109 protein-coding genes, 2 tRNA genes and 2 pseudogenes are annotated in these 115,343 nt (G+C 53.3%); 47 read left to right on the forward strand and 66 right to left on the reverse strand.

Annotated features, from left to right (window positions below; genetic code table 11):
- The coding region (gene tnpA / locus B5D39_RS09590) for an IS200/IS605 family transposase (protein ID WP_139366746.1) at positions 1-261 on the forward strand (261 nt) is incomplete at its 5' end.
- A gap of 78 nt (positions 262-339) precedes the next feature.
- Here tnpA and B5D39_RS09595 read toward each other — a convergent pair.
- From B5D39_RS09595 to B5D39_RS16950, 8 genes are all read right to left on the reverse strand, one after another.
- Complete coding sequence (locus B5D39_RS09595; protein WP_078790381.1) at positions 340-1,317, reverse strand: amidohydrolase family protein; 978 nt, start codon at positions 1,315-1,317, stop codon at positions 340-342.
- A gap of 124 nt (positions 1,318-1,441) precedes the next feature.
- The gene (locus B5D39_RS09600) at positions 1,442-2,188 is read right to left on the reverse strand and encodes an SAM-dependent methyltransferase (protein WP_078790247.1); all 747 of its coding nucleotides are present in this window, start codon (positions 2,186-2,188) and stop codon (positions 1,442-1,444) included.
- Positions 2,189-2,249: 61 nt separating this feature from the next.
- Positions 2,250-3,263 carry a virulence RhuM family protein gene (locus tag B5D39_RS09605; protein ID WP_078790248.1) on the reverse strand — a complete coding sequence of 338 codons (1,014 nt, stop codon included), beginning with the start codon at positions 3,261-3,263 and terminating at the stop codon, positions 2,250-2,252.
- A 204-nt stretch (positions 3,264-3,467) separates the two neighbouring features.
- Complete coding sequence (locus tag B5D39_RS09610) at positions 3,468-4,529, reverse strand: PDDEXK family nuclease (protein ID WP_078790249.1); 1,062 nt, start codon at positions 4,527-4,529, stop codon at positions 3,468-3,470.
- 79 nt (positions 4,530-4,608) lie between these two features.
- On the reverse strand, positions 4,609-5,331 hold the full coding sequence (locus tag B5D39_RS09615) for an endonuclease/exonuclease/phosphatase family protein (RefSeq protein WP_078790250.1): 723 nt from the start codon (positions 5,329-5,331) through the stop codon (positions 4,609-4,611).
- A 40-nt stretch (positions 5,332-5,371) separates the two neighbouring features.
- Complete coding sequence (locus tag B5D39_RS09620; RefSeq protein WP_078790251.1) at positions 5,372-5,686, reverse strand: hypothetical protein; 315 nt, start codon at positions 5,684-5,686, stop codon at positions 5,372-5,374.
- A gap of 51 nt (positions 5,687-5,737) precedes the next feature.
- On the reverse strand, positions 5,738-9,082 hold the full coding sequence (locus tag B5D39_RS09625; protein WP_078790252.1) for an acyl-[ACP]--phospholipid O-acyltransferase: 3,345 nt from the start codon (positions 9,080-9,082) through the stop codon (positions 5,738-5,740).
- Between the two features lie 96 nt (positions 9,083-9,178).
- The gene (locus B5D39_RS16950) at positions 9,179-9,349 is read right to left on the reverse strand and encodes a hypothetical protein (protein WP_153304309.1); all 171 of its coding nucleotides are present in this window, start codon (positions 9,347-9,349) and stop codon (positions 9,179-9,181) included.
- Positions 9,350-9,571: 222 nt separating this feature from the next.
- Between B5D39_RS16950 and B5D39_RS09630 the strand changes: the two genes are divergently transcribed.
- From B5D39_RS09630 to B5D39_RS09640, 3 genes are read left to right on the forward strand one after another with little or no spacing between them, the layout of a single operon-like run.
- Positions 9,572-10,030: a hypothetical protein gene (locus tag B5D39_RS09630; protein ID WP_078790253.1), complete on the forward strand. Its 459-nt coding sequence runs from the start codon at positions 9,572-9,574 to the stop codon at positions 10,028-10,030.
- A gap of 49 nt (positions 10,031-10,079) precedes the next feature.
- Positions 10,080-11,858: a radical SAM protein gene (locus B5D39_RS09635; protein ID WP_244161383.1), complete on the forward strand. Its 1,779-nt coding sequence runs from the start codon at positions 10,080-10,082 to the stop codon at positions 11,856-11,858.
- A gap of 20 nt (positions 11,859-11,878) precedes the next feature.
- On the forward strand, positions 11,879-12,334 hold the full coding sequence (locus tag B5D39_RS09640) for a hypothetical protein (RefSeq protein ID WP_078790255.1): 456 nt from the start codon (positions 11,879-11,881) through the stop codon (positions 12,332-12,334).
- Positions 12,335-12,337: 3 nt separating this feature from the next.
- On the opposite strand, the gene B5D39_RS09645 is transcribed toward B5D39_RS09640, so the two are convergent.
- Together B5D39_RS09645 and B5D39_RS09650 are read right to left on the reverse strand one after the other, a co-directional pair.
- Positions 12,338-13,567 (reverse strand): NupC/NupG family nucleoside CNT transporter, encoded by a 1,230-nt coding sequence (locus B5D39_RS09645; RefSeq protein ID WP_078790256.1) that lies wholly within the window; start codon positions 13,565-13,567, stop codon positions 12,338-12,340.
- Entirely contained in the window at positions 13,560-15,152 is a 1,593-nt protein-coding gene (locus tag B5D39_RS09650; RefSeq protein ID WP_161947469.1) for a sigma 54-interacting transcriptional regulator, read from the reverse strand. The genes B5D39_RS09645 and B5D39_RS09650 overlap by 8 nt, the downstream gene beginning before the upstream one ends.
- A gap of 317 nt (positions 15,153-15,469) precedes the next feature.
- Between B5D39_RS09650 and B5D39_RS09655 the strand changes: the two genes are divergently transcribed.
- From B5D39_RS09655 to B5D39_RS09680, 6 genes are all read left to right on the forward strand, one after another.
- A complete protein-coding gene (locus B5D39_RS09655) occupies positions 15,470-15,766 on the forward strand; it encodes a helix-turn-helix domain-containing protein (RefSeq protein ID WP_208610572.1) in 297 nt (98 codons plus the stop codon).
- Between the two features lie 122 nt (positions 15,767-15,888).
- Positions 15,889-16,599 carry a CsgG/HfaB family protein gene (locus B5D39_RS09660; protein ID WP_078790259.1) on the forward strand — a complete coding sequence of 237 codons (711 nt, stop codon included), beginning with the start codon at positions 15,889-15,891 and terminating at the stop codon, positions 16,597-16,599.
- A 102-nt stretch (positions 16,600-16,701) separates the two neighbouring features.
- Positions 16,702-16,959: a hypothetical protein gene (locus B5D39_RS09665; protein WP_078790260.1), complete on the forward strand. Its 258-nt coding sequence runs from the start codon at positions 16,702-16,704 to the stop codon at positions 16,957-16,959.
- Positions 16,960-17,049: 90 nt separating this feature from the next.
- Positions 17,050-17,442 carry a response regulator gene (locus tag B5D39_RS09670; RefSeq protein ID WP_161947470.1) on the forward strand — a complete coding sequence of 131 codons (393 nt, stop codon included), beginning with the start codon at positions 17,050-17,052 and terminating at the stop codon, positions 17,440-17,442.
- Between the two features lie 27 nt (positions 17,443-17,469).
- Positions 17,470-18,060, forward strand: a complete 591-nt coding sequence (locus B5D39_RS09675; protein ID WP_161947471.1) for a hypothetical protein — start codon at positions 17,470-17,472, stop codon at positions 18,058-18,060.
- A 53-nt stretch (positions 18,061-18,113) separates the two neighbouring features.
- The gene (locus tag B5D39_RS09680) at positions 18,114-20,042 is read left to right on the forward strand and encodes an SLC13 family permease (protein ID WP_078790263.1); all 1,929 of its coding nucleotides are present in this window, start codon (positions 18,114-18,116) and stop codon (positions 20,040-20,042) included.
- Positions 20,043-20,075: 33 nt separating this feature from the next.
- Here B5D39_RS09680 and B5D39_RS09685 read toward each other — a convergent pair whose 3' ends face one another.
- Both B5D39_RS09685 and B5D39_RS09690 read right to left on the reverse strand, forming a co-directional pair.
- Positions 20,076-20,993: a DUF4349 domain-containing protein gene (locus B5D39_RS09685; protein ID WP_078790264.1), complete on the reverse strand. Its 918-nt coding sequence runs from the start codon at positions 20,991-20,993 to the stop codon at positions 20,076-20,078.
- Positions 20,994-21,118: 125 nt separating this feature from the next.
- Positions 21,119-22,006 carry an RluA family pseudouridine synthase gene (locus tag B5D39_RS09690; RefSeq protein WP_078790265.1) on the reverse strand — a complete coding sequence of 296 codons (888 nt, stop codon included), beginning with the start codon at positions 22,004-22,006 and terminating at the stop codon, positions 21,119-21,121.
- Between the two features lie 216 nt (positions 22,007-22,222).
- Between B5D39_RS09690 and B5D39_RS09695 the strand changes: the two genes are divergently transcribed.
- The 4 genes from B5D39_RS09695 to B5D39_RS09710 are packed head-to-tail and all read left to right on the forward strand — an operon-like array spanning position 22,223 to position 28,964.
- Complete coding sequence (locus B5D39_RS09695) at positions 22,223-24,349, forward strand: TonB-dependent receptor plug domain-containing protein (protein WP_078790266.1); 2,127 nt, start codon at positions 22,223-22,225, stop codon at positions 24,347-24,349.
- Positions 24,350-24,365: 16 nt separating this feature from the next.
- Positions 24,366-25,280 (forward strand): ABC transporter substrate-binding protein, encoded by a 915-nt coding sequence (locus B5D39_RS09700; RefSeq protein ID WP_078790267.1) that lies wholly within the window; start codon positions 24,366-24,368, stop codon positions 25,278-25,280.
- Positions 25,281-25,308: 28 nt separating this feature from the next.
- Positions 25,309-27,609, forward strand: a complete 2,301-nt coding sequence (locus B5D39_RS09705) for an ATP-binding protein (protein WP_078790269.1) — start codon at positions 25,309-25,311, stop codon at positions 27,607-27,609.
- Positions 27,606-28,964, forward strand: a complete 1,359-nt coding sequence (locus tag B5D39_RS09710) for a hybrid sensor histidine kinase/response regulator (protein ID WP_078790270.1) — start codon at positions 27,606-27,608, stop codon at positions 28,962-28,964. The genes B5D39_RS09705 and B5D39_RS09710 overlap by 4 nt, the downstream gene beginning before the upstream one ends.
- Before the next feature lie 237 nt (positions 28,965-29,201).
- Here the strand turns inward: B5D39_RS09710 and hisG are convergent, their stop codons facing one another.
- Together hisG and hisI are read right to left on the reverse strand one after the other, a co-directional pair.
- Positions 29,202-30,077: an ATP phosphoribosyltransferase gene (hisG, locus tag B5D39_RS09715; protein WP_078790271.1), complete on the reverse strand. Its 876-nt coding sequence runs from the start codon at positions 30,075-30,077 to the stop codon at positions 29,202-29,204.
- Positions 30,074-30,451, reverse strand: a complete 378-nt coding sequence (gene hisI / locus B5D39_RS09720) for a phosphoribosyl-AMP cyclohydrolase (RefSeq protein ID WP_078790272.1) — start codon at positions 30,449-30,451, stop codon at positions 30,074-30,076. Before hisI ends, hisG begins: the two co-directional genes overlap by 4 nt.
- Positions 30,452-30,610: 159 nt before the next feature.
- Here hisI and B5D39_RS09725 point away from each other — a divergent pair, with 159 nt between their 5' ends.
- Entirely contained in the window at positions 30,611-32,284 is a 1,674-nt protein-coding gene (locus tag B5D39_RS09725; protein ID WP_078790274.1) for a methyl-accepting chemotaxis protein, read from the forward strand.
- 381 nt (positions 32,285-32,665) lie between these two features.
- Here B5D39_RS09725 and B5D39_RS09730 read toward each other — a convergent pair whose 3' ends face one another.
- The 17 genes from B5D39_RS09730 to B5D39_RS09810 form a co-directional block, all read right to left on the reverse strand.
- Positions 32,666-33,337, reverse strand: coding sequence for a response regulator (locus B5D39_RS09730; protein WP_161947472.1), 672 nt, complete (start codon positions 33,335-33,337; stop codon positions 32,666-32,668).
- A gap of 33 nt (positions 33,338-33,370) precedes the next feature.
- Positions 33,371-34,309, reverse strand: a complete 939-nt coding sequence (locus B5D39_RS09735) for a PAS domain-containing protein (RefSeq protein WP_078790277.1) — start codon at positions 34,307-34,309, stop codon at positions 33,371-33,373.
- A gap of 32 nt (positions 34,310-34,341) precedes the next feature.
- Entirely contained in the window at positions 34,342-35,382 is a 1,041-nt protein-coding gene (locus tag B5D39_RS09740) for a PAS domain-containing protein (RefSeq protein WP_078790279.1), read from the reverse strand.
- A gap of 481 nt (positions 35,383-35,863) precedes the next feature.
- Positions 35,864-36,190, reverse strand: coding sequence for a hypothetical protein (locus B5D39_RS09750; RefSeq protein WP_139366748.1), 327 nt, complete (start codon positions 36,188-36,190; stop codon positions 35,864-35,866).
- Between the two features lie 13 nt (positions 36,191-36,203).
- Positions 36,204-36,398 carry a hypothetical protein gene (locus tag B5D39_RS09755; RefSeq protein ID WP_078790282.1) on the reverse strand — a complete coding sequence of 65 codons (195 nt, stop codon included), beginning with the start codon at positions 36,396-36,398 and terminating at the stop codon, positions 36,204-36,206.
- A 216-nt stretch (positions 36,399-36,614) separates the two neighbouring features.
- On the reverse strand, positions 36,615-42,902 hold the full coding sequence (locus B5D39_RS09760) for a hypothetical protein (protein ID WP_078790283.1): 6,288 nt from the start codon (positions 42,900-42,902) through the stop codon (positions 36,615-36,617).
- Positions 42,903-42,905: 3 nt separating this feature from the next.
- A complete protein-coding gene (locus B5D39_RS09765) occupies positions 42,906-44,171 on the reverse strand; it encodes a hypothetical protein (protein WP_078790284.1) in 1,266 nt (421 codons plus the stop codon).
- Positions 44,172-44,183: 12 nt separating this feature from the next.
- Complete coding sequence (locus B5D39_RS09770) at positions 44,184-44,750, reverse strand: hypothetical protein (RefSeq protein ID WP_078790285.1); 567 nt, start codon at positions 44,748-44,750, stop codon at positions 44,184-44,186.
- Positions 44,751-44,761: 11 nt separating this feature from the next.
- Positions 44,762-45,277 carry a hypothetical protein gene (locus B5D39_RS09775; RefSeq protein WP_078790286.1) on the reverse strand — a complete coding sequence of 172 codons (516 nt, stop codon included), beginning with the start codon at positions 45,275-45,277 and terminating at the stop codon, positions 44,762-44,764.
- The gene (locus tag B5D39_RS09780) at positions 45,255-45,482 is read right to left on the reverse strand and encodes a hypothetical protein (RefSeq protein WP_078790287.1); all 228 of its coding nucleotides are present in this window, start codon (positions 45,480-45,482) and stop codon (positions 45,255-45,257) included. Before B5D39_RS09780 ends, B5D39_RS09775 begins: the two co-directional genes overlap by 23 nt.
- A 4-nt stretch (positions 45,483-45,486) precedes the next feature.
- Complete coding sequence (locus B5D39_RS09785) at positions 45,487-45,741, reverse strand: hypothetical protein (RefSeq protein ID WP_078790288.1); 255 nt, start codon at positions 45,739-45,741, stop codon at positions 45,487-45,489.
- Positions 45,722-45,946 (reverse strand): hypothetical protein, encoded by a 225-nt coding sequence (locus B5D39_RS09790; RefSeq protein ID WP_078790289.1) that lies wholly within the window; start codon positions 45,944-45,946, stop codon positions 45,722-45,724. Before B5D39_RS09790 ends, B5D39_RS09785 begins: the two co-directional genes overlap by 20 nt.
- A 36-nt stretch (positions 45,947-45,982) precedes the next feature.
- The gene (locus B5D39_RS09795) at positions 45,983-46,318 is read right to left on the reverse strand and encodes a hypothetical protein (protein WP_078790290.1); all 336 of its coding nucleotides are present in this window, start codon (positions 46,316-46,318) and stop codon (positions 45,983-45,985) included.
- Entirely contained in the window at positions 46,315-47,658 is a 1,344-nt protein-coding gene (locus B5D39_RS09800) for a DnaB-like helicase C-terminal domain-containing protein (RefSeq protein ID WP_161947473.1), read from the reverse strand. The genes B5D39_RS09795 and B5D39_RS09800 overlap by 4 nt, the downstream gene beginning before the upstream one ends.
- Positions 47,655-48,407, reverse strand: coding sequence for a hypothetical protein (locus B5D39_RS17015; RefSeq protein ID WP_161947474.1), 753 nt, complete (start codon positions 48,405-48,407; stop codon positions 47,655-47,657). Before B5D39_RS17015 ends, B5D39_RS09800 begins: the two co-directional genes overlap by 4 nt.
- 135 nt (positions 48,408-48,542) lie before the next feature.
- Entirely contained in the window at positions 48,543-48,863 is a 321-nt protein-coding gene (locus tag B5D39_RS09805; RefSeq protein WP_078790292.1) for a hypothetical protein, read from the reverse strand.
- A complete protein-coding gene (locus B5D39_RS09810) occupies positions 48,860-49,060 on the reverse strand; it encodes a helix-turn-helix transcriptional regulator (protein ID WP_078790293.1) in 201 nt (66 codons plus the stop codon). The genes B5D39_RS09805 and B5D39_RS09810 overlap by 4 nt, the downstream gene beginning before the upstream one ends.
- A gap of 247 nt (positions 49,061-49,307) precedes the next feature.
- Between B5D39_RS09810 and B5D39_RS09815 the strand changes: the two genes are divergently transcribed.
- Complete coding sequence (locus tag B5D39_RS09815) at positions 49,308-50,048, forward strand: hypothetical protein (RefSeq protein WP_078790294.1); 741 nt, start codon at positions 49,308-49,310, stop codon at positions 50,046-50,048.
- A 288-nt stretch (positions 50,049-50,336) separates the two neighbouring features.
- On the opposite strand, the gene B5D39_RS09820 is transcribed toward B5D39_RS09815, so the two are convergent.
- The 17 genes from B5D39_RS09820 to mutS all read right to left on the reverse strand — a co-directional run bounded on the left by B5D39_RS09820 (position 50,337) and on the right by mutS (position 65,960).
- The gene (locus tag B5D39_RS09820) at positions 50,337-50,669 is read right to left on the reverse strand and encodes a type II toxin-antitoxin system HicB family antitoxin (RefSeq protein ID WP_078790295.1); all 333 of its coding nucleotides are present in this window, start codon (positions 50,667-50,669) and stop codon (positions 50,337-50,339) included.
- Complete coding sequence (locus B5D39_RS17020) at positions 50,659-50,898, reverse strand: toxin HicA (protein WP_078790296.1); 240 nt, start codon at positions 50,896-50,898, stop codon at positions 50,659-50,661. The genes B5D39_RS09820 and B5D39_RS17020 overlap by 11 nt, the downstream gene beginning before the upstream one ends.
- 41 nt (positions 50,899-50,939) lie before the next feature.
- Positions 50,940-51,494, reverse strand: coding sequence for a recombinase family protein (locus B5D39_RS09830; protein ID WP_078790297.1), 555 nt, complete (start codon positions 51,492-51,494; stop codon positions 50,940-50,942).
- A gap of 289 nt (positions 51,495-51,783) precedes the next feature.
- Positions 51,784-52,128, reverse strand: a complete 345-nt coding sequence (locus tag B5D39_RS09835; protein ID WP_078790298.1) for a helix-turn-helix domain-containing protein — start codon at positions 52,126-52,128, stop codon at positions 51,784-51,786.
- Between the two features lie 294 nt (positions 52,129-52,422).
- Positions 52,423-53,685, reverse strand: coding sequence for a tyrosine-type recombinase/integrase (locus tag B5D39_RS09845; RefSeq protein WP_078790382.1), 1,263 nt, complete (start codon positions 53,683-53,685; stop codon positions 52,423-52,425).
- 179 nt (positions 53,686-53,864) lie between these two features.
- A tRNA-Met gene (locus tag B5D39_RS09850) sits at positions 53,865-53,941 on the reverse strand.
- Positions 53,942-53,986: 45 nt separating this feature from the next.
- Positions 53,987-54,063: transfer RNA gene (locus B5D39_RS09855), tRNA-Met, on the reverse strand.
- A 57-nt stretch (positions 54,064-54,120) separates the two neighbouring features.
- Entirely contained in the window at positions 54,121-54,858 is a 738-nt protein-coding gene (locus tag B5D39_RS09860) for an SPOR domain-containing protein (RefSeq protein WP_161947475.1), read from the reverse strand.
- Positions 54,859-54,868: 10 nt separating this feature from the next.
- On the reverse strand, positions 54,869-56,563 hold the full coding sequence (gene argS / locus B5D39_RS09865; RefSeq protein WP_078790301.1) for an arginine--tRNA ligase: 1,695 nt from the start codon (positions 56,561-56,563) through the stop codon (positions 54,869-54,871).
- A gap of 184 nt (positions 56,564-56,747) precedes the next feature.
- Positions 56,748-57,047, reverse strand: coding sequence for an FtsB family cell division protein (locus tag B5D39_RS09870; protein WP_078790302.1), 300 nt, complete (start codon positions 57,045-57,047; stop codon positions 56,748-56,750).
- Position 57,048: 1 nt separating this feature from the next.
- The gene (locus B5D39_RS09875; RefSeq protein ID WP_078790303.1) at positions 57,049-57,987 is read right to left on the reverse strand and encodes a UDP-glucuronic acid decarboxylase family protein; all 939 of its coding nucleotides are present in this window, start codon (positions 57,985-57,987) and stop codon (positions 57,049-57,051) included.
- A 69-nt stretch (positions 57,988-58,056) separates the two neighbouring features.
- On the reverse strand, positions 58,057-58,464 hold the full coding sequence (locus B5D39_RS09880) for a GxxExxY protein (RefSeq protein ID WP_078790304.1): 408 nt from the start codon (positions 58,462-58,464) through the stop codon (positions 58,057-58,059).
- A gap of 118 nt (positions 58,465-58,582) precedes the next feature.
- The gene (locus B5D39_RS09885) at positions 58,583-59,938 is read right to left on the reverse strand and encodes a UDP-glucose dehydrogenase family protein (RefSeq protein WP_078790305.1); all 1,356 of its coding nucleotides are present in this window, start codon (positions 59,936-59,938) and stop codon (positions 58,583-58,585) included.
- A gap of 18 nt (positions 59,939-59,956) precedes the next feature.
- A complete protein-coding gene (gene rsmI, locus B5D39_RS09890) occupies positions 59,957-60,799 on the reverse strand; it encodes a 16S rRNA (cytidine(1402)-2'-O)-methyltransferase (protein ID WP_078790306.1) in 843 nt (280 codons plus the stop codon).
- The gene (locus B5D39_RS09895) at positions 60,796-61,986 is read right to left on the reverse strand and encodes an ATP-binding protein (RefSeq protein WP_078790307.1); all 1,191 of its coding nucleotides are present in this window, start codon (positions 61,984-61,986) and stop codon (positions 60,796-60,798) included. The genes rsmI and B5D39_RS09895 overlap by 4 nt, the downstream gene beginning before the upstream one ends.
- A gap of 99 nt (positions 61,987-62,085) precedes the next feature.
- Entirely contained in the window at positions 62,086-63,351 is a 1,266-nt protein-coding gene (locus B5D39_RS09900) for an N-acetylmuramoyl-L-alanine amidase (protein ID WP_078790308.1), read from the reverse strand.
- Positions 63,348-65,960 (reverse strand): DNA mismatch repair protein MutS, encoded by a 2,613-nt coding sequence (gene mutS, locus B5D39_RS09905; RefSeq protein ID WP_078790309.1) that lies wholly within the window; start codon positions 65,958-65,960, stop codon positions 63,348-63,350. The genes B5D39_RS09900 and mutS overlap by 4 nt, the downstream gene beginning before the upstream one ends.
- 96 nt (positions 65,961-66,056) lie before the next feature.
- Between mutS and B5D39_RS09910 the strand changes: the two genes are divergently transcribed.
- The 10 genes from B5D39_RS09910 to B5D39_RS09955 all read left to right on the forward strand — a co-directional run bounded on the left by B5D39_RS09910 (position 66,057) and on the right by B5D39_RS09955 (position 76,902).
- Complete coding sequence (locus B5D39_RS09910) at positions 66,057-67,172, forward strand: efflux RND transporter periplasmic adaptor subunit (protein WP_078790310.1); 1,116 nt, start codon at positions 66,057-66,059, stop codon at positions 67,170-67,172.
- The gene (locus B5D39_RS09915) at positions 67,169-70,255 is read left to right on the forward strand and encodes an efflux RND transporter permease subunit (protein ID WP_078790311.1); all 3,087 of its coding nucleotides are present in this window, start codon (positions 67,169-67,171) and stop codon (positions 70,253-70,255) included. The genes B5D39_RS09910 and B5D39_RS09915 overlap by 4 nt, the downstream gene beginning before the upstream one ends.
- A gap of 63 nt (positions 70,256-70,318) precedes the next feature.
- Positions 70,319-70,504 carry an Rdx family protein gene (locus tag B5D39_RS09920; protein WP_078790312.1) on the forward strand — a complete coding sequence of 62 codons (186 nt, stop codon included), beginning with the start codon at positions 70,319-70,321 and terminating at the stop codon, positions 70,502-70,504.
- Between the two features lie 497 nt (positions 70,505-71,001).
- Positions 71,002-71,673 (forward strand): TorD/DmsD family molecular chaperone, encoded by a 672-nt coding sequence (locus tag B5D39_RS09925; protein ID WP_161947476.1) that lies wholly within the window; start codon positions 71,002-71,004, stop codon positions 71,671-71,673.
- Between the two features lie 96 nt (positions 71,674-71,769).
- Positions 71,770-72,801 carry a C-GCAxxG-C-C family protein gene (locus tag B5D39_RS09930; RefSeq protein WP_078790314.1) on the forward strand — a complete coding sequence of 344 codons (1,032 nt, stop codon included), beginning with the start codon at positions 71,770-71,772 and terminating at the stop codon, positions 72,799-72,801.
- Positions 72,788-73,453 (forward strand): cytochrome b/b6 domain-containing protein, encoded by a 666-nt coding sequence (locus tag B5D39_RS09935; RefSeq protein WP_161947477.1) that lies wholly within the window; start codon positions 72,788-72,790, stop codon positions 73,451-73,453. Before B5D39_RS09930 ends, B5D39_RS09935 begins: the two co-directional genes overlap by 14 nt.
- 113 nt (positions 73,454-73,566) lie before the next feature.
- Positions 73,567-73,755, forward strand: a complete 189-nt coding sequence (gene tatA / locus B5D39_RS09940) for a twin-arginine translocase TatA/TatE family subunit (RefSeq protein ID WP_078790316.1) — start codon at positions 73,567-73,569, stop codon at positions 73,753-73,755.
- On the forward strand, positions 73,756-73,929 hold the full coding sequence (locus B5D39_RS09945; RefSeq protein WP_078790317.1) for a DUF6290 family protein: 174 nt from the start codon (positions 73,756-73,758) through the stop codon (positions 73,927-73,929).
- A gap of 164 nt (positions 73,930-74,093) precedes the next feature.
- Complete coding sequence (locus B5D39_RS09950; protein ID WP_078790318.1) at positions 74,094-75,590, forward strand: sensor histidine kinase; 1,497 nt, start codon at positions 74,094-74,096, stop codon at positions 75,588-75,590.
- On the forward strand, positions 75,562-76,902 hold the full coding sequence (locus B5D39_RS09955; RefSeq protein WP_078790319.1) for a sigma-54-dependent transcriptional regulator: 1,341 nt from the start codon (positions 75,562-75,564) through the stop codon (positions 76,900-76,902). The genes B5D39_RS09950 and B5D39_RS09955 overlap by 29 nt, the downstream gene beginning before the upstream one ends.
- 175 nt (positions 76,903-77,077) lie before the next feature.
- Here B5D39_RS09955 and B5D39_RS09960 read toward each other — a convergent pair whose 3' ends face one another.
- From B5D39_RS09960 to B5D39_RS09975, 4 genes are all read right to left on the reverse strand, one after another.
- The gene (locus B5D39_RS09960) at positions 77,078-77,983 is read right to left on the reverse strand and encodes a 4Fe-4S dicluster domain-containing protein (RefSeq protein WP_161947478.1); all 906 of its coding nucleotides are present in this window, start codon (positions 77,981-77,983) and stop codon (positions 77,078-77,080) included.
- Entirely contained in the window at positions 77,976-78,584 is a 609-nt protein-coding gene (locus B5D39_RS09965; protein WP_078790321.1) for a TorD/DmsD family molecular chaperone, read from the reverse strand. Before B5D39_RS09965 ends, B5D39_RS09960 begins: the two co-directional genes overlap by 8 nt.
- 72 nt (positions 78,585-78,656) lie before the next feature.
- Positions 78,657-79,421, reverse strand: a complete 765-nt coding sequence (locus B5D39_RS09970; RefSeq protein ID WP_078790322.1) for a 4Fe-4S dicluster domain-containing protein — start codon at positions 79,419-79,421, stop codon at positions 78,657-78,659.
- 18 nt (positions 79,422-79,439) lie between these two features.
- Positions 79,440-82,010, reverse strand: coding sequence for a molybdopterin-dependent oxidoreductase (locus B5D39_RS09975; RefSeq protein ID WP_078790323.1), 2,571 nt, complete (start codon positions 82,008-82,010; stop codon positions 79,440-79,442).
- Positions 82,011-82,121: 111 nt separating this feature from the next.
- On the opposite strand from B5D39_RS09975, the gene B5D39_RS09980 reads away from it, so the two are divergent.
- The 10 genes and pseudogenes from B5D39_RS09980 to B5D39_RS10020 all read left to right on the forward strand — a co-directional run bounded on the left by B5D39_RS09980 (position 82,122) and on the right by B5D39_RS10020 (position 89,505).
- Positions 82,122-82,463, forward strand: a complete 342-nt coding sequence (locus tag B5D39_RS09980; protein WP_078790324.1) for a metalloregulator ArsR/SmtB family transcription factor — start codon at positions 82,122-82,124, stop codon at positions 82,461-82,463.
- Positions 82,464-82,560: 97 nt separating this feature from the next.
- The gene (gene arsB / locus B5D39_RS09985; protein ID WP_078790325.1) at positions 82,561-83,610 is read left to right on the forward strand and encodes an ACR3 family arsenite efflux transporter; all 1,050 of its coding nucleotides are present in this window, start codon (positions 82,561-82,563) and stop codon (positions 83,608-83,610) included.
- Between the two features lie 90 nt (positions 83,611-83,700).
- Positions 83,701-84,183 carry a cyclic pyranopterin monophosphate synthase MoaC gene (gene moaC / locus B5D39_RS09990; protein ID WP_078790326.1) on the forward strand — a complete coding sequence of 161 codons (483 nt, stop codon included), beginning with the start codon at positions 83,701-83,703 and terminating at the stop codon, positions 84,181-84,183.
- Complete coding sequence (gene mog, locus B5D39_RS09995; RefSeq protein WP_078790327.1) at positions 84,180-84,680, forward strand: molybdopterin adenylyltransferase; 501 nt, start codon at positions 84,180-84,182, stop codon at positions 84,678-84,680. The genes moaC and mog overlap by 4 nt, the downstream gene beginning before the upstream one ends.
- 163 nt (positions 84,681-84,843) lie before the next feature.
- Entirely contained in the window at positions 84,844-85,440 is a 597-nt protein-coding gene (mobA, locus tag B5D39_RS10000; RefSeq protein ID WP_078790328.1) for a molybdenum cofactor guanylyltransferase, read from the forward strand.
- A complete protein-coding gene (gene mobB, locus B5D39_RS10005; protein WP_078790329.1) occupies positions 85,437-87,209 on the forward strand; it encodes a molybdopterin-guanine dinucleotide biosynthesis protein B in 1,773 nt (590 codons plus the stop codon). The genes mobA and mobB overlap by 4 nt, the downstream gene beginning before the upstream one ends.
- Positions 87,200-88,180, forward strand: a complete 981-nt coding sequence (gene moaA / locus B5D39_RS10010) for a GTP 3',8-cyclase MoaA (protein ID WP_078790330.1) — start codon at positions 87,200-87,202, stop codon at positions 88,178-88,180. The genes mobB and moaA overlap by 10 nt, the downstream gene beginning before the upstream one ends.
- A gap of 4 nt (positions 88,181-88,184) precedes the next feature.
- Positions 88,185-88,604, forward strand: a pseudogene (locus tag B5D39_RS17350) (MOSC domain-containing protein); the annotation flags it as partial.
- A 27-nt stretch (positions 88,605-88,631) separates the two neighbouring features.
- Positions 88,632-88,979, forward strand: a pseudogene (locus B5D39_RS17120) (DUF2703 domain-containing protein); the annotation flags it as partial.
- Positions 88,980-89,067: 88 nt separating this feature from the next.
- Positions 89,068-89,505 (forward strand): arsenate reductase ArsC, encoded by a 438-nt coding sequence (locus tag B5D39_RS10020; protein WP_078790332.1) that lies wholly within the window; start codon positions 89,068-89,070, stop codon positions 89,503-89,505.
- On the opposite strand, the gene extS is transcribed toward B5D39_RS10020, so the two are convergent.
- Positions 89,486-89,881, reverse strand: a complete 396-nt coding sequence (gene extS / locus B5D39_RS10025) for a selenite/tellurite reduction operon c-type cytochrome lipoprotein ExtS (RefSeq protein ID WP_078790333.1) — start codon at positions 89,879-89,881, stop codon at positions 89,486-89,488. The genes B5D39_RS10020 and extS overlap by 20 nt on opposite strands.
- 125 nt (positions 89,882-90,006) lie before the next feature.
- On the opposite strand from extS, the gene B5D39_RS10030 reads away from it, so the two are divergent.
- The 11 genes from B5D39_RS10030 to cydB all read left to right on the forward strand — a co-directional run bounded on the left by B5D39_RS10030 (position 90,007) and on the right by cydB (position 98,100).
- Complete coding sequence (locus B5D39_RS10030; protein ID WP_078790334.1) at positions 90,007-90,954, forward strand: permease; 948 nt, start codon at positions 90,007-90,009, stop codon at positions 90,952-90,954.
- A 14-nt stretch (positions 90,955-90,968) separates the two neighbouring features.
- Positions 90,969-91,196, forward strand: coding sequence for a thioredoxin family protein (locus B5D39_RS10035; protein ID WP_078790335.1), 228 nt, complete (start codon positions 90,969-90,971; stop codon positions 91,194-91,196).
- Entirely contained in the window at positions 91,196-92,158 is a 963-nt protein-coding gene (locus tag B5D39_RS10040; protein WP_078790336.1) for a DUF4405 domain-containing protein, read from the forward strand. The genes B5D39_RS10035 and B5D39_RS10040 overlap by 1 nt, the downstream gene beginning before the upstream one ends.
- Before the next feature lie 24 nt (positions 92,159-92,182).
- Positions 92,183-92,638 (forward strand): rhodanese-like domain-containing protein, encoded by a 456-nt coding sequence (locus B5D39_RS10045; protein WP_078790337.1) that lies wholly within the window; start codon positions 92,183-92,185, stop codon positions 92,636-92,638.
- Positions 92,626-92,961 (forward strand): ArsR/SmtB family transcription factor, encoded by a 336-nt coding sequence (locus B5D39_RS10050; RefSeq protein ID WP_078790338.1) that lies wholly within the window; start codon positions 92,626-92,628, stop codon positions 92,959-92,961. Before B5D39_RS10045 ends, B5D39_RS10050 begins: the two co-directional genes overlap by 13 nt.
- A gap of 18 nt (positions 92,962-92,979) precedes the next feature.
- A complete protein-coding gene (locus B5D39_RS10055; RefSeq protein ID WP_078790339.1) occupies positions 92,980-93,636 on the forward strand; it encodes a cation efflux transmembrane domain-containing protein in 657 nt (218 codons plus the stop codon).
- On the forward strand, positions 93,633-94,562 hold the full coding sequence (locus B5D39_RS10060) for a cation diffusion facilitator family transporter (protein WP_078790340.1): 930 nt from the start codon (positions 93,633-93,635) through the stop codon (positions 94,560-94,562). The genes B5D39_RS10055 and B5D39_RS10060 overlap by 4 nt, the downstream gene beginning before the upstream one ends.
- 11 nt (positions 94,563-94,573) lie before the next feature.
- Entirely contained in the window at positions 94,574-94,732 is a 159-nt protein-coding gene (locus B5D39_RS10065; protein WP_078790341.1) for a (2Fe-2S)-binding protein, read from the forward strand.
- A gap of 107 nt (positions 94,733-94,839) precedes the next feature.
- Positions 94,840-95,511 carry a 7-cyano-7-deazaguanine synthase QueC gene (gene queC / locus B5D39_RS10070; protein WP_078790342.1) on the forward strand — a complete coding sequence of 224 codons (672 nt, stop codon included), beginning with the start codon at positions 94,840-94,842 and terminating at the stop codon, positions 95,509-95,511.
- 209 nt (positions 95,512-95,720) lie between these two features.
- Positions 95,721-97,067 (forward strand): cytochrome ubiquinol oxidase subunit I, encoded by a 1,347-nt coding sequence (locus B5D39_RS10075; protein WP_078790343.1) that lies wholly within the window; start codon positions 95,721-95,723, stop codon positions 97,065-97,067.
- A 1-nt stretch (position 97,068) separates the two neighbouring features.
- A complete protein-coding gene (gene cydB / locus B5D39_RS10080) occupies positions 97,069-98,100 on the forward strand; it encodes a cytochrome d ubiquinol oxidase subunit II (protein ID WP_078790344.1) in 1,032 nt (343 codons plus the stop codon).
- Between the two features lie 80 nt (positions 98,101-98,180).
- Here the strand turns inward: cydB and pta are convergent, their stop codons facing one another.
- The 13 genes from pta to B5D39_RS10145 all read right to left on the reverse strand — a co-directional run bounded on the left by pta (position 98,181) and on the right by B5D39_RS10145 (position 115,198).
- Positions 98,181-99,182: a phosphate acetyltransferase gene (gene pta, locus B5D39_RS10085; RefSeq protein ID WP_078790345.1), complete on the reverse strand. Its 1,002-nt coding sequence runs from the start codon at positions 99,180-99,182 to the stop codon at positions 98,181-98,183.
- A 123-nt stretch (positions 99,183-99,305) separates the two neighbouring features.
- On the reverse strand, positions 99,306-100,214 hold the full coding sequence (locus B5D39_RS10090; RefSeq protein WP_078790346.1) for an exopolyphosphatase: 909 nt from the start codon (positions 100,212-100,214) through the stop codon (positions 99,306-99,308).
- Between the two features lie 41 nt (positions 100,215-100,255).
- Entirely contained in the window at positions 100,256-101,446 is a 1,191-nt protein-coding gene (trpB, locus tag B5D39_RS10095) for a tryptophan synthase subunit beta (protein WP_078790347.1), read from the reverse strand.
- Positions 101,446-102,063 carry a phosphoribosylanthranilate isomerase gene (locus tag B5D39_RS10100; RefSeq protein ID WP_078790348.1) on the reverse strand — a complete coding sequence of 206 codons (618 nt, stop codon included), beginning with the start codon at positions 102,061-102,063 and terminating at the stop codon, positions 101,446-101,448. The genes trpB and B5D39_RS10100 overlap by 1 nt, the downstream gene beginning before the upstream one ends.
- A 96-nt stretch (positions 102,064-102,159) precedes the next feature.
- A complete protein-coding gene (locus tag B5D39_RS10105) occupies positions 102,160-103,515 on the reverse strand; it encodes a TrpB-like pyridoxal phosphate-dependent enzyme (RefSeq protein WP_078790349.1) in 1,356 nt (451 codons plus the stop codon).
- Positions 103,516-103,526: 11 nt separating this feature from the next.
- Complete coding sequence (locus tag B5D39_RS10110; protein ID WP_078790350.1) at positions 103,527-104,846, reverse strand: homoserine dehydrogenase; 1,320 nt, start codon at positions 104,844-104,846, stop codon at positions 103,527-103,529.
- Complete coding sequence (gene nusB, locus B5D39_RS10115) at positions 104,843-105,271, reverse strand: transcription antitermination factor NusB (RefSeq protein ID WP_078790351.1); 429 nt, start codon at positions 105,269-105,271, stop codon at positions 104,843-104,845. Before nusB ends, B5D39_RS10110 begins: the two co-directional genes overlap by 4 nt.
- A 1-nt stretch (position 105,272) precedes the next feature.
- Positions 105,273-105,740: a 6,7-dimethyl-8-ribityllumazine synthase gene (ribH, locus tag B5D39_RS10120; RefSeq protein WP_078790352.1), complete on the reverse strand. Its 468-nt coding sequence runs from the start codon at positions 105,738-105,740 to the stop codon at positions 105,273-105,275.
- Between the two features lie 100 nt (positions 105,741-105,840).
- Positions 105,841-106,224, reverse strand: coding sequence for a hypothetical protein (locus B5D39_RS10125; protein WP_078790353.1), 384 nt, complete (start codon positions 106,222-106,224; stop codon positions 105,841-105,843).
- Between the two features lie 12 nt (positions 106,225-106,236).
- A complete protein-coding gene (locus B5D39_RS10130; protein ID WP_078790354.1) occupies positions 106,237-107,799 on the reverse strand; it encodes a PilT/PilU family type 4a pilus ATPase in 1,563 nt (520 codons plus the stop codon).
- 221 nt (positions 107,800-108,020) lie between these two features.
- Positions 108,021-108,887, reverse strand: a complete 867-nt coding sequence (gene nifH, locus B5D39_RS10135) for a nitrogenase iron protein (protein ID WP_078790355.1) — start codon at positions 108,885-108,887, stop codon at positions 108,021-108,023.
- 425 nt (positions 108,888-109,312) lie between these two features.
- Positions 109,313-109,969, reverse strand: coding sequence for a zinc ribbon domain-containing protein (locus B5D39_RS10140; protein ID WP_078790356.1), 657 nt, complete (start codon positions 109,967-109,969; stop codon positions 109,313-109,315).
- A 111-nt stretch (positions 109,970-110,080) separates the two neighbouring features.
- Positions 110,081-115,198 carry an MG2 domain-containing protein gene (locus tag B5D39_RS10145; protein ID WP_078790357.1) on the reverse strand — a complete coding sequence of 1,706 codons (5,118 nt, stop codon included), beginning with the start codon at positions 115,196-115,198 and terminating at the stop codon, positions 110,081-110,083.
- Between the last annotated feature and the right edge of the window lie 145 nt (positions 115,199-115,343).

The following is a 115,343-nucleotide window of genomic DNA, read 5'->3' on the forward strand; positions in this document are numbered from 1 at the left end:
CCTGACCACATCCATCTGGTGTTGAGTATTCCACCGAAGTACAGTGTTTCGATGGTGATAGGGTATTTGAAAGGCAAGTCGGCAATTCATATTCACCGTAAGGCCGAAGGGGTCAAGAAAGGTTTTATCGGTCGGCACTTTTGGTCACGTGGTTACTGTGCCAGCACTATCGGCCTGGATGAAGAAATGATCCGGGCGTATGTAAGAGATCAAGAACATCTGGACAAACAAGAGGAGTTGGACTTCACCCAAAACCCTTAGCCCCTTTTAGGGGCTTTCCTCAAGCCACCGGCTCTGCCGGTGGTCATGACTCTTTGCGTTCCCTGCGTTCTTTCGCGGCTATATTCTCAGCAATCTTGCTGGATTGGTAAATACCTCTTCCGGTACCCCCAGCGCTTTCTTCAGCGCAACATCCCGATCCCACGGGTTTTTGATGGCCAGTAAGCGTGCCACAGTCCAAGGAGCCAGCCGTGTCAGGTGCCCCAAGGGTGAAACCAGCGGGGTGTTGGTTAGCGGCATATCAGTGCCGTAGTGCAGCCTGCCATGCAGGTGGTGTTGCTGGATCAGGCGGCGCAACTGGCCGGGCCGGTTGATCTGGGTCAGGGCAGAGATATCAGCATGCAGGTTGGGGTGCAGGTCGCACAGGCGAAGGAAACGGCTGAAGTTGTGTTCACCTTCATTTCTGCCATTGGCAGCGGCATGGGCAGCAATCACCGTTATCCCCTGCTCCAGCGCCAGGCGCAGCCGGTGCGGGTCTCCCAGCTCATTACGGGCATAGGTGAACGATGCCTCATCACCGGTGTGGGTCAGAAGCGGCAGGCCATACTGCTGCATCCGTTGATAGAACGGCACCAGCCGTTTATCAGCCAGATCAATATGCTGGATCGAAGGGAGCCATTTCATCAGCACCGCACCAGCCTCAACCGCCTTGTCCAGCAGCTCCAGCGCATCCCTGCGGTACGGGTTGATACTGGCCCCAAAGCGCAGGTTGGGGTGCTGTTTCACCGACTCTGCCAGAAAATCATTGGGGATGTACATTTCGGTACAGCTTTGGTCCAGCTCACCCTGGCTGTCCAAAGCCCCATCCATGGCCAGCACCACGGCCATGTCCACCTTGCCGGAGGCGGTCAGGGAGGCTGACAGCCGCTCCAGCACCAGCTTGTCGCCATGGTGCAGTAGCTCATGTTCCTGCACCCCAAAGGAGCTTAGGTAGACCCGGTACTTCCAGCTCTTGCGCAGCTCCGGGGAGATGAAACAGCCGGAATTACCGGAACCGATTCCGGCAGTGTGGCAGTGTATGTCGATGATTGGGTGCATGGGGTATGTAAGCTCCGCAATAACTGAATCGTTACTTTTATACAAATTTACAGTTGAAATATGATTTTGTATGGTTTTGTTGATGTCTGTGGTCAAGGCAGTTCCTGGCCATGTACGCCCTGCATCATCGCGGCATCAGCGCGAAAACACCCCAGCCCAGGTATTCACGGGTGTAGCTGGCGTAGCGCTCCGGTTCAGAAGTCAGTTGGGCTCGAACCTCTTGTGCAAACTCGTCGTCAGGATTGGCTTCAAGCCAACGGCGCATGGTGAGCCATTTGGCTGCCTCGTACCTGTCCCAGCCATCCTGATCAGCCAGAACCATTTCAACCAGGTCGTAGCCAAGTTGACCAAAAGAGGCGATAAGTTCCGGCAGTATCAGAAAGTCGGAGATCGAATGGGCAAGGCAGCCCTTGGCAATCTGCTCTGTTGGCGGTAACTGCCGCCAGAAGGGTTCGCCGATCAGGATGATTCCGCCGGTGTTCAGGCTGCGCTTCAGCAGCTCGATAGTGCCGCTAACTCCGCCGCCGATCCAGGTGGCGCCGACACAGGCTGCCACACCGACCTTCTCGTCAGCAACGTAGCCCGCAGCATCGCCATGGATGAACGTAACCTGATCTGCCACGCCCAGCTCTACAGCGCGTTGTTTTGCCTGCTCGGTGAACAGCTGGCTCATGTCAATGCCGGTGCCGGTGATGCCGTGATCCCGTGCCCAGCTGCAGAGCATCTCCCCAGAACCGCTGCCCAGGTCAAGCACGCGGGTTCCCGGTTCCAGGCGTAGCGCCGCGCCGAGGGTGGCCAGTTTTTCGGGTGTGATCGGGTTATGGATACGGTGAGCGCTTTCGGTGATGTTGAAAATCCGTGGTATGTCCATGTGTGGAAATCTCCTTGGGGGGTGAAGCTGTTTGGTTAAAAGTCGCTTTCTTTAGTAAAGGTCATGTCTTCTTTTGCTCCAGCAGTCGTTTCTCCAGCTCTTCCAGGGTTTGCAGATCCTCTCTGTCAGCGGCTAGGGCTTCTTCGGTCTTCCGTTTCTGGTTAAATTCTTCATACCGCTGTTCGGCGATTTCCTTTGCCACCTCTGCCTTAACTTTTCCGGCATGGGTCAAGATCTCATGCTCATTGAACGACAGAAAGGCATCCAGTTTTTCCGACCACTGTTCCATGGTGACGGTTTTGCGCTGCCGGGCCTGCCTTTCCGCATAGTCCAGATACATGGTGACAATCTCGTTGAGATCCTTGATTTCATCGGCCTGCAGATAGTTCTTGGCAATGGCCACATCCGGCTTACGGACAATGGAACCCTGCCAGGAGGTCAGCCCCATGTTGGGCAGTTCTGTATTACTTCGCGATTCGATCAATTCTGCGGCGGTCTTGCCGGTAATGGCCCAGAGCATCTTGTTCTGAACCTTCTTGAAAAACAACTGGGCCTGCTCGGAGTTTTTGTCATAATCAATGGCGGTGGCATAGATATCACGGATTTTCTGGTAAAAACGCTTTTCTGACGCCCGGATATCCCGTATGCGAGCCAACCACTCGTCAAAATAGTCCCAAGTATCGGCTTTTTTCAGCCGCTCATCATCCATGGCAAAGCCTTTGATGATGTACTCTTTCAGGATATTGGTAGCCCAGATGCGAAACTGGGTGGCGCGTTTGGAGTTGACCCGATAACCTACGGCGATGATGGCATCCAGGTTGTAAAAATCCTTGCTACGGGAGACTTGCCGCCCACCTTCGTTTTGAACTGTTTCCATTTTGGAAACAGTTGCCTCCCGGCTCAATTCTCCTTCTTCATAAATATTTGCCAGGTGCTTGGAAATAGCAGGCACATTGACACCAAAAAGCTCCGCCATCGCCGACTGGGGCATCCAGATGGTTTCATTTTGCACGACGGTGTCAACTTTAATGTCTCCGTCGGGAGTGGTGTAGAGGATGATTCGGGATTCAGTCATGCTGTTGATCCTTTAGATTCTTGTTTGGTTCTATATGTTTCTCTTCGCGTTCTTTGCGCCTTGGTGAGAAATCCACTTTTACACTATGGCCCCTCCGCCAGCTTCTTTAGTCCCTTCAGATCAAGCTTGCCACTGCCCAGCATCGGGATCGCTTCAGCTGCCACCAGCAGGGATGGTTTCCAGAGGTTGGGCAGCTCTGCCTGCTCAATGGCCTACTTGACCTAACGCCTCAAGGAATTTCATAAATGCCGGTGGATCAAATGACTGCAGGGGGATTTTCCCGATTTTACCGGTAGGTTTTTTCATGGGAATTGGCTCTATATTAAGAATTTCCAGGGCTTCTGCTACGGATCTTTCTTTGTTTTTTATAGTCCAAATTTCAATGTGTGGGATACGTCCAGGGTAAATACTTATCGATGCCGCTGTATATGGGTCATTGGGTTGAATGAAGGAAATAATTTTTGTGGCCGCGACCGCTATTGAAATCCCAGATATTGTGTGACTCCCTGTCTTAACGCTGTTGTAAATTGCAAGATAGTCTTCCATCTGCTTCCTCAGTCCAACATCTGCGTACTCTTGTATTATTTCATCATCAGAAAGCATCAGCCCTTTTTTCGGTGCCTTGAGCTCCTTCTTGACTTCAGCGCCATACAGGTGAGGAATGATAATTTCAAAATCCTTATGGCGATAATATTCAAGTTCTACGGCATAAATATCAAAATTGCTGTTACTGTTCATGTAAACAATAAGATCGCGCAGTCTGTCATGCAATTTGTCCATTAGTACGACAAACTTGAAGGTGCCGGTGTTGAGGCATTTATGAATATTTGCAAGTAGTTGTTCTGTTTGCACAAGGTCAATGCTGAAAAACTCTTGTAGTTTCTCGTCAAGGGGCATGTCAAATGCGCGATGTGACTTGGCATCAAGTAATGAGATGAATTCATTGAAATCAATACTGTGCCGCCAGAGTGAAGCGCCATAATCAAGCACCTGAGCGACAACCAGGCGCTTGTCGTTGTTTCGGTAAAGCTTTGTTTCTATGAGGTATATGTTGCCGGATTGATCGACTCCAATAGCATCTATTGGGCCACTTCCTGTGGGGAACTCTCGTGCCAAAACAAGTAGCCTAATATCCTCGTTAATCTCGTAAAGAGGGATCGCCTCGGGGTTATTATGGATGTATTCCTGGAGGTGATCTTCCAACTGAAATTCCGATGGATCAAGCTTAACAGCATCTTTTCCATTATTTGAGACAATAATTGCCATATAATTCACTCCATTTTAGGGTGCAGGGGCGACTGAGTACAGGAGATCAGTGTCTATGCCCAGTCGAGCGGGTATACGTCTATAATTGCAACTCTACCCAAACTCCATTGTGGTCACTAAGGTCAGGGGCATACCATGCATCAACAGTTTTGCAGAATTCTTTGCATCTTGAGCTGATGCATATATGGTCAACGTTATGACGATCAATCAGGGTATGAAAATCATCGGAGGTAAGACAAGAAAGGTCATTGCCAGCCAATTGTCGGCTCATTTCCATAATTCCATTCCTGTTTGATGTATGCGCAAAATACCAATTCGATCCATCTCGTGGCTGATTAAAGTCACCAGCAACACAAAATATCGATTGTTTATTTTGTGAAATAATTTTCGACCAATCAGCCCCGTGGTCAATTATAGATTTGTTATGCTCTTCCCATGGCTTTGACTTTCCATCACGGCCTTTGTCCATCTGCCATGTTATTATTGTCCCGTATACTATCATGCTGATATCTGGTGTAATTTCAACTTCAGCACACACTGCAGTTTCAGTGTCGTATGTCCTAATTTCATTTCGAATAGGGACCCTGCTCCAAATAGTTGACCAATATTTCTGATATTTATTCTTATGTTCAGGTACTACAGGCCTATAGCCAAGTGGTGAAATATCGACTTGACTACAGGTTTCAGTTAGAATCCATATATCGGCATTAATGCCCTTGATTATGTCAACTTGGGGATCAATTTTTCGCGAATTGTTCTTGGAGGCATGATCTAAATTCCATGTAGCGATTTTGATTGACATAAGTGACCTTTCTCAATTTGCTTGCATCGCAGGCAAAGTTTTATCGCGTTCGCCTTAAGCCAGCTTCATGAAAAGTTGCTACAAAATCAGGGTGAATCTCTAGCAGGTAAAATCTTTTCCAATAGGGGTATTTATCATTCAGCATACTTATTGCATTGTCACAACCTTCTACGATCCTTGATTCAGACATGTAATCATCTCTCGAATCACCTGCTTCCATCAATGTCGTTTCATCAGACAAAATCTTGAATTGCCAGATAGCATTTCCGTTTTTATGTCCGTAAAGGGTCAGACATCCTCCTTCAACTCCAAGCACAATTATCTTTTCCCATTTCACAAGGTTCTCATTTGGCATGTAATATTACCTCAATCGCTTCATTATATTATTCGGCTTGGGCGTCAGTCGTTATATTGCCATCTCCGCCAGCTTCTTCAGCCCCTTCAGATCCAGCTTACCGCTGCCCAGTAGTGGTATCGCCTCAGCTGTCACCAGTAACGACGGTTTCCAGAGGTTAGGCAGTTCGGCCTGTTCTATGGCCTGTTTAACCTTGGCCTCATCCAGTTGGGTCTGATCAAAGACCACCGCGATCCGCTCTCCCTTTTTCTCATCCGGCACAGCGGTTACTGCCAGCAGCAGGTCAGTGCTGGCCAGGGCTGCCAGCAGCCGTTCTTCCACTGCGCCGTGGGGGATCATTTCGCCGCCGATCTTGCTGAAGCGGGCCAGGCGATCAGTGATCACCACAAAGCCCTGATCATTGATGTAGCCGATGTCGCCGGTGTTGTACCAGCCGTTGCGGATCACCTTGGCGGTCTCGTCCGGCTTGCCCAGGTAGCCGGTCATCAGGTTCGGGCCAGACACTTCAATCAGGCCCGGCTTGCCATCAGCCAGCAATACGCCACTTTCAGGGTCGCTGATCCGTACTGCCACGCCGGGGATCGGCCTACCCACGCTGCCCGGCAGTTGCCCTTTCTGGCGGATGCCGCCGATTTCCACATCCGGGATGTTGAGGGAGATAACCGGTGACAGCTCGGTTGCGCCGTAGCCTTCCAGGGGGCGCAGGTTAAACTTCTCTTCAAAGGCATTGGCCAGTTCTGTTTTTAGCTTTTCCGCACCGGTAATCACCAGGCGCAGGGATTTAAAATCCTCTGGATCAGCCTTGCGCAGGTAGGCGGACAGGAAGGTGGGGGTGGCGATCAGGATGCTGGCCTTTTCATTGCGCACCAGCTTGACAACTTGCGTCGCCTCCAACGGGTTACTGTGGCAGGCAGAGGAGAAACCTGACAGAAGCGGCAGCCAGAGCGTGCCGGTAAAGCCCAGTGAATGAAACAGCGGCAGTACCGCAGCCACCCGGTCGTTCTGGTTGGGCTGGAACACGGCCCGCAGTGATTCGATGTTGGAAAGGATGTTGTGATGCGACAGCATGACCCCTTTGGGAGTGCCGGTGCTGCCGGATGAGAAGATGATGGTGGCGGTGTCATCCGGTGCCGGGTTGCCAGCCACCAGGGCTGCCAGCGGAGCCAGTTTGGCAACGGCCAGTGACTTCAGTTTTTCCAGCGACCCCAGCCCTTGCATCACCTCTTCCAGCAGGATGATTCTTTCCGGCATCGGCAGGTCAGGCAGTTTCTCCAGCACCTTCTTTGACGTAACCACGCAGCTGATCTCTGCCTGTTCCAGAGATGAGGCAAAGGCATCCCGTGAAGCGGTGTAGTTGAGGTTAACCGGCACCTTGCCCAGCAGGGTCAGGGCGATGTTGGCGGTAAAACCGGCGGCTGAGGGGGGCAGCAGAATCCCCACCTGTTTGCCGGACAGCAGCGGCTGCAGCCGGTTTTTAACCAGCAGGCTACCGGTCAGCAGCTGGCCGTAGGTCAGGCTCTTGCCGGTGGTGTCATTGACCGCCGGGTGTGACCAGTTGCTGCGGGCAGTGCGGACAAAGGCATCAGCCAACGGCAGGCGCTGATGTTTGCGGGCCTCAAAGTAGCGCACTGACAGCTCCATTACCGCAGTGCGGGCCTGGGTTGCCAGATCTGCAGCCAACGGCGTGCCAAACAGGATATGCATCGGATAACGGTTCAGGTAGATATGGCGGTTGCGGGCATAGCTGAAGATGTTGCCCCAGGCGCCGCCGATGTAGGCCGGAATGATCGGCACGCCGGTTGCCTGGGCTATCCGGGCAAAGCCGGGCCGGAAGGCGTTCAGGCTGCCGTGGCGGGTGATCTCCCCTTCAGCAAAGATGCAGACTAGGTAGCCTTCATCCAGCACCTGTTTGGTGGCGCGCAGAAATTCCTTGAATCCGGCAATGCCATCCTTGGCAGAGACCGGAATCACCCCCATCAGGCGGAAGAGCGGATTCAGGGCCGGGGTTTCGTAGATGGAGCGATCCATCACAAAGCGGATGCGGCGGGTCTGGGTGGCAACCAGCAGCAGGGCATCAATCCAGGAAACATGGTTGGCCACCAGCAGGGCCGGTCCCTCCAGCGGTACGTTGTCTTTGCCATCCACCCGAATCTTGTACAGCAGGTTCATCACCGCCAGGGCCACAAAGCGCAGCAGAAAATCCGGCAGGTAGCGGATGGTAACAAGGGTCAGCAGCAGGGTGATCAGGCCCATCACGCTGAACCCCTGGGCTGCGGTCATATGCATCGGCCCGCTGAACAGATAAGTCAGCCCGGCGGCAATAAGAATCCCCACCCAGTTGACAAAGCTGGAGGCAGCCAGCACCTCGCCCCGGATGGCCGGTTCAGAGCGCATCTGAATAAAGGTCTGCAGCGGCAGGGAGAACAGTCCGGCGCTGATGCCGAACAGGACGATGATGGCCAGCACGGTGGGCAGGTTGGGCGGCGCGTTGTGCAGCAGGATCGGCGCAATGGTCAGGCCGATGGCCCCCAGCGGCACGATGCCGAACTCCACATCCTTGCCGGACAGTTTGGCTGCCAGCAGCGAACCACCGGCAATCCCCAGGGCAGAAGCCAGAAACAGGTAGTTGCTGTTATCGGCAGTCATTCCCAACTGCTGGATGCCGTAGCCGATCAGGTTAAGCTGGGTAAAGGCCCCCACCAGCATGAACCAGGCCGAGCCGATAATGGCCAGCATCAGCCAGCGGTCATGCCAGACATGTTGCAGGGTGCGGAAGATCTCTGCCGGAAAGATGCGGATGCGACGCTCCGGCGCAGCTGCTGCCACCTTGGGCAGTTGCAGGGAGCAGAGCAGGCCGATGATCGCCACTAGCAGGCAGAAACAGGCAGCCAGCCAGAAACGGCCGGATGCAGCCTGGGTTAGCACTGATGCCAGGGCAGTACCAAAGATAATGGCCAGAAAGGTGAATGATTCGATCAGGCCGTTGGCCCGTGACAGCTCTTCCCGCGGGGCCAGTTCCGGGATAATGCCGTACTTGGCCGGGGCAAAAAAGGCACTGTGGGTGGCCATCATAAACAGGATCAGGTAGAGCAGCCAGGCGATCCCCTTGGCAAAGGCCAGCACCGCCAGCAGGGTTACCACAACCTCTAATAGCTTGACCCCGACGCTGACCCGCGCCTTGCTGTAGCGGTCAGCCAGCCCGCCTGCCGGTGCGGAGAACAGCAGAAACGGCAGCACAAAGGCAACCCCGGCCGATGCCGTGATAATCCCGGCCTTTTCCGGTCCCTGTAGATGGATCAGGAAGAAGACAATCAACAGCTTCAGGATGTTGTCGTTCATGGCCCCCAGAAACTGGGTGGCGTTCAGGGCGGTTAAGCCGCGGGACAGCTTTGGCATGGGGAAAACCTCGCGTAGAGAGTGTGTCAGTGATGTCCATAAACAGGGGATGCGGAGATAATAGCACAGTAATTCCATGATCGCACCGCCGGATGGTCAGATTTTTATATGTGGCCCTTGGGCCAGGCCCCTGAGTGCGCCAGCAGCTGCCTTCTTGATGGTCCGTTTGCCGTGATGCTTTTTGATGGTCTCGGACAGGGTGATGATGGTCATCAACAGGATCAGCGGAACCGTTGCTATCAGCAGTCGTAGGGTAAGTGTGTGCATGGCGTCCTCCTTTGTCGTTCTTGCTGTTGTAATTAGCAGGGAGGATGCCAAATTCTGCTGATCGTGTAACTGGCTTGATTTGTTGTCTGTTGTGTCGTTTTTGGTGCGTATTGTGGTTGGTGTGCGTTGAGGTGTGTGTGCATTAAATGTGATGTGTAGGTGCAATTTATGTATTGATTGGTCTGCTTGCCAAGGCTCAAAAGTAGCGGTATTCTAGGCAGCATGGAAACCAAGGGACCGGCAGCATTCAAATACAAGGTGGAAGGCAGCAGTAACGCGACACTGGTGGCGATACTGATTACCTGCCTGTTTGGCTCGATTATTTGCGCTGCAAACTTCAGTGCCTGGTGTCTGCTGGGACTGCTGGTGCCGCTGGGGATTGCCATCTACCTGGTCCGGGAAGGGATGCGTAAAACCCTGATCATTGCTCCCCGCTACCTGATTGTGGGGGAGGGGATCATCTACTACAGCTCTGTGGCCAAGGCACAGCTGGACCGGAAACGACAGGTCCTGACCCTGTTTTCAGAAAAGGGCAAGCGGTTGGCGATTGAGGCAGAGAAGTTCCCCACCAATGCCCGCAAGGATTTCAAGATCAAGGCCAACAAGACCGCCAAGTTTGACAAGGCCTGCGAGAAGATTCTGGCACGGCTTTCAGGAGTAACCCCTGACATCATCGGCTGAAGATAGCCCTGCCATCCGGCAGTTTTCCCGGCATATCCACCTTTTGTATGTGCCCACCCTCTGCTGCAATCTTTCCTGTCGCTACTGCTATCTGGGCAGCCAGACTGATCCAACCACCCTGAAGCTGGATGCAGGCAGGGCCGTGGCCACCTTGCAGCAGGCACTGCAGCGGTTTTTGGATGCCGGCGTGTTGCCGTTTAATGTCTCGCTGCATGGCGGCGAGGTGACCACGCTGCCGCCAAAGGTGCTGGATCAGCTGTTCAGCACCATCAACCGCCATTATCTGGATCACTTTGACCAGCTGAATGCCCTGGGCTACCGTAAATCAGCCCCCCATCTGAAGACTAACCTGTTTAACTTCCACAAACTGTATGACCTGTTTGACCAGCATCGGGTCTCCATCAGCGCCAGTATTGATCTGCCGTTGTCGCTGCATGCAAAGTACCGGGTTGATCGTCGTGGCCGGTTATGGCTGAACCGTACCATTGAAAACCTGCGTCTGCTGGCCCGTTATCCCCACAGCAAGAAGATCTCAGCAACCCTTTACAAAGAACATCTGCAGGATATCCCGGCCCTGATTGATGATATCTGGACCATCCACCGCGAGCTGGGCTTTGATATGAACAACTTCAACATCATGTTCGGGTTCGGCTCAGAGTTGAACTGCCAGAAGTTCGGGGGAGAGCCTGAGCTTGGCCTGCAGCAGGCCTCTGAGGCAGAACAGTTGCAACTGTACCATGCCCTGCATAAAGCCTTTGGCGGAACAGAACTGGAAGAAGGGTTACGGCGTAACTGGTTTGATGAGTTTAAGCCCAGCTACTGCACCAATGCCTTTAACTGTGGTGAGCGGTTTTATCTGCTGCAGTCTGATGGTGCAATCTGGTCCTGCGTGCGGGGGCAGGGGCTGGAGCAGCTGCAGTACGGCAACATCTTTGCTGACGGTGTGGAGGATATCCTGGCTGAAGGCAGTCGCAGGGTTCGGTTACTGCACCAGCAGCAGGGGCTTGATCCTGACTGCCGGGCCTGCGAGTATCTGCAGATCTGCCACACCGGCTGCCCGGCAGTTAAGCTGCAGAACCGGTCGGGCAAATCCTACACCTGTGCCCTGCAAAAGGCGATCTATCGGGATAATCCCGCCTCGTACCCGCCGCTGTACGGTGGCGATCAGGCTGCTGCGGCACGGGAGTATCTGTTGGGGATGCATCCGGCCCTGCTGCAGGATCTGGTGGCGCAGGAGCAGCCGAAGAGCCCGGTGGTACTGATCCCGGCAGAACTGTATGACCAGAAGAATAGCCTGCAGGCCTTGATTACAGCTGATCCGCTGCTGCAGCAACTGTACAGCCCGGATGCCTTTCTGCTGGAGCTGAATGGTGAGTTGATTCCGCTGCAGTCCCAGATTCTTGCGCCACAACGCAGCCTCTACAGCATCGGCAAGGATGATCAACTGCTGCTGCATATCCGGCGCTCTCTGTTTGAGGCCAACTGCAGTGAGCTGATCCGCAATACCCTGTATATTCAGCTGTTGAGGGATACCACCGTGGTCTATGGTGATGAGCAGCGCAGCAAGCAGGAACATCTGATCACCCACCAGATCTTCCATAACCTGCTGCAGCCTGACCTGCTGCTGGGGGAAGAATGGCTGGCTGCAGACCTTGCCGGATTGCTGCAGGTAAACAGCCGGTATTTTATCAAAAACGTACTCAATAATTTGTTCGTGACCACCGGCCAGCTGCGGGAGTATCATTATCAGAAGCAGAAGAACAACGCCTTTTACCATATCCAGGCCATCAACCTACCGTTTCAGAACTTTGAATTCTATTGGGATTAAGCAGGATAGCGAGACAGAATATGTCATCAAAAAACCTTGAAAAAATTGCGGCAAACGTGGAGCGGTTTATGAATCTGGTGGGGATACCGGATGATAAGAAGCGTGTCCAGATAGAGGAGGAGCTGGTGAGCCGGATGGCTGGCAGCGCGGATAAAAAGCCGTCGCTGGTTTTTGCCCAGGACCATCTCTATCTTTACAATGACAAAACCCTGGTCAAAGACTATCCCGGCCTTGGAGCAAACGGTGACCGGGTGCTGCAGTGCGATGCCAAAAAGATCTCAATCCTGGACCGCCAGGCCTTCCTGAGCAATAAGACCATCCTGATCACCGGCGCAGTGGCAGCCGCAGCCCTGACAGGCGCTGCGCTGGCTGAGGCAGAACAGCGCAAACGTCAGAGCAACAGTGAAGTCTCTTACAGCAACAACAATAATAATAACAATAACAACAATAATAATAACAACAATAACAACGGATAAAGCTTAACCGCCAAACAGCATCCCGGCAATGGCAGCATTGAGCAGATTTGCCAATGTCGCAGCCAGTACGCACCGCAGACCAAGCCGCGCAACATCACTCCGCCGCGTAGGAGCCAACTCACCGATTCCGCCAATCTGAATACCAACTGAGGTAAAGTTGGCAAACCCGGTCAGGGCAAAGCAGGTCAGCATAAACCCTTTTGGTGAAAGAGCTGTGTCCTTCAATCCACCAAACCCGATCACCTCGTTAAAAGCGATCTTCTGCCCAAGTAATTTAGCAAATCCCATGACATCCGTTGACGGCACACCAACAATATAGGCAGCAGGGGCAAACAGCCAGCTCAGGATAGTTTCAAGGTCGGAATGGTTGCTGCTTAACGATACAATCAGCCAGTTTAAAAGGTGAATCAACGGGATGAATCCCAGCAGCATAACCGAGATAGCCACCACCACCTTATAGCCATCCATCGCCCCTTTACCAGCTGCATCCAGCAGGTTGATACCGGCTTGGTAATCTGTATGGACTACCGCTTCATCTCTGACCGAGTCTTCCTGCTCAGGCACCAGCAGCTTTGCAAAGACCATTGCAGCAGGTGCGGCCATGATGTTTGCAGCAAGGACATACTCAATTTTGGCGCCCATGCTGGCATAGATAATCGGCATGCCAGCTCCAACCGTGGACATGCCAACCACCATGATCTGAAAAAGCTGGGATTCAGTCAGATTTTTGATGTACGGCGCAACGGTCATGGCGCCCTGCACCTGACCAACAAAGATATTACTTGAGGCTACCGTTGCCTCCGGTCCGGTCAGACCGAATAACATCCTGAAGAGCCAGGCCATCCCCCTTACCACCCGCTGCATGATCTGCAGGTAGTAAAGCAGATTGATCAACACGGCAAAGAAGACGATCTGCATCAATGCCTGCAATACAAAGACATAGCTTGATCCCTGAAAGCCGGGTATCGCACTGAACCCGCCGAACAACGGTCCGAAGACAAACTTGATCCCCTCATCGGCAAATTTCATGATCTTGAGCAGCCCGCTGCTTAGCAGCCCAAATGCCGCTTTCCCGAACGGCGTATGCAGCACCAGAAAGGCAAACAGCAGGTTAAAGGCCAGCGCAGTGCCGATCGGCTTCCAGCGGATATCCTTGCGGGAGCAGGAGCAGAGTGTCGCTATCAGGATCAAGGCAGCAACGCCGACAATGCCTCTCAGGATATGTTCAGGCACGGTTCTCTCCTTTGTGTTGCAGACAGCTCATCAGGGTGTTGTAGCTGCATCCCAGAGCCTCAGCCAGTTTGGTCGGCTGGATAGCGTCACGCCCACCAAGTGAATTGACGATATGCTGCACAAAGGCCGGTTGCAGCTCTTTTAAGGTGATGTTGTGCTGTTTCAAGTCATCCATGCAGGCAACAGGTACTGTGAAGCGTTGCCAATCATCATCAGCGCTACTTCCTGAGTCTTGTCTGCCGCGTATTTCCTGAAAGATATCGTCACCCAACAGCACCAGCCGTTTGATCAGGGTTGACAACTCCCGCATGTTGCCGGGCCAGCTGTATCCGGCAAGACAGGCGGCATGTTCAGGCTCGGAAAGCTTTTTCCAGATCTCACGGATAGCATCAGGTGTCAGGATCTGTTGCCCTTCTGCCGTAATGATTGGACGCCACATCAGGCGGTAGGCCAGGTTGCAGGCGATATTGGCAATGTCGCGCTGCTTCATCTGTCGTAGCGGAACCGTATGCAGCTCAACGTCCGCAACACGGTAATATAGATCCTGGCGTAGTGTGCCCATTCGTCCGGCCTGTGCTGCTGAAATAACCCGGACACTGGCACGCATGGTCTTGGTGCCGCCCAGTCGGGTGTAGGTGCCGTCCTGCAGGAAGCGCAACAGCTTTGCCTGCACGCGGGGAGCCATCTCCGGTAGTTCATCCAGAAACAGCGTGCCGCCATCGGCCTCTTCAACCAGCCCCTTTTTCATCCGCTTGGCATCGGTAAACGCACCCAGTTCATGGCCAAACAGCTCTGACTCCAGCCGCTCACCCTCAAAAAAAGCGCAGTTCAGCGCCAGAAACGGTTTGTCATAACGGGTGCTGTAGTCGTGAAGATACCAAGCCAGTGACTCCTTGCCGGTGCCGGTTTCGCCGATGATCAGGGTGTTCAGGCCGGAACGCCCTACCTGAACCGCCCTTTCCCGCAGCAGATCAATGGCGTTGGGATTAGCTTTGCGCTCCAGGGCAAAGTTGCCGCCTGCCATATCCGGCTCATCCCGCTCATAGAAAATTTGTGACCGGGCGATGTCAGATTCTGAAAGCCGCGTATGGCGCAACTTTTTAAAGACTTCAGCAAAGACGACAAGCGGGCATTCACCGCCGATCAAGACCCGCATCAGTCGGTACTGTATCCAGCGGCGTTCCGCCAGGGTGGTGCCGTGTTTGGTGTCAACAGGTTCCCAAGGGGCATGGCGTGATGCCTCGTACAGGTTCACTTCGGCGACAACGCCAACACGTTTGGTCCAACCAGCAATCTCGGGAGAATATTGTGAATATGAAACCTTGATGCGGCTGCGCAGGGTAGCTGATTGGGAGGATAGCAACTTGCCAGCCTGATCCAGCACGGCTGTTTCCATATGCAGGAGAGCGATCAGGGCCTGATCCTGCTCCCCCATGGTTCCAACAAGCAGATTCAGCTTTTCAAGCAGATTCCCGGAATGGATATGCTCAACATGCTTTGCATAGCGTTCATGTCTGCGTACCTCATGAAGCGCACGTGAAACTGACGGCTCCCAAAAATCGCAGAATATGTGCAGTGTCTTCATGATATCCATCCCAAATATATTTCGAAAATATATAGCTAGTATTTCAATATTTGAAAACATATTTCTTGGTTTGTTGTGGGTAAATAGTTGTTTGATGTTTAACATGTTGAAATCGTAGATTTTGTTGTGATGTCGGTGATTGGCATGGGTTTTGTTGTAGGTTTGCAAACCCTCAGTTGTTTTTGGTGGTCTTGTTTTTAAACTGTTGGTTTGTGGTAGCCGGTAAACAGTTAGAAGTATTTTAACCACCCCTTTAAAAGTACGAGGTCAGCTTGCCTATGCAGTTGCAGCCAGTTGAGAAACTTTCAGATGTCGGCATGAGAATACGACAGTTCCGTCAGGATGCCGGGCTTAGCCAGGAAAAACTGGCCGAACTGGTCGGCGTTACCCCCCAGCAGATTCAGAAATACGAAACATCCAAAACCAGAATTTCCACCGACAAACTACAGATTATCGCAGCAGCACTGAAAATCCATGTGGCAGATTTTTTCAGTGATCGCAGCCATCTTACGCTAAACGCGCCTGAGACCCTGTTTATCAAAAAACTGCGCAAAGTGCGCGACCCGGAAGTGCATGAAAGTCTTGGTGTTTTGTTGGACAGGCTGGCGAGATAAGCTTGTGGCAGTTCAAGGAAGGATTTGGTGAGTGATGTCGTTAGCCAGCAATGTGTCATGTATAGTCGTTAGTGAAACGACAGCTTGTATAAAGCTGCGAATTTAAAAGGAAAGGATGTGTTATGAAAAAATCAGTTCTTTGTTTGTTGTCGGTTGTTTTGTTTGCGTCATCTGGATGGGCCTCTGAAAAGCCAAGTATGGCTGTTTTGGATTTTACGAACAACACGAATGCGTATTGGTGGAAACCGGGGGTTGGTAGGGATTTGGCTAATATGCTTACCAATGAACTGGCTTCATCAAAAAAGTTCAGGATGCTTGAAAGAAAGAAAATTAGTTCTGTCATAGGCGAGCTTGATTTCAATGAGTCAAAATATGTCGATAAATCAACAAAGCAGAAAATCGGGAAGATAAAGGGGGCAAAGTATCTGGTAACCGCCTCGGTAACTTCCTTTGAGGAGAACACAGAAGGTTCAAATAGTAATTTCAATTTTATGGGATTTGGTGTTGGCCAGAAATCTCAAAAAGCCTCTTTGTCGGTTGACCTCCGCATTATTGAAACTGAAACAGGTGAAATTGTTGATACCCGTACTATTGAAGGCACCTCTGAGAGTAAGTCAACCGGTTTTTCCGGCAGCTTTATGGGGGTCGGAGGTTCTACAGGTGAAAACAAAAAGACACCTGCCAGCAAGGCCATTAGGGGCGCTGTAATCCGTATTGCAGATTATCTGGTTTGCTCAATGGTGGACAAAACCCCTGAATGCCTTGCTGAGTTTGGTGCGGCAGAAGACCGTAGAAAAGCTAAAACACGTGATTCAATTGGCTTGGACGAGTAGTTTTGCGGTTTCCCGGAGATCTTTACGTTTCCTTTGGGCCATTAGACCTGAGATGTGCAGTGTTCGTTACTTTAACATTACGATAATAGGAAGGAATAAATTATGGCTAAAAATTCACTGGTTCATGTCAGTAGCGTGAGTGAAATGGAGAGTAAAACAACTCAGTACATCTCACAAGGGTACATTGTCGCAAACCGAAATTCTGACAGCGTAATTTTGACGAAGAAAAAACAATTCAGCATACTGATGGCAATTATAGGTTTTTTTCTCGCAGTGTTTCCTTTGATTATCTACATCATCATCTACATGTTTCAGTCGGACAAGATGGTTGAGATCCGGGTTTCACAAACAGGTGCATAGATTGTCTTTTCGGGCCGCCCTGTGCGGCCCGTTTCTTATTTAATTGCAGTATTTACATTATTATAGATGACTCAGGAGCCAAGCAGGGACATGCCATCCCAACATGCACAACGACCATCTTCAACCATACTCGTGGTAGATGATAACACGCTGATCCGGCTTATGGTCACCAACATCCTGAATGACCACGGTATGCGTGCCCTGCCTGCTTCTTGTGCAAAAGAAGCACTTGCCATTATGGATGAACTTGATGAACAGCCCAGTTTGCTGATCAGTGATATCTCTATGCCGGACATGTCTGGCATAAAGATGGCCAGCATAGCGGAGAACCGTTGTCCTGGCTTAAAGGTTCTGTTCATCAGCAGCATACCGGAGTTTTATGATGGGACTAAGCAGGATGTTGTCCCTGAAGACCGGCTGTTGAGAAAACCATTTCTGCGTTCTGAACTGCTGAACCGTGTCGTTGATATGCTGGAGTTGTGATGAATGCCACAAATGAAAGGCTCTATTATGAAAAAAATATCCGCTATACTCTTGCTTCTCCTGCTGCTGATCACCGCAGGCTGTTACATTCCGGAGCAGTTTGATGCCAAGATAGTGATCAACAAGGATGGTAGCTACAGTTTTGCCTACGACGGCACCCTGACAAACTGGCTGGTGCTGGCCGCTGCCAAGGAAAAGGCCCTGTCTGCAAAGGATGAGGCAGATCTGAAGAAGGCTACTTCTGAGTTGTCTCAAATTCCAGAGTTTAAAAAGGTCGATTACCAGGGCAAAGGCCGTTACAAGGTGCTGGTGCAAAAGACAGGAAAGAAGGGCGAACCGTACTATTTTGTTTCTCAAGACCTGAATTATATCTCTGTTGTGCCCAAATCTGACGGTACGCTGGAAGTGCGCTCGTTTAGCCCTTCGGCAAAAGACCTGAAAGAGCTAAAGCAGATAGACGCCAAGATTGACGGTAAGCTTATGGTGAAACTGCCACGGGGGATGAAGGTACTGCAGACCAATGCACAGGGTAAACCGAAGTTCTTTGGTCTGATTGGTGGCTATACTTGGAGCATCAAAAAACCTGAAGATGGGCCGTTTATCATCCTGAAACCGTAGTTGCCAGTAACTGAACGGGCCGCCTTGTGCGGCCCTTGCTTTTGGGGAGATCCATGCAGATCAACTTTGACGCCATACCGCTTTTTGCAAGCTTAAGCCGCCTTGACCGTGCCCGGCTGATCCCCAACTGTGCCGTGATTGCCTTTGATGCCGGAGAGGCGATTGTCAAGCAAGGTGAAAGGGGGGATAGCCTTTTTATCATTACCAGCGGTTCTGCACGGGTGGTGCGGAAGCAGCCGGATGGCAGCGAGGTTACGGTAGCCCGTTTAAAGCAGGGGGAATGCTTTGGCGAAGTGGCGCTTTTAACCGGTGAGCAGCGTACTGCTGATGTGCTTGCCGAGGTGATCGGCACCACGGTGTTAAAACTCTCCCGTGATCGATTTTCGCAACTGATGAAGCAGCATAATGATCTGGCACAGCGGATGGCGCGGCTTCTGGCTGAGCGGGTCAGTCGCACGACCTGCCATGTGGGCAACGGATACACCAGCGATGAAGGTCTGTTGTTGGAGGAGTTGCTGCCGCAGGATGCACAGGACAAATTGCCCTCATCATCCGGGCTGACTGCCGGTTGGAGCCTGGGGATGGCGCTGCGTAACCGCCGGTTTATCTGTATTGCACTGGCGCTGATCATGTTTGTAACGACCGGGCCGCTGTTGTACAAGGCCGGTATGCCGCTGCAGCGGTTGATTCTGTTGGAGCTGTTGCTGGGGGCCACCATCACCTGGGCGCTGGATGCCTTTAATTACCATGCCGTGGCCCTTGCCCTGCCGCTGGCTGCGGTGCTGTTTGGGGCTGCCAGCCCCAAGGAGGCCTTTGCCGGTTTTTCCCATCCCTCCTGGTTTCTGGTGCTAGGGGTGTTTGCCATCTCGGCGGCAATCTCCCGCACCGGCCTGATGTACCGGCTGGTGTTGTTGATGATTAGCCGTTTCCCGGCCAGCTACGGTTGGCAGACCTTTGCACTGGCAGCCAGTGGCCTGCTGCTGACGCCGGTGATCCCTTCATCCAACGGGCGGGCCGTGTTGTCCGGGCCACTGGTGGCCAATTTAAGTGAGATTCTTCGTTTCAGAAAGGGCAGTGCCGGCTCAATCGGCATGTCCATGGCGGCGTTACTGGGGTTTGGGCATATGTCGTTTATGTTTATGAACGGCACCGCCACCTGCCTGTTGGCCTTTGGCCTGTTACCGGATGCTGTGGTAAGCCGCGTAACCTGGTTTAGCTGGCTGATTGCTGCACTGGTGCAGGGGCTGGTCTTTTTTGTGCTTTCCTACGGTTCATTGCTGATGTTGTATCGTCCAAAGCGACAACGGGTTGCAGGTTCATCCATGGTGCAGGCCCAGTTGTCTGCCCTGGGGAGCATGGACCGCAACGAACGGATCACCCTGCTGGTGGTCTGTGCTTCCCTGCTGGGTTTTTTGACCCAGTCCTGGCATCACGTCAACAGTGCCTGGGTGGCACTGGCCAGCTTTTTTCTGCTGTTTAGCTGGGGGGTATTGCAGGATAAGGCGGTACGTAGCGAGATTGACTGGAACTTTCTGTTGTCCTTCGGCGCTTTGGTCGGGTATGGGGGACTGATCTCATCCAGCGGCCTGGGCAGTACGGCTGCCGGGCAGCTGGGGCCGCTACTGAACGGGATAGGTAAAAGCCCGTATCTACTGCTGCCAGCCGTTTCTCTGGCGATGTTTGTCCTGCGCTTTTTTCTGCCCTTGCCTGCTGCCCAGCTGGTGCTGTTGTTGTCGGTGCTGCCGGTGGTGGGCAACAGCGGTATCGATCCGTTTGTGATCTGCCTGACCGTGCTTATCTCGGGTAATCCCTGGTTTACCAGCTACCAGAACAGTATCTATGCCGGGTTGATGGAAGCCACTGAAGGGGCGCTGTTTGACCACCACCAGACCCGTCGGGCAGCGTTTGCCTATCTGGTTGCAGCGCAGGTTGCCATCATTGCCTCAATCCCCTATTGGCAATGGTTGGGGTTGATACAATAAGGCCGGTGAGCTCATGACCGGCCTTCTCTTGCTTCAAATTTGTTGTCCCGCCGCTTTTGCCACTTTCCGCTGTCTTCTGGCCTCTCGCCAGCGGGAGATCCGCTTCCAGATAAAGATTGAGATTGGCAACAGGATAGTCACCCAGGGCAGCACAACCCCGACAAAGATGATCATGGCACGTAGTGAGCCGGAGAAGCCTTCCAGTGCCTGGCCGATTGAGCCGTGCAGCGGATGCCAGAAGCGTTGGAAGGTGGGCAGAGCCCCGGCGCGGTCAGTTAAAGTGATCTTGATGGAGGTCATCTCCAGTTGCAGATCCCAGGTCCGTTTTCTTGCCTCAAAGGCCTCTATCTCTCCACGTACCCTGGTCAATTCCTTTTCAACCAGTAGCACATCGGATAGCTTGCCTGCCTGCTTCATCATATCCTGCAGCCGTTTTTCGGATGAGCGGGCATTCTTCATCCGGGCTTCAAGATCCACATAGCCTTCTGTGATATCTTCTGCATTGGCCTGTTCTGCTGCCACCTTGCCGGTCTTGCGCAGTTGTTCCAGTATGCCGCCCACCTTGCCGGTGGGTACTCTGATCGCTATTTCTCCCCGTACCACACCATCTTCTTCTTTACGGCTTTGCGAGCTCACGATGAAGCCGCCGCTTTTTTCAGCCAATGCAGAAATCTGCCGGATAACAGCAACGGTCTCCTTGACCTCCAGGGTGAGGTCATAGGTCATGATTACCTTGCGCTGAGACGGCTTGTCGGCTGCATTACCTGCAGGCTCTGCAACAGCATCTGCATCTGCTTCTGCTTCTGCCACAGGTGCTGCCGGAGCTGCAGCTGGCATTGCTTTCGATCTGGATTTTTCTAAAAGCTGGTTCGATTCCTTTTTCTGGCAGCCGGGAAGCATCAGAAGAATAAGGGAAAGCAGGATCAACAGGCGGTACAGCTGGGTGCGCATGGCAGGTCTCCGACAGAATTTGAGGGTGGTTGTACTGATTGCAAGTATACAGCCTACCACAGGTTAGGTGGGCGTCAACCGGCCTTTAGCACAGGCCTGTTAGCAGGCCGGTCGTGTTGGAGGTGTTAACTCAGATTCTGCAGAAGCGTGAGCAGTTCTTTCTCGTTTATTCCGCAGCGTTCAATAATCAGCTCCCGCAGTGCGGTTGGCAGCGGGGCGCAGACCGTCAGCTGCGTCTCAGGGGTAGGGTGTTGCAGTCTGGTGCGGAAGGAGTGCAGGGCGATGCCTGCCAGGGTGGGCAGCGGTTGGGCATCATACCGCTTATCACCCACCACCGGATGACCGATTGACGAGAGGTGCCGCCTGATCTGGTGCGTACGGCCGGTAACCGGTTCCACCAGCAGAAATGAGCAGTTCTCTCCAACAGACAGGCAGCGGTAACAACTGATGGATTCCTTGCCATCCAGTGGTTGGTTAATCTCACCGTCGCCCTCCAGAATCCCTTCCACCACGGTCAGATAGATTTTGTCCAGCCCTTCTTCTTTAACCTGTCTGCCCAGTATCCCAGCGTTGGATGAACTGGTGGCCAGCAGTACCACGCCAGAGGTGCCGCGATCAAGGCGGTTAACCGGATAGGCCCGTACCGGATAGTTGGCCTTTTTTTCCAGCCAAGCCGAGGCGATATCCGCCAGGTTTTCATCCACCTCGGCAGCGGGATGCATGGCCAGACCGGCCGGTTTGTTGAGCGCCAGCAGGCGGTCATCCTGCCAGAGCAGATCAATCGGCGGCAGCGGTCTGTTCAGCTGTTGCATAACCTGTTCGCTTTCCTTGAGGCTAACGATATCGCCAGCTGTGAGCAGGGTATCAGGTGAGGATTTTGCCTTGTTCAGGGTGCAGGCGCCGGATTTGATCAGTTTGCGGCAGTAGGCAGGCAAAGCCGCTGGTAGAAGGCGTTGCAGCCAGCTTTCAAGGCGGCGGCAGTGGTCATCAGTGGTAATTGTGTAGGTGAGCATGGGAGTACCTTATGGCTTAGTTTTCAAAGTTTCTGTCAGTAAATAATCGATTTGGCGTGCAGGGAGCAGTACCATAGCTGATGTTTGTGGAAACTCCAACGTAAAGCTGTTAATTTTGATAGCAGGATAATCAACTTTACACCTGAAAATTTAATGAGTATAAAAACCAGATACAGTAATAATGGGTAACCACAACCATCGTAGAGGGATAAACCCATGAAAAAGAAAGCATCTGCTGCCTGCGTATCTTTTGTGTTGTGTCTGGGGACCGGTGTTGTGGCTCAAGGGGCTGATGCCCCTCAGGCCCAGCCAGATACTGTTGTTGCCCTCAATGAACAGACCGATGGTAAAGAGTTGCTCATGTTTTTTGAGGAGCAAGATCTGGTTACCGCCACCAAACGTCCTACCTCGTTACGTAAAGCCCCTGCCATAGCTACGGTCATAACAGCTGATGAAATCAGGAACATGGGTGCCCGCAATCTGTTGGACGTCCTTAAGATGGTACCGGGCTTTGGTATTTCAATCACTGAGTTTGGTGCCAGCATGATTGAGGTGCGGGGGGTAAGGACACAGCTCAGCGAAAAAATTCTGGTCATGATCGATGGCCATTCCCTGAACAAAAATTTTACCGGCAGCGCCTTGTATAATGTAGCTGGTATGCTTCCGATGGAAAATATCCGTCAGGTGGAGGTGGTGCGGGGGCCAGGCTCAGCACTGTATGGCAATAGCGCCTTTGTGGCCACCATCAACATCATTACCCGTAATGCTGAAGAAATTGAAGGGTTAGAAATAAAAGCCGGTGGTGGTGACTCAGACAGTTTTAAGGGAAACCTTGTTGGAGGTAAGGCAATTGGTGACAAGTTGACGGTTTCAGGCAGCCTGGATCACTATCAGACCCACGGCCAGAAGTTGGCAGTTGCTGCAGATAGTCTGACCGGCACTCCTTTCTCTCAGGCTCCTGGTGCCACCAACCAAAATTTTAAACAGACAGATGCCTTTCTGAAGGTCGGTTACGGTGATCTTTCCTTTCGTAGCCATTATATGTCAAAGCATCAGAACTTTTATATCGGCCTTGCATCTGCTCTAACCGATGATACCAATAAGGAACAGCTGGAAAACTACTGGAGTGAGCTGGCCTATAACCTGCATTTTACCGACACTCTTGCCCTGAACGTTAAGCTTTCGTACGACTATTATGAGCAGGACCCGAACGTAAAGCTGTATCCAAACGGCTACGTTTTAACCATCCCGACGGTTCCTCCAACAGTATTCACTTATCCGAACGGCATGATTGGCAAGCCGCTGGTAAAGAATCGTACCATTGGTGGCGAGCTGCAGGTTGATTGGGATGCCTTTGCGGGGAATCACCTGATTGCAGGGATCTCCTTTGAGGAAATGCGCCAGTATGATGTGCAGCAGTTGGCCAACTTCAATCCGCTGACTTTTGCATCGCTCTCTTCAGTACAGGAGGTAGCCAACTGGAACAAGGATGCCACTCGCCAGATATTTGCTGCCTACCTGCAGGATGAATGGCAATTGCTGGAGCAGGTTAACCTGACGGCTGGCCTGCGTTATGACCATTACAGTGATTTTGGCGACACCCTGAATCCCAGAATAGGACTGGTTTGGAACGTTCTGGAAAGTGTTGATCTAAAGCTGCTTTACGGTCAGGCCTTTCGTGCCCCCAATTTTCAGGAACTGTATAATATCAATAATCCCGTGGTGGTCGGCAACCCGCATCTTAAGCCGGAGAAGATCCAAACCTATGAGGCAGGCGTTGCCTGGCGTTTGAACCGCTATTTTGCAACAAACCTGAACTATTTTTTCAGTACCATCAACGACCAGATCGGGTGGGTCCCCTCAACGGTTGCAGGTCAACCCGCTGTTAATGCCAACATCGGCAAAACAGAGACGCAAGGTGTTGAACTGGGATTTAATGGAGCAGTAGGGACTGACCTGTACTGGAAGCTGAATTATACCTATCAGGACCCGCGTGACATCAGCAATGACAGACGATTGCCCTATGTGCCGTCACATCGTGCTTCCGGTAGCGTAAACTATGCCTTAACCAGGTACCTGAACCTGCATACTGATCTGCTCTGGACCGGGCCACGCCCACGGGATACCGGTGATACCAGGTCGGAGATGCCTGCCTATACAACGGTAGATCTGAGCGCTACGCTAAAAAATTTCTATAAAACATTGGAAATACAGGCGACGGTACGCAATCTCTTTGATCAGCGCTACAGTGACCCTGATACCTCAGGTGCAGCGGCGAAGGTTCCAGGAGATTATCCCCGTGAAGGGATATCCGGGTTTGTGACCGCTTCGTACAAGTTTTAACAAAGGAATTACTGCTTTGAAGATACCGTTATTACACCTCTCCGTTGTTGAGAAGCAGTGTCGCAGATATTTTGCGGCACTGCTGTTTCTTTGCATTCTGCAGCTGTTCCCCGTCACTGCTGAGGCCGCCAAAGTCCTGATTGTGGGGGATACCAAATATCCGTTTGTAGCCGGTGTTGTTGCCGATATTCAGCTGTCTGTGAGGTCGCAGGCCAAGGAATATGCTGTCTCGGAGATCAGGGGGCGACTTGGCACGGTCGTGGAACGGGAAGGTGCCGAGGTTGTGGTTGCACTGGGTGCTGATGCGGTATATGAGGCATTGCGATTGCCTCCCTCAATTGCGGTTGTCTATGGTCTTGTAGTTGTGCCCCCCAGGTCTGGTCGAACAAATGTCACCGGGGTGTATATGTCTCCTCCGGTGGGTGAATATGTTACGACGGTTCGTCGCTATCTCCCTGCGCTTACCAGGATGTCGGTTGTGGGGAGCCAAGCCATGCTACGGAGTCTGTTAAGCGGTGACTATGCCCAGGTATCGGTGCACAGTGTTGTCAGCTCATCTGATCTTGTGACTACCGTTAATCGTCTTACTGATGCCAAATCACTGCTTCTGCTGCCTGATTCCAACCTGCTGACCGCCCCGGTTATGTCAAGCGTGTACCTGTTTTCCTTCAGGAATAATATTCCAATATTTGGTATCTCAGAAGCCAATGTAAAGCAGGGCTCACTGTTTGCCCTGGTTTTTGATCCAAAGGCAGTCAGCCGTCAGATTGGTGAAAAGGTCCAAACCATCTTGAACGGAGGAGATGCAGGAGAACTGCCAGCCTCATCACCCAGACGGTATAACCTGTATGTAAACAGCAATACTGCACAGAAAATGGGAGTTGAGCTGCCGGATGAGATGCTGAAGAGGGCGAAGAGAGTCTATCAATGAGATCGCCTGGCCTGTGACAAGTGTGGATATGAATAGCAACCAGCAGCCTGTGCCGGCTGAGCAGAGTCGTGGCTTGTCCGGTTGGCTGGCTTCGCTGGTGCCCCTGACCTTCAGGGGACGTGCGATGCTGTTCCTATTTCCAATGATTGTCATCATTTCCATGGTCTATACCTTTGAGTCAATTTCAACGGAGAGAAAGATCCTCAAAAATGAAATCATCAAAAAAGGGGAGACCATTGCGGCGATTGCTGCACGGAATGCAGAGCTGTCGCTGCTGTCTGAAAATTTTGAACAACTGAAGATTTCTGCCCAGCCGTTGATGGAGATCAAGGATGTTGCCTTTGTTTCCTTCCTTAATAAACGATCTGAAATTTTGCTGCATGAAGGAAAACAGTACCCGCTGACAGCAACTCTGACGGCAGGGACTCAGCGCTTAATCAGCTTTTCCGAACATGATGATGTCTTTGAGTTTCTTGCCCCAGTCATTACGATTAAAGCTGCCGAGGGTTTTTTTCTATTGGAGGGGAATGGCTCCGACGCAACCGTCAGGGAGCAGATCGGCTGGGTCAGGATAGGTCTTTCCAAGGAAGTGGTAAGCCGCTCCGAGCAACGTATTATCATTCGGGGTAGTCTACTTGCCGTTGTTTTTTCTATGGTTGGTGCCCTGTTACTGTACCTGTTTGTCTCCCTGGCGACCCGGCCACTGTATGCGCTTATCGACGCGGTTAAAGAGGTGCGGGAAGGGGAACATCCCGAGGTTGCGGTGGTATCACCAAAGAGTGAAATAGGGCGGCTTACCGCAGAGTTCAACCGGATGAGCCGTGCCATAAAAGAGCGGGAAAACGAGCTGATAAACCATCGTGATCATCTTGAAGAACTGGTTGCTGAACGTACGGCAGAGCTGACCATTGCAAAGGAACAGGCCGAATCAGCCAACCGGGCCAAGAGTGATTTTCTTTCTAGTATGAGCCATGAACTGCGCACACCTTTGAATGCCATCCTGGGCTATGCCCAGATACTCCGGCTGCATAATAATTTATCAGATGCACAACGACAGCAGCTTGATATCATGCGCAACAGTGGCGAACACCTGTTGACATTGATTAATGATGTGCTTGATGTCGGTAAAATTGAAGCCAATAAGATGGATGTTGAAGATGCCGTGTTTGATCTGCCAGCGTTGATCGCTCAGGTCTTTAACCTTACCAAGCTGCAGGCGGAAGAGAAGGAACTGCAGTTCCACTACGAACCGGAAACCCCGTTGCCGGCCTATGTGCATGGCGATGAACGCAAGCTGCGGCAGATCTTGCTGAACCTGCTTTCAAATGCGGTCAAATATACCCGTCGGGGCAGCGTGACCATGCGGGTGAGCTATGGCCGTGCCGGAGACGGTCTGTTTCGGTGTGAAGTGGCGGATACCGGTATCGGTATTCCTGCTGATAAACTGGGTGTTATCTTTGAACCGTTTACCCAGCTTACCAGTGATCGTCAGGCCCGTGAAGGGACCGGACTCGGGCTTAATATCACAAAACGTCTGCTGACCCTTTTGCTGGGCACCATGGGGGTTGAAAGCGAATTTGGCAAGGGTAGCACCTTCTGGCTGGAGGTGCCGTTACCTACGTTGGTGGCTGACCAGATCAGCTCTGAAAAGACTGAATCACATATCGTTGGCTATTGTGGTACGCGAAAAAGTGTACTGGTAGCTGATGATACGGTGGGGAATACGGCATTGCTTGTTTCTTTGCTTGAGCCGTTGGGATTTGAATTGTACGTGGCCCAGAACGGCCAGGAAGCGCTGCAGCTGGTGTCTGAACATCGGCCTGATCTGGTGGTGCTTGATCTGGTGATGCCTGAAATGGATGGCTTGGAGTTTGCTACCCGTTTGCGAAAAAACAGCGATTTTGCAGCAACAAAAATTATAGGTGCCTCAGCCACGGTGACAGACGGTGCCTGTAAGGAGGCCTTTGTTGCAGCTTGCGATGACTTTGTAACCAAGCCGATCCGCATTGATCTCCTGCTGGAAAAAATCTCTGTACTGTTTGATATCCAGTGGGAAATTGATGAGGCCATAGCTTCGCAAGACAAGAATGAACAAACATTCTGGAAAGAGGATGAGCCGTTTGTGGTACCTCCCTCAGCAGAGTTGGAGGTGCTGTATGAGTTAGCCATGATGGGCGATATGCTGAAGATTGAGGCCTGGGCAACGGCGCTGGAGGCTCAGAATCATACCTATCGCTGCTTTGCTGAAAAATTACGTGAGCTGGCAAAGGCGTTTAAGGCAAAAGCAATTTTGGCGTTGGTGGAACAATACCGAGGAGCAGCTACATGATTTCTGGTGGACCGCAGGTGACTTCATCCGCTGAACGGCAATCGGTTATTCTTGTTGTCGATGACGATGCCAACAACCTTGCTGTTGTGCGGGATTGCCTGGTTAGCTTCGGCTATACCATCCTTGTGGCAGAGGATGGTGAAAGCGCAGTCAAGCGCGCTGACTATGCCCAACCAGATCTGATTTTGCTCGACGTTATGATGCCGGGAATTGATGGCTACGAAACCTGCCGCAGACTGAAGGCCTTGAAGAGTACCCATGCTATTCCTGTGTTGTTTATGACAGCCCTGGCGGAAACGGGTAACAAGGTTAAGGGGCTTGAGGCTGGAGCGGTTGATTATATTACCAAACCTTTTCAGCGGGAGGAACTGCTGGCCCGCATTGCGGTCCATCTGCACAACAGGGAGCTTACCAAGCGTCTTCAGGAAGCAAAAGAGTTGCTGGAGGCACGGGTTGAAGAGCGAACAGCTGAGTTGGCCCAGGTCAATAGTGAGCTGCATGAAAAGGCGTTGCTGCTGGAAGAGGAAATTGCGGAACGGGTTCTTGCAGAGCAGGAACTGCATGTTAAACAGACTCAGCTTGAGGCCCTGAACCGGACCCTTGAGACACGGGTTCAGGAGGAATTGCAGCGTAACCGGGAAAAGGATGCCATGATGATTCAACAGAGTCGTCTGGCTGCCATGGGTGAGATGATCTCCAATATCTCCCACCAGTGGCGTCAACCCCTGAACGAATTAGGGATCATGGTTCAAATGTTGCGGGTAGATTATGATGAGGCGTTGCTGGATGATACAAAGATTGATGAGTTTTCCCGTGGCTGTATGGAAATTATTCAATATATGTCGCAGACCATCAATACCTTTCGTAATTTCTTTAAGAGAGAGCAGCCTTCTGCACGTTTTGAGGTCTCAACAGCCATTAGCAAAACCGTTGATCTGGTGCAGGCCTCATTTCAGGATGCAGGAATCAAATTGAATCTGAAGTTGGATTCCGGTTGCCTGATACAGGGCAATGCCAATGAATTTTCTCAGGTTATCCTTAATCTGTTTAACAATGCCCGTGACGTGCTGGTGGAGCGTGAGGTCGCTACACCGGAAATAGCGGTGGCCACCTGGCTGGAAAACGGGCAGATCATGGTTGTGGTGGAAGATAATGCCGGCGGTATTCCTGATGCCATCAGCGGAAAGATATTTGACCCCTATTTTACTACCAAACATAAATCCCAGGGGGTTGGTCTGGGGCTCTACATGTCAAAGATCATTATTGAAGGGAAAATGGCGGGGAACATTGATGTTGCCAACAGCTCTGGAGGGGCTCGATTTCAGCTTGCTCTGCCTGCTGCCCCTGCTATCTGAACAGACTTTGTGTGATAATGTACTAAGCCCGCAGCATGCCTTTTGAGAGAGGCGCGCTGCGGGCTTAGTGCTTCTAGCAGGCTGTTGAAAAACTACTGCGGAGCCCGTCTACGGCGTTGCGCGGTGCTCGCTTCTTCGTCTAACTAATTGTTATGCCTCAGTCGCTGTGCGACCTACGCCTTGTAGCCGTGCTTCCTCATAACGTTTTTCAATAATCTGCTAACGGCGGCTTGTGTATCAGATGATCTTGCTCAGCGGATATTCAATAATCCCCTCAGCACCCAGGCGCAGCAGTTCCGGCACGATCCGGCGCACCTCTTTTTCCGGCAGGATACTTTCTATAGAGACCCAGTCTGATTTGTAGAGGTGGGCAACCGTAGGCGCCTTCTGGCTGGGCAGGATACTGATGATCGCTTCCACTTTGTCAGCAGGGGCGTTCATCTTGAGCCCCACCATCCCTTCAGCCCGCAGGGCAGAGTTGAGCAGGGTGGCGATCTGTTCGATCTTGGCCCGCTTCCAGGGATCTTCCCAGGCGGTTTTGTTGGCCACCATGACCGGTACGGACTCCATCAGATCACAGACGATCCGCAGGTTATTGGCCCGGATAGTGGAGCCGGTCTCAGTCACTTCAACAATGGCGTCGCAGAGGCCGTCAACCACCTTGGCTTCGGTAGCGCCCCAGGAAAATTCAACATTAACCTGGATGTTGCGCTCTTTGAAGTAACGCTTGGTAAACTCCACCAGTTCCGTGGAGATGGTGGCACCCTGCAGGTCTTCCGGTCCCTGAACCGGCGAATCCTGGGCTACCACCAGCACCCAGCGGACCGGGCGACGGGAGACCTTGGAGTAGACCATGTCGCAGACTTCAACCACATCGGAATCGTTTTCACGAATCCAGTCACGGCCTGCAATCCCCACATCAATGGTGCCGCGCTCCACATATTTGCCCATCTCCTGCGGACGGATCAGGTGGCATTTCATCTCGCCATCATCAACCGTAGGAAAGTAGCTGCGGGAGGAGATGCCGATCTGCCAGCCAGCCTGTTTGAACAGGTCTACCGTGGCTTCTTCAAGGCTGCCTTTGGGAACACCGAATCGTAGGACCGTACTCATTTTTTGTAGACCTCCGCAGGATTAAATAACGGGTTGGAATGCTCAACCCACTGCCCATCCTCCCATTTTACATAAAAACAGCTGCGGTTGCCGGTGTGGCAGGCTGCCGGGCCGTTCTGTTTGACCTTGATGACAACGGTGTCGGCATCACAGTCGGTCAGAACCTCCATCACATCCTGGGTATTGCCGGACTCTTCACCTTTCATCCAGTACTTGTTACGGGTCCGGCTGAAGAACCAGGTCTTGCCGTCTCGCAGGGTCAGATCCAGGGTCTTCTTGTCCATAAAGGCCACCATCAGCACTTCGCCGTTCTCGTAATCCTGGATAACAGCTGGAATCAGCCCGCCCATCTTGTCAAAATTAATCTCAATCATGCTGTGCCTCCTGAAAAGTGTCCGGGCAGTATAGGAGCGGTACCGGGAAAAAGCAAGACCACTGGCCGTATAAGCTATAAGAACCGTTTGTTTTGCGATAGATTTGCGGTATAAGGAAAACCACTCTGATGCCCACCGGCATTGCGTAAGGATATTACTATGGCAAAGAACCTTGGATTTGGATCACAGCTCATCAGAACTCTGCTTGTTAGCGGTATCCTCCTCTCCCTGGCCGGGCTGTTTGCAAGGCAGATTCCCCCGGATGGACTACGTTTCTTCTTTGCCATTACTGCAGTACTGTTTCTGGCTGTCCTGCTGGTGCTGGCATCCCGGAAGCTGCCCACCAGGGTCAAACGCCTGGCCGGTGTGATGGATCAGGCGGCTGAAGGAAACCTCTCTGTGCGAGGAGAAGATCTCTCGCCTGATGAAGTGGGGATGTTGAACAGTAATTTTAACGAGATGCTGGAGCGCCTGGGCAAGGTTGTGGGGAGTATTCGCAGTGCGGTTGATGAACTGCGGGCAATCGGTGCCAATGTTGGCCATGTGGCATCTCAGGGACTGGCCCTGGCAGAGGGGCAGAAGGATACAGCTGACCGGACCAAGGCAGCAGCTCGCCAGATTAAGTACTCGGTTGAAGAAGTGACCTCGTCAGTGGAGGGGCTTTCTGGCGCTGCCGGAACCAATGCCGCATCAATCCAGCAGATGGTTTCCAGCACCGTTGAAATTAATCAACTGGTAGAGCAACTGCTCCGTTCGGTTGAGCTGGTCAGTGATTCGATTGTCAGGATGGCGGGCGGCCAGAATGATATTAATACAAATGTGCAGCATCTGATGGAGAATGCTACCCGTACCACGGTGCTGGTTGCTGATATGGAACGTTCGGTGCGACAGATTGAGGAGAGTGCCCAGGCCACAGCCCGCATTTCGGTGGATGTGTTGAGGGATGCGGAGTTAGGCAACACCTCGGTCGAAAGTACCATCAGCGGCATTCATCAGATCCGCAGTGCCTCCCACACGGTGCAACAGGCCATTGGCAACCTTTCGGTGTATGCTGCCAGTATCGGCACTATTTTGCAGGTAATTGACGAGGTGACCGAGCAGACCAAGTTGCTGGCCCTGAACGCCTCGATTATTGCTGCCCAGGCCGGGGAACATGGCAAAGGCTTTGGCGTGGTGGCCCATGAGATCAAGGAGCTGGCCCGTCGGACCACCGCCTCAACCCGTGAGATTGCCGAGATCGTCAACGGTGTTAAGGAAGAAACTGATAAGGCGGTTATGGCGATTACCCTTTCAGAACAGGCCGTAGTGGAGGGAGAACAGCTCTCCCACCGTTCAGGAGAGGCTCTGCACAAGATCGTTAAAGGGGTCAAGATCGCCACTGAGCAGGTCAATGAGATTGCCTCTGCAACGGAACAGCATGCCCAGCAGGGTGAAAAGATGCGGCTTGCCATGGAAGAGATGGGTGCCATGGTTGAGCAGATTGTGCGGGCTTCCAGCCACCAGACCCGCGATGCCGAGGTAATCAATCAGGCCTCTGCAAGTATGCGCCAACTGGCTACCAACGTGCATATCAATGCCCGTTCCCATAATGATGCCGGATCTGCCATTGCAGATTCCACCGACACCATTGTCAGAATGATTGAAGAGATCAGACGGGCCTGTATGGTGCAGTTGGAAGGCAGCGAGCAGATCGTCCACACGGCAGAAGAGATGGAAGAGGCAGCAACCGGCAACCTGAAAACCACCAGAGGGATGGAGGAGGCGGTCAGTGGTCTGTCCCGTCAGATCAAGAGTCTTGAACAGGAAATGGCCGGATTTAAGACGGTTTCCTGATCAGTTTCAGGAGAAAATATGAAGGCTAAAGTTCCTGCTCTGGAGATACGAAAAGATAACTAACAGGTCCTTTTGCAGTTGATAACAATTTTGAAAGAAGGTGAGCAGGATGGCATTCGGTACCGTAGTAGCGCTGTTTAAATCAGGGAAGGTCTCTCTTGAAACGGCTGCTGATATGCTGGTACACAACCTCGGGTACTGTAACCGTGCCATGGCGTACGCCCTTCTTAATGCAGCCCGGAGTACATGCTGAACATTCAAATACCTGCTCCCCTGAAATGACAAAAGCCCTGCACCAAATTGGTTGCAGGGCTTTTTTGTGTACTGGATTGTGGGGATGCAGAGAGCAGGCCCAAAGTACAAACTAGCCTACATTTGCTATCAGGGGCTTGATGCTGCTTCCGTTAGCCGCTTCATCTCTGCCATCAACATGCTTATATCAACCGGCTTTGGAATGTGTGCATCAAAGCCTTGTTCTAAAAGCCTTGCCCGCTCATCGGACATTGCGTGGGCGGTTAAGGCGATAATTGGGATGTGACGATCTGTGCCTCGTTCTTGCTCTCGTATCAGACGAGCTGCTTCATCACCATCCATTATGGGCATTTGGATATCCATAAGAATGCAGTTAAATTGATTGTGGTTGATCTGCTCAAGCACTTGCAGGCCGTTTTCCACCGTCGTGATCGTATGACCAGCCCGGCTCAAAACCTTGGCTACGAATTCGGCATTAACCCTGTTGTCTTCTGCCAGGAGTATGGTGAGTGGCTGAAGGTCAGAAGAACTGCACGGTTTGTCATTTTTTCGCAACGGTTCTGATGTCAATGACTCAGGGATCGCATAGCTTAGCTCTACATAGAAACTGCTGCCGTGTCCTTCAGTGCTTTCTGCCCAAATCCGGCCCCCCATTAATTCAGTTAATCTTCGGCAGATAGCAAGTCCAAGACCGCTTCCACCGTATTTTCTGGCAAATGAATTGTCTGCTTGCTCAAAGGGAGTGAATATTCGCTCCTTTTGTTGTGCTGTCATCCCGATGCCGGTATCTGTGACGCTCATCCGGATTAGGGCATAATGGCTTTTATAATCCACTTATTGGCCGGAAACACATATGCTTCCCCGCTCTGTGAATTTGATTGCGTTACCTATTAGATTCAATAGTATTTGGCGTGTACGGAGCTGATCACCGTGTACGATATCTGGTACATTGTCAGCGATCTTGATCTGAACTGACAGATTTTTCTGCTGTATTTGAAATTGTTGGCTGGTAATAAGCTCTTGAATGCAGCATCGTAAGGAGAAATCGGTCTTTTCAAGCTCCAGTTTGCCTGCTTCAATCTTTGAAAGATCAAGAATATCACTGATCAGGCTTGTCAGGGTGATCGCAGATGTTTCAATATTTGTAAGATAATGTTCCTGTTCGGCGGTAAGGTTTGTCGTGTGGAGCAAGTGGGCCATGCCTATAATCCCGTTCATCGGGGTTCTGATTTCATGACTCATATTGGCAAGAAAAGAACTTTTTGCTGAATTTGCAACTTCTGCAGCTTCTTTTGCGATCTGCAGCTGTTGTTCTGCCTGCTTACGGGTGGTTATATCCAGGACACTCCAAACCGCTACAACCTCGCCTGTTACAAGCTCCAGTCTGACTCCATTAAAGACACACCAGAAAATACTGCCATCTTTACGCCGCCATGGGTACTCGGCACTGAAATTTGTTTTGCCATCGAAAGCCTGTTTGAAGTTGGAAGCCCAGTTGTCATGATGTTGCCTGTCTACGTGCAAGATCTCGGTTGATTGGCCAACCAGCTCAGATTCATCATATCCACCAAACATTTCACAGAAATATTTGTTCACTCTGGTGATTTTGCGATCTAATGAAACAATAACGTGGGCTGAACCATCATTTTCAAATAGTGCTTGGAAGTGATCCCGTTCAGCCTTTAAAGCCAGCTCAAACTGCTTTTTCTCGGAGATATTTCTGATGACTCCCAGCAGTGAGATGATTTCATCTTTTTCATTGCGAAAGGGCACTGCGTGAATGTCTAACCAGACCGTAGCCCCTTTCAGTCCTGTCCTGTAATCTCAAATTCAAGTGTTCCGGGGCTGCCTTGAAAGACCTGTTTTGCAAGAAGTTTAAAAGACTCCTGGTGTTTGATCGGTATTACACTACAAAAAGGTTGATCTTTGATCTGTTCAAGGGAATCTGCCTGTAGCATTGCCAATCCAGCTCGGCTCACCATCAAAAAGTTGAGGTCAGTATCCAGTAGCATGACACACTCAGGCTCTGTGTCGATGATTGTGTTTAAGAACCTTTCGCTATCAGCTAAGGCCTTAAGTGTGTCATTAAACTCCTTCTGGATTTTCTTTCTTTCGGTAATATCACGGGCGATGGCTAATACAGAGTTTTTGCCTTCATAAGAAAAAAAGACGGAAACCATATCTACATACACCGTTGTGCCGTCTAAACGGAGCAGTTCTTCTTCGATCACAGGGTTGTCACCCAGTGACCAGGCATTTTTAATCCTTTGCGTTACAAGATCACGCATGGCCGGGTGAACGAAATCAAGAGCACGCAGGCCATAAAAATCCTCAGGTTTTTCACCTCCCAAAAGTGCTGCCGCTGCCTGATTCATAAAAACGAACTTACCTTCACAATGAACAAAAATTGCGTCAGGTGAGACTTCAACAACCCTCCGGTAACGATCTTCACTTTCGGTAAGGGCTTTTTCAATGAGCTTTCGTTCTGAAATATCCCAGGCGTATCCGACCATGCCTGCCAGTTCTCCTTCAATAACGACAGGCGTTTGGTAGATGTCAAACCAGCGCTTTCCGTCATTAACTGAAAACTCTTTTTCTATATGGATCGGCGTGCTGTTGGTTACTACGGCTTTCACTTCTTCAGAGATTTGATCAGCAACTGTGGGGTCAAAAAAGTCCCGAATGGTTTTCCCAATCAGGACATCTGAAGACCTTACGCCAAGGTATTCTGCTAATTTCTGGTTTGCTGCTAAATAGCGCCCGTCCTTGTCCTTCATCCATGCAGCAAAGGGGAAGTCGCTGAAAACGGTCTTTTGGAAATGGTCCTGCAGCTTTTTGTTTTCCAAAGTGTGGCTTCCTCCAGAGGGTGGTGGGTCGCACTAGTTCTACTGTATTATCTTCTGTTTTTGCGGGGCCTTTTTGTGTAAATAGTCCCCATAAAATCATTGGTTTAAGCATACCATATCGATTGCATTGGACAAGACAAAAGAAAAAGCCCTTGAAAATTCAAGGGCTTTTGGATGTAACCGGACGGTGCCGGATTGTGTGTTGGTGCTCAGTCTCTCGAACTGATTTTGTAACATGCTGTTATTTGATGTAATGTTTTTTGGATAGCTTGTTGTGATATCCCTAAAAATATCCCCATAGATTAAATATTCTGCCCTTGTTCTGTCTGCTTTATGGTCCTTACCATAACACACAAGTCACTAAGTCTGTCTACCTGTTCTTCCTTGGTTAAATGATTCCACTCTTCAGCAAGGTCACTGACTTCACGATCCAGAATATTCAATAGGCATCCGGTGTAGAATGTGGGTGTTTGTGTAGTGTTCATGGCTGCTGCCCTGCCGATCTCAGTTTTTCTAATAGCTCACTGTATTCACTGTGTGACTTATCAACTGCCAGCTCAAGCAGGTCATTCAGGTCTACCAGTATATTTACAAATCCGCTGAACATATCGTCATCTTCTCGTAACCAGTCCGGGTCCTCAAGTGCAAGAGTAGAAAGCATTTTAAGTCGGGTTTGACAGGCGAAGAAACACGAGTCAGAAACAAGTTCTTTGTGGGTTTCGGCTGATGTAATCTGTCCCTGCTGTTGTCTGTTTGTTTTGCGGGCCATGGCTGTTGCTCCTTTCGTGTTGGCGTTTGTTTTAGACATAGTGTGCGCCCCTTTAAATAAATGCTTCGAGGCGGTCACACAGGAGTTGCAGGCGATCACTTAAGTCGTTTATTGATTCGTGCATGCCCACTTCAAAGTCGTTGTCTGGGTTGCCTCCAGAAGCTCTGGATAAAATATTTACTTTCAGTACTTCCATTAACAAGTCGTGGTGAATATCGTGCAGTTGATCCTTGGCGGTTTTAGGCATAAGTCCTCCTGTTCTGGTTAAGAGAGTGATAAATTCTTTGACTACGCTGCCTGAAAAAAACGTATTGCGTAAGCTATTTTCTTTTGGTAGTCTGCATGTAACATATTGATGTTACTTATTTTGTGTCCGCAATTATTACGGACAGACCACCATTAAACAAGAAAGCCGCCCTGGTTCCCCGGAGCGGCTTTCTTGTTGTCTGAATGCTGGTGTTCATTATCCCTGCCGGTTCTGTTTCTTCCTGATCATCAGCGGATACAGAAGCCGTTTCTCTTCAGGCGTTGCCGCTTCCCATACCCGCTGCGCTTCTTCCAGTGACAGCCGTTTGAATGCCACCTGTACCGGGGCCATCCGTGCATTCTGTGCAATATGGTGGGCCTGTATGCTGCTAATCTTTCTTTGCTGTACTGCTTCGTTGATCTCCTGTATTGCCTGCCTTGGATCTCTCCGGGTAAGGCTGGTCAGGTGTGCAATCAGTTGGCCTTTTTCAAACTGTTCCTTGGTTTTGGTGCCTTGCGGCATCCTGCCTTGTACCAGTTCACTTGCCAGCTTTTCTGCCTTGGTCATGTTCATACTTGCCGGGGCTGGCATTATGCCAATCAGCGGGGCCAGCATGGCTGCTACTGAGCCACCACGTTCTTGTTCTTTGGCAACTCCCTTCATCCAGAACGGTACAAAGGTTTTGGCGGTAAAGCCTGCAACCTGCAGCAGTTGCATTGCCGGATTGTCTCCGCTGTGCCTGATCTCAGTACCGTAATAGTCCTTGTTCCTGATTGCGTCACTGATCAGTGAAAGCATGGGGTGTGTCTTGTGTAGTAGCGTGCTGCCTGGCTGCTGGACGTAGGCATATACGTCCTTCATGTAGGTGGGCAGCATGAACCGTTCAGGGTTGCCCTTTTCATCCTTCTTGCCGGTTTTAAAAGCAACCAGGTCTTTCCAATCGTCTGGTGGTTCCCCGGTAAACAGGGCGGTTAAGAGTGCATTGGCAACGGCGGTTGTAACCAGCATAGACAGGGTATAGGCTGCCCGGTCTGTCAGTTCCGGTTTCTTTCCGGTAACAAGGCCTTTCAGGTAGCCGGTCAGGTCTTTGATACCGCCGCCTACTTCCAGAATGGTGCCGCCTGTCCAGCCGGGTGCCCTGATGATTGCCTGGGTAAGGTTCTTCGCAATGCTATGAACAAAGAGGCGATCATACACCACTTGCCCCAGACGGCTGTCCACGCGGTTCCATATCATCTGCATGGCTTTACGGGTCTGGTCATGGCTGGCGTTAGGGTTTTGCTTGCTCCATGAATGGGCCATTTCAGCAAATACCCCAAATTTCTGCCGGGGCACCAGCCATTCAAGGATTGGTCTGGCTGATTGTTCCACCAGTGCAGGCAGCGCCCTGATTGCAGCACCGCCCTTGTTACCGTCAGCCCACTTCTGCAGCAGTTCCTGGGTTGTATTGGTTTGAAAGCGGGAATCCATCAAGCGCCTTGCCCCTGCCATCTGCAGCCATTCCATCATCTGGGGCATTTCCTTGGCTGCCGCTTCATCACCCATCCATGCTTTTAATACCGTATCTCCCAGCTTAGGGTTCAGATACCATGCCGCCGGTGCCTGTTTCAGATACTTGACAGCCTCTTTGAAGTCGCCCCGTGCAAGGGCCTTGATACCAAGTGCCCCGTGGGATATGACCGCCTCCAGAGAGGTGAAACCGGCATGGAAAGCAGAACCTACACCAAGTTGAAACTGATTCAGCATGTTGGCGGCCTGCATGTAGCCACGGAAAGGAGCGCCCACGTACTTGTTGGTGTAAAGGCCTTGGGATAGATAGTTGTTAAAGACCTGGGCCACATCTTCACGGGCAACATAGCGGTAGCTGCTCACTTCTTCAGTCCCGCTTTCAGGGGTCATAAAGCCCTTCTTGGTCACAATCCCATACTTACCGGCAATGTCAGTGAATCCGTCCGGCATTTTCTCTGCAGCCGGGATCAACTGCACCAGCTCGCTTGCTTCCATAGCCTGCAGGGCTACATGGGCATTGATGTACTTATCCATTTCAGCCAGCTTCAAAAACACCAGGTCAATCGGATTAGTTGATACCAGCTCGTGCTTGGCCTCAATCCCTGCCAGCACATCATCAAATACCCGGCCTTTGGTGAAGCCCTTACCACCTTCGAGCGGGCGTTTGGACAGGCGGCTGATAATCTCTTTTTTTGCATCCTCCCCACGCTTCCAGATATGGGGGAAGTAGTTCTCGCGGGTCTGCTCAAGGGCACCGGTACCAAGTGACTGCACCTTGGCTGCCTTCTCTTCAAACATGGCCTTGATGGTATCTGCCAGACGCTGCAGTTCAGGGTTTGCTTGCTGCTGTCCGGTGTCCATCCGCTGCATGAAGTCAATACGCTTGGCTTCCGGCATGGTGTTAAACAGTTTGTCGGCAAGGGTGATTGAGTGCTGCATCAGGTCAAGCAGCTTGGCAGTGCTGGTGGTGGCTTTCTCAGTCTGATTAACCGCCTTGTTCAGGTTGCTGATAAACTGCTCTTTGTACCGCTCCCGTGTGCCCATGCCTTCAATCAGGATACGGCCTGCCTCTTCTGCTGCTTCACTTCTCTGCATGGGGGCTGTTGCAGCCTTCAGGCCATCCCATGAAGCGGCCAAACCTTCCTTGGCTGTTTTAAGGGCTGGCTTCAGATCGTCTTTAACAAAGGCTGATTTATCCGCTGCCTTGTTCAGCCTGTCCACGGTTGCTTTAACCTGGGTCAGTTTGTTGTTGATCTCTTTCAGGGAGTAGCGGGGGGATTCGGTAGCGGTTGCGGGCTGTTGTTCCCAAGCCTTGCCGGTTGCTATCTGTTCCATAATCTGACCGGTTGAGCTGAACAGGTTCCGAATCCTCTGGAAGAATTGATAGATAGCCCGTAACCAGAGGTGCCCCTTTTTCTGGTCAAAGCTGCCGCTATCTTTCAGACGCTGGTATTCCTGGGCGGCGGCCTCTTCGGTGCCGAACTTGGCAAGCAGTGTGGTCCGCTGTTTCTCATTCAGTGCCAATGCCATTGCAGCGTGAAAGGTTTCGTGGTGGATCTCGCCAGTACCGGCTTCAGTCAGAGAGATAACAGCATCACGTCCCATACGTTGGAACATGGCCACCGGTACTTCGTTGGCGGTTGGTGTACGGCCATAGGATGCTTCAGCAGCCTTGCTGTTAAACTGGATTTCATCTGTGCCGGATATCCTGATTGTTGAACCGTTTTTCAGGGATACGGTGAAACCTTCAGCCCCTTCTTCAATCTCCTGATTAGGGAAAGCCTTGGCAACCTGATCAATGGTCAGATTGAAAACCGGCCCGCTTTGTTGGCTGGCTGTCTCTGTGGCTGGGTTTTGCTGGTGGGGTGGTGTCTGTGTGCTGTCTTGATCCTGCAAACCTTCCTGAAGGCTATAGCGTGAATATTCGGTTGTGTTAAAGGTGCCCCAGTTTTCAACCGCCTTAAAGTTGCGGGGATCAAACACAACAGAGTTAACCAGCTTGCCTTTTGCAATCAGCAGCACCCCGTCATGGCCTTGTTGTTGGGCCTTTTCCATCGCGGCCCGCGTCATTGCCTTGCCGGTCATAAGCAGTCGCTTTGGGTTAAGCATCCGCTGGTAGAATTGCTCTGTGGCGTACTGGTTGCCGTGCATGCCGTCAACACCGTCAAGGTGATCTACCGCCCCTTCATGGGGTGCCATCCAGATCCAGCCCTTTGTTTCAAAACCTGAATGAGCGCCTGCAAACTCTGAATGGTAGCGATTGATTGTGCCTGGCGACGTGTGCCAGCCTTTCACCACCACCGGCTTCCCGGTTGCCAGACTGTTTGCTGGAACAGCATCATCAAGGGATATGACCGGGGCGTTATGAGACCAGAGACGGAAAAAGGGGGATTGTTCGCCACGCTCTGTGTACCAGCGGCCAGCCAGATCCTGCACGGCCTGGGGGTCATGTTGTGCCGCCTGCTGTTCAAAGGTGGGGTCAAACTTGATACGGATAGCATCAGCAGTAAGGTTTGCAGCAGCCTTTGCTGCAACGGTCAGCGGCTTGGTGGGGCTGTCAAGGGTAGCTGCAACCGCTTTAAAGTCCGGGGCGAGTTCAGGCTGTTGCCGTGCCATTTCAGACCAGAAAGCGGGATTGTGGTAATGCTCTACAAGGGCTTGTTTGATTGGTCTGGTGAAACGTTCTCCGATGATAGGGGTGCTTTCAACCTGTTCTGCAAGCTGGTCTGGAGTGTGCCCAGTAATCCGCTCAAGGGTGGTTCCTCCAAGGTTCGGTTTACCTGTTGCAGCTGTTGTTGCCCCTTGGTGTACGCCTGCAGTTCTTCCTTCATCAGTTCGTTCATGGTGGGCACCTCCGGTTGTGTCTGCTGTCAGTATACCGCTGTTGTCGGTGTTTTTCAAAGAGTACATCGGTGCGCTGTCATGTGTCGGGTTCAGGTCAGAAACATCAAAGGGGGCTGCAGAAAGATCTTGTTCAACGTGGGTCTGGTGCTGGTTGCTGTAGCTGTGCTCTTCCAGCAGTTCGCGCATGGAATCCAGCGGCTTACCCTTACTGCTGATAACATGCAGCATCCCCGCTTTACCTGTTTTGCTGGCGTGGCGGCTTAAATCTGCAACCGCGTCTTTAATGCTGGCACCCCATTGGGTAATTGCCTGTTCCCGGTTGATACCGCCCAACTTGCCAATGGCGGTTACCAGATCATCATGCACCGGATTGACGGCACGGTTTGGCTTGCCGTGCATAGTGGGCGATTTTTGAGACGCAACAGAATTCAGGGTGAATGGGTGAGATACCGCGTCCAGCTGCTGCACGGCTGATGGTGTCTCCTGCTGCTGCTGTCCGGTTAGCCGCTTCCACTCCTGTATCAGGGCTTGGCCGGTTTTGTCGAAGGCCCTGACGTTCATCAGGTGCGTCATGCCGTTGCGTATCTGTTCATCTGCCCAGTGGTTGGCAAGGGATAGTTCATCAGGTTGCGGCATGGTTACCGGCGTCCGAAACTCAGAAGGTCCGCCCAGCAGTTCAGTAACAGCAGGCCCGGCGCTGCGGATCTTCAGTTTTTCCATCTGTCGGAGTTCTGTTTCTGAAAGCTCTGCCCCATTGTCCAGCCTGTTCTGCAGAAACTGTAACCGTGCCTCTTGCAGCCGGTTCAGTGGCTGCTGTTGCTGCAGTTGCTGTTCTGCCTGCTGTTCTTGCTGTACCTGCTGCATCCCCACACCACCAGAAGCAAGGGCTTTACCCAGCGGGCCATCAGATAACGGCTGAATCGGTGCCGCTGTCTGGTCCTGCTCCTGTTCTGCTGGATGGAATACGCCGGGGGTAAATGGTTGGATGCTGTCTTCATCCAGATTCAGGCCATAGGGGGCGCTGCCGGTTTCTTCGTGGCCATGAATGGCATCAAAGGAGCGGGCGGCAAAGTTGCTGGCTGCTTCTGGTGATACCTTGGTCAGCTCTGAGTATACCTGTTCTGCTGCTGCTGATCGTAATTCACGGGGGGCCTGTGGGTTGCTTAGTGCGTCTGCTGCCTGCACCATGCCGCGACTGTGGGCCACATGGGCAGGTATGCCAAAGGGTGCCAGTAGTGCCGTCATACCAAGGCTGGGAAGCACGGCGCTTTTTGCAGCATTCCACGGGGTTTGCTGATCATAGCCGTAATGTTGTTCCACCCCGGCTTCTGCTGCACTCTGCGCCATCTCTGTCGCGGTTTCTCCGGCAGCTGTTTTAAAGACCTGTTTGCCGTAATTGGCGGCCATGGTTGGAATGCTGAAGTTTTTAAGAACCTGAGACGCGGCCTGTTGCTCTACCGGGGCAAGGAACTTTCCAAACAGCGGCCTTGATAATTTACCACCTATGCCCAACAGCTTGCCACCTATGGCACCGGCTGCGGTTTCTCCACCCCATTCAATGCCGCCCGTCATTCTGGCAGCATTCAAGGCGTCCTGTACCCGTGGATCGCCCTGCATGGTTGCTGCCTGTTCAGCGGTCAGGCCATGCTTGGCAAGTCCCTTTTCAAAGGTCTCCTGTGCTTGTGCCATACCGGCAGGCAGGGCAGCCAATGCAGAGCCGCCTATCAGGGCAACACCGGCAGGGGCACCGACACCGGACAAGGTTAAGCCAACACCGGCAGCAGGGGCTATGCTTTGCGGGATCATCCGGGCACCCTTGGAAAGAGCGTCAACAACAGGGCGGCCTGTCGTATCTCCGGGCATCATATCCGGTAGCTTTTCAATGGCGTCAGTGGCCTCAACCAGGCTCTTGCCTTTTTCATAGACGCTGTTGCCGGGACTTGATGAATACTGCATTGCACGTCCGGCCATACGGGGCAGGTCTATAAAAGCCCCGGCCTTCAACTGGCTCCAGATTTCCCCCAGGCCAGAACGTTGTTCCGGTTGGGGTGGTGGTGGGGCTGGTGACTTGAAAGCCGCAAGCTGCCGGTCAATATCTGCAGAATCAATTTGTACATCATCGAAAAAATTTAAACGGTCATAGAGTCCCATAACCTAACCCCCATTGACTGCATCCCGCTTGGTTTGGAAGCGGTTGAAGTCTGGCATGTCTATGGCATGTCCGTTCTTTTGGGCCACGGCGTACACTTTGGCTGCTGCATCATTGTGGGGCATGTGCTGCAGCAGTTTTTGATAGTGCGGTTCATATGCTTTGGGAAGAACTGCGTACTGCCCGCCTTGCCGGTTTGGTGGCATCATAAACAGCTTGCCATTGGGGTTTTCAGCCTCAGCGTGCAACTTTGCATAGTAGTTCAGCTTGGGGGCTACATCGGTGGGAAGATTAAGCTTTGACCAATTAGACATTAACCCTTTCACCCGGTCTGTGTAGTCCTTCTGGCCCTGTTCCTGCTGTTTGCCAAGTGCAGCCTGTTGCGCCTTGGCAGTGTTTGCATCACCAGTAATACCGGCAGCCGTTACATGGGCATCAGCGTTGTATTTTACGCCTGCAAGCTGCTGGTCAGTTGAGTACCGGTCACCCTGGGCTTTAATTCCTGCAATAGTCTGGGCCTGCTGATTACCCAGCAGTGTTTTGGCGCTTTCCATTCGGCTATTGAATCCAACCAAATCCTGTGCGGCATTTCTGCGGGTAATGCTGCTGGCACGGGGATCATTAAGAATAGCCTGTGCTGCAGTTTCTTTACCGCTCATAACCGGCAGAGCATTAACTGCATTGACCTTGTCAGCGTGTGCCACCTGTTCGTTATAGGTTCTCCCCTTGTCGTCAAGCAGGCTGTTGCCTGATGTTCCGATACCGGCAATGGTACGCTGGTTGATTGCATCCATCCGGCGCACACCGTCTGCAGACATGCCTGATTCTTGCATTTTACCCAGGGTCTGCAGGTTGTCTGGTGTTATGCCGGCAATAGCCTTGGGTGTGCTGATAAGGCTATTGCCGCCTGGAGCAGAGGCACCAGAACCGGCGAGACTAAAACCGGCAATGGGCTGTACTTGTGGTCGGTTGACAGATGTTGCCAGTGGGCCTGCTATTGCCTGTGTCGGGTTTTGGGGTGGTGTCCCACCTTGTGGAGATGTACCCGGCTTATAGCCTGCTATGGGTTCAACAGGGGATGTGCTTGGTATCTGGTTTTGTTTGTAGTAGTTGGAGCCTGCAGTTGTACTGAAGCCATCCGTGGGGGAAGCTGCCAAACCTGCAATAGCAGGGGCTTCTGTTGTTTTTTTCTGCTGTTTTGAAGGGTCAAATACCTTGCTGGTGTCGTATGAGGTACCAGCTATTCCTTGTTTCATTGTTTCGTCTGCCATGGTGTTTCTCCTTTAAAGGCTTATTAGTACTTCGCTGGTGTCAGGTTCTTCCGGTAGCTCAGGTACTGTAACGATCTGTTCAAACGGTACAGGCGTGGCGCCGTATCCCCGCATGCTAAAATCGTTTAGTTGATCAATTAAACGGTCAACCGGTTCTTTGAATTGCGACTGATTGCAGGCGTATGACCGGAGCTGTTCTTCGTCGCCTGTCTGCAGGCTGCGGCGGCGTAGGATCGTGTTGAAGAAAATACCGAAATCGGCATCCTGTTTCCGCAACCGTTCAATGTTGTTGATGTTGTCAAGGGCAAGCCGTACCTTTTTCATGCGGTCGTCAAACTGTTTGGCGGCGGCACTGTAGGGGGCCTGTGCTGCTGCGGTCAGTTGAATCTTTTCCATTTCAAGCGCTTGCAGATCAGCGGCGTCCTTGCTGCCGTTGGCGTATTCAACCAGCAGGCAAGGGTACTCCTGTTCTATTTCTGCCAGCCGCTGCTGCCCCTCGTCTCGACGCATGAAAAGCTTGATCCTGGCTGCCATCAGGCGGTTGTGTTCGCCGGATAATTGCTCTTTGGTAAGTTGCATGTCTGATCCCCTCAGTTGGTGTAGGTGGGGGTGCATTGGTCTGCACCTTTCGAAATAAGGCTGAGCAGTCCCAAGAGGTGCTGATTTTGCTGCATCAGCTGCACAAGACGGGCCTCGGCCTGTTCTGCCCGCTGTGCTGCCTGTTCACTGGCTGCGGTGTACTGGCGGGATATCCGGTACATCAGCTCCATTGCCTCCAGAAACGCTGCCGGTTCCCGCTCGCCGTCCAGGATTTGATTTTGTACTTCATGCAACAGTTCCAGGGTTTCAGACTCAGTGCGGTCGGTTCGGGTAAGGTCGTCGTCCTGTAGAATCAGGTAGTCAGCAGGGGGGTCCATTTCAAGCCCTGCAATCTCTTCATCGGTGGCGGGTCGTGATCCATCGGGGAACAGCAAATCATAAAGATCAATAAAATGATCGCTTACGGCGTCCTGATCCCCTTCAAACAGGGCGTCTGCAGTCTGGCGTACATGTTGTGCAATTTCGTCAAGGGTGACGTTACGGTTAAGCTGTGGGTTGGTTGTCATGGTGCTGTCCTTTCTGGTTTAAGCTAATAAGGTTATAAATTTCTTCCACTTGGTGTTTTTGTTCCCAGCAAAATGCAGAGAAACTGTGGGCGTGCCAATCATCCATACCGCCGTCTGGTATTGCCCCAGCAAGAGCCATACGCAGTATTTCAAGGTTCCGGCTGACTACATCAAGTTGATTAAGGATTTCGGTGGCGTTTTGCATGGTGTTATCCCCTTTCCGTTTGCTGGATTTCAGCTAGTGATCGCTGAATCACTTCGATTGTGCCGGCAAGGCTGTCTTCAGTCATTTCCGCAAAGGCAGCTATTGAACGGATGCTGAAAGCAATGTCGGCCTGATTGGCTGGTTCCCGCAGCGCTGAAAGACTCAACCTGATCAAGCGTTGTTCAGTTTTGAAGGACTCCAGGTTGTCCACAATGTCCTGGACATTAAATATAATGTCCTTAATTTTGGTTGTCTGCATGGTGCTGTCCTTTCTGCTGTTCCATTTCTTTGTCATGCTGCTCAATGATGCTGCGGGTCTCGGTTTCGAGGTTGATAGCGAACATTGCCAAGGCTTCGTTTTCAAACTCCTGCATCCCTTCTTTTGTGGCGGATACAAGTGCTAGCCTCAGTATTGCGTGTTTATAGGACAGCTGTTGGAGGCGGTCGCTTACGGTGTCGAACATGGTGTATCTCCTTTCTGGTTCCGGCTCTGCCGGTGGTTATTGCTGCTTGGTTGATATTTTCCAGGCGGTTACCGCCTGATCAAAAACAGTGCGGGCTTTGGCTACATCACCGGCAAGGAATCCTTGCATAAAGCTACGCCATGTATTGGGTTGATGCTGTACCAGCCAATCCCAACAGCCGCCCCGTGGGTCTTTTTGGGATAGTTCCTGACAGAGCTTGCGGTACATGGTCGCGTCCGGCACGGTTTCGGCATATCCGGCCTTGATGATGCGTAATTCTTTTTCAACCGGCAGGCTTAGTGTTTCCCCTGGGCCAAAGTGCTGAATGACGTTGTCTATCTTCACGCTGCAGGCTCGGATAATCTTGATCATGGCGCGTCCTCTTCGGCGTCCAGGTCAACGTAATCGGCGACATTGCCGGTAGCGTTGCTGGGTGGGACAATGCGGTCCTCTGACTCGATCCAGTACCCCAGCTCTCGGATGCGCTGGTTGGCCCGGTTAAATCGCACAGCGATATCAACCTTCGCGGCTCCTTGCCGGTTTTTGTCTACGGTGAGGATGTCTTGTGATTTTTCGTTTTGCCAAAGGATCAGGAGGGCGGCGGACTTCTGGGCAATACGGAAACAACCGGCCAGCTCGGTTTTGGTTGGCCGACCCCGTAAATTACCACTGCGGTTAAGCTGGGCCAGCAACACCAGATGAATGTCCAGCATCCGGGCGGCATCCAGCAGCATCTGGGTCCAGCGTGCCAAACGTTGCTCCTCGCTTTCGTTGCGCGGGGCGCTGGGTTCGGCTGCGATTTCGCCGATGTAGTCCAGCACCACGTACCGGATACCGTGCTGCAGAGCGTAGCGGGTCATGGTGCCCACCACTTCGTGGATGTTGCGGGGGCGGTTATCAGTGAGGTAGAGGGGGGCATTTTTAAGAGCCTCGGAAACTCTGCCGGTGATGTCAGCAGCATAACGGCCCGATTCGATGTCTTTGATATCTTTGCCGGTGATGATTCCGGCCAAACGATCAAGGTTCTCGTCGGCGTTATTTTCGGTGGAGATCAACAGCGTGGGTATGCCCTGGGCGGCTACCAGATAGGTCAGATTAAGCCCCAGGGTGGACTTGCCCACGCCGGTCCCTGCGGCTACTGTGGTCAGGCAACCGGGCCGCTGCCCCCGCAGCGTCAAGTCCAGGGCTGTGTAATTGGTGCGTGTACCCCGGATTATGCCCGGTTCTTTTTGGCGCTCCGCCTGCAGCTCTGCCGCACGTGCTGCCAGCTCTGGAGCACCGTAGACCCGCTTGGCGGACCCTTCCAGGTTGATGCTCACGGCTGGACCGATCAGTTCTCCGGGCAGCTCGTCAGGCGTCATATCCGGCAGGCGGGCCGCGATCCCCTGCAGTTGCTTCAGCAAGCTGCGTTTTTGCGCCAGCTCCACCAGCCGTTGAGCGGTCTGTCGCCGTGCCCCAAGGATTGCATCGCCAGTCAGCTCCACCAACATGTCGGGCTTTACCCCGGCTGCCTTGGCCAAGGCGGCAAAGCTGGGTTCAGCCTTGGCCCGGTACTGCTCAACTATTGCCGCGTAGATTGCGCCATACTCCGGCGCGTAAAAGTGGCCTGGCTGCAGTAAATCGTGAACGTTAGTCAACGAGTCCGGTGCTATCAGCAGACCGCCAATAATTTCCCGCTCTGAAAATTTATCGATCAAACTATGCGGAATCATGCGATTAGTCCCGCCTTGCGCAGGTATTCGACGCTGGCTCCTCCGGCGTCGGCGGTGCCAGTTGCGGGGAGTGTGGGGGCTGTTGGGTGCTCGTCCTCCCACCGCCGCCCATTGAGCCATGATGCGGGCAGGGGTATGTATTGCCCGTTGTTCTTTTGCCATTCCGATTGCTGCTTCTGCCATTCGAGTTCGGCCAGCATTTGGGTGAGAAGCTCTGGGGAGGGATTGAGTTTTGTAAATGCCTTCTCTGCAGCTGATTTGTTTTTGTGCTTTGGGTAGGCGGCATAAAATTGCACAAAAGAATCTCTCTTTGTTTCTTTATTAAATAGGTGTTCCGTCACTGACTCGCTACTGACTCGCTTATGACTCGTGTCTCCCAGCAAAGCACCGTCAACACTCGTTTTGCCTGTCTCGTCACTGACTCGCGTTTGACTCGCTTCTGACTCGCTGATATTTGTTGACATTTTGTCTCGTTGTTGACTCGTGTCTCCCCGCAAACCACCACCAGAACAGGCTTTGCTTGTCTCGTCACTGACTTGTTGTAAATTTATGCTGTTTTCAGGATCGCTCATGAATCGCAAAACCTTTGCAGGGGACCATGCCCAAATTTTGGAATACTCTCGAGCTGACCGTTCAACACCATTCATGCGGTCAGAAGCCAGTACCAGCGCGGCATCAACCTTTGAGTGCAAGGTTCCTGGCTTGAGATGTTGCAGCAGTGTTAGATTGATAGGTGCCCAGCGCGCCATTGATGCTCCAAGATTTAAAGTGTTAGCATTGATTAGCGTTCAGGCGGCTGGTCAGGCTGTTTCGTAAACGCTAGGATTTGTTACGATTTGTTAAGGTTTTTGAATTACCTAATTTTTCCTAACTATTTTATTCGTTTACATGGCTTCAAATCCGTATTTTTCAATGCACATCGCCAGCAGCAGCGTCCCTATGTCCATCCACTTTTTTGCAAGGTTGTAATCACCAGCATCTTCAAAAACTTGGCCTTTATTGTAGGCGGATTCGATTAGATTTTTGAGGCTGTCCGGTGCTTTCCCGCCAATGGTGGGTTGGTGGTCTGATTGGAGCAAATCGCACCACCAATTGAACGCCCCGATGTCCGTTGGCGGTCCATCATCCCCGCGCGGACCTGGTGGCTCCAGTGCCTGCAGCTCCTCAATCTGCCGGATGATCTCTGCAAGGCGTTCGTTGCTCATTGCAAAACCCCTTTCTCAATCAATTCGATAAGTTCGTCAGACTTAAAACGAGTCATGCGGGCCGAGAAACGCACCCTTGTTAGGTGGCCAGCCTTGACCAGATTCCACGCCTTCGCCTTGCCGCAGCATAGGGCTAATTGCACGTCTTTAATCGTCAGCAGCCTGCCTGGTTGAATCTGCGGTGTAGTAGTTTGCATATATCCCCCTGAGCTAAAGTTAGATAATGTATCTATTTGTCTGACTAATATCACAAATTTCCGAAGTCTGTAAACGTCTATTTTGTATTTTTTTGCACTTTGTGGTTTCTGATTTAATACATAATATATTATTTCGTCCCTGTGGTGTTGTAATATAGAAAACATTGTGTTTTAATTGTGATATCATCTGTCCGCAATTATTGCGGACAGATGATAATTTCGGATGATCTTTCGGATGGGGTGAAATGTGGCAACTGAGGAATCATCAAACCCAAAGTTAATTCGCCTGCGAGAGGCACTTGTAGCTGCTGGGGTTAAGCGAGGGGAACGCAATAAAACTGTTGCTACTACCACTGATTATGCGGAAGGGTCAGTCAGGCAGCTTTTGTCTGGTAGTACTCCGTTAACAGACAGGTTTGTTAAGGCTGTTTGCTATAGGTTAGGTATTAGTTTGAAGTGGATTAACGATGGTGAAGAGCCGATGCTTGCCCGGCCTGGAGAGCAGCCGTATCCAGGCGGTGGGTATGGTGAGCAAACTCCTAAAGTGGAAGCACCCCCTGTGCTAGAAAGCGAACCAAAGGCGGTTGCACAAATAGGTGTTCCAGAGAGGCTTGCGTATTCCGTAGCTGGCATACCTTACCCAAAGATTGCGGGGGTAACAGGAACGGAGACGTTGGGAGAAGCTGAATATACAGCGTTGCTTAATGATATCCGTGATAAAATTAAGCTTTATATGACATGTGTAGACACGGGCGGTGTATTGGGGTGGGCAGCTTATATAAATTTTCTCAATATGATTATGCTCCCGCCACACGAGATGATAGATTTAGCATATCAGTTTCGGAAACTTTATGATGGTGATTCAGATCAGCTTGCCACTGCCGCTGCAGATGAAAAGCTTGAAAAGTCTAGTATTAAGCCAGGTGCAACACGCATAAAGCTCGAACGCATACCGGTTGAACCGGATGAAGCAAAACAGGAGAAATAAGGAGAATCAATAGCCGCCTTTACTTCTCCCGGAAAAACAAGACAAAAGAAGACGCATAGAGCAAGCTTGCGCCCTGGAAAAAACCGGACATTTCAGGACGCATTGCGCCTTGTGAAAAAGAAGAATTTTCAAGAAGTATTTCAAGAAAAAGGGCAGCCGTTATCGGTTGCCCTTTGGTGTTTTCAGGTGTGGCGAAATAAGGCGAAGAGTACGGGGGGATTCAGCAGGTGCCGTTGCCAGAAATCAGCGACATTTTGCGACGCTTCTACTTTTACCTGGTGCAGATGATCAGGCAGCAGCCAGACGTGAAAGCACTAGTTGGTTGATGGATACCCCTTGTTCTGCTGAAAGCATGGCAAGCTGACGATGGACACCAGGCGGCACCCTTAAGGTGATGTTCCCTTTGTACTGTCTGGCTCCCAGAGGTTCAGGAACAATGCCTTTTTCCTCTTCAATCCATTTGATGGATTCAGCAACTACCAGTTCAATTTCCTTCAGGGCCTTCTCTGGTGTCTTGCCGTGGGTGATAAGTGAAGGAAACTCAAGACAGCGGGCAAGGTGCGCCTGATCTTCTTCAGACCATTCAATCCGGTAGGTGTATTTTTTTACATCATACTTCATGGCTCTTCTCCAGTTTCTCAATCGCTTTGCGTACCTGTATTACCTGATACGGCTTTGCCATCTTACCATCCCTTTGCAGATTTACGCGGGGATCTCCGGGCCACGGTGTTTTGAATATATGGTGACTGCCAACAATCCTTGGTTCACCAAAGTGCTGTCGGCATACCTTCAGCAGATCATTGAAAGCAACACTGCTGGGTGTATCAAAGTTGATTGAACTTTTTCCCATGTTTGAATGATAGCGTATGTGCTATCGCCTCCGCAAGTGGTTTATTGTTTTGCTGCCTTGGCTATCCGGTAGACGCTGGCAATACCTATCTTCAGTTCATCAGCTACCGCCTGTTTGGTCTTGCCCTGGGCCAGCAGTTCAAGCACTTGCTCAGACAATGCCCGTGCGGTTGCCTTGCGGCCTTTGTAGCGCCCTTCGTCTTTGGCTATCCTGATCCCTTCTCGCTGCCGCTCCAACATCATTTCACGTTCAAACTGTCCGATAGCTGCCAGCATGGAAAGCATCAGCTTACCGGTGGGGGTGGAGGTGTCCAGGTTGATGTTCAAGACCTTGAAGGAGACCTTTCTGGCTTCCAGTGCTTCCACAATCTCCAACAGGTGTTTAGTGCTGCGGGCTATCCTGTCCAGCTTGCAGATGATTACGGTGTCACCTTCGCGGAGGTGTTCAAGCATTGCTGCCAACTGTGGGCGGTCCTGCTTTACGCCTGATGCTTTTTCTTTGAATATCTTGTCTACGCCTGCCCCGTTTAGTTGCTCAAGCTGTGCGGTCAGTTCCTGGCCTTCTGTGCTTACCCGTGCATAGCCGATGTTAGCCATGGTGGTTCCTCCCTGTCTGTTGCTATCATCAAGTTAAAGACTATGGGATAAACCTATCAATAGGGTTAAGTACTGTCAAGGTTTTAATTTTTTCACCGGTTTTGCTTCTTGTAAGTTGTTGATTTTACATAAGCGCAACCTATCACGTTTTTGCTATCAATAGATCTTGGTCTATTGATATGGTGATAGGGTGTCATGGATAGGTTTGTGGGAGGTGGGGCATAAGACAAAGGCGACTGCATAAACTGTAGTCGCCTTTGGTGTGAAGTGGTGTTGATTCTATGATGAGCTATAGCAGTCGCCTGTAGTCGCAGTGCAACGCCTCAGCAAGTCGCTTGGCACTGACAACGCCAATAATGCGCTTGCCGTTCTCCATTTCGCTGATGTGCCGCTGGGGAATGCCGGTTACTTCGGCAAGCCGTGTCTGGGTCATGGCCTCCCGGTGCCGAAATCCTGAAAGGGTTGTACCTGCCACATTGTTTGCAAATTCGGGGAACGCTTCGCGCCAGGGAATGCTGTCATCAGCTTCCTGCAAGCCGATCTTGGCAGCAAATGCCCGCAGCTCTTGAACCTTGTTAGTCGATCCAATAAAGCGAACTGAATCAGTATGGTGCTTTTTCGTGCGTTCCAGCATACGTAACCTCCACCAGCTTAATCTTCCCGTCCTTTACTTCCCAGACTGCTACATAGGTTGGATTACCCTTCTTGAGGTGGCAATGATGTCTGGTGTCGGAAAGTTTCCCGTAGTTCGGCCAGTCTCCACGGACGGGGCCACCGGCTTCAATATCTCCGATCAACGCATACAGGATCTGGGATAATGTTTTCGGTAGTTTGTTTTTTTGCTTTTCTGCTGTGCGTGACAACCTGACTGTCCAGCTCATAAAATATACCTTTCAAAAGTATAAATCAAGTCCTTGTGTTAATCCACTTACCCCGCCTGTCTAAGTGGTATCACCTTCGCCCCAGCCTTCAATCCATCCAGGTAATCAGCCCATTGCTGCATCATCTGCCGACGATCCTTAAGAAAAGAGGTTCGATTGTAGGCCCTGCCGTTTGCATCCCTTACGGCGTGGGCCAGCTGATGTTCTATGATGTCGGGGCGGAACCCCAGCACTTCATCAAGGATAGTTCGGGCGGTTGCCCTGAAGCCGTGGCCGGTCATTTCGCTTCCGGTGTACCCAAGTCGGCGCAGGGCTGCAGTAATTGCGTTTTCACTCATTGGTCGCAACGGTGTGCGGTGGCAGGGGAAAACATATTTGCTGTGACCAGTCAGGGGGTGAAGCTCTTTAAGAATCTGAACGCTTTGGGAGGATAGGGGGACAAGGTGAAACTGCCCCTTGCGGTCTTGCTTGGTCTGGTTCTTCAACTTCATTCTTTCAACGGGGATGTTCCATTCAGCAGCATCAAGGTCAAGCTCTGCCCACTCCATGCCTCGCAGTTCCCCTGGGCGGCAAAAGAGGGCAGGGGAAAGCTGTAAGGCGCACTTGACTACAAAACTTCCCTGAAAGCTATCTATGGCCCGTAACAGGGGGGCAACTTCTTTCGGGTCTGTTAGTGCCCCGAAGTGCTTTGCTCTTGCTGGGGGTAATGCTCCTCTTAAGTCTGCTGTGCAGTCACGATCAGCCCGCCTGCCGTGTGCAATGGCATAGCGTAACACTTGGCTGATGATCGTCTTTACCCGGTGGGCTGTTTCCAGTATCCCCCTTGATTCAATCCGTTTCAGAACCTTTAGCACGTCCGGGGCCTTAATCTCTTCAATCGGCATTGACCCGATATAGGGAAACAGCTCCCGTTCCATTCGGCTTAAGAGTTTGGTGGCATGGCCTGGAGTCCATTGGTCTTGAAAGGCTCCGTACCACTCCCTTGCTATTACTTCAAAGCTGTTGGCAGCCCTGTCTTCACCAGCCTGCTTTTGTGCCTTCTTTGCATTTGCCGGATCAGTGCCGTTTGCAACGAGCTTTCGCGCTTCTTCTTTCCGTCTCCTTGCATCTGCCAAGGATATTTCAGGATAAGAACCAAATGCAATTCGGCGTTCTTTGCCTTCAAAGCGGTATTTCATTCGCCAGAGTTTTCCGCCTGTTGTTGTAACGAGTAGATAGAGTCCGCCACCGTCAAACAGATTGTAGTCTTTGTCTTTGGGTTTGGCCTTGGAGACTTGAATATCGGAGAGGGGTACAATCCTTTTAGGCATGGCGCTTTCCTCCGTTTTGGGGATACCCAATTTGCTTTGGGGATATTTTACCGAAAATATATCCCCAAAAAACGTAGATTCAAGCATACCAATATAGACTGGTGTGGACAACATAAAAGAAAAAGCCCTTGAAAACTCAAGGGCTTTTGGTCTTGTCTGGACTGTCCCAGACTCTCTAATGGTGGCTGCTCAGGGACTCGAACCCCGGACCTCACACGTATGAAGCGTATGCTCTAGCCAGCTGAGCTAAGCAGCCATTTGAAAACGCCCCTTCGGTAGACCAAAGAGGCGGTTGTTAATTTGGTTGCGGGGACAGGATTTGAACCTGTGACCTTCGGGTTATGAGCCCGACGAGCTACCAGACTGCTCCACCCCGCGACGTGAGGAATTGAACTTATAGCAGTAATCGCAAGGCGAAGTCAATATAAAAGTTTCTTATTCCTGATCAGGCAGCACTTTTGCTCCGCTACCTACCCGGCCGGCAATCTCGGAAGCGGCCTCTTTATCAAGATGGCGGCCGATACGGACGCGGTACCAAGTGCCTTTATCGTTAAGATTTGTTTCTGAGATAGAGGCGCTGTAGCCCTTTGCGGCAAGCTTGGCCTTGGTGTTTTCAGCCTCTTTTACGTTGGCAAAGGCAGCAACCTGCACCAGAAAGCCGGAGTTTCCAGCTTTTGTGTCTGATGGTTTGGTTGCGGCTGCAGGCGTTTGAGGCGGTTGTGGGGCAGGCGAAGCTGCCGGTTTCGGCTTCTCATTTATGCCGCTGCCAAGCACGGTCTGCTTCTGACCCTTGGGAAGACTTTCAAAGAAAGAGAGCGGCACCTGTCCCGTGGGGGCTGCCTGTTGCGCAGGCTTGCCAGCGGAGGGGATTGCGGCAGGTGGTGTTGCGGCGGCTTGTGGTGGTTGCGGTGCTGGTTGATCAGGTTGTTTTTTTGTGTCTTTCGGGTTTGATTCAAGGCTCTGCTGCTCCATCGCAGCTCTGAAGGCCTTTTTCGCAGCCTTCTGTGAAAAAAACCAGCCGGTACCAAAACCGGTGAAAAAAATAAAGCCGGCAAGAACACACATAAAGATCAGGTTGGAAGAGGATGAGCTGTCAGTCTTGCGTGGACTGCTGCTGATACTTGAGCTGCTGGAACCAGAGGATTGGCGTGGCTCGCTATAGTCGATCCGCATGGCTGGTCTCCTACATCTTTTCCGGTGCTGAGACACCCAGCAGGGACAATGCATTCTGAATCACCTGTCTGGTGCGGGCCAACAGGTACAGGCGTGCAATGCTCAGGGTGGTGTCTTCAGTAACTACCTTGCTCTTATTGTAATAGCTGTGGAACTGGCCAGCCAGTTCTGTCAGATAATAGACAATCTTGTGCGGTTCAAACTCCTGGGCGGCATCATCAATGGTTTCCGGCAGACTTTCAAGCCATTTGATCAGACGCAGTTCTTCAGGGGTTTCAAGCAGTGCAAGTATATCTGAAGCTGGTGTCTGATGGGGCAGAATAATACCCTTTTCAGCTGCGTTCTCAAAGATGCTACAGATACGAGCATGGGCATACTGGATGTAATAGACCGGGTTGTCCAGTGATTGCTGCTTGGCCAGATCAATGTCAAAAACCAGTTGGGAATCCGGCTTGCGCATGACAAAGAAGAAGCGTGTCGCATCACGCCCCACCTCATCAATCAGATCCCGCAGGGTGACATAGCTGCCTGCCCGTTTTGAAATCTTAACCTCTTCGCCACCCCGCATGACTGTAACCATCTGGTGCAGGACATATTCCGGCCAGCCTTTGGGGATGCCTGCATCCAGAGCCTGCAGTCCAGCCCGTACCCGGGTGATGGTGCTATGGTGGTCAGCTCCCTGCTCGTTAACAACCCGCAGAAAACCACGCTGCCATTTGTCCAGGTGGTAGGCCACATCAGGCACAAAGTAGGTGTAGCCGCCGTCGGTTTTGCGCATGACCCGGTCTTTGTCGTCGCCAAAGTCGGTGGTACGCAGCCAGAGCGCCCCTTCCTGCTCGTAGGTATGGCCATTGGCAATCATTTTCTGTACTGCAGCTTCAACCTTACCGTCAGCGTAGAGGCTTGATTCAAGGAAATAGCGATCAAAGCAGACATCAAAGGCCTGCAGATCCTGATCCTGCTCCCGCCGCAGGGATGCAACTGCAAAACGTCTGATGGCATCCAGATCATCAGGATCACCACTGGCAGTAACCTGTTGATCGCCCGCAGAGACGGTTTCTTTAGCTAGATAGGCGGTGGCAACTTCCTTGATGTAGTCACCCTGGTAGCCATCTGCCGGCCAGCGTGGATCGTCGGTTTCGATCCCAAGGCAGCGGGCCTGAACAGACAGGGCCAGGTTGCTGATCTGGGCTCCGGCATCATTGTAGTAGAATTCGCGGGTTACCTGCCAGCCGGTTGCGGATAACAGGCGACAGAGCACATCGCCGATGGCAGCGCCGCGACCGTGGCCGATATGGAGTGGACCGGTGGGGTTGGCGCTGACAAACTCAACCTGTGCCTTACGTCCGGCTCCGCTGTCAGTACTGCCGTAGCCTGGACCAGCCTGCGCAATCAGGGGTAGACACTGCTGCCAGGCAGACGGTGCAATAAAGAAGTTGATGAACCCCGGCCCGGCTATTTCTGCCCGATGAATCAGTCCATCAGCATCCTGGAGGTGCAGCAGTACCGTTTCAGCTACCTGGCGGGGTGACTTGCGTTCCGGTTTTGCCAGCTGCATGGCTATATTGCAGGCAAAGTCACCGTGGGCTTCCTGGGCCGGGGTGCCGATAACAACATCAGGAAAGTTTTCAGAACAGAGGGTGCCTGCAGTGCGGGCCGCTATCAGGGCCTGGGATACCAGTTCAGCAAGTTTCTGACGGATCATTGTTGAGGAGCTTCCTTGGAAGAATCGTTGGTCGTGGATGGGGCTGCATCATCCTGGTCTTTTATGGTGATATCCCTGGAAAAATCAGGGCAACGGGCACCGCTATCCGAGACGGAAAAACGTTTTGCACAGGTTGCACGCCAGGCACAGATAACACAATTTTGTCGCTGCATAGGTTTGGGCCTCACTTGCTCCCGGAAGGTGGAAACTGATAGATAACTTCATTGGGGCGAACCAGCCCCAGCTCTTTGCGGGCAATCCGCTCTAGTTGGTGTCGGTCGCTGTGTAGTGCCTCTATTGACAGGCGCAGCTTCTGGTTTTCTACACGCAGATCAGCAACAGTGCGCTCAATACGCTGTTTTTCTTGTCTCATCTCGTAAATCCGTAACAGACCGCGTTCACCAAATACCGTAAAAAACAGGATAAAGGAGAGGCAGGCTGCCGGGATCAGCCAGGTGCGGCGTGTTATACGGATTCCGGTCATATCATCCCCTGTTACAACGTGCGGCAAAGTAATCAGCCGTGGTCTTCAACCCTGTTTCCAGGTCTACGACAGGTTGCCAGCCAAGTTTTTCCTGCGCCAGGGTGATATCAGGTCTGCGTTGTTTTGGATCATCCTGGGGCAGTGGTTTGTTAATAATCTTTGATTTTGAGCCGGTTATTGTAATGATTTTTTCAGCAAATTCAAGGATGCTGTTTTCAACCGGGTTGCCCAGGTTGACCGGCCCGATAAAGCCCTGCTCATTTTCCATCATCTTGATCATGCCGTCGATCAGGTCACTGACATAGCAGAAGGAGCGGGTCTGCCTGCCTTCACCAAAGACCGTAATGTCTTCGTTTTTGAGTGCCTGCAGCATGAAGTTGGACACCACCCGGCCATCATTTTCTGCCATGCGGGGGCCGTAGGTATTAAAGATGCGGATGATACGGATATCGACCTTGTTCTGGCGATGGTAGTCCATCATCAGGGTTTCAGCCACCCGCTTGCCTTCATCATAGCAGCTGCGAATACCGATCGGGTTGACGTTGCCCCAGTAGTCTTCTCTCTGGGGGTGTACCTGGGGATCACCGTAGACTTCTGAGGTGGATGCCTGCAGGATGCGGGCCTTGACCCGTTTTGCCATGCCCAGCATGTTGATCATCCCCATCACGCTGGTTTTGACGGTCTTGACCGGGTTGTACTGGTAGTGGACCGGTGAGGCAGGGCAGGCCAGATTGTAGATCCGGTCTACCTCCAGCAGGATCGGTTCGACGATGTCGTGGCGGATCAGCTCAAAGCGGTGATTGTCCATCAGATGGATGATGTTATCTTTACTGCCGGTGAAGAGGTTATCCAGGCAGATGACGTCGTTACCTTCGTTAAGCAGTCGTTCACAAAGGTGACTTCCTAAAAAACCTGCGCCGCCGGTGACTAGAATACGCATTATAAAAATCTCCTGATAAACAGGGATACAAGGGATGGAAGGGATACAAACTGTTTGTGCGATAACCCTTCAAGTTAAAAACAAATCCCTTTTATCCTCGCTATTCCTGTTAAATTTGTTGTCAAACCGTCTGTATTCAAGCCGTGGCATACCAAAGTTGATCAATAGTCCAACTGGCAATCCTGATGCCTTTAGGTAATTCAAGAGTTGGGCCTGGTGTTCTGGTAGCAGGTTTTTTACTGCTTTTAACTCCAGTATTACAGTTTGGTTTACAATAATGTCTGCATAAAAGCTACCAACTGGCTCATTGCGAAATGTAACTGACAACTGAAACTGCTTTTGGGCTTCAAGTCCCTTGGCTTTCAAAGCAATCAGTAACGCTTTTTCGTAGACTGATTCTACAAAGCCAGCTCCAAGCTCATTACTAACTTCAAAGCAGGCTGCAAGGATTTTATCGGTAAGTTCCTGTAGTTTCATAACTTAGCAAGGAAACAGTGATTCAGTTGGATACAAGGGATTGAAAAAGCTTGTCTTGGTTTGTTGTCAATCCCTTTAATCCCCTTCATCCCTGTACTTTTAGTTTTTTCATCCTTGTTCAGTTCGCTTCACTGATGCCGTTGCCAGCCCGTCCAAGTGGAATATAACGGATGCCGGTTTCTTTCATTCGGTTCGGCTTGTAGAGGTTGCGTCCGTCAACAATCAGCGGTTGCTTCAGAGCAGCCTTGATCCGGTCAAAGTCAGGGTTGCGGTATTCATGCCAGTCGGTAATGACAGTCAGGGCATCGGCGTTGTCCAGTATCTCGTACTGGTTGGTGCTGTATTCGATCCTATCACCGAAATGTTTTTTGGCTTCGGCCAAGGCCTCGGGGTCATGGGCACGGACGGTTGCACCGGCAGCCAGCAGGCGCTCAATGATGGTCAGTGATGGTGCCTCACGCATATCGTCGGTGCGTGGTTTGAAGGAGAGGCCCCAGCAGGCAACAATCTTGCCGGTAAGCGGTTGTTCCTCGTCTGCAGAGCCCAGTGTCTTGATCAGTTTGTTGGCCAGGACTTCTTTCTGCAGTTCGTTAACCTCTTCCACCGCTTTTAGCAGCAGGAAGTCGTAGTTGCTTTCCTCAGCGGTGCGGATCAGTGCTTTGACATCTTTAGGGAAGCAGGAGCCACCGTAGCCAGGGCCGGGAAAGAGGAAGTCATAACCGATACGGGAGTCAGAGCCGATTCCTTCACGAACAGCAGCAACATCAGCACCCATCCGTTCACAGAGACCGGCAATCTGGTTCATGAAGGAGATCCGGGTGGCCAGCATGGCGTTGGCAGCGTATTTGGTCATTTCAGCAGAACGGATATCCATGATGATCATCCGGCTTTGCTTGCGCATGAACGGGTCGTACAGCTCTTTCATGATCTCGGCAGTGCGGACGTTGTCGGTACCTACCACCACCCGGTCAGGCTTCATGAAGTCGTCAATGGCAGCCCCTTCTTTGAGGAATTCCGGGTTGGAGACTACATCAAATTCCAGGTGGGAACTGCGTTTTTCCAGTTCTTCCTGTACCGCCAGCCGGACCTTGTCGGCAGTGCCAACCGGTACGGTGGATTTATCAACAATGATCTTGAAGCCGTTCATATGCTGGCCAATGGTGCGGCCAACAGCCAGAACATACTGCAGATCAGCGGAGCCGTCCTCACCAGGAGGGGTGCCAACGGCTATAAACTGGATCAGGGATTGTTCTACTGCTTCAACCATGTCAGTGGTAAAGGAAAGACGGCCTTCAGACTGGTTGCGCAGGATCAGTTCCTTCAGGCCAGGTTCGTAGATCGGGATAATCCCGTTTTTCAGTCCTTCGATCTTTTTCTGATCTATATCAACGGCAATGACGGTGTTGCCGCTTTCTGCAAAACAGGCTGCAGCTACCAGACCAACATAACCAGCGCCAAATACGGATATCTTCATCAAACAACTCCTTGCATGTTATTGTTCTTCTCTGCCCCGCAAAAGCAACGCCTGGGCATACAGTTCCCGGCGCGGTAAGCCGGTTGCGGCAGCCACCAGGGCCGCTGCTTCTTTGACGGTATGTCCCTTGGCCAGGGTGGCAGCCAGCTGTTCTTCTGTTGACAAGCCTTCCTGAACCACGCTGTTTTCATCTGCCGGTGCTATCAGGATAACAACTTCGCCCCGCTCGCGGCCATCCTGTACCAGCTCACGGACCTGAACAGTGTTGCCCAGCAGCAGTTCTTCGTAAATTTTGGTCAGCTCCCGTGCTACTACTACCTGCCGCTCACCCAGTATGGTGTTGATATCAGCCAGGGTAGCTGCCAGACGATGTGGTGCTTCATAGAGCACCACCGTTCCATGGGCAGTTGCCAGCGAGGCCAGGAAGGAACGACGCTTACCTTCTTTATTCGGCGGAAATCCGGCAAAAGTGAAGGAATTTGTAGGTAGTCCGGCGGCTGAAAGTGCGGTTATTGCGGCACAAGGACCCGGTATCGGCACTACTTTTATCCCCTCTGCCAGAGCATCCCGAACCAACTGGTAGCCAGGATCAGAAATGCAGGGGGTTCCGGCATCAGAAATAAGCGCCACCTGTTTGCCTTCACGCAGGGTCGTAATAATTCGCTCACCTTTCAATGCCTGATTGTGATCGTAATAAGAGGTCAGGGCTGTGGTAATGCCAAAATGGGAGAGTAGTTTGCGTGAGTGCCGGGTGTCTTCGGCAGCGATCAAATCCACTTCCTGGAGAATACGGACAGCCCGGAAGGTGATATCCTCCAGATTACCGATCGGTGTAGCCACAATGTAGAGGGTTCCACTCATGCAATATTCTCATTGAGCCAGCCAGCAAACTCCTGCCAGGGGATCGCGTTAATGCCATAGGGCATTGCCTGCCGTTGCGGGACGCGGCAGACCAGTAGGCCAGGTTCGCAGAGATCCGTGCCGGCAAGGGTGCGAAAACGTTTTAGGCTGTCCAGGTGGTTGGCGGTAGGCGTGGTGGTAAGTTTGATCTCAATGGGGACAAGTTTGTCCTTAGACTGCAGAATCAGGTCAACTTCAAGCCCATCATGGGAGCGCCAGTACCAGAGCGCTGGTTTGCGCCCCGCATTGGTATATGCCTTGACCGCCTCAATCACGACAAGTCCTTCAAATAACGCCCCACCCATGGCGCCTGACAGGGCTGCTTCTCCGCTCGGCTGGCGGGTGAGGTAGGTCACAATCGCCGGATCAAGCAGGTACAACTTGGGGGATTTGGTCAAACGCTTTCCCAGGTTGTTGAAATAGGGTGGCAGAAGATAGAGCAGATAGGATGCTTCCAGAACACCGATCCAGGACTTGGCTGTCGGCAGGGTGATGCCAATCTCCCGTCCAAATTCGGCGCTGTTAAATTCCTGGCTGTGGCGGGCACAGGCAAGGGCAACAAACTGCTCAAATGCGCGCAGGTCCTTGATGTTTTGCAGCTGTCGTACGTCCCGTTCGATATAGGTTTGAAGATAGGCCCGCAACCAAAGATCACGCTTTCCCGGGGCAAGTGCTGGCTCTGGATAACAGCCGTTCCAGCACAATGATTCCAGGTTGTTATGGATTTGATGCGTCTGTAATTCATGCAGGCTGAACGGCAGTTGGTCAAGGATGGCTATCCGTCCGGCCAGTGATTCACCGATGTCCTTCATCAGGTGAAATTGCTGGGAACCGGTTAATAACCAGCGTCCGTTACGGTGACGATCCCGGTCGATCCGCAGTTTAAGAGAAGGTAACAGGTCTGGCAGGTATTGGATTTCGTCAAGGATTACCGGCTGGTCATTAAAGCGGTCGAGAAAACCGTTTGGATCGTTTTGGGCAAAGGATCGTTCCACCGGATCGTCAAAGCTGACGTAGGCGCAGGCTTCTCCGGTTTCGTGCTGCAACAGGGTTGTCTTCCCGGCTTGGCGAGGACCGGTGACCAGTACAGCAGGGAACTGCTGCATTGCGGTTTTAAGTATGGTGTTGAGCTGACGTTGCAGGTACATGCTGACAGATATAAAGTTTAATTTTACATCTGTCAATAAATAGGAATGATAGTGAGTTATCGTTGTTTTGTAAGTGGCTTAATGAATGTTATACAAGTCTTATTTCAGTGCATTGATATAGGCTCTGATTCCGTCAAGAATACCATCTGCAGTCAGGTCATGAAAGGACGGGTCTTTAAGATGAGCCTCTTCAGTGTTGTTGCTCAGGAATCCGACCTCAGTCAGGATACTGGGCATGCTGGCTCCTACCAGAACGTAGAAAGGTCCCTGTTTGACCCCCAGGTTTTTTGTGTCAGGGTACTTGGCTTTCGCGGTTTTATAGATCGCCTTCTGGATCTCTTCTGCCAGGTGGGCCGAGTCGTTCAGCTTGTAATTTGCCATCAGGTCAAACAGGATCGCCTGCAGGGTGCTGACCTTTTCCAGGCTGGTGCCGTTTTCCTTGGCTGCCAGCTGGGCAACTTTTTCTGTTTTGGCCAGGTTCAGGTAGTAGGTCTCAATGCCGGCAGCATTACGGTTGGGGGCGGCATTAGCATGAATTGAGACAAACAGGTCGGCGTTGACCTTGTTGGCAATGGCGGTCCGTTCTTCCAGTGGGATAAAGACATCGGTGGAGCGGGTCATCACGACATCCAGCCCCAACTCTTCCTTCAGTTTCTCCCGCAGTTTCAGTCCTATGGACAGCACTACATCCTTTTCCTGCAGACCGCTGTGTCCCACAGCACCGGGATCATGGCCGCCATGGCCTGGGTCTACTACAATTCGGCGGATCTTTGAGATAGCCGACGGTTTCTTTGCTGTTTTGGGAGGGCGATCAGTTTTGGGTGTGGGAGTGGGGGCGCTAGGTGGTTCCTGTACGCGGTTAGTCAGGCTGCTTTCAAGTTGGCTGATTTCGGTGCGCCGTTCTCCGCGCACATCAATGATCAACCGGGCCGGGTCAGAGAGGGGGAAAATTTTGTAGTCGCGGATGTTGTCGGTATCCAGCACTACCCGCACCACACCCGGCTTGTATAGCCCTGCCCGCACACCTTTGAGCAGTCCGTCACCAATGGTAATGTCCCGTATACTGCTGCCCAGTCGGACATTGTGCAGGTCAATAACAATCCGTCCCGGTTTGCCGTTGCGCCCGGCAGTCTTGTCAAGCTCTCGACTTTCCCAGGTAACATCCCGCTCAAGGGCAATGGCAATCCTGGTGTAGTCAGGGTTTGACCAATGTTTCAGCTCAAGCACCTGGGCTTGAGGGGCTATTCTGTTTTCAGAAGTGGATTGTTTTCTGGCTGTTCTGGCGGCATGGACAGGAGGGGTGAACACAGCGAGAGTAAACAGTGCCAGCAGCAGGTATATAATCGATCTTAGTCTGATCATCATGCCATTTTCTTCAATTCATCAAGCAGATTCAATGCTTCCAACGGTGTCATAACAGAAATATTCAGTTTTTTCAACCGTTCCCGCAGCAGGTCCCCCTGCTGTTCAAACAGGGTAAACTGGGCAGTCTCTTTTCTGGGTGGGGCGATGCTGCTCTTGGAGAGGCGGGGTGAGCCCTGTTCAAACTCCCCTTCTTCCAGTGTTTTGAGCACTTCTTTAGCCCGTTCTATGACGTCGCGGGGCATGCCTGCCAGGCGGGCCACCTGAATGCCGTAGGAGTGTGAGGCAGCACCGGGGATGATGGTGCGCAGGAAGATGACCTGATCGTTCCATTCTTTCACCGCCACGGTCAGGTTGGTGATCCGCTCCCGGGCGGCAGCCAGATCAGCCAGTTCATGGTAGTGGGTGGCAAACAGGGTGCGGGGGCGGCAGACCTGATCATCGTGCAGAAATTCCGCCACGGCCCAGGCAATGGAGAGACCGTCAAAGGTGGAGGTTCCGCGGCCGATCTCATCCAGCACCACCAGGCTGCGGTTAGAGGCTGTGCGCAGGATATGGGCGGTTTCCATCATCTCCACCATGAAAGTAGATTGTCCCTTGGCCAGGTTGTCACCAGCCCCGACCCGGGTGAAGATCCGGTCGGCGATGCCGATGGTTGCAGCGGTGGCCGGGACAAATGAACCAGCCTGGGCCATCAGGGCGATCAGCGCCACCTGACGCATGTAGGTTGATTTACCGGCCATGTTGGGGCCGGTGATCATCAGGATCTGGTTGGCCTCGCCATCCAGCCGGGTGTCGTTAGGGACAAACCGCTCCCCCAGGTTCATCGCCTCCACCACCGGGTGACGGCCTTCAATGATCTCCAGGCAGTCGCTCTCATCCACAGTCGGCTTGCAGTAGCTGCGCTCCACCGCCACCGTGGCCAGGCTTGACAGTACATCCAGACTGGCGACTGCCGCAGCAGTACGGCTGATCCGGGCTCCGGCAGCAGCCACGGTTTCCCGCACCTGCTGGAACAGGGTGTATTCCAGTTCACAGATCCGGTCTTCAGCCCCCAGTACTTTTTCCTCGTAGTTCTTCAGCTCTTCCGTAATGTAGCGCTCGCCGGTGGCAACGGTCTGGCGACGGATATAGTTGTCCGGGACATTGGCCAGATGGCTCTTGGTCACCTCAATGTAGTAGCCAAAGACCCGGTTATAGCGGATCTTGAGTGACGATATACCGGTCCGCTCCCGCTCCTGCGCCTCCAGCCTGGCGATGTAGCCTTTGCCTTCCCGGCTGATGGAGCGCAGCTCATCCAGCTCAGGGTTATAGCCATCAGCGATGATTCCCCCTTCACGCAGCGAAAACGGTGGAGTGGGAGAGATGGCGCTGTTAATCAGCTCTTGCAGATCAAGAAGTGGATCAAGCTGTTCCAGTAACCGGCAGAGCAGGGCTGATTCCACGCCAACCAGCGCATCCCGCAGCAGCGGTATCCGCTCCAGCGAATCATGCAGGGCGCGCAGGTCACGACCGCCCGCTCCGGCCATGCTGATCCTGGCATTCAGCCGTTCCAGATCATGCATCCCTTTCAGGCTGGCCACCAGTTGATCCCGCAGCAGCCCCTGTTCAACCAGTTCCTCAACCGCAGACAGGCGCTGGCGGATTGGATCAACCTGCACCAGCGGGTAGGAAAGCCACTGCTTGAGGGTTCGGGCCCCCATGGCAGTGGCGGTGCGATCCAGACAACCCAGCAGGGAACCTGCCTTCTTGTTGTCGGTCATGGTGGCGGTCAGTTCAAGGTTGCGGCGGGTGGCCGGATCAAGGGCCAGAAAATCATTTTTGCGGATAATGCTGATATCCCGCAGGTGGGGCAGGCTTGCGTGACGGTTTTCCTGTAGGTAGTACAGTACCATCCCAACCGCCAACAGGGCCAGCGGCAGGCTGTCTAGACCAAAGACATCCGGTGAGGCGATGCCGAAACGGTTGCAGATCAGGCCGGAGCAATAATCCTTATCCAGCACCCAGTCTGCCACGCTGGAGCGGGTCCGTTCGCCATGCAGCAGCCCCAGTTCTTCCGGCAGTTCCTTGCGCATCCCTTCTGCCAGCAGCAGTTCCCGTGGCCCGATTGCAGCCAGCATGGCAGCAGCGCCGGTCAGGCTGTCTTCTTCAGATGCCTTGAATTCGCCGGTGGAGAGATCCAGCCAGGCGCAGCCCCAGCGTCCTTCCTGCTGGCAGAGCGCCAACAGATAGCTGTTCTCATCCGGGATCAGGCTTTCGCTCTCGGTCACCAGTGCCGGGGTCACCACCCGCACCACATCCCGCTTAACGATCCCCTTGGCCTGCTTGGGATCTTCCACCTGTTCACAGATCGCCACCCGGTGGCCTGCCTCAACCAACCGGGCAATATAGGGCTGGGCCGAGTGGAACGGCACTCCGCAAAACGGGATCTCGTCAGCGCTGTTTTTGTTGCGGGAGGTAAGGGTAATATCCAGGATGCGGGCTGCAATCAGGGCATCATCCAGAAACATCTCATAGAAATCACCCATCCTGAAGAACAGGATGCTCTCGGGATAGCGGGCCTTGATCTCAAGATATTGCTTCATCATGGGTGTTTGAAGGGCTGAACTCATAGCGCTGTTTTGTAGCACATCGGCAGTTGCCATTGCAAGGAAGCGGGGCAGGGTGTATAGGGAATTAATTCAGATTTTGACAAGAAAGAAGCCTCAATGAAACGTATCGCACTGCTCCTGTTCTGCTTTGCATTGCTGCTGTTTAATCTGGCCTGCAGTCCAGTCAAAGAGAAACCCAAAGCGAAACCGGCAATTCCGGTTAAGACCGCCCAGGCAGTGCAAAAAAACGTGCCGGTTCAGATCAAGGGGATCGGCACGATTGAGGCATTCAGCACGGTGGCGATCAAGGCTCAGGTAACCGGGCAGATCAGCAGGATACAGGTTGCTGAGGGGAGTGATGTCAGGGAAGGGCAACTGTTGGTCAGTATTGATCCTGAGCCGTTTCTTGCTACGCTCAGACAGGCTGAGGCAACCCTGGCCAAGTCCCAGGCTCAGGCAAGGTTTGCGACAGATCAGGCCAGACGTTATGATGGTTTGGTCAAAGAAGGGATTGTTACCCATGACCAGTACGATCAGTTGCGGGCCAATGCCGAATCCCTGTCTGCAGCGGTTGCCGCAGACCGTGCAGCGGTTGCCAATGCCAAGATCCAGCTGGGCTACTGCTCTATCCGTTCACCCATCTCTGGCCGCACCGGCACAATAGCCCTGCATGCCGGTAACCTGGTCAAGGCCAATGATCTGACCATTCTGACGGTTAATCAGATCAGCCCGATTAATGTCACCTTTAACCTGCCGGAGAAGCGACTGGCAGAGTTGAAACAGGCCATGGCAGGCGGGCAACTGAAGGTGGAGGCGATGATCCCCCAGAATCCGGGAGCTGCCGAAACCGGTTCCATCAGCTTTCTGGATAACGCGGTTAATCCGGCCACCGGCACCATCAAGCTGAAAGGGCTGTTTGCCAACAAGGCACGCAAGCTCTGGCCGGGCCAGTTTGCAGATCTGGTGCTTACCCTGGCCAGCCGCCAGAACGCGGTGGTGGTGCCGGCCTCGGCGGTCCAGAACGGTCAGCAGGGGGAGTATGTCTATGTCGTGACCAAGGATCAAAAGGCTGAGCTGCGCCAGGTGGTGACTGCTCCGGCCACTGAGGGTGAGACCGTGATAGAAAAAGGGGTGGCCAGCGGTGAGACCGTGGTGATTGACGGCCAGCTGCGTCTGACCCCCGGTGCAGTAGTTACCTCAGAGATTCCCCAGGTTGGCGGGAAGCAGAAGTGAATTTCGCTGATCCCTTTATCCGGCGCCCGATCATGACCTCGCTGGTCATGATTGCTATCCTGCTCTTTGGTCTGGTCTCCTACAATCAACTGCCGGTCAATGACCTGCCCAACGTGGATTTCCCCACCATCCAGATCAATGCCAGCCTGTCCGGCGCCAACCCGGATACCATGGCCTCGGCCGTGGCCACCCCCCTTGAAAATCAGCTCTCCACCATCGCCGGGGTCGATTCCATGACCTCCACCAGCGGTGTCGGTCAGACCCGGATCACCATCCAGTTCGGTCTGGATCGTGATATTGATGCTGCTGCCCAGGATGTGCAGGCAGCCATCTCCCAGGCGGTCCGCTTCCTGCCCAAAAACATGACCACGCCTCCCTGGTTCCGCAAGGTCAACCCGGCTGATCAGCCGGTGCTGTATCTGGCCCTCAGCTCACCAACCCTGCCGCTCTCCCGTATTGACGAGTACGCCCAGACCATGATCGCCCGCCGGGTCTCCACCATCAATGGTGTGGCCCAGGTCAATGTGTTTGGTGCCCAGAAGTATGCCGTGCGGGCCCTGCTTGATCCAAAACAGCTGGCCTCCCGCCAGATCGGTATTGATGAGGTGGCTTCTGCCATCAGCGCTGGCAACGTCAAACTACCCACCGGCACCCTGGATGGCACCCATCAGGCCTATACCATTGAGACCGATGCCCAGCTGATGCAGGCTGCGGCCTACCGTAAACTGGTGGTGGCCTACCGCGACGGGTCACCGGTCTATCTGGAGGAGCTGGGGCGGGTGACCGACAGTGTGGAAAACAACAAGGCCGCTGCCTGGTATAACAAGAACCGGGGCATCATCCTGGCGGTCTATCGTCAGCCCGGTACCAACACCATTCAGGTGGTGGACAGCGTCAAAAAGCTGCTGCCCCAGTTTCGTGCCCAGATCCCCGGCGCCGTGGGGATTGATCTGCTGTATGACCGATCCCTCACCATCCGGGAATCAATGCATGATGTGAAGTTTACCCTGGTGCTGACAATCGGGCTGGTGATCATGGTGATCTTCCTGTTCCTGCGCAACCTGCGGGCAACACTGATCCCCTCTCTAGCCCTGCCGCTTTCCATTGTCGCTACTTTCAGCGTGATGCAGATGTTCGGTTTCTCCCTCAACAACCTCTCCATGATGGCCCTGACCCTGGCGGTGGGCTATGTGGTGGATGATGCGATTGTAATGCTGGAGAACATTGTCCGCCATATGGAGCAGGGGGAGGATGCCCGTGAGGCGGCCTTCAAAGGATCAAAGGAGATCGGCTTTACCATCATCTCCATGACGGTCTCGCTGGTGGCGGTCTTTCTGCCGGTGCTGTTCATGGGCGGGATTCTGGGGCGTCTGCTGCATGAGTTTGCCATCACCATCAGCGCGGCCATTCTGGTTTCCTGCTTTGTTTCCCTCAGTCTGACCCCGATGCTCTGCAGCCGGTTCCTGAAACCTCACGTCCAATCGCACGGTCGTTTCTATCTGGCCATGGAACGTTTTTTTGACGCTCTATTGCACGGGTACGAACGCTCACTGAAACTGGTGCTGCAGTATCGTCGCAGTACCATGGTGGTGACACTGCTGATCACGCTGCTGACGGTCTGGCTGTTCAAAGTGGTGCCGATGGGGTTCCTGCCATCGGAGGATACGGGAAGGATCAACATTGATACCGAGACCGCCCAGGGCAGCTCCTTTGAAGAGATGAAGCAGCATCAGGAGGCGTTGGCCCGTATTCTGGCTGAAGATCCCAATGTTGACGGGTTTATGTCATCAGTCGGCGGTATCAGAAATATCAATAACGGTATGTTTTTTGTCCGGCTGAAACCCCGCAGCCAACGCAAGCTGACCGCTGATCAGGTGGTCCAGCAGTTGCGGCCCAAGCTGGCCAGGGTGCCCGGTATCCGTGCCTATCCCAAGAACGTCCCCTCAATCCAGATCGGCGGCATGAGTTCCAAAAGCCTGTACCAGTTTACCCTGCAGGGGCAGGATACTGCTGAACTGTATCGCACCGCTGCCGGCTTTGAAGCAAAACTGCGTGATCTGCCGGAACTGCAGGATGTGACCAGCGACCTGCAGATCAGCAACCCCCAGATCAAGGTCTCGATCAACCGCGACAAGGTGGCTGCCCTGGGCTTAACCATGCTGCAGGTGGAGGATGCCCTGTCCTATGCCTATGGTAGTCGGCAGGTCTCTACCATCCTGGCCCCTGCTGATCAGTATCAGGTGATCATGGAGCTTGACCCCCGCTGGCAGGGTGATCCATCAGCCCTGCAACTGCTCTATATCCGTTCTGCAGCCGGGCAGTTGGTGCCTTTGGAGACGATCTCCTCCCTCTCGAAAGAGCTGGGTCCTCTGGCGGTTAACCACTCCGGCCAGCTGCCGTCGGTGACGATCTCCTTTAACCTGCGTCCCGGCATGGCCCTGGGTGATGCGGTCAAGCTGATCGAGGCCAAGGCAGAAAAAGAACTGCCCCCCACGGTCAGCACCAGCTTCCAGGGCACGGCCCAGGCGTTCAAGGACTCCTTCCGTGGCTTCTGGCTGCTACTGGCGTTGGCCATCTTTGTGATCTACCTGGTGCTGGGGGTGCTGTACGAAAGTTATATCCACCCGATCACCATTCTGTCCGGTCTGCCTGCAGCCGGATTCGGTGCGTTGCTGACCCTGCTGCTGTTCAAGAGTGACCTGAACATCTACGGCTTTGTGGGGATCATCATGCTGATCGGCATTGTCAAAAAGAACGCCATCATGATGATCGACTTTGCCCTTGAGGCAGAGCGGAAGCAGGGCAAGACACCGCTTGAGGCGATCTACGAGGGGGCGATTGTCCGTTTTCGGCCGATCATGATGACCACCATGGCCGCCCTGATGGGAACCCTGCCGATCGCCCTGGGCTACGGCGCCGGTGGCGAATCACGGCAACCGTTGGGGCTGGCAGTGGTGGGCGGTCTGCTCACCTCCCAGCTCCTGACCCTCTACATCACGCCGGTGGTCTACTATTACATGGATAGGCTGCTGAAACGGGTGCGACAGGGCAGGACACCGGCTGGGCTTATTGAACAGAACTAACCAGAGGAGGAATAACTGATGAAGATTTTAATCCAGTACTGCGCATCTTGAGGCCAGCAACAGATGGCGGCAGGTCTTGCCGCTGAACTTGAAAAAAACCTGGAAGATGTAATCGTTGAGATTGAGCGTGGTCCCAAGCAGAGTGAACTGGCGGTGCTGGTGGATGGCGAGCAGATCTTCTCCCGGCTGGAGCAGATGCGGTATCCGACGGTACCGGAGCTGATTGTGGCCTGCCGTAGCAGGCAGTAGGTACTGGGCTGTTCCGGACGCTGCATTGGTCTGGAACAGCCTTTAAACCCGGATATTCCATTAGGCGGCACAAAGCGCCTACACGAGCCCTACCGGATGTTTTTCGGCATCTATCCGCCCGTTTTTCGCGCCAATAGACCCAGCTATTGGCTTGTCAAACGGACGAACATCTGCTCGCAAACCATCTCGGCAGCATCTCGTGTCCCAATGGAAAATCCGGGTTATTACATTTTCCCCTAGTCCATCCCCTCTAACCTTCATTCATCCTGTCTGTGCGGATTCCCGCACAGGGAAACACCCCCATTCTGGAAAACCGCACTGATGTAATACCTTCCCAAACCATCCCTTGGTAAAAAGTTGCTGAATTTTAATGTGTTAGCATTAAATTTGGAAACGCTGTTATTCGGCATACGCCTTGCTATTCAGACTGCAGTTAAAAGGTTTTGTTCAGCTGTAGTGCGGTTTAGTAGAACGACTTTATGTCTGGAGCGTTGCCTATGACACCTTTTCCCCCATCAAGCTGTGCAGTGTCTGAACCGGTTTCCGGCATTCGGGAACTGCCGGTTCTTGAAAACGGTTTTCAACTGCTGGCATCGATGTTCCGCTATCCCGATGAGCCAATCTGGCAGGCGCTTGCAGAGACGTTACCAGCAGCAGAGCTCTTCTCATCAAGTCTGCTTGGACGTCCACTGTCTCTGCCGCCTCGGCAATCGCTTGAACAGACCTATACAGCACTGTTTTGCACCAATCCTATCGGGTTGACGGCGTCTCCATATCTCTCCTGTTATCTGGAAGGTCCAGGGCGGATTGAAGGGGGCGGCAGACTGATGATCCAACAACTTCTGGCAGTGGAGGGTGGTGTTGCCGATCCGGCGATGAAGGAACCGGAAGACCATCTAGCCACTGTGCTGGAACTTGCAGGTGTGTTGTGTCGCAAAGCCCACGGGGATGATCCTGCAGAGGCTGCCGATGGTCGTATTCGCCTGCTGCAACTGACCGATACCATGCTGATTATGTTACCCCCTTTTCAGTCTGCTATTACGACTGCCGACTTCAGTTGCGTCGATTTCTATGTTGATGCCGTTACGCTCAGTCTTTGTCTGACCGTACTCTGTCGGGAACAGATACTTTTGGGGCAGCCAGAATGTGATGTAGATCTCGCACGGTAACCTGTTGAAGCTTTCCGCTGTAAGCACGGATAGCAAGGCTTCTAAGTATCAAATGCCCTTGGGTATATCTCACAAATTGAAAAACAGGAGGAACAAATGAAGGATTTGCAGAGAAGGGATTTTATCAAAGGGATCGCTGTTTTATCAGGAGCGGCGCTCTGTGGTGTGGCTACGACGACTATTGCAAAGGCTGCTGCTCCGAAAGAAGAGTTTGTGGCGCCTCCATTTCCATGGCCATATCAGGAGATTGATCCTGAATACGTCAGAAAACTCGGCCATTTGGGGTACTACCTTGAAGAGTGTGGCGGTGGCGCTTTCTGGGCGATCATGACTGCATTAAAAGAAAAAATCGGCTACCCCTACACCATTTTGCCTATGCCGACCAAAGAACAGTTTATCGCGCACCTTGCCAGCGGAAAGAAGGAAAGTCCCTTCGCTCCGATCTTGATGCAATATGGTGTCGGAGGGGTGGCAGGATTCGGATCTCTGTGTGGAGCGCCCAACGGGTCAGCCTCTGCGATTACACTTGTGGCGCCTTTTAAGGCTGCAGAAAAGATCATCCCACGGCTGATGCGCTACTATGAAATAGAAGCGTTCCCAACCGATAAGTCCAATGAATATGCGGTCAAGAAACAGTTTTTCCCACCAAAATATAAAAGCGAGAAATCGTTGCCACAATCGCCAAGCCATTCTGTTCTATGCCATGTAAGCGTTGGAAAATGGTGCGAAAAAGCCGGTTATGCCAGTGGGTCCAGTGAACGATCAGAACGCTGTGCACGAGTAACAGGAGATGTGGCTGCAATGGCGGTAACACTCTTGAACGCCTACTACAAAGGAAATCTGGAAACCGCATTCCCCATGAAACTATCGCAGGAAACCGCTGGCTGCATGACCTGCCATACAAAAGGTGAAAAGTATGAAACAGGTAACTTTACCCGGGGTGAAATGGAGTGCAACAGTTGCCACACCGATATGAGCCCCCATAAGTCAAAAAATAAAATAAAAACGGCTTATGGCATGGATATCGGCACCTTGGCCGGCGCTGCAGCGGTCGGGACCGTTGCAGGTATTGGCGCCCATGCGATTAGTAAGCGCGCCAGCAAGGGGGAAAACGATGGTGAAGAATGAAACCATAACCGTTAAGAGACACAGTTTTCTCTACAGGATGCTGCATTGGTTGATTGTGGCAGAGGTGTTGTTGCTGTTGCTGTCAGGACTGGGAGTTAGTGACTATCTGCCGTTTGGCGTTATGAGCAGAGGGGCGGGGAGGAGCCTGCATATTGTCCTTGGTTTGGGCTGGATGGGTACGATCACGTTCTTTGTCTACAATTTTGTGATGAGTGGCGAATATAACTGGTTTGGCGTCTCCAAGATAGGTAATGCCTTTGACTTCTTTGTGCACGAAATCAGATGTCTTGTGGGTGGTAAGAAGATTGAAAATCCGGTTGGCTATGAAGTCGATGAAAAGCGGTATGTCGAAAAGATCATGGCGACTGAAGTGCTGGCCTGGTGGGGCTGGCTGGCATTGTGGATCGCAATGGCCGTAACCGGTCTGGCCCTGCTTTTTCCCGAGAGTTTCAGTATAACAAACCGGCTGTGTCATTGGCTGTTGCCTGCCTTCAAGCATGCCACTGCGGCAACAAGAGTCATCCATATGGTCTTGTCCATGGTGATTGTCGTGTACATCATGATTCATGCCTATGCCTCCTGGGCCTTTGGGATGGTCGGTTCAATGATTTCAGGAAATAAGGATGAGCGGATTATTGCGTCAAAAAAATAGTGATTTCAGGTTGATATATTTTTGTCCCGGTCCCCTCTCCCTGCAAAGGAGGGGGGACCTTCACTCAGGGGAAAATTACAACAGATGGTTTTCTGACAGATAGGAGAAACAGCATGTTTGGATTGGGAATGCCGGAACTGGCCGTGATTGGCGGAATTATGCTGGTTATCTTTGGGCCGAGCAAGTTACCGCAACTCGCTTCTTCTTTGGGAGGCGCTATCAAGAGCTTTCGTACTGCAGCCGATGGTGGCGACAAGCAGGTTGAGTGTGGGGACTGTAAAAAACATGAGGAGAAAAAGTAAATGGGCAGAATGAGAGAAAATCCCCGTTACAATGTTATTTCAATGCGGGTTAGCGATGAAGAACGCAAGCATCTTGAATCGTTGGTGCGGCATACCCGTAAGTCTGTTTCAGAGCTGATGCGGGAGGCGATGGTGGAGCAGATTGAGGGGCGCGGGGGCTGTCGGGCAGCCTAGAGGAATCCTATGCCATGAACGTTTTGAGTCTAAAATGTCGTATGATCAGTTTTGACTGTGGTATGGTCCTTCCTGTGTCTTGACAGATGTAATTGTGGCCGACCGTCTGCGTGAGGCTGCAACGCTGTTCAGGCTTTCGTTAGATTGTAGAAAGAGGTGGCGATATGGGCATGAATCGCAATCTGGCATTTTTCAGCGGGGTGACGGTTGCCTTTGTGGCGCTGGCGGCTGTTGTTGCCGGTTGGGGTATCTACAGCCTGAACAATGCCTTTGAGTCGCTTCATCGCCATGAGATCAGCACCAAGCTGCAAACCATCAATATTGCCCGTGATGTCAACTATGTCTCCCGCCTGACCCGCGACATCATGCTGGGGGCTGATTACGAAGAGGATATGGAGGAGCTTGAAGAGACAGCCGCCGACATTGACAATTCCTTTGAGGCGCTTAACCGGGCCGCCCATGACGCCGGTGACCGCAAGCTGGTTGAACAGGCCAGACGTGACACCATGGCCTTTGTTGACAACTGCATCCAGCGGATGGAGCGGATCAGCGCTACTCCGCCCTCCCAACGTAACCGGGCCTTTGCAGCGTACAAGAAGGAGGCCACCCCGCTGGCCATGAAGTCGCGGGCAAGCTTCAGGGCCATCATCCAGAACGCCGATCTCCGGTTTGAGCTGGCGAATCAGCAGTTTTCAAAGACCATTCAGCGTACCTTCACCATCATCGCCTTGGCCGGTGCCTTGCTGACCGTATTTTTTCAACTTTCCACCAGACGCTACAAAGAACGCCGCATGGCAGAGGCGGCCCTGCGCAAAGCCCACCAGGAGCTTGAAGAGAAGATCACCGAACGTACCGCAGAACTGACGGCAACCAATAGTTCGCTCCTGGAGAAGATTGAGGAGCTGAAAACCACGGAAAAGATCCTGCGCGAGTCACGTGACAATGCGGTACAGGCCGGAAAACTGGCGGTATTGGGCCAGATGTCGGCCGGGATCAGCCATGAGATCAGCCAGCCGCTGACCGCCATTCATACCTTTACCGATAATGCGGTCAGTTTCCTTGAAAAGGGGCGTCTGCCAGAGGCGCTGGAAAACCTCGGGGTGATCAGCCGCATGACAGACCGGATCGCTGCCATTGTCTCGGAAATCAAGTCGTTCTCCCGCAAATCACCTGCTGAAAGGCAACGGGTCAGTATTGTTACTGCCGTCAATCATGCGGTTATGCTGGTGGAGCCGCAACGTCGTCAATTGAATGCGGTTGTTGCGGTGCAGCCGTTTCAGGAAACCCTGCAGGTCTGGGCTGACGTGGTCCGGCTTGAACAGGTGCTGGTCAATCTGTTGCGCAATGGTCTGGATGCGGTGAGCGACCAGCCGGACAAGCGGGTGACCGTGACGGTTCTGCAGCAGCAGGCAGAGGTGCTGATCATGATTCAGGACAGCGGGCCGGGCATTGCTGAGGAGGTCCTGCCGCAGCTCTTTGAATCGTTTGTAACCACCAAGCCGGTTGGCCAGGGGGTAGGGCTTGGCCTGGCCATATCCCAGATGATCATCACTGAACTTGGTGGTAGACTCACCGCCAGGAATCCTGCTACAGGAGGGGCTGAGTTTACCATTGCGCTGGAGGAGGTCGTTGATGGACAGCCACAACAACCACCAGAATAATCTTCCGATTTATCTGATTGAGGATGATGAGGCGGTCCGCTGCGGGTGCGAACAGACAATTCGGTTGGCCGGTCTGACTGTCCGTTCATTTGCCGCTGCTGAGACTGCCTTGAGCGCCATGGATGATCTGCCGCCCGGCATTGTGGTCAGCGATGTCAGGCTGCCCGGTATCTCCGGTATGGAGCTGCTGGATGCAATGCGGTGTTACGACCGTGATATTCCGGTTATCCTGATTACCGGCCACGGTGATGTCTCCATGGCGGTGCAGGCCATGCGCCAGAATGCCTATGATTTTATTGAGAAGCCGTTCCATTCAGAGCGTCTGCTGGATGTGATCAGGCGGGCCCTTGAAAAACGGCATCTGATCCTTGAACTGCGTCGGCTGCATGAGGATCTGGCTGATAGCGGCGCAATGCCGTTGATCGGGCATTCAGACGGTATCCAAAAGGTGCGTCGTTCCATCGCTGCCCTGGCCCCCACCGACGTGGATCTGCTGATCCTGGGGGAGACCGGTAGCGGCAAAGAGGTGGTGGCCCATGCGATCCATACCAGAAGTGGTCGCAGCGGGCCGTTTGTGGCCTTAAACTGCGGGGCGCTACCTGAGACGATCTTTGAAAGCGAGATGTTCGGCCATGAGTCCGGGGCCTTTACCGGGGCGACCCAGAAGCGGATCGGCAAGATCGAGTATGCCCATGGCGGCACACTTTTTCTGGATGAGATCGAATCAATGCCGCTGCAGCTACAGGTCAAACTGCTACGGGTGCTGCAGGACCGTTGTGTCGAGCGGCTGGGCAGCAACAAATCCATCCCGGTTGATTGCCGGATTGTGGCGGCAACCAAGGTTGACCTGCAACGTCTGTCCGAGCAAGGCGGTTTCCGTGCCGACCTGTATTACCGTCTGAATGTGGTCACGATCGAACTGCCGCCCCTCAGACAGCGTCCCGGTGACATTGCACCGTTGATGGCCTACTTCATCTCCCAGGCCTGCGCCCGTTTCAAACGTGAACCGGTGGATTGGAATGAGCAGGATCTGCTCCGGTGGCAGCAACATGACTGGCCGGGCAATGTCCGTGAACTGAAGGCCGTGGCAGAACGGCTCTGTCTTGGTGTTGGTGACAGCCTGGAACCATCCAGGATGGTTACTACCTCCCTGACATCGAAGGTGGAGCTGTACGAGCGGGGGCTGATCCGGGATGCGTTGAAGAGTTCAAAAGGAAATGTCGCAGATGCTGCAGAGCTGCTCCAGATGCCGAAGAAGACCCTGTACGATAAACTGAGTCGTCACGGGCTGGACCCGGAACAGTTCCGATAGGTGTTTATCCTACAAAAAGCAGTTCACACAACGGCGCAACGACGCAACGCAATAAAAAGCAGTGTCTTGCATAAGCGCAGTCTCTCACCAAACGGGTAAAACAGAATGTTTCTGTAACTGTTTGGTTTTCGTTGCGAGCGTTGCGGCTTTGCGTGAGTAACTGCCGTTTTAAAGTCTACAAGCTGATCGCCTGATCCAGGCAAAACTCCACACAGAGACCGCAACCGGTACAGTGATCCTGCTTAAAGGCGGGATGCTGTGCCCGGTCTGTGGTTGTCAGGGCACCGGTGGGGCAGATGGCTGCACAGCCCTGGCAGGCGGCGCAGTCCGGGGAGAAGGTTATCTGGTGGCTAAACGGTTTGCTGACCTGTCCCTGTAGATCTGCAGATAGTTTTGAGATGGTTTGGTTCAGTAACTCACGGCGTTGCGGCAGTCGTTTGTCTCCGTAGCTACCGTTTTGTTCAACCGGCTCTGTTGCGCTGTTCATGACAACAGCCGCTGTTTGAAACAGGGCGTTGCGGAATGAGCTGAAGAAACTACGTCGGTCAAGTTGTTCATGTTGAAGCGTTACGTTGGTGCCTGCCTCTGCCGTGATGATCCGGCATCCCCCCTGATCCCGTTTCTGTTCGTCAAGTAGCGATACTCTTTCCTGTAGCAGCGCTACCATGCTGTTGTTGGGGCAGTCAGGGCAGCTGCCCAGATGCAGGGTAAGGTCGGTATTCAGGCGGTGGATGAGTGTCAGCAGGTGCTCATCGGAAAGCCCTCCCAGGCAGGGCAGGGTTGCGTTGGCTGATTCTGTTGTGCGGCAGCAGCCCAGTACCGGCTTGGTGACCTTGGCTAGTGCTGCCAGACAGGCTGCAAAATCATGGTTGATCTCCAGGGCACCGGAGGGACAGACGACCGTGCAGAGCAGGCACCCTTTGCAGCGTTCCTGATCAACCGTTATCTGTTCATCAATGCTGATGGCGCCGTGCGGGCAGGCCTCAATACAACGGCGGCAGCTGCTCTCGCTGTAGCGGATCGGCAGACAGCGCGAATGATCAATCCGCAGATCGTTGCGGCCGCCGGTCTGTTCAGGCATCTTCTGTAACCGCTGCAGCACAAAAGGATGCAGTACACTGTGCAATGGCCGCGTAGAAGGGGGCCTCGCCGTCATCACTAATCGCTGCGCAGAACGGTGTCAGCCAGGGCAGCAGGAAGGTGGTAAGAAAATCCTGCTGTGCCTGAATATAGGCTGCTGCTCCGGCACTGTCTCCTGCAGTCGCCGCCTCCCGTTGCTTGAAGGCCAGATAGGAGAGGAACTCCAGCTCAACCGCAATATGGTCAGGCAGCTCCGGGAAGTCATCGGCAAGTTGTAGCCCATATTTCTGGTAGAAGGCCGCGACCCGTGCCGTAGATGCTCCCATGACCGTCTTTGACTGGTCCAGCCAGACCGAGCCGTAGGGCGGGGCAACCAGCTTGAACGGTCCTAAAAAGAGGCGGCTGTACTCCACCAACAGCTGTTCATCGGTGCTGCTCTTCAGGTAGGCTGCAGCCTGATTGGCATGGGCCGCAGCAGCCGGGCAGCACTGATCCAGCAGATCTGCCAGGATGTCACAACTCTGTTCCTCCCGCAGCTGTTCCGTGGGTGGATAAAAGCAGGCTGCCAGCAAACGGTAGGTGTCTTCATGCAGGGTGTTCATGGATACTCCGATACAGACGGGGGATGGAAAACCGCTCCATCCCCCGTGATTCAGCGTGCGAATGTAGCGCTATCAAGCCTTCTTTTTGGTGTCAAATGACCTGATGTAGGCCACATTGGGCTTGGTCTTCTTCTCTTCCTTTAGCCGCATCGGCTTGTGCTTCCTCAACGCCTGGGCCGGTGCGCTGGTTGCATCGTTCAGATCGCCAAAGATGCGGGCCTTTGAGGGACAGGCAGCTACGCAGTAGGGCTGCTCTCCCTTTTTTACCCGGTGCTCGCAGAAGATGCACTTTTCCGTTACCCCTGCCTTGCGGACGCTGGCGTAGTCAGGGTGCTGGTAATTGTGCTTATGGGGAGGGATAGCGCCGGCTGCCTTGGCCGTCTCTGCGCCGGAGGCGGTACAGCCCTTGATTATTTCGCTGCTGTCCTGTGAAGCCGGGTGAGCTTCAGCCATGTTGGCGCTGATGACGCTGTACTGAGCCTTTTCCTTGGTTATATCCGATACGCTGTAAGGACAGGCCTTCTGGCAACGCAGACAGCCGATGCAGCGCTCATCATTATGCATGGTGATGCCATCCGGTGTCTTGAACATAGCCTTGGGCTTTACCGGGCAGGCCTTGACACAGGGGGCGTCGCTGCAGTGGTTGCAGAGCACCGGGATGGTGCGGTAGGACGCATTGGGGAATTTTCCCTCTTCCTGATAGATAAAATCAGCCCAGTTAAAGCTCTGCCCATCGGCACGGCCCTGGGTGTTGTTTTCGGTCTTGCAGGCCAGGGCGCAGGCGCCACAGCCGACACACTTCTGCAGGTCTATGACCATTCCATATTGTTTTGCCATCTGTTAATCCCCCCTTTCCTAAACCTTCTCGATCTTGACGCCGGTAAAACCGCCGTTGCGTGCTGTAGCGCCACTGAGACGATCATAATCATCCGGCATCAGCTCGTTGTTGTTGCCGCCACGGGGCTGGGCCTTGGCATAGTCCTTGGCTGCGGTACGGCCATAGGCCCAATGGCCCTGTCCGAAGCATTTTGCCACGGTACCGGGACGTACCCCTTCCCACAGCTTGGCCTTGGTGATAATCGAGGCAGTGGGGGAGGTCAGGCGAATGGTGTCGCCATCCTTGATCCCCAGCTTCTTGGCATCGGCCGGGTTGATCTTGGCTACGTCGTCCCAGCTGACATCACCGGCATCAAGCTTTTTAAACTCCTGATACCAGACCGTGTTGGCAGAACGACCTTCACGGTTCAGGCGGGATTTGTGATCAATAAAGGTGAACGGGTATTCCTTCTCGCTGCCCCAACGTTTGGGGGTTTCATAGTGGGGGACAAACACCAGTTCACCCTGGGCCTCATAGCCGCTTGACTTGAGTACATCGTCAATACTGGTCTTGTGCTTGGCCGCAAACAGGGTCAGGGTCTTTTTCAGGGTCTCGCTGTAGAACTCAAACTTCTGGGTCACGGTCTTGAACTTGCCCCAGTTCTTTTTGTAGGCATAGGTTTCTGAATTGTAGATCCCCTTTTTCTTGAACTCAGCCCAGCTGGCGATCTTGTCACCCTTCAGCTTCTCCTTGCCGTTCCAGACCTTCTGGCTGGAGATCCTGGCAGCTATCTCGCAGAACTCGGCTGCATTGGTCGGTTTCTGCTTGGTCTCAGGGTCTTCAAATGAGGCGTAGTAGTCATACAGATTACTGAAACCACGGGCCTTCAGTTTTTCAGCCAACAGCCAGACAAACTCGGTCTCTTCTGACTTTACCTGCCAGAGCGGCTTTGCCACCGGCTGCTGGATGGAGAGGTGGCCATGCAGGTTGGCCATGTTGTTGAGAATCGACAGTTTTTCCGTAGGTGCAAAGGTGGCTGGCAGTACGATATCGGCAAACTGTGACATCTCAGAGGCGTTGGTGACGACATGGGCAAAAAACGGCACTTGGGCCATTGCCTTATCCCAACGACTTGCCCCGGTTGCTGAGAAGTTGAAGTTGTTCCAGGTGGCAATGCAGACCTTGACCGCACCAGGGTTTTTGAGCATGCCGTTGGCAATGTTGTTGGTAACTACACCGGCTTTGGGACTTTCTGTAACCTTGCCGTCCTTGTCCTTCTTGGAATCAAAGCCGCCCATGATGGCCGGCATATCCTTGGCTCCGCGACCGTCCAGTTTCTTTTCCTTGCCAAACTTCTTGGCGGTCTCATCCAGAAACTTGTCACTGATTTCCGGGAATTTGGTGCCGGGGGCACTGGAGGACTGGAATACGCCCCCTTCTGTTTCAACTGAGCCGAGGATGCCGTTTAAGGCATAGATAAACATGGAGGCATAGGTGCCACGGGGGGACATGGCTACCCCAGGTCCCATCCAGACCGCGCAGGCGCTGCCAGCCTTGCCCATGGTGCGTGCTACAGCAATGATCTGCTTTTCAGGGATCAGACTCTTTTTGGCAGCCCAGGCTGGCGTAGCGTCTTTCAGTGCCAGGTTCCACCACTTGATCAGACCGTGGGTCTGCTTTTCGACAAAAGCAGCTTCATCAAGTACGGCGCCAGCCTTGAACAGGTTCTTGCCCTCTTTAAAGTCACCTACAAACTCCTTGCTCCAGAACCCTTCCGTCAGCAGAACATGGGCAATAGCAGCGGCCAGGGCGCCATCCTCACCCGGCTTGATCGGCAGCCACTGGTGGGCCTTGGTGGTGGAGGTGCTCATGCGGGGATCTACGGCGATCAGGGTGCCGCGATCCAGCAGATCGCCAAACTTGTTGATGGCGTTGGGTACCTGCCGGTTGGAAGAGAGCGGGTCGCAGCCCCAGACCACCAGGCACTTGGTCTTGGCCAGATCATAGTCACGATAGCCGAAGAACCCCTGAGTATAGCCAGGCCCCATCTTCTCAGCCTCTGCGCAGATGGCGCTGTGTGAGAAGGAGTTAGGTGAGCCGAAGATCTTGGCGATGCTGCCATAGGCCAGATCAGTGGAGGTGGGGGAGTAGCGGCCACGCATGTACATGAACTTGTGGGGCTCGTTATTCTTGCGCAGCTCCATCATCTTGTCGGCAATGGTGTCCAGCGCCTCATCCCAGGAGATCGGCACAAATTTGGGGTCAACCCCCTTGCCCTTTTGCGGGTTGGTCCGCTTCATCGGTACCTTGATCCGGTCAGGATCATAGGTCTGCTGGATCATCAGGTGGCCGCGGGGACAGCAGTAGCCGTTGTTAGCCTTGGAAAGCTGATTACCCCGTACCTTGCTGATCCGGTTGTCCTGCACAAAGAACTCCACCGGACACCAGGCGGTACAACCCTGGCAAGTGGAGGGGATCCATTCCCCTGCTGTGACCCCAGATGTCTTGCCTTCGCTTGCAGCAAAGGCGTTCAGCTTCGGCAGTCCCACGGTTGCCACAGCGCCGGCCGCTGCCGTAACCTTCAGAAAATCTCTGCGATTAATCTCCATACCGTTTCCTCCTTTCGCAATCCCTGCTACTGTCAAAAGTGTCCAAAAACTTTTTGTTACAACTGTGCAACGGTCTTGACGTTTGTCCTGTCTGCTGGCTATAGTCGTTCCATGAAGAACACCGTTAAACTCTTTAAATCCCTGTCTGACGAAACCCGCCTGCGGATTCTGTTTCTGTTGCTGGAGCATGGCGAGCTCTGTATCTGTGACCTGATGACCGCACTGGAACAACCTCAGTCAACCGTATCCCGTCACGTGGCCTATCTGAATAACAGCGGTTGGTTGAATGATCGCCGTGGCGGTGTCTGGATGTACTACTCAATCCGGCCGGGTCTGACCGGTCTGTTTGTCGAACTGTCGACACTGGTTCGCAGCCGTTGTGCAGAGCTACCTGAGTGTGCTGCTGATCAGGTTCGGTTGCTGGCTTATAAACACGAAAAGAACTGTATATAACTATCTGAATATATTTTTTGCTCTATATGTATCCGCTTAAGCGGATGATAGGGTAAAACAGCGTTGGTGTGAAGTAAATTGTTGTGAGGTTTTTTTCATGGAACAGCAGCTTGGATCACGTCTCTCGTTTCTTGACCGTTGGTTGACCCTCTGGATCTTCGCTGCCATGGCGTTGGGGGTCGGGCTGGGCTATTTCATTCCCGGCACGGAAGCCTTTATTAACTCATTTCAGGTGGGCGCCACCAACATTCCGATCGCCATCGGCCTGATCGTGATGATGTATCCACCCTTTGCCAAGGTGAAGTATGAGGATATGCCGGAGGTGTTTCAGAACAAGAAAATTCTGGGCATTTCTCTGGTGCAGAACTGGTTGATCGGGCCGGTGCTGATGTTTGTGCTGGCAGCGCTGCTGTTGCCGGACAAGCCGGAGTATCTGGTGGGGTTGATCATGATCGGCCTGGCCCGCTGCATCGCCATGGTGATTGTCTGGAATGAGCTTGCCAAAGGCAATACCGAGTACGCTGCTGGGCTGGTGGCCTTTAACAGCATCTTTCAGGTGCTGTTCTACAGCGTCTATGCCTGGATTTTTATCACGGTGCTGCCGCCGCTGGTGGGACTGCAGGGGATGGCGGTTAATGTCAGAATCGGCCAGATTGCCGAGAGCGTCTTCATCTACCTGGGCATCCCCTGTATTGCCGGAGCACTGACCCGTTTGATCGGGGTGAAGCTGATGGGTAAAGAACGCTATCACCGTGAACTGGTGCCCAAGATCAGCCCCCTGACGCTGATCGCCCTGCTGTTCACCATCGTGGTCATGTTCAGCCTGAAGGGCAGCCTGATCGTGCAGTTACCGCTGGATGTGGTGCGGATCGCCATTCCGCTTTTGATCTATTTTGTGGTGATGTTTCTGGTCTCGTTCTGGATGGGTAAAAAGCTGGGTGCTGATTATTCAAAGACCACCACCCTGGCCTTTACCGCAGCCAGCAACAACTTTGAACTGGCCATCGCCGTGGCAGTGGCTGTGTTCGGCATTAACTCCGGGGCTGCCTTTGCCGCAGTGATTGGGCCACTGGTGGAGGTGCCGGTGATGATCGGACTGGTTAATGTGGCCTTCTGGTTGCAAAAGCGCTGGTTTCATGAATACTGAAGGTAGGAAACAGCAAGTTTTGATTGTTTGACCTGCATCAAAACAATTAGGACTGCATGCAACTACTTTGTATAAGGGAGATCCTATCTGATGTCATTCAATCATTTTGACAGCAAGGGACAGGCAATCATGGTGGATATCAGTGCCAAGCAGCCCACCCTGCGCACCGCCATAGCCCGCTCAACGGTACAGATGCAACCGGCCACGCTGCAGATGGTGGTGGATGGCGCACTGGCCAAGGGGGATGTGCTGGGGGTGGCGAGGTTGGCCGGTATTGCGGCAGCCAAAAAGACCCCGGACCTGATCCCCCTTTCTCATCCCCTGGCCCTGCATGCCGTGGGGATTGAGTTTAACTGGAATCTTGAAGCTGGCAGCATTGCGGTTGAGGCCACGGTGCGGGCCTTTGAGCGGACCGGGGTGGAGATGGAGGCGATGGTGGCCGCATCGGTTGCGGCGCTGACGGTCTATGATATGTGCAAAGGCCAGGATAAAGGGATCAGCATTACAGAGACGTTGCTACTGTTTAAAGAAGGTGGCAAGAGCGGCACCTATCAACGGGATGCTGCCCTATGAAAGCGGCAATTTTGACGGTCAGTGACAAAGGCTCCCGTGGCCAGCGGGAAGATAGCGGTGGACCGCTGCTGCAACAGTGGCTGGCAGGGCAGGGGGTGGAGATCGTCTGCACCGGAATGGTGCCGGATGAGCTGGAACAGATTGCAGCAGCACTACGGGAATGGGCTGACCACGACCAGCCGGAGCTGATTCTGACCACCGGCGGCACCGGCGTATCTCCACGGGATGTGACACCTGAGGCGACCCTGCAGGTGCTGGATCGACTGTTGCCCGGCTTTGGTGAGCTGATGCGGGCTGAGAGCCTGAAGATCACCCCCATGGCGATCCTGTCACGGGCAGTGGCTGGTATCCGCAAACAGAGCCTGATCATCAATCTGCCCGGCAGCCCAAAAGGGGCGATTGAGAATCTGGCTGCAATCTGGGCAGCAGTTCCCCATGCGGTCAGTAAGATCCGGGGTGATAGTGCAGATTGCGACGGGATCGGACGCCGACAATGAATCGGATAAAAATATTTAGCCACAGAGGTCACAGAGAACACAGAGGAACTACAGGTAAATCTTTTTTATCTGATCAGGCCGATTGTGAATTTTGCCAATCGTTCGTTTTGTTTTTCTTTCCTCTGAGAACTCTGTGTGCTCTGTGGCAAAGTCTTTTGCCTGTATGATCAGCCAATGTAACGACATAACCGGCGTAATCCTGGTGGGTGGCAAGAGTCGTCGCATGGGGCAGGATAAGGCGTTCCTGCTGATCGAAGGTCTGCCGGTGATCGAGCGGATTATCAGAACCATGCAGGGCTGTTTCAAAGATCTGCTGCTGGTGGGTGATCGCCCTGAGCGGTTTGAATCCTACGGTCTGCCGGTGGTACCGGATCTCTACCCCGGTAGCTCCCTGGGGGGTCTGTATACCGGCCTGCAGCATGCTGGAACTGACCGGATCTTTGTTACTTCCTGCGATATCCCGTTTTCCAATCCAGAGCTAATCCGGTTTATCTGCACTGATACGAACCCATACGATGCGGTGATTCCTGCCACGGAAGGCGGGTTGGAGCCGTTGTTTGCCCTCTACCACAAGTCTTGCCTACCGGCCATGCAGACTGCACTTGAGGCCGGCAACTTTCGGATCACAGCCGTTCTTCAGCAGTTGCAGATTAAAACCATTGCCCCGGAACAGTTGAGGCAGCTTGATGCCGATGGCCGGGCACTGCTGAACATCAACACCCCTGACGAGTATGCGGCCTGCAAGGAGCTGAAACCATGAAGAAACCACCGGTTGTCTCCTTTGTGGCCCATTCCGGCACCGGCAAGACCACCCTGTTGGAGCAGCTGATTCCGATCCTGAAGGCTCGTGGCTACCGGGTCGGGGCGATCAAGCATGATGCCCACCGCTTTGAGATCGATCATCCCGGTAAAGATAGTCACCGTTTGACCGTTGCCGGTGCAGACAGCATGCTGATCTGCTCAGGTGAAAAGCTGGCTCTGGTGCGTCAGCATCAGCAGGCCCCAACCGTTGAGGAGCTGCTGGCGATCTGCGGGGTGGATCTGGATATCATTCTGACTGAAGGGTTCAAGCAGAGCAGCCTGCCCAAGATAGAGCTGCACCGTGCAGCCTTGGGCCGGGAGCTGATCTGTCGCGGTACGAACCATGATCCAGCCCTGCTGGCGGTGGCCAGTGATGTTCCACTTGTGCTTGATGTCCCGCTGCTTGATCTGAACAACCCGGCTGAAATTGCCGCCTTTATTGAGGAATATGCCATGCAGAACAGTCTTGTGACCGAACTGGCAAAAAAGCAGGAAGGTAAGCAGCCGCTGACCTCTGTTAAACAGGCCTTTAGCACCGTACTGGAGCATGGCGTGCAGGCTGGCGTCTGTTGTCTGCCGTTGCTGGATGCCCTGGGCCGGGTGCTTGCCGAAGACCAGATTGCTCAATTTGACATCCCGTCCTGTGATTACTCGGCCATGGACGGCTATGGCTTCTGTCATGACGATGTCGGGCAGGGGGCGTTGCGGGCAGAGGGGTTTCTGCCTGCCGGGCAAGCCGGACAGGAAACGGTTGCCCCGGGCACGGCCATCAGGATCATGACCGGCGCGCCGATCCCCCCTGGCTGCGATACGGTGGTGCCTTTGGAAAATCTGCAAGTGTTGGACGGCCTACTGCAGTTTATCAAACCGTTCTCCGTTGGGGACAATATCCGGCGGGCCGGTGAGGATCTGCAGCAGGGGCAGCGGGCTGTTACGGCAGGTACGGTACTGCGTTTTCAGGAAATAACCCTGCTATCAGCCATGAACCTTAGCACGGTGCCGGTCTATGCGCCGTTACGGGTGGCGATCCTGGCCACCGGCGATGAACTGCTGGAACCGGGTTCAGAGCGCAGGCCGGGGATGGTCATCAACAGTAACAGCAACGCCCTGGCAGCCCAGGTGCGGGAGGCCGGTGCAGAGCCGCTGCTGATGGGGATTGCCGAGGATCAACCGGAGATTACCCGTGAGCGGTTACGGGCCTGCCTGTCGGCTGATCTGGTGCTGGTCACCGGTGGCGCATCAGCCGGCGACCATGACTATGTCAAACCGGCCCTGCTGGAGCTGGGTGGCAGCATGCTGTTTGACGGGGTTAATATCAAGCCGGGCAAACCGTTTGGTATGGGACTGCTGCAGGGCAAGCCGGTCTTTTCGCTGCCCGGCAATCCGGTGGCAGCCATGGTGATCTTTGAGCTGTTTGTCAGGCCGATGCTGCTGAAGGGGGGCGGCAGGCAGCAGGTTTTCAGGCCCTCTGTCCAGGCGGTGCTGACTGAGCCTGCACGTAACAAGGGGGCACGGCCCCATTTTGTGGGTGCTGTACTGAACAGTAGCTCAGATGGCTGGGAGGTTTCCATTACCGGCAGTCAAAGTTCCGGGCGGATCAGCTCACTGACCCTGGCATCAGGGCTGGCTTTGCTGGCGCCGGAAAGCAGCTATCAGCCCGGTGATGCGGTAACGGTGCTGGTGCTGGATACCACCGTTGGCATGCAGGCGGTGAGCCCATGGGATTGAAAGATACCCACGGCCGCAAGATCAACTACCTGCGTCTGTCAGTGACCGATCGCTGCAACCTGCGCTGTTTCTACTGTATGCCCCATGAGGGGGTGCCCGATGTCGGCCACAGCGGGATTCTCTCCTTTGAAGAACTGCAGATGATTGCCGAGTGCTCAGTTGGTCTGGGGATTGAGAAGATCAGGATCACCGGCGGTGAACCAACCGTACGGGCGGGTCTGGTGGGGTTTCTGACAAAGCTCTCTGCCATTCCCGGCCTGCGTCACCTGGCCCTGACCACTAATGGTCTGCTGCTGGAGCAGATGGTCGCTGACCTGTACCGGGCCGGTGTCCAACGTCTCAACGTCAGCCTTGATTCCCTGAATCCGCAGCGCTTTAAAGAAATCACCCGTGGCGGAGAGCTTAACAAGGTGCTGGCCGGGCTTGATGCTGCGGTGGCGGCCGGTTTTCCGCCCCCCAAGATCAATGTGGTGATCATGCGAGGGATCAATGATGGTGAGGTCCTTGATTTTGCAGAGCTGACCCGCAGCAGGGGCTGTTCCGTTCGTTTTATTGAGTATATGCCGGTGGTCAAGGAAGATGGCTGGCAACGGCTCTGTTTTTCCGGCCAGGAGGTGCTGCAGCGGATCAGAGAACAGCACCCGTTGGAACCGGTCAACAAAGGGGATTTTGCCGGGCCATCCCAGGATTACCGGATACCCGGTGCAGCTGGCAGTATCGGCATTATCACGGCAGTGTCCGGCCACTTCTGTGTTGACTGCAACCGGATTCGGGTTACGGCACGGGGACAGGCCAAGGGTTGTCTGTTCAGTGATGAAAAGGTTGATCTGCTGCCGTTTCTGCGACCACCCGACTGCCAGGCACTCTGTTCGGCGCTGCAGCGGATTGTTGCCTCAAAGCCGGAAGGGCATGGCATCAGATGTGGCGAGTATGAACACAGTAACTTCAGTATGGCCCAGGTGGGGGGGTAGGGATATGGCAGAGGTGATAGCAGTCTGCATCAGTGAAAACAAGGGCGAGCGGAAGAAGCCGGTGGCATCGGTTGAACTGCGGGTGGACCACGGTATTGTGGGGGATGCCCATGCCGGTGACTGGCACCGTCAGGTCAGCCTGCTGGCCCAGGAGAGTATTGATAAAATGCGGGCCCTGGGGCTGGATGTCACCACCGGTGACTTTGCCGAGAACATCACCACCAGCGGGATTGAGCTGGTCTTCCTGCCGATCGGCAGCCGTCTGCAGATCGGTGAAACCCTGCTGGAAGTGACCCAGATTGGCAAGGAGTGTCACACCCGCTGCGCCATCTTTTACCAGGCCGGTGATTGTGTCATGCCTAAAGAGGGGATCTTTGCCAAGGTGATCAGGCCGGGCACTCTTAAGCCGGGGGACCGGATAGAGGCTGTCGCTGCGCCGATCAAAATTGAATGGCGGCACTATGACAAGGCTGGCGCAACCTGCGACCGTTGCGGCGACACCGGCGCCAACCTGAAACAGGTGATAGCTGAGTATGGGGCGCAAGGGGTGGTGATCAAGCTGCAGGAAACCCTTTTAAACGAAGAGCAGATCAGCGAATCAAACCTGGTGCTGATCAATGGCGTAGCATTGGAGGAACTGCTGGCTGCGACCACCGGGGAGTCTGACTGTCCCTCCTGCAGCTGTCTGACCGGTTCTGAAACCAGCTGCCGCACCGTGCAATGTGGCGGTGAGACCTTTGAGGAACTGACACCGGAGCTGATCAGGAAAGGGATTGAGGCCGTGTTACGCAACACCTGAATGTGACACAATCGTTGGAGAACGAACAACATTTGGTAACATTCCTCTGATAACTTCTGCCTCTGATTATTCAAAAAAGGAGTATTTCATGTCAGTTCAGAAAAAAATCAAGGTGTTGTTTGTCTGTGTCCATAACAGTGCCCGGAGCCAGATGGCGGAAGCGTTTCTCAACCAGCTTGCCGGAGATCGATTCGATGCACAGAGTGCCGGCCTTGAACCGGGAGTCCTTAATCCATTGGCTGTTGAGGCCATGCAAGAGGTCGGTATCGATATTTCTGCGAATACAGCGAAAGATGTTTTCAGTATGTTTAAGCAGGGGACAATTTTTAACTACGTCATTACCGTTTGCGACGGTGCCAATGCAGAACGCTGTCCGATTTTTGCAGGCATTACCCAACGGTTGCATTGGAGCTTTCCTGACCCCGCAGCACTGCAGGGAAGCTGGGACGAGAAGCTTGCAGAGACCAGGCAGATTCGGGATCAGATCCGGGCTGCGGTGGATGAGTTTATTGCAAGTCCAAGGTAGTCCAGGGCTTCATATCTGTGAGAAACGAGATCCATAGCTTGTTCCATTCTTGTTGTGTCAGCATAACCGGCCGCATCACTGCGTGAGGTCTAACCTCACGCGGGTTCTTTAGCCAGCGTTTCAGATGTTCTTCATCCCAGGGTTTATTTCCTTCAACATTACGCGGATAAAATCTGGCCACCAGGCCGGACCGGTTTGGCCTTGCTGTGCCGCTACCCAGGTCTCCCTCCCGCTTTGACAGCAGCTTGTGGCATCCCCCGCATTTTTTCGTAAAACTGTTTTCCTGAGATTTACCCACGTCGCTGAAATACACGACCTGCGGTGGCTCTTTGGCTGCCTTGCCTGCCTGGGTATGACAATGCTGAGGTGATGGCATAACCGGGAATCCTTTCCTGTTCTTACTGTCGTGGGCGTGCTTTTTAATGCCTTGACTCCTGTCAGTCTAAAATAGTATATGAGTATTTAGTCATACACAGTTTGTTTATCTGACTGGAGTAAACCATGCTTAAACAGTTTGCCGATTACGTTACTTTCTCGCTTATTGGTCTCAAGCCAGGCAGCCATGGCGGTGAGGCCCTTGATTTCTTCATCTACGACACTATCAAGATCTTCCTGCTGCTGACCACGATCATCTTTGTGGTGGCTATTATCCGCTCATCCTTTCCGCCGGAACGCACCAAACGGATCCTTTCCCATAACCGCGAGTATGTTGGCAATGTCATGGCAGCCCTGCTGGGGATTGTTACGCCATTCTGTTCCTGCTCGGCAGTGCCGCTTTTTATCGGGTTTGTGGAGTCCGGTGTGCCGCTGGGGGTGACCTTCTCCTTTCTGGTCTCTTCACCCATGGTAAATGAGGTGGCTCTGATCATGCTTTGGGGGATGTTCGGCTGGAAGATCGCCCTGATCTACATCGGCACCGGACTGCTGGTGGCGATTGTCTCCGGCATTGTGATCGGCAGGCTGAAGATGGAAAAGTATGTCCAGGATTATGTCTGGGAGATGCAGGTGGGACAGCAGGAGATCGAAGAACTGACCTTCCGTGACAAGCTGGTCTATGCCCGTGGCTACACCCGTGATCTGCTGAAAAAAATCTGGCCCTATGTGGTGATCGGGGTGGGGCTTGGGGCCTTCATCCACGGTTATGTGCCTCAGGATTTTCTGGCCAAATGGGCTGGTCGTGATAACCCGTTTGCAGTGCCAATTGCGGTTGCGTTGGGGGTGCCGCTTTATAGTAACGCAGCCGGGGTGATCCCGATCGTATCTGCCCTGACCCAAAAGGGGATGGCAATCGGCACGGTGCTGGCCTTTATGATGGCGGTCACGGCTTTGTCACTGCCGGAGGCGATTATTTTGAGTAACGTGTTGAAGCGGAGGCTGTTGCTTACCTTCTTTGGTATTGTGGCAACTGCCATCGTATTTGTCGGGTATCTGTTTAATATCATACTGTAAAAGGAGTGGTCGTCATGAAGCTTGAAGTGCTGGGCACCGGTTGTGCCAAGTGCAAGGCCCTGCTGGAAAATGTGAAGAAGGCGGTTGAGACCTCTGGCAAAGAGGCTGAGATCGTCAAGGTGGAAGATATCCCTTCCATCATGAAGTACGGCGTGATGAGTACCCCGGCCCTGGTGAAGGACGGCAAGGTGCTGTTCTCCGGCAAGCTGACCACGCCGGAAGAGATTGCGGGGATGCTCTGATGTGTAGCCAACAGAAACAAAGCCTGCACCTGAGGGGATTTATCTCGCTCTTGACCGCACTAAGTTTTTTAATCATGACGGTATCAGGCATTATCCTGTTCATTACTCCCCAGGGCAGGGTTGCCTACTGGCTGGACTGGACCTTCTGGGGGATCAGCAAGTCGCAGTGGGGTGACATGCATATCACCACCAGCCTGTTATTCGCCCTGGCCGGTCTGTGGCATACCTGGCTAAACTGGCGAGCACTGGTCAGTTACTTTCAGGATAAGGTGAAAAAAACAGTAGCTTTGAAGGTAGAGCTGGCGGTGGCAGCTGTGATCACCCTGTTTTGCACGGTGGGTGGCATCTATAAAACCCCTCCACTCAGCTATGTCCTTGAGTTTAACGACTGGATCAAGGATTCGTGGGTCAAAGGCCCCGATGATGAACCGATTATCAGCCATGCCGAGCTGCTGCCACTTAAAAACTTTTTACAAAAAACTGATATTGAATTGGAACCAGCATTGGCAGAGCTTAAGAAACAGGGGATTGCGGTTAGCGGGCCTGATCAGAAGTTGCTTGATATCTCAAGGAACAATGGTAAATCGCCGGCAGCGATCTTTAAATTGCTGAAGCATCTGGAAGGGAAAACATCAGCCCAAACGCCTGCTGTTCCTGTTGTGCAGCAGCCTTCGCCGGTATCACCAGTTATTCCGGCTGAAGCAAAGCAGACGCCAACAGCGCAGCTCTGGACCTCTGAGCAGGTGCAACAGCAGTTTGAAGGCAAGGGAGCGGGGCGCAAGACACTGGCTGCTATCTGTCTGGAGTACCATCTTGATCAGGCGGCAATTATCAAAAAGCTTGCAGCACGCAAAATCAGTGCAGCTCCGGATGATACCCTGAAAAAGATCGCTGAGGAGCGTGGAGAACTGCCGATTGAGGTTTTGAAGCTTGTTTTTGTTGGTGAAAAACGGTTGCCTTAAGCCGTTCTGCAAAGGAGACGTTTTATGCGGCGAACCATCATTCTTTTCCTACTTTTAGTTGGTCTTTCTGCTCTGCCGGTTTTTGCTGCTGAAGATACCTTTGATACGTTTTTAACCAAATTTGATTACGAAACCCGCGCCGATATGAAGGCCAGCAGCAAACAGTTGATAAAAATGATTGAAGAGAAAAAGGCGGTGTTGGTGGATATCCGCTTTCCTGAAGAGGTCAAGGCCTGGCGGATGGGCTTTGGCCTGTTTATTCCGCTCAATGAACTGCCCAAACGCTACAAAGAACTGCCCAAAGACAAGATCATCGTCACTGCCTGTCCCCACAAGGATCGCTCCTCAATTGCCATGGCCTATCTGCGCACCAAAGGGTACAATGCGCGCTATCTGACCGATGGCCTGACCGGTCTGGCCGAGGTGTTGCGCGGAGATGTCGCTAAAGAGTTTCGTGAGGATACCGGATGCTGCCCCTAGAAAAGAATCAGGCAATTGATACGCTGGAATATAGCGCTGAAGTCCTCAAAGCGATTGCTCAGCCAACCCGTTTAAGGATCATTGAACTGCTGCGTGATGGCGAGCATTGTGTCTGCGAGATCTTTCCGGCCATTGGTCATGAGCAGTCCAATACCTCCCGTCATCTGCAAACCATGCTGAAGAGCGGTATCCTTAACCAACGCAAGGATGGCCTGAAGATCTACTACTCCCTGCGGCACCCGGAGGTGCTGGAGATAGTACAGCTGGCCGGTCTGATTGCAGCCCATGAGGCAACAGAGCGGGCTGCCCGGTTTGCAAAGTAGTAAGGCAAAGGGAACGGTATGACCAGAGAGCAGTGGTTACAACGGGCAAACTGGCTGGCGCTGTTTACCATCTTCTACAACATTGCGGAAGGTGCCGGATCAGTCTGGTTTGGTCTGGCTGATGAGACCCTGTCGCTGTTCGGTTTCGGGATGGATTCCTTTATTGAGGTCATCTCGGCCGTGGGGGTCTGGCACATGCTGCGCAGGATCAGGCAGAATGGCGGTGAACAGCGGGATGAGTTTGAACAGCGTGCGCTCAGGATTACCGGTGCAGCCTTCTACCTGTTGACGGTCGGGCTGCTGCTGACTGCAGGCATCAACCTCTACAGTAGTCATAAACCGGAGACAACGGTCTGGGGGATCATCATCTCCCTGATTTCAATCTCGTTCATGTGGTTCCTGATCCACCAGAAGAACAAGGTAGGGCATGCCCTGGAGTCACCGGCCATCCTTGCTGATGCAGCCTGCTCCCGTGCCTGTCTCTACCTTTCGGTGGTGCTGATGATTACCAGTGTCGGGTATGAGCTGACCGGGTTGGGCTGGCTGGATGCGATCGGAGCGCTTGGCATCGCCTGGCTGGCGTATAAAGAGGGGCGCGAGGCCTTTGGCAAGGCGAAAGGCCTCAGCTGCTCCTGCAGTTGTTCCTGTAGCTCTATTCGGGAGACTGGTTTGTGACCTCACTGGATACCCGCATAACCGGCAAGTTTAAGATCGCCATTGCCCTGACTGCGGTAACCCTGGTAGCCGAGGTGGTGGGCGGTATCTGGACCAACTCACTGGCACTGCTGTCCGACGCGGCCCATGTCTTTCTGGACCTGTTTGCCCTTGTGCTCTCCCTTGCTGCCGTACAACTGGCCGGTCTGCCTACCTCGGAACGGCACACCTTCGGTTTTCATCGTTCAGAGGTTTTTGCCTCATTTATTAACGGTCTGACCGTTTTTCTGATGGGGGCGGGAATCCTGTACGAGGCCTGGGGCCGCTTTGCAGCGCCGCAGGCGGTCAAGAGCGGGCCGATGTTGCTGATTGCCCTGATCGGCCTGGTTATGAACCTGCTGGCCGCCAAGACCCTGCATAGCCACAGCCATGACGACCTGAATGTGAAGAGCGCCTTCTTGCATGTGGTGGGGGATGCGGCTGCATCGGTGGGGGTGATCATCGGCGGGATCGTGATGTACTATACCGGCTGGTATCTGCTGGATGCGTTGCTGTCAGCCGCCATTGGCCTGCTGATCCTTGCCGGAGCGGGACGCCTGCTGCGGGATGCCACCCATATCCTGATGGAGGGCGCTCCTCGGGGGCTGGATCTGGCAGAGGTGGCAGAGGCCATCCGCGCTGTAGAAGGGGTGCGGGATCTGCACCACCTGAATGTCTGGTCGGTCTGTTCGCATATCACGGCGCTGTCTGTGCATGTTGAGGTCGCAGCAGGCTACGAAGATGGACGGAGCGGTCTGCTGCATGAGATTGAACATGCCCTTGAACACCGTTTTCATATCACCCACACCACCATCCAGCTTGAGTGCAGTGACTGCAACGGTGGTCCACTGATCAAGCCGCTGCAGCATCGGCAACGACAGGAAGTGTGCTGTGGTCATGACCATTGAGGTGGGCAATCATGCATAATGACGAACTGGTCTGTTTTTGCAGCAAGGTAACTGCTGGCGCCATCCGGCAGGCTAAACGTGACGGTGCAACGACGATGGATGCAATCCGCCGCATGACCGGCGTCTGCACCGTCGGGCGCTGCAAAGAACTTTCACCTCGGGGCAGATGATGTGCCCAAGAGGTCAAGCAGGTGCTTGACGAAACGTGTAATCCTTGACCCTTTTGATCTGACCCGTTATCCTCCCTGAACAGTTATCTGTCAGGGAGGTTTTTGTTATGCGTAAAGCTGTTATTCTCTATAGCTCAGGTCTTGATTCCACCACCTGTCTTGCCATTGCCCAGGATCAGGGATTTACCCCCTACGCCATCAGCTTTGATTATGGTCAGCGCCATCGCCATGAACTTGATCTGGCCCGCGCCAATGCAAAAAAGCTGGGGGCGGTTGAGCATCTGGTGGTTGCCTTTGATCTGCGCCAGGTGGGAGGCAGCGCTCTGACCAGTGAGATTGAGGTGCCTAAAGAGGGGGTTGGTAACGACATCCCGGTTACCTATGTGCCGGCCCGCAATACCATCTTCCTCTCCTTTGCCCTGGGCTGGGCCGAGGTGCTGGGGGCCTATGATATCTTCATCGGTGTGAATGCCCTGGACTATTCCGGCTATCCTGATTGCCGTCCCGAATATATTGAAGCCTATCAGCGGATGGCCAATCTGGCAACCAAGGCCGGGGTAGAGGGTACCGGCCATTTCACCATCCATACCCCCTTAATCAATCTGACCAAGGCAGAAATCATCAAACAAGGCACTGCGCTGGGGGTTGATTATAGTCAGACCCATTCCTGCTACGACCCAACCCCGGAAGGGCTTTCCTGTGGTACCTGCGATTCCTGCCGTCTGCGGCTCAAGGGATTCAGCGAGGCAGGATTAAGCGACCCGTTACGCTATGCCTAAAAAGTAATCCACTTTTTTGTGCGTGATACCCAGGTTTTAATCACGTAATAAAAATAGCAATAACAATGTGTTTCGTTATATCGAAATATATGTATTCCAGTATTAAAGACAAAGTTGGTCTTTTTGTGCTTGATTTTTAAAAAAGTCCGAGTATGCTTCCTTATCGACGGCACACGATGACCGTCTGACTACCCACACGAGGAGGAAGCATGGACGTCCTTGCCCTCAGTCGACTGCAGTTCGCAGTCACCACCATGTTCCATTTTATCTTCGTTCCGCTCACATTAGGTCTTTCTGTGCTGACCGCCTGGTTTGAAACCAGATATGTGAAGACCGGTGACGAAACCTACCTGCGGATGACCAAGTTTTGGGGAAAGTTGTTCTTGATCAACTTTGCCCTGGGCGTGGTCACCGGTATTACTCAAGAGTTCCAGTTTGGTATGAACTGGGCCGAATACTCCCGCTATGTGGGTGATATTTTTGGTGCGCCACTGGCCATAGAGGCAACCGCCGCTTTCTTCCTTGAGTCGGTCTTTATCGGTGTCTGGATCTTTGGATGGGACAAGCTTTCCAAAAAAGGACATGCAACCGTTATGTGTCTGGCTGCCTTCGGTACCAACCTTTCTGCGCTGCTGATCCTGCTGGCCAACGCCTGGATGCAGAAGCCGGTTGGTTTTGTACTGCGTAACAACCGAGCTGAGCTGAATGATTTTCTGGCTGTGGCAACCAACCCCTATGGTTTGATCAAGTTTGCCCATACCCTGACCTCCGGGTACATGGTTGCAGGCTATTTTGTGATGGGGATTGCAGCCTGGCACCTGATTAAAAAGAATGAGATTGACTTCTTTACCCGTTCTTTCAAGACCGCTGCCATGTTCTCGCTGCTTGCCGGTATTGCCGTTGCTGCTACCGGTGACTTCCATGCTGTTGAGATCGCCAAGTCACAACCAACCAAGTTTGCTGCCATGGAATCTGTCTGGGAAACCCAGAAAGGTGCTCCTATGCATCTGCTGTTGTGGCCGGATGAGGCAAATGAGCGTAATGCTGTTGCTGGCGCTTCCGTTCCCGGTGCGCTCAGCTTCCTCGCCTTCCATGATACCAATGCAGAGGTCAAGGGTCTGAAGTCATTCCCTAAAGAAGAGCGTCCGCCAGTTCTGCCGGTGTACCTCAGCTTCCGCCTGATGGCTATTCTGGGTGGTCTGATGCTTGGCCTTTCCCTGCTGGCGGTAATCATGCCTCGCTGGAAGAGCTTTGTTGATTTCAAGATCTTCCTTTACATCATGCTGGCCGCCCTGCCGCTGCCGTACATTACTGTTCAGCTGGGATGGCTGGTGGCAGAGCTGGGACGTCAACCCTGGATTGTCTACGGTGTTCTGAAAACTGCAGGTTCAACATCATCAGCTGTTTCTGCAGCTCAGGTTGCCTTCTCGTTGGCCGGTTTTACGGTACTCTACGGTGTGCTGGGTGTGATTGATATCTACCTGCTGATTAAATACGCGAAAATTGGTCCTGAAAAGGCCGTACCCGGCATGATTCCGGCAAAGGAGGTAGCGTAACATGGAAATACTCCAAATTACCTGGTTCGTGCTTTGGGCAGTACTCTGGTCTGTCTACTTCATGCTGGATGGCTTTGTGTTTGGTGTGGGTTTTCTTTCCGGCTTCATCGCCAAGAATGATACTGAAAAGCGGGTTCTGATCAACTCCATCGGACCGGTCTGGGATGGTAACGAGGTCTGGTTGTTGACCGCTGGCGGGGCCACCTTTGCGGCTTTCCCTACCACCTACGCCCTGATGTTCAGCTATCTCTACACTGCCCTGTTGCTACTGCTGTTTTCCTTGATTGTCCGTGGTGTCTCCTTTGAGTTCCGTGGCAAGATCGACAGCGCTGCATGGAAGAGTGGCTGGGATATCGCCATCATTGTTTCCAGCTTCCTGCCCGCGCTGCTGTTCGGTGTCGCCTTTGGTAACATCTTCAGCGGTCTGCCGATGGATGCAGCTGGCTATCATGGTGGACTGATTTCCTTGCTGAACCCCTATGGTATTCTGACCGGTCTGCTGTTTGTCTTCCTCTTTGCGGTACATGGCGCCCTGTACGCCACCGTTAAGACCACCGGTGAACTGTCTGCCCGTGCCTTTGCCCTGGCAAAGCTACTCTGGATTCCGCTGCTGTTGATTGCTGTGGTCTTCCTGGGCTACACCGCCTATGCAACCAAGCTGTATAATAACTACATGAAGCTTCCGGTTCTGTTTGTGGTACCAGCCATTGCTGTACTGTCACTGGTTGCCGTTGAGGGCTTTATGATGCTGAAGAAGCCGCTTAGCGCCTTTACCGCTTCCTGTCTTACGATTGTCTTTGTGGTGGTAACCGGTGTGGCAGGTCTGTTTCCGAACCTGATTCCATCCAGCCTTGATCCGGCATTCAGCCTGACCATCTTTAACTCATCGTCCAGTCAGTACACGCTGGCTATTATGACGGTGGTTGCCGGTATCTTTGTACCAACGGTCATCCTGTATAAAATCTGGGCCTACCGGCTCTTCAGAGCTCCGGTTACCGAGAAGGATGTATTGGATAATCACGACGCATACTAAGCTGTTTTATGCTACACACAAAAAAAGCCGCCCCTGCAAAGGGTCGGCTTTTTTGTTGGTCTTTGTCTTTCGATTAAGGCTTATGCCCCGGCCTGCACCGCTGTGATGGCCACCACGTTGACGATATCATCCACTGAACAGCCACGTGAGAGGTCATTGACCGGTTTGGCCAGACCCTGAATGATCGGTCCCACCGCCTCGGCGCCAGCCACCCGCTCCACCAGTTTATAGGCGATATTACCAGCATCAAGGTCTGGGAAGATAAGGACGTTGGCCTTGCCAGCAACCGGACTGCCCGGTGCCTTTTTCTCACCTACCTTGGGCAGCAGGGCTGCGTCGGCCTGCAGCTCGCCATCAATCTGGATATCAGGCTTGATGCTCTTGGCGATCTCGGCTGCCTTGGTAACCTTGTCCACATCAGCATGGGCGGCACTGCCTTTGGTGGAGAAGGAAAGCATGCCTACACGAGCCTCAACATCCAGGAACGCTTTGCAGTTGCCTGCTGTGGCAACGGCGATCTCTGCCAGGGCCTGTGCATCCGGGTTAGGGTTCACGGCACAGTCGGCAAACAGGATAATACCGTTTTCACCAAAGGAGGGTGTCTTGGTGATCATCAGGAAAAAGGATGATACCGTCTTGATTCCTGCAGCAGGTCCCACAGTCTGGAAGGCTGCCTTCAGCACATTACCGGTGGTGCCGGTGGCGCCGGCTACTTCACCACCTGCGTCGCCAGTGCGTACCATCATGCCGGCATAGTAGAGGTTGTCATCGGCAATCAACAGCTTCTTAGCTTCTTCCGGGGTCATTCCTTTGGATTTGCGCAGCTCAACAAACTCTGCGATGTACTGATCAAGCTTTGGTGAGTCAGCCGGATTAAGCAGTTCCACGCCAGCCAGATTGATCCCCTTGGCAGTGGCCTCGGCCTGAATCTTGGCCGGGTCACCAAGGATGACCAGCTTTGCAAGTCCTTCCTTGACGATCTTTTCTGCAGCGTACAGCATCCGCTCATCATAACTTTCCGGCAGTACCACGGTCTGCAGATTCTTTTTGGCCTTTTCCTTGATTTGGTCAACTAGATGCATGCAAACTACCTCCCTTAAATAATAAAACAAGTTTTTGCTAGATACCTGAACAAGCGTTTGCCGTCAACAAAAAAAGCCGCGAAAACGCGGCTTTTAGTGATGCTAAACAGTGTGCTGATTTGGCTATGAGTTGAGCTTGTCTACGACATCCTGCAAGGCCTTTTGAACGTTATCATTCTCCACCTGGCAGGTGCCAACCTGGAAATGTCCGCCGCCACCATTTTTCAACATCAGTGAACCGACATTGACCTTGGAACCGCGGTTGATAATGCTATGTCCCACCGCAAAGACAGTATTCTGCTGGTTCAGGCCCCACATGATACGGACAGAGGTTAATACCTCCGGGTAGAGGCTGTATTCCACAAAGCGGTTGCCGGTTACGATCTCTTCAACATTACGCAGATCAATGATCAGTACCTTGCCATCGACCTTGGCGTTTTCCTGAATCATTTTCTTGTACGCCGCCTCCTGCTCGGTATAGCGGGCAATCCGCTCCTTCACATCTGGGTTGGCCAGGATCTCTTCAATCTGCATGGTGCGGCACATCTCAATCAGCTCTTCCATCAGTTGATAGTTGCTGATCCGGTAATCCTTGTAACGTCCCAGGCCGGTACGGGGATCCATCATGAAGGAGAGCAACAGCCAGCCCTGGGGGGTCAGTACCTCATCAACGGTTAGATCACCGGAGTCGGTCTTGTCGACTGCGGTCATCATCGCTTCAATGCCGGGGAATTTGGCGACACCACCGTAGTAATCATAGATCACTCTGGCGCAGCTTTTAGCCCAACGGCTTTCACCCTTGAAGTCACAGTTAAACTTGAGTCGCTCATCCTCGCTCATGTGGTGATCAAACCAGAGTCCGCAGCCGGGGATGTAGGGGATGTTGGCGGCTATATCATTTTCTGTTGCTTCAATCTTGCCGTCCTGTACATCCTTGGGGTGAACAAATTTGTATGAATCAATAATGCCGGCATTTTTAAGCAGTACGGCACAGACCAGACCATCAAAATCAGAGCGGGTAATCAGTCGCATGCAATCCTCCAGGATAGGTTGGTAACTGGGTGAGGAGTATATCAGAACTTTACGCCCAGCGCATCTGCCACCGTATGAATATCTTTGTCACCCCGGCCTGAGAGGCAGACCACAATGGTCTGATCTTTAGGCATGGTGGGGGCCAGTTTAAGGGTGTGGGCAATGGCGTGGGATGATTCCAGAGCCGGCATGATCCCCTCTTCACGGGTCAGGCGCTGGAATGCCTCTAGTGCCTCATCATCGGTAATGGAGACATACTCTGCCCGGCCGGTATCCTTCAGCCAGGCATGCTCCGGCCCAACTCCGGGGTAGTCCAGGCCAGCAGAGATGGAATGGGCATTGGCCACCTGTCCGTGGGCGTCCTGCAACAGATAGCTGCGTTGGCCATGCAGGATGCCGGGGCGACCGGCGCAAAGTGGTGCCGCATGGGCGCCGGAGGCTATGCCATGACCGGCAGCTTCTACGCCGATCAGGCGGACGCCGGTATCCTTTAAGAAGGGGTAGAACAGCCCCATGGCGTTGCTACCGCCACCTACGCAGGCCACCAGGGCATCCGGCAGGCGGCCTTCAACCTTTTTGTGCTGCTTCTTTGCCTCAGTACCGATGACTGACTGGAAATCACGCACCATCATCGGATAGGGGTGGGGTCCGGCCACGGTGCCGATCACATAAAAGGTGTTATGGATGTTGGTGACCCAGTCCCGCAGCGCCTCGTTCATGGCATCCTTAAGGGTGGCAGTACCGGCGGTTACCGGATTAACCGTGGCCCCCAGCAGCTTCATCCGAAAGACGTTCAGGGCCTGACGCCGGATATCCTCTGCCCCCATGAACACCTCGCACTGCATCCCAAACAGGGCAGCAATGGTGGCGGTGGCTACGCCATGCTGTCCGGCGCCGGTCTCGGCGATCACCCGTCCCTTTTTCATCCGCTTGGCTAGCAGACCCTGGCCGATGGTGTTGTTGACCTTGTGGGCGCCGGTATGGTTCAGGTCTTCCCGCTTCAGGTAGATCTTGGCGCCACCCAGCTGGCGGGTCAGTTTCTCGGCAAAGTAGAGCGGGGAAGGACGGCCGACATATTCCCGCAGGTAGTACTGGAACTCCTGCTTGAACTCTTTGTCATTACGATAGTGGGCATAGGCCTCTTCCAGTTCCTTCAGGGCAGGCATCAGGGTTTCAGGCACATAGCGGCCACCATGGATACCGAAATGGCCGTGTTTATCTGGTTGTTTCATTATAAGGCTTCCTTTGCATTGCGTATAAACTGCCGTACCTTGTCTGCATCTTTTTTGCCGGGTGCAGACTCAACCCCGCTGGAGACATCAACGGCATAGGGATGAACCTGACGGATCGCCTCAGCCACATTATCCGGGGTCAGTCCGCCAGCCAGCACAACCCGGTGACTGCGTGTGATCGCCTCACAGGCGATCTCCCAGTTGAAACTCATGCCGGTGCCGCCGTAAAATGATGGTGAGTAGGCATCCAGCAGGCAGCCGGACAGCCGGTAGTCGGCGATCGGATCAAGACAGGTCAGGGAACGGACCCGAAAGGCCTTCATGACCCGCTGTTCAATCTTCCTGCAGTAGTCCGGTGTCTCGTCACCATGCAACTGCACCAGTCCCAGCCTGCAGTTCCGGCTGACCTGATTAACGACTTCAGGTGCCTCATTCACGAACAGCCCCACCGCCTGAACAAATGGTGGCAACAGATTGATGATCCGGGCCGCCTCTTCTGGGAAGATGTGGCGGGGGGATTCCTTGTAAAAGACAAACCCCAAGGCGTCCGCACCCGCTTCAACAGCGGTCAGGGCGTCCTCGGGGCTGGTTATGCCGCAGATTTTAACTTTGGTCATCGAATTTTAACACAGAGACACAGAGACACGGAGAAAACAAAAAATCCCCTAAAATGCCTTTCTCAGTGTCTCCGTGACTCCGTGTTTGATTATTTTTTACAGTTTCACCTTCGGTAGATGCTTCAACGACTCCTGGACCATCTCCGCCGGATACTCATAGTCTTCAAGGTTGCCGGCCAGATAGTTGTCATAGGCGGTCATATCCATGAAGCCGTGGCCGGAGAGGTTAAACAGGATGGTCTTCTCCTTACCTTCTTCCTTGGCCAGCAACGCTTCATCAATGGCTGCCCTGACGGCGTGGGATGATTCCGGTGCCGGTACAATGCCTTCTGTCTTGGCAAACAGGATGGCCCCTTCAAAGCAGCCGGTCTGCATCACGGCGCGAGCCTCAATCAAGCCAGCATTGTAAAGCTGTGAAACCAGCGGGGACTCGCCGTGGTAACGCAGACCGCCGGCATGGATGCCAGGGGGCATGAAGTCATGGCCCAGGGTGTACATTTTGGCAATCGGCCCCAGTTTGGCGGTGTCGCCATAGTCAAAGTCATAGACACCTTTGGTCAGGGTAGGGCAGGAGGCTGGTTCTACCGCCAGGCAACGGACCTGCTTGCCGGCTGATTTGTCAGCCAGGAATGGGAAGGCCAGACCGGCAAAGTTAGAGCCGCCGCCGCAGCAGGCGATCACCACATCAGGATAATCCCCAACCATCTTCATCTGTTCAATCGCTTCCAGGCCGATCACGGTCTGGTGCATGCAGACATGGTTCAGTACGCTGCCCAGTGCATAGTTGGTATCACCGTGGGTGGCTGCATCCTCCACCGCTTCAGAGATGGCCAGGCCCAGGCTGCCGTTGGAGTCCGGGTTTTCTGCCAGGGCAGCACGGCCAGCTTCTGTCATTTCAGAAGGGGATGGGTATACGGTGGCGCCCCACATCTGCATCATGGATTTGCGGTACGGCTTCTGGAAGTAGGAAACCTTGACCATGTAGACCGTGCATTCCAGGCCGAACAGGGAGCAGGCCAGAGACAGTGAGCTGCCCCATTGACCGGCACCGGTCTCGGTTGCCAGACGCTTGATCCCGGCCTGCTTGTTGTAGAAGGCCTGTGGAATTGCTGAGTTAGGCTTGTGAGAACCAGCTGGAGAAACCCCTTCGTACTTGTAGTAGATCTTGGCTGGCGTACCCAACGCCTTTTCCAGGCGGTGTGCCCGGAACATGGGGGAAGGGCGCCACATGGTGTAGATATCACGCACCTGCTCAGGGATGTCGATCCAGCGCTGGCTGGACATCTCCTGTTCAAGGATGGCAGGCGGGAAGATGGCCAACAGCTCTTCCGGGGTGACCGGCTCTCCGGTACGGGGGGAGATGACCGGCGCCAGCGGACCTGGCAGGTCGGGGATGATGTTGTACCATTGCTTGGGGAGTTTATCCTCTGGCAAAATTATCTTGGTCTGCATGTTGATTGCTCCTATTCCAAATTGTCTTCAATTCTAATCAGGCGGCTCTTTTCGCTGATAAAGTCAAAGCTGTCAATCTCGGCCAGGGCAGCACGGATCGCCCCTTCGCGGGCCTCGTGGGTCTTGATCACAATCGGGACGGCCTGCCCGCCATTGTGACGGGCGGTCTGCACCATGGATTCAATGCTGATGCCGTTTTTACCCAGTACACCGGCAATGCCGGCCAGTACACCGGGCTGGTCCTGGGCGGTAAAGCGCAGCATGACGCTGGTGACGATCTCTTCCATCGGCTTGAGCGGCAGGGTGGTGATACTGCTGTCCTGAAAACCCAACGGTGCGGATCTGCGATTCTGTACGCCAGCGCAGATGCTGCGTGAGAGGGCAACAAGATCCCCCACAATAGCGCTGGCAGTGGGGTTTTGTCCGGCTCCGCGACCGTAGAACAGCACCGGCCCGACAAAGTCACCGGTCAGGTGGATGGCGTTAAAGACGCCGTTCACATCTGCCAGTGGGTTGCGCAGCGGGATCATGGTGGGATGGACCCGCACTTCAAGCTGGTTGTCACTGGTCAGCTTGCCGATGGCCAGCAGCTTGATCCGGTAGCCGAACTGTTCGGCAAAGCGGATATCTATGCCGGAGATGGCGGTGATTCCTTCAGTGTGGATGGCATTGAAATCTATTTTTGTGCCAAAACAGAGCGATGCCAGCACCGCCAATTTGTGGGCCGTATCAACCCCTTCAATATCAAAGGTGGGGTCTGGCTCGGCATAGCCCAGCTCTTTGGCACTTTGCAGCACATCGTTAAAGTCTGCACCTTCCTGGGTCATGCGGGTCAGGATGTAGTTGCAGGTGCCGTTCATGATGCCAAAGACCGAACTGAAACGGTTACCGGACAGGTTGCCCTTGATGGCAGACAGAACCGGAATCCCGCCCCCTACTGCTGCCTCAAATTGAACCTCTACCCCTTTGCGGGCGGCAGCAGCGTAGATCTCATCGCCATGCAGGGCCAGTAGCGCCTTGTTGGCAGTCACCACATGTTTACCCGCCTCAATCGCCTTCAGAACAAAGCTCTTGGCAGGTTCATAACCACCGATCAGTTCAATCACAATACTGATCTCGGGATCATTAAAAATATCGTTTACGTCGGTGGTCAGCATGGCAGGATCAACGGTAACACCGCGATCGCTGGTGATGTCCAGATCGGCAATCCGCTTCAGGCTGATGCCACGTCCAACCTTCTGTTGTACCGTCTCTGCATTTTTCTGTAACAGCCGAACCACGCCTGCACCGATATTGCCAAAACCAATCAGGCCAACCTTGATCTCATTCATTCCGTATCACTCCGCTCCTCATCCTTGGCACAGGCCTCCAGATCATCCAGGATGCCGTTTACAAAGGCGGGAGATTCCTTGTCTCCGTATTTCTTGGCGATCTCAATCGCCTCGTTGATGCTGACCTTCTTGGGGATGTCCCGTTTAAACATCAGTTCATAGGCAGCCAGTCGCATGATGTTCAGGTCAACCCGTGGCATACGGGTCAGCGCCCAGTTTTTTGAACGGGCAAGAATTGCCTGATCAATCGCCTGACGGTTATCCATCACCCCTTGCACCAGGGCCTCGGCAAACTCCCGTGTCCGCTCTCCGGTCTCAACCCCCTCACGGAAGCCTCGCAGGGTGTCTCTCAGGTTGCCTTGCAGGGTGTCCTGTGCATACAGCATCTGCAGCGCCAGCTCGCGTCCTTCGCGTCGAAGTCCCATACTATTTCAGCGCCTTGATCACGTTGACGGTCTCAATGGCAGTCACTGCGGCCTCAAAGCCCTTGTTGCCCGCCTTGGTGCCAGCCCGCTCCACTGCTTGCTCAATGGTGTCGACGGTCAGTACGCCAAAGGCAACCGGAATGCCGCTGTCCAGGGATACCGAGGCAACACCTTTTGATACCTCGGAAGAGACATACTCAAAGTGGGGTGTCGAACCGCGGATGACCGCACCCAGGCAGATCACGGCATCAAATTTCCGGGATTCAGCCATGGTCTTGGCAGCCAACGGGATCTCGAATGCGCCGGGAATACGGGCCACCGTGATATCAGCTTCGCTGGCACCGTGGCGTACCAGGGCATCAACGGCCCCCTCCAGCAGACGTTCGCAGATAAAGCTGTTGAAACGGCTGACCACGATACCGAAGGTAAGGCCTTTGGCGTCAAGATTGCCTTCAATGAATTTAGGCATGGGATACTCCTGTAATAAATAATGGTGTCGTCTGTTTGAAAGTTTTTCCTATAGCATGTTTTGTTGCAGTGGGGCTAGCTTTTCATGCAGGGGGAAGAGTTTAGAGAAGTGCCAGCAGGCGGGACTTTTTTGCTTCCTCGATCAGACTTTCTTCAATCGCTTCCCGCACCCAGGGTTGGCGGGAACGGATCAGCACCAGCGCTACCCCTTCCGCCACTGCCGGAATATCCGACCAGAGCGCATTGCGCAGGGTATGCAACTCATTGGGATCAGCAGTAGCACCGTCGGCCAACTGTCGGCAGCGGTCGCAGAGCAGGGCCAGGCCGGAAAGCTCCGGTTCCCGATCCGGGTCATGGTCCCAGGGGCGCAGTTCATCCTTGCTTTCACACCACTCGCAGCGAAAGCCGGCCCGCTTGGCCAGATCTTTGCCCAGCCGGCTGATCTCTGCCAGACGTTCCTGATTGGTGTTGTACCCTTTTGCCATGCAAACGTTCCTTTATTGGCTCATCATCTTGAGTGATGCTGGATTTTCACAATACTTCAGCGCCTCTTCCTGGCTCACCTGTTTTGTCTTTACCAGAGTTGCCAGTGAGATATCCAGCGGTACAAATTCGTCGATTGATTGCTGGAAGAAGGTGCGGATCTGGTGACACTTGTTTTCGCGGATCATGTTCTTGATCCGGTTGGAGGTGGCCAGTTTTTCATAGGCCAGCACCCGCTTTGATTTGTCCCGCGATGGCAGCAGGCGCTGTCCGATGCAGAGCAGCAGGCCTTCTGCCAGCTGCGAACGGATCTGGTCCTGTTTCTCACTGGGGCAGATCTCAATTATCCGTTCAATGGCATTGGTGGTGGTGTTGGCGTGCAGGGTACTGATTACCAGGTGTCCGGTGGATGCGGCCTGTACTGCAATCTCAAAGCTCTCTGCATCGCGCATTTCGCCGATCACAATCACGTCAGGGGCCTGTCGGAAGATATGTTTGAGCCCCTCCTTGAATGAACGGGTGTCGCGTCCCACCTCCCGCTGATTGATGTTACTCATTTTGTGTTTGTGCAGGAACTCAATCGGGTCCTCAATTGAGATGATATTACACTTGCGCTGCGAGTTGATGGCATCAAGAATGGCGGCAACAGTGGTGCTTTTGCCGTGTCCGGTTGGGCCGGCAATCAGAATCAGCCCCTCCGGCTGCAGGATGTATTGATTGAGGTCGGTGCCGAAGCCCAATGATTCCAATGATGGAATGGTGTCGTTGATGCTGCGTATAGCCAGTGAAATTGACGAACGCTGACGGTAAGCGTTGATCCTGAACCTGCCGACTTCCGGCTTGAGTAGCCCAAAATCCAGTTCTCCGGTTTGTTCAAATTCTTTTTTCTGCTCATCGGTCATAACTTGTAGGGCGAACAGCTCAACCGCCTCTGGTGTCAGGTGTGGCAATGGCAGACGGACTACCTCGTTGTTGATCTTGAGACAGGGAGGGAGGCCGGCTGAGATCAGCAGATCCGATGCCTTGCGCTGGTATAGTGTGCGCAGGAGCTGCTCAATGGTGTAGGACTCCTCTGTACAGTTTTTTGATCGTGCGTCAGACGCCACTTCAGAGCCGAGTAGCGGGCCCTGATGTTTGCCCCCTTTGCGGTTCAGATAGCCGATGATGGCGTTGATCTGGGCATGTGGTGCAGCAATCGGCTGGATCTTTTTGCCCAGTGAAAATTCAAGTTCATTAACCGCTTCAATGTTGTTGGGATCTGACATGGCAACAAAGATCAACTTGGGTGAAAACATGATCGGGATAGCCTTGAAACGTTTCATCTGTTCCAGGGAAACGGCATTGATCACGGTTGATTCAATGGAGACATTAAACAGGTCAATGGAAGGGGTGTGAAAGCATTCCTTCAGAAACATCAGCAGTTGCTCTGTTGTGATATAGCCCAGTTGCAACAAAACTGACCCCAGCTTGTCGTTAGACTGGCTCTGGCGTTTCAGGGCAATGGTCAACTGCTCCGGGGTGATGGTGTTTGACTGAATAAAGTAATCGCCAATTTTCGTTTCTTCAAGGTTTGCCATATGCTACGGTTTCTCCTGACGGTTTATTAACTGGTAGGAAAAATCAGCATAGCGCAGATTGAAGTTTTCTCAAGTGATCGGGGTGAATAAATTGCAATTTAGTGTTTTGTCTGCGCAGGGGTAATGTGCGTGCGAGAGTAGGGGAAGAGAAACTGCAAGGGGGCTAATGACAGATCGTCGGCCCCCTTGCTGTTATTGCTTGGCTTGTGAGTACAGGAGTATCAGGCCGCTGCCTCTACCACGCCGACCACACTTTCGTCTTCAGCCTCCATAATCCCGAATTCCATCAACAGTTCTTCCAGCTCCTCCATTTCCAGCGGGGTAGGAATCACCAGCATCTTGTTGTCGTTGATCTTCTGGGCCAGGGTTAAGTATTCCTGCGCCTGGGGATGCTCAGGGGAATATTCGATGACGGTCATTCTTCTCAGCTCGGCCCGCTGAACCTGATTGTCACGGGGCACAAAGTGGATCATCTGGGTGCCCAGCTTGCGTGCCAGAGCCGAGATCAGCTCGAACTCCTTGTCGGTCTTGCGGGCGTTGCAGATCAGGCCTGCCAGACGGACCTTGCCCGATGTTGCATATTTCAAAATGCCTTTGGAGATGTTGTTGGCGGCATACATGGCCATCATCTCTCCAGAGGTGACGATATAAATCTCTTCAGCTTTACCTTCACGGATCGGCATGGCAAACCCGCCGCAGACAACATCGCCCAGAACATCATAGAAGACAAAATCAAGATCTTCGGTGTAGGTGCCATTTTCTTCAAGGAAGTTGATTGCCGTAATAACGCCGCGGCCTGCACAACCAACACCCGGCTCAGGCCCACCGGACTCGACACACTTAATGCCAGCATAGCCCTCTTTTAACACAGCATCCAGTTCAAGATCTTCCACCGTACCCAGCTCTCGCACCAGATCCATAACCGTATTCTGGGCTTTGGCATGCAGGATCAGGCGGGTTGAATCCGCCTTTGGGTCGCAGCCGACGATCAGTACTTTTTTGCCCATTGATGCTAACCCGGCCACCGTATTTTGGGTGGTGGTTGATTTGCCGATGCCGCCTTTGCCGTAGATTGCTACCTGTCTCATAATAGTCTCCTTTGGTTCACCGCAGTGAACGAGAGCTGTTTGAGGTAGCAGAAGAAGCCGCTGCATGGTGTTGAATCATCACCATGGTCCCCTGGCTTGTGAGCTAAAGGCTCCCGTCTTTTCAAAAAGCTGCTGCTGAGCTGCACAGAGCCCGGCAAAAGAGTGTGTCGGTATTTCATTCTATGCCGGTTGCTACCTTACATAAACCATGCCGAGCATCAGTAATGGTGGAGAACGGTTAAGGCAGGGCATTGAGCGTTGGTAAGCGAGGGAAGGCAGGCAACTATATACCGTACTATATGCTTAAAATTATTGCAGATGACCGGGAATGCGGCAGAGTGTGAAGGGCTAAAACAAGATCACGATGCCGCAGGTTTGTACGGCATCGTGATCCTCTGTTCTCGTGTTGGTGGTTCAATCGGGTATCAGTCGTCCTTGCGGGCCTCATACTGGCTGATCACAATCAGCTGACCCCAGGGCAGGGTGATAATAGCAAAAAGACTGCCGATGATGCCGCCGACAAAAACAGCCAGCAACCAGTTAACCAGATCTTTCTGTACGGTACGGATGCTCCATTTCAAGGCATCCATCGGAGCCATGTTCTTGTCAATGACGGCATACATGCCGGGTGACAGGGCAAGCGCTGCTACCGGTATGGCCAGCATCAACACAAAGCCGAACAGCGCCCCCAGGAAACCGATCAGTTTTCCCAGGATAGTTGAGATGATAAACAGCACCACAAACGCGCCAAAGGGGATTAAGATGTACAACAGCAGGTTTACAAAGCAGTCCCAGGAGTTAAATATATCGCCCACTTCCGGTTTTTTTCCGGTCCTTTTAAAGGCGATAAGCGACCGGTTGTAACCGGCAATGAAGCCGACGTTGGCAATGGGTACCCAGGCCACCAGACAGAAAACCAGACTGGGCAGAATCAAGTCCCCAAGGTTGTCCTTCCACAGGTTAGTTGCATTGCTGAAGGCCGCCCCGAAATCTGTCGCTGGTTGATTCGCAACTGCGGTTCCACACTGGGGACACGTCGTGCTGCCGTTTGGAACCTGGGCCTTGCAGAACTGGCATTGCATGGTTACTACCTCCTGAAAAATATAAGTTGCTGGCGGCATTTCCGGCCACCAATGTATCGTTCTGTACAGCGTAACAGATGTTAGAGAAACCACAACCGACCGTTAGCTATTTTATCGCACCTCCACCTGCCAGGGGCTGCTTTCACCCCGCAGTTCCGGTCGGTACATGGGCCAGATGGCCGATGGCAGCGCCATGATCTTTCCTTTCAGCTCCGGGTAGACCACAAAACGGAACTCATGGCTGCCCGATGGCAGGTAGCCCACAAACCAAGCCATCAGCGTATCGCGGCGCTCCTTGTGATCGTACCAACCCTGGTAGTAGGCCTCATTGGCATAGCGTGGATCGCGGTCTGCCTGACGCACTTCAAAGCCGGCCGGCAGGTGGTCTTCCAGGATTAGGTACTCAAGTGTTGCACTGTTTTTAACGGTTAGCCTGACCTCCAGATCCTCGCCAACCGTAACCTGTTCACCCGGTTTTAGCGGTTCATATTCGTGCCGCCACTGCCCGTTTTTCTGTACTGATTTAATCCGGTAGATGCTGCGCTCAAGTTGCAGGCCATCGGCCTTGGCTACCTGCTCAACCGGCACCCGGTAGGTCAGACGCGCACTGAGATAGGCGCTGCCGTTGTTGTTTGATTTTTCAAGTTGCAGCCGGTTTTCTCCGGCTGCTGCCGGAACCGTCAGGGTGGCGCGACCTGCAGTCAGGCGGCCTTTATCAACGGTGTACTGCTCAAGTTCTTTACCGTTGTGCAGCAGACGGGCGGTGTAGCTTGCGTTCAGTTCACCACTTGCAGCGATAAAATCAGCCAGTCCGCGTACCCCAGCAGCCGATGAAACCGTGGTCTGCCACCAGCCGCCCCGTTGGTTGCGGGCCAGATAGCGGGCCAGCGCCGGTGAAGTCTGGTCTTCCGGCATGATCCGGCTTGTGGCTGACAGCAGTGCCGCAGTGGTCTCAAGGGACGAACTGCCCCAACGCCAGCCGGTTTCGTTTTCAGGCAGCCAGGCTGCCTCTGTATCCCGTTGTAGCAGTGTTTGCAGCCCCTTTAGGATCTGTGCTGCCTGTTGCCGTTCGCCCCGGTTGTCCAGTGCTTCGGCAACAGCGATCTTTGCCTCTGGCGGCAGGCTGGTCAGGCTATCAATCAGCCGTTTTTTCGCAGCAGGATTGGAACCGCCGTGGGCGGTTAATGCCCGGTAGAGCACGGCAGCCTGTTCAGGACGGGCCTTGTCAAGCTGGCTTTCAATCGCCTTGGTGCCCCGCTGGACAAGCTGCTCATCCAGCTTCAAACCGGCCCGTTTGGCGGTTGCCAGACCCTGCATGGCCAGGGCGGTCAGGTGCGGGTTGGTGCTGTCGTTCTTCCACCAGCCCCAGCCGCCATCGTCGTGCTGCAGATCAGCCAGACGCTGCAGCCCTTCAGCCACAATCTGTGGCAGCTTGGCCTGCAGAGAGGGGGAAACGTTGCGCCCCTGGGCGGTCAGTATCTGCTGGGCATAGACCGCAGGGACAAAGCGGGAAACCGTCTGCTCAACGCAGCCATAGGGGAAGGAAATCAGATACTCCAGCGCCGGGATCAGGCTGTCTGCCACGGTGGGAGAAAAGGTTGTGCTGATGCTGCCGCTGTCCGGCAGTGCTGAGCCGGGTTGCGTAATCATGGTCTGTGCCTGTCCACTGCGCAGCGCAATGCTACCGGCCTGTTCCCGTTGCAGGGAGCGGGACAGCACCGGGAAGGTCAACTCCAAGGCATCTTTACCGTCGCTTCCCGCTGCGGTCAGCCGCAATAGTGCCTGACCGGGCTGCTGCGCCGTAACTTCGATATTCCTACGCAAAGAACCACCAGCCGGAACCGTGCCGCTAAAACTGGTATCCCCCAGCAGAGTCAGACCGGTGGCCTCAAAACGACCTTTGACCTGTTGCTCTTTGCCGGTGGCATCGTTTAACAGCCCCGGAATCTCCAGCCGGTCTTCAGCCACCATAAAACGGGGTGGCGCCAGACGGGCCATGAACGGCAGACGGCTGATAAAGCTGGCCTGTCCGCTGCCAAACTGCTGCTCTGCCGTATGCCCCACTGCAGTGGCGCGCCACTTGGTCAGGTTATCCGGCAGTTGTGTCTCGGCAACCACCGTGCCGTTGCTGTCGCTGGCCAGCATCGGCAACCAGGCTGCGGTATCCTTAAATACCTTGCGGACCTTGATCCCTTTCAGATCATCATCACCGGCCAGTTTTGCCAGATCCTTTGATGCACCCCCCAGGTAGAGCCGGGGGAAGGAATGGATCGTACGGACCAGATGGTCACGCCGTCCACGGAAGAAGCGGTAGATCTCTTCACGGGTCTCCGGTGCCACGGCAAAGATCGCCTCATCCACCAGAGCCAGCGATATCTCAGCCGGAACCGGCTTGCCTTCAGACGTGCTGTTGATGACGATCTTTACGGTATCGCCAGGGGCATAGACCGGCTGCTGTGGCGTCACGGTCAGATTCAGTTTGCCTGGCTGATGATCAACCTTTAACAGCCCTTGCTGCTGGTAAAAGCGCCCATTGGAGATGGTGCTGGCTGAGACATGGATGTTGGGGGCCAGATCTTTGGTCACCGGGATCTCAACCACCTGCACCGCTGCGGTGATCGGGATAATCCGGCTCTGATGGATGCGCCGTCCTTCAAGGGTCAGCAGCAATGAACCACCCAGCGCCGGAGCCCGCAGGATCAGACGGGCCGTCTCACCCGGCTTGTAGCTTTTCTTGTCAAACTCAGCCTCCAGCTCGCGGTAGCTGCCGTCCCAACTGCTCCCTTTTTGCCAGACCCAGGCATAGGTTTCATCATAGCTGCGGCGCTTGCCTTCATCAAAGGTCTCGGCCCGCAGCCGCCAGTAGTCAGAGGAAGGGAAGCTGTAACTGATCCGGGTTGCCCCATCCTTGGCGGTGCGATCATGCAGGGTGGTGAGGGTCTTCCAGCTGTAGGTGCGGCTTTTCTTGTCATAGACCTGCTTTTCAACAATCAGCGCAACCGCTGTGTCGGGCTTGGCAACCCCCTGCCAATCAGCCACCCGCAGGATGAAGCCGGATGGTTTGCCCGGTTGCAGCAGATACTGCTCTCCCTTGATCCTGATATCCAACAGGGACGGCACCACGGTCAGGCTGGTTGAACCGGTTACCTGACGGGATGAGATATCGGTCACATCAGCCTCAATGGAGTATCTGACCGGCTGCTCATGGTTCTTGGCAGTTACCGTGATGGTGGCCTCACCGTTGGGATCAAGCTTTGCCTCACCTTCGCTGACAAACTCGTTATAGCCGTCATACTGTAATGATTCCTCGCCAAAGCCGCCTCCGGCCCGTTCTTCAGTGTACCAGGGTTGGGAATAGACCCGCCAGACGATCTTGCCTTCAGCCACCGGTGAGCCAAAATAGTAACGGGCTGAGAGTTTAACCGGAATCTGGCTGCCGGACAGTGGGAACTGCTGGTCGGTACGCAGCTTCACTTCAAACTCCGGCTTGCGGTACTCCAGCACCTTGAAGCTTCCTCGCCAATGACTTGAGCCATTGCTGGCCACAATGCTGTACTCACCCAGGGTAGGTGCGGCAGGAAGCGTAAACTGGCCATGGAACGAACCGGATGGTGCGCTTTTAACGGTCTCTTCAAAGACGGTCTTATCACCGGAATCAACAATCTTGATGCTGATGTTGTCAGTAGCAGGCAACTGGTAGTCATCACCGGCAGTGCTGCGCAGTATCCCCTTGTAGAATACGGCCTGGCCCGGCCGGTAAGCGGTCCGCTCGGTGTAGAGATACCCCTTGATGGCGTTGGATTTCTGTTCCCCTTCCTCCGCACCCAGTGACAGTACCGCCAGGCTGTTGCCCAGGCGTCCCACAACCCGTTGCCCCTGCTGTTTGATGCTCCAGGTCGTTGTGCCGTCTGCAGCACTGGTTGCAGATGCCTTGGCAGGGTCAGAGCCGTAGAAAGCCACCTTGCCAAGCGGCTTCCCGCTCTTCAGGTCCAACGCCTGCAGCAGGGTACGGTCAGGTGCGGTCTTGGCCACCAGCCCCAGATCGGTTGCCAGAAAGGCGACACTGCCTGTTGCACCGCTTCCCTGCAGCTGCACCAGATAGGCGCCAGAGGGGAGTGGCGGCAGCTTGAATCTGCCCCGGCTACGGTAGTCGTTCTTGTTGTCCGGCTTCAGGGTAATGCTGAATTTTTTATGCAGTTTCAGCAGGTGATCCGGGATCTCTTCCGGCTTGGCAAGGTTAACCGAGTTGTTGATGATCGCCTCCGGCTGAATCCGGTTGATGGTGACCTGGGCCTTGTCAACCCAGAGGCCATAGACCCTGATCGCTACTGCCTTGTTGGACAGGATCACATCACCGTACAGCTCAACATCAAGTGAGGGAGGTTTTGGAGTTGCCACCAGGCTAAGCTGCAGTTGTTTCCCTTCCTGCAGGGTCAGTTGCTGCTCGGTACGCTCCATCCGGCTGTCAGAAACCGCAACCGTGTAGTCGCCAGGGGGCAGCATCCCGATCTTCAGCTTGCCATTGCTGTCCAGCTTGCCGCTGCGCCAGACACTGCCGCCGTTCAGCGATACAGAGACACCGGCAGCAGAGCCCATATGCTGGTGGTCGGAAAGGTTGGCGCTGATCTCCACCGTGCCTGCCCGGCGCACGGTCAGATCACCCAACTGCTTGTCTTCTCCAACAGCTGGCTGGGGATAGTAAGATTTTTCCAGCACCCAGTCCGGCTGCTCCAGAATCAGGTCATGGCCACGGGCATCAAGGCAATCAAAACGGAACCTGCCGGTGGCATCGGTGGTGGCGCTGAACAGCCGGTCAACCAGCATCCTGAACCCGCCCAGCGGCTTGCCGGTAGCATCAACCAACCGCCCGGAAAGGGAGGCCGCCTTGTTCAGCCAAGTCTTGATATCAGCCTTTTCCTGGCCATCCAGATAGAGGTAGTTGCGGGTGGTTCCCATGCCAGCGGCCCTGGTCAGATAAGAGTAGTTTCCCTTAGGCAGGCTGATCGTACCGCTGCCGTTGCCATCAACGGTCAGGGTAGCGGTAACCTTGCCCGGGGTCTTGTTCTCCCGGAATTCAACCGTTGCCCCTGCCAGCGGCTTGTTGGTCTCGGCCGCCATCACCGTGACCTGCACCGGTATCGGGCCGGTTGCGACAGGAGCGGCAGACAGCGGGGCGCAGGTCAGTAATGAGAGGATCAGGAGGGACAACAGGGTGAGTAGGCGGTGCATAACAGACTCCTATGGGTGGCTGTGGCGTTTGTTTTATTCACGTGGTTAAATGAATACCTGCAGGTTTCAGGGCAGGTACCCCACTCCAATTTCCATTCTTGATTTTTGAACTTCATTGTACTAAGTTATGTACATACTTAATGCA

It is taken from the genome of Trichlorobacter thiogenes (assembly GCF_900167465.1).
GTDB lineage: Bacteria > Desulfobacterota > Desulfuromonadia > Geobacterales > Pseudopelobacteraceae > Trichlorobacter > Trichlorobacter thiogenes.

Coding starts and splice junctions, on each gene's coding strand:
- B5D39_RS09770 (WP_078790285.1), bottom strand. CDS start 44,750: ATGCAACTTACCAAAGAGCAATTATCCGGCGAACACAACCGCCTGATG.
- B5D39_RS09675 (WP_161947471.1), top strand. CDS start 17,470: ATGAAAAAAATATCCGCTATACTCTTGCTTCTCCTGCTGCTGATCACC.
- B5D39_RS09820 (WP_078790295.1), bottom strand. CDS start 50,669: ATGAAGTATGATGTAAAAAAATACACCTACCGGATTGAATGGTCTGAA.
- B5D39_RS10110 (WP_078790350.1), bottom strand. CDS start 104,846: ATGAATGAGATCAAGGTTGGCCTGATTGGTTTTGGCAATATCGGTGCA.
- mobB (WP_078790329.1), top strand. CDS start 85,437: ATGAAGAAACCACCGGTTGTCTCCTTTGTGGCCCATTCCGGCACCGGC.
- B5D39_RS09595 (WP_078790381.1), bottom strand. CDS start 1,317: ATGCACCCAATCATCGACATACACTGCCACACTGCCGGAATCGGTTCC.
- B5D39_RS09790 (WP_078790289.1), bottom strand. CDS start 45,946: ATGTTCGACACCGTAAGCGACCGCCTCCAACAGCTGTCCTATAAACAC.
- B5D39_RS10100 (WP_078790348.1), bottom strand. CDS start 102,063: ATGACCAAAGTTAAAATCTGCGGCATAACCAGCCCCGAGGACGCCCTG.
- B5D39_RS09750 (WP_139366748.1), bottom strand. CDS start 36,190: ATGTCTAAAACAAACGCCAACACGAAAGGAGCAACAGCCATGGCCCGC.
- B5D39_RS09945 (WP_078790317.1), top strand. CDS start 73,756: ATGGGCAGAATGAGAGAAAATCCCCGTTACAATGTTATTTCAATGCGG.
- B5D39_RS16950 (WP_153304309.1), bottom strand. CDS start 9,349: ATGCACACACTTACCCTACGACTGCTGATAGCAACGGTTCCGCTGATC.
- B5D39_RS10130 (WP_078790354.1), bottom strand. CDS start 107,799: ATGGCAAACCTTGAAGAAACGAAAATTGGCGATTACTTTATTCAGTCA.
- B5D39_RS09960 (WP_161947478.1), bottom strand. CDS start 77,983: ATGCCTGAACAGACCGGCGGCCGCAACGATCTGCGGATTGATCATTCG.
- B5D39_RS10090 (WP_078790346.1), bottom strand. CDS start 100,214: ATGCGACTGATTACCCGCTCTGATTTTGATGGTCTGGTCTGTGCCGTA.
- argS (WP_078790301.1), bottom strand. CDS start 56,563: ATGATCCGTCAGAAACTTGCTGAACTGGTATCCCAGGCCCTGATAGCG.
- B5D39_RS09870 (WP_078790302.1), bottom strand. CDS start 57,047: ATGACCGGAATCCGTATAACACGCCGCACCTGGCTGATCCCGGCAGCC.
- B5D39_RS09805 (WP_078790292.1), bottom strand. CDS start 48,863: ATGAGCAACGAACGCCTTGCAGAGATCATCCGGCAGATTGAGGAGCTG.
- B5D39_RS09660 (WP_078790259.1), top strand. CDS start 15,889: ATGAAAAAATCAGTTCTTTGTTTGTTGTCGGTTGTTTTGTTTGCGTCA.
- B5D39_RS09625 (WP_078790252.1), bottom strand. CDS start 9,082: ATGCCAAAGCTGTCCCGCGGCTTAACCGCCCTGAACGCCACCCAGTTT.
- B5D39_RS09920 (WP_078790312.1), top strand. CDS start 70,319: ATGGCGGCAGGTCTTGCCGCTGAACTTGAAAAAAACCTGGAAGATGTA.
- B5D39_RS09800 (WP_161947473.1), bottom strand. CDS start 47,658: ATGATTCCGCATAGTTTGATCGATAAATTTTCAGAGCGGGAAATTATT.
- tatA (WP_078790316.1), top strand. CDS start 73,567: ATGTTTGGATTGGGAATGCCGGAACTGGCCGTGATTGGCGGAATTATG.
- B5D39_RS09895 (WP_078790307.1), bottom strand. CDS start 61,986: ATGTACCTGCAACGTCAGCTCAACACCATACTTAAAACCGCAATGCAG.
- B5D39_RS10145 (WP_078790357.1), bottom strand. CDS start 115,198: ATGCACCGCCTACTCACCCTGTTGTCCCTCCTGATCCTCTCATTACTG.
- arsB (WP_078790325.1), top strand. CDS start 82,561: ATGGAACAGCAGCTTGGATCACGTCTCTCGTTTCTTGACCGTTGGTTG.
- B5D39_RS10075 (WP_078790343.1), top strand. CDS start 95,721: ATGGACGTCCTTGCCCTCAGTCGACTGCAGTTCGCAGTCACCACCATG.
- B5D39_RS09935 (WP_161947477.1), top strand. CDS start 72,788: ATGGTGAAGAATGAAACCATAACCGTTAAGAGACACAGTTTTCTCTAC.
- B5D39_RS09965 (WP_078790321.1), bottom strand. CDS start 78,584: ATGAACACCCTGCATGAAGACACCTACCGTTTGCTGGCAGCCTGCTTT.
- B5D39_RS09755 (WP_078790282.1), bottom strand. CDS start 36,398: ATGCCTAAAACCGCCAAGGATCAACTGCACGATATTCACCACGACTTG.
- B5D39_RS10125 (WP_078790353.1), bottom strand. CDS start 106,224: ATGGCAAAAGGGTACAACACCAATCAGGAACGTCTGGCAGAGATCAGC.
- B5D39_RS10030 (WP_078790334.1), top strand. CDS start 90,007: ATGCTTAAACAGTTTGCCGATTACGTTACTTTCTCGCTTATTGGTCTC.
- B5D39_RS09795 (WP_078790290.1), bottom strand. CDS start 46,318: ATGATCAAGATTATCCGAGCCTGCAGCGTGAAGATAGACAACGTCATT.
- B5D39_RS09685 (WP_078790264.1), bottom strand. CDS start 20,993: ATGCGCACCCAGCTGTACCGCCTGTTGATCCTGCTTTCCCTTATTCTT.
- B5D39_RS09710 (WP_078790270.1), top strand. CDS start 27,606: ATGATTTCTGGTGGACCGCAGGTGACTTCATCCGCTGAACGGCAATCG.
- B5D39_RS09690 (WP_078790265.1), bottom strand. CDS start 22,006: ATGCTCACCTACACAATTACCACTGATGACCACTGCCGCCGCCTTGAA.
- B5D39_RS09620 (WP_078790251.1), bottom strand. CDS start 5,686: ATGCCAAATGAGAACCTTGTGAAATGGGAAAAGATAATTGTGCTTGGA.
- pta (WP_078790345.1), bottom strand. CDS start 99,182: ATGCATCTAGTTGACCAAATCAAGGAAAAGGCCAAAAAGAATCTGCAG.
- B5D39_RS09765 (WP_078790284.1), bottom strand. CDS start 44,171: ATGGCAGACGAAACAATGAAACAAGGAATAGCTGGTACCTCATACGAC.
- B5D39_RS09955 (WP_078790319.1), top strand. CDS start 75,562: ATGGACAGCCACAACAACCACCAGAATAATCTTCCGATTTATCTGATT.
- B5D39_RS09950 (WP_078790318.1), top strand. CDS start 74,094: ATGGGCATGAATCGCAATCTGGCATTTTTCAGCGGGGTGACGGTTGCC.
- B5D39_RS09975 (WP_078790323.1), bottom strand. CDS start 82,010: ATGGAGATTAATCGCAGAGATTTTCTGAAGGTTACGGCAGCGGCCGGC.
- B5D39_RS09610 (WP_078790249.1), bottom strand. CDS start 4,529: ATGGCAATTATTGTCTCAAATAATGGAAAAGATGCTGTTAAGCTTGAT.
- queC (WP_078790342.1), top strand. CDS start 94,840: ATGCGTAAAGCTGTTATTCTCTATAGCTCAGGTCTTGATTCCACCACC.
- B5D39_RS09785 (WP_078790288.1), bottom strand. CDS start 45,741: ATGCAGACAACCAAAATTAAGGACATTATATTTAATGTCCAGGACATT.
- mobA (WP_078790328.1), top strand. CDS start 84,844: ATGATCAGCCAATGTAACGACATAACCGGCGTAATCCTGGTGGGTGGC.
- B5D39_RS09930 (WP_078790314.1), top strand. CDS start 71,770: ATGAAGGATTTGCAGAGAAGGGATTTTATCAAAGGGATCGCTGTTTTA.
- B5D39_RS09970 (WP_078790322.1), bottom strand. CDS start 79,421: ATGGCAAAACAATATGGAATGGTCATAGACCTGCAGAAGTGTGTCGGC.
- B5D39_RS09810 (WP_078790293.1), bottom strand. CDS start 49,060: ATGCAAACTACTACACCGCAGATTCAACCAGGCAGGCTGCTGACGATT.
- B5D39_RS09630 (WP_078790253.1), top strand. CDS start 9,572: ATGGAAACCAAGGGACCGGCAGCATTCAAATACAAGGTGGAAGGCAGC.
- B5D39_RS10140 (WP_078790356.1), bottom strand. CDS start 109,969: ATGCAATGCCAGTTCTGCAAGGCCCAGGTTCCAAACGGCAGCACGACG.
- B5D39_RS10045 (WP_078790337.1), top strand. CDS start 92,183: ATGCGGCGAACCATCATTCTTTTCCTACTTTTAGTTGGTCTTTCTGCT.
- B5D39_RS10055 (WP_078790339.1), top strand. CDS start 92,980: ATGACCAGAGAGCAGTGGTTACAACGGGCAAACTGGCTGGCGCTGTTT.
- B5D39_RS09900 (WP_078790308.1), bottom strand. CDS start 63,351: ATGATGATCAGACTAAGATCGATTATATACCTGCTGCTGGCACTGTTT.
- moaA (WP_078790330.1), top strand. CDS start 87,200: ATGGGATTGAAAGATACCCACGGCCGCAAGATCAACTACCTGCGTCTG.
- trpB (WP_078790347.1), bottom strand. CDS start 101,446: ATGAAACAACCAGATAAACACGGCCATTTCGGTATCCATGGTGGCCGC.
- nifH (WP_078790355.1), bottom strand. CDS start 108,887: ATGAGACAGGTAGCAATCTACGGCAAAGGCGGCATCGGCAAATCAACC.
- B5D39_RS09705 (WP_078790269.1), top strand. CDS start 25,309: ATGAATAGCAACCAGCAGCCTGTGCCGGCTGAGCAGAGTCGTGGCTTG.
- B5D39_RS09885 (WP_078790305.1), bottom strand. CDS start 59,938: ATGAAGATATCCGTATTTGGCGCTGGTTATGTTGGTCTGGTAGCTGCA.
- B5D39_RS10035 (WP_078790335.1), top strand. CDS start 90,969: ATGAAGCTTGAAGTGCTGGGCACCGGTTGTGCCAAGTGCAAGGCCCTG.
- B5D39_RS09830 (WP_078790297.1), bottom strand. CDS start 51,494: ATGGCTAACATCGGCTATGCACGGGTAAGCACAGAAGGCCAGGAACTG.
- B5D39_RS09730 (WP_161947472.1), bottom strand. CDS start 33,337: ATGAGCGTCACAGATACCGGCATCGGGATGACAGCACAACAAAAGGAG.
- B5D39_RS17020 (WP_078790296.1), bottom strand. CDS start 50,898: ATGGGAAAAAGTTCAATCAACTTTGATACACCCAGCAGTGTTGCTTTC.
- B5D39_RS09665 (WP_078790260.1), top strand. CDS start 16,702: ATGGCTAAAAATTCACTGGTTCATGTCAGTAGCGTGAGTGAAATGGAG.
- B5D39_RS09925 (WP_161947476.1), top strand. CDS start 71,002: ATGACACCTTTTCCCCCATCAAGCTGTGCAGTGTCTGAACCGGTTTCC.
- B5D39_RS09695 (WP_078790266.1), top strand. CDS start 22,223: ATGAAAAAGAAAGCATCTGCTGCCTGCGTATCTTTTGTGTTGTGTCTG.
- B5D39_RS10105 (WP_078790349.1), bottom strand. CDS start 103,515: ATGCAGACCAAGATAATTTTGCCAGAGGATAAACTCCCCAAGCAATGG.
- B5D39_RS09725 (WP_078790274.1), top strand. CDS start 30,611: ATGGCAAAGAACCTTGGATTTGGATCACAGCTCATCAGAACTCTGCTT.
- B5D39_RS09760 (WP_078790283.1), bottom strand. CDS start 42,902: ATGGGACTCTATGACCGTTTAAATTTTTTCGATGATGTACAAATTGAT.
- nusB (WP_078790351.1), bottom strand. CDS start 105,271: ATGGGACTTCGACGCGAAGGACGCGAGCTGGCGCTGCAGATGCTGTAT.
- moaC (WP_078790326.1), top strand. CDS start 83,701: ATGTCATTCAATCATTTTGACAGCAAGGGACAGGCAATCATGGTGGAT.
- B5D39_RS09880 (WP_078790304.1), bottom strand. CDS start 58,464: ATGAAACTACAGGAACTTACCGATAAAATCCTTGCAGCCTGCTTTGAA.
- B5D39_RS09910 (WP_078790310.1), top strand. CDS start 66,057: ATGAAACGTATCGCACTGCTCCTGTTCTGCTTTGCATTGCTGCTGTTT.
- mog (WP_078790327.1), top strand. CDS start 84,180: ATGAAAGCGGCAATTTTGACGGTCAGTGACAAAGGCTCCCGTGGCCAG.
- B5D39_RS09650 (WP_161947469.1), bottom strand. CDS start 15,152: ATGAAGACACTGCACATATTCTGCGATTTTTGGGAGCCGTCAGTTTCA.
- B5D39_RS10020 (WP_078790332.1), top strand. CDS start 89,068: ATGTCAGTTCAGAAAAAAATCAAGGTGTTGTTTGTCTGTGTCCATAAC.
- B5D39_RS09775 (WP_078790286.1), bottom strand. CDS start 45,277: ATGACAACCAACCCACAGCTTAACCGTAACGTCACCCTTGACGAAATT.
- B5D39_RS17015 (WP_161947474.1), bottom strand. CDS start 48,407: ATGGCGCGCTGGGCACCTATCAATCTAACACTGCTGCAACATCTCAAG.
- B5D39_RS09670 (WP_161947470.1), top strand. CDS start 17,050: ATGCCATCCCAACATGCACAACGACCATCTTCAACCATACTCGTGGTA.
- B5D39_RS09860 (WP_161947475.1), bottom strand. CDS start 54,858: ATGCGGATCGACTATAGCGAGCCACGCCAATCCTCTGGTTCCAGCAGC.
- mutS (WP_078790309.1), bottom strand. CDS start 65,960: ATGAGTTCAGCCCTTCAAACACCCATGATGAAGCAATATCTTGAGATC.
- B5D39_RS09655 (WP_208610572.1), top strand. CDS start 15,470: ATGAGAATACGACAGTTCCGTCAGGATGCCGGGCTTAGCCAGGAAAAA.
- B5D39_RS10040 (WP_078790336.1), top strand. CDS start 91,196: ATGTGTAGCCAACAGAAACAAAGCCTGCACCTGAGGGGATTTATCTCG.
- hisG (WP_078790271.1), bottom strand. CDS start 30,077: ATGAGTACGGTCCTACGATTCGGTGTTCCCAAAGGCAGCCTTGAAGAA.
- ribH (WP_078790352.1), bottom strand. CDS start 105,740: ATGCCTAAATTCATTGAAGGCAATCTTGACGCCAAAGGCCTTACCTTC.
- rsmI (WP_078790306.1), bottom strand. CDS start 60,799: ATGAGTGGAACCCTCTACATTGTGGCTACACCGATCGGTAATCTGGAG.
- B5D39_RS09980 (WP_078790324.1), top strand. CDS start 82,122: ATGAAGAACACCGTTAAACTCTTTAAATCCCTGTCTGACGAAACCCGC.
- B5D39_RS09605 (WP_078790248.1), bottom strand. CDS start 3,263: ATGACTGAATCCCGAATCATCCTCTACACCACTCCCGACGGAGACATT.
- B5D39_RS09835 (WP_078790298.1), bottom strand. CDS start 52,128: ATGCTGGAACGCACGAAAAAGCACCATACTGATTCAGTTCGCTTTATT.
- B5D39_RS10050 (WP_078790338.1), top strand. CDS start 92,626: ATGCTGCCCCTAGAAAAGAATCAGGCAATTGATACGCTGGAATATAGC.
- hisI (WP_078790272.1), bottom strand. CDS start 30,451: ATGATTGAGATTAATTTTGACAAGATGGGCGGGCTGATTCCAGCTGTT.
- B5D39_RS09845 (WP_078790382.1), bottom strand. CDS start 53,685: ATGCCTAAAAGGATTGTACCCCTCTCCGATATTCAAGTCTCCAAGGCC.
- B5D39_RS09780 (WP_078790287.1), bottom strand. CDS start 45,482: ATGCAAAACGCCACCGAAATCCTTAATCAACTTGATGTAGTCAGCCGG.
- B5D39_RS09615 (WP_078790250.1), bottom strand. CDS start 5,331: ATGTCAATCAAAATCGCTACATGGAATTTAGATCATGCCTCCAAGAAC.
- B5D39_RS09640 (WP_078790255.1), top strand. CDS start 11,879: ATGTCATCAAAAAACCTTGAAAAAATTGCGGCAAACGTGGAGCGGTTT.
- B5D39_RS10065 (WP_078790341.1), top strand. CDS start 94,574: ATGCATAATGACGAACTGGTCTGTTTTTGCAGCAAGGTAACTGCTGGC.
- B5D39_RS09680 (WP_078790263.1), top strand. CDS start 18,114: ATGCAGATCAACTTTGACGCCATACCGCTTTTTGCAAGCTTAAGCCGC.
- B5D39_RS09600 (WP_078790247.1), bottom strand. CDS start 2,188: ATGGACATACCACGGATTTTCAACATCACCGAAAGCGCTCACCGTATC.
- cydB (WP_078790344.1), top strand. CDS start 97,069: ATGGAAATACTCCAAATTACCTGGTTCGTGCTTTGGGCAGTACTCTGG.
- extS (WP_078790333.1), bottom strand. CDS start 89,881: ATGCCATCACCTCAGCATTGTCATACCCAGGCAGGCAAGGCAGCCAAA.
- B5D39_RS09875 (WP_078790303.1), bottom strand. CDS start 57,987: ATGCGTATTCTAGTCACCGGCGGCGCAGGTTTTTTAGGAAGTCACCTT.